The 115,343-nt window shown below is 52.2% G+C and carries 93 protein-coding genes, 2 pseudogenes and 1 riboswitch (1 of these 96 running past the window's edge); of the genes and pseudogenes, 25 read left to right on the top strand and 70 right to left on the bottom strand.

Annotation, left to right across the window (positions count from 1 at the left end):
• Positions 1-70 precede the first annotated feature (70 nt).
• The 8 genes from ACTID9_RS04085 to ACTID9_RS04050 all read right to left on the bottom strand — a co-directional run bounded on the left by ACTID9_RS04085 (position 71) and on the right by ACTID9_RS04050 (position 7,889).
• Positions 71-733 carry a hypothetical protein gene (locus ACTID9_RS04085; RefSeq protein WP_441069949.1) on the bottom strand — a complete coding sequence of 221 codons (663 nt, stop codon included), beginning with the start codon at positions 731-733 and terminating at the stop codon, positions 71-73.
• Between the two features lie 85 nt (positions 734-818).
• Positions 819-1,643 carry a hypothetical protein gene (locus tag ACTID9_RS04080; RefSeq protein ID WP_441069948.1) on the bottom strand — a complete coding sequence of 275 codons (825 nt, stop codon included), beginning with the start codon at positions 1,641-1,643 and terminating at the stop codon, positions 819-821.
• Positions 1,627-2,172, bottom strand: coding sequence for an RNA polymerase sigma factor (locus ACTID9_RS04075; RefSeq protein ID WP_441069947.1), 546 nt, complete (start codon positions 2,170-2,172; stop codon positions 1,627-1,629). The genes ACTID9_RS04080 and ACTID9_RS04075 overlap by 17 nt, the downstream gene beginning before the upstream one ends.
• 221 nt (positions 2,173-2,393) lie before the next feature.
• Complete coding sequence (gene motB, locus ACTID9_RS04070; RefSeq protein WP_441069946.1) at positions 2,394-3,224, bottom strand: flagellar motor protein MotB; 831 nt, start codon at positions 3,222-3,224, stop codon at positions 2,394-2,396.
• Positions 3,217-4,020: a flagellar motor stator protein MotA gene (gene motA / locus ACTID9_RS04065; protein WP_441069945.1), complete on the bottom strand. Its 804-nt coding sequence runs from the start codon at positions 4,018-4,020 to the stop codon at positions 3,217-3,219. The genes motB and motA overlap by 8 nt, the downstream gene beginning before the upstream one ends.
• A 399-nt stretch (positions 4,021-4,419) precedes the next feature.
• Entirely contained in the window at positions 4,420-5,565 is a 1,146-nt protein-coding gene (solA, locus tag ACTID9_RS04060; protein WP_441069944.1) for an N-methyl-L-tryptophan oxidase, read from the bottom strand.
• A gap of 116 nt (positions 5,566-5,681) precedes the next feature.
• Positions 5,682-7,067 (bottom strand): APC family permease, encoded by a 1,386-nt coding sequence (locus tag ACTID9_RS04055; RefSeq protein WP_441069943.1) that lies wholly within the window; start codon positions 7,065-7,067, stop codon positions 5,682-5,684.
• A gap of 321 nt (positions 7,068-7,388) precedes the next feature.
• A complete protein-coding gene (locus ACTID9_RS04050) occupies positions 7,389-7,889 on the bottom strand; it encodes a MarR family winged helix-turn-helix transcriptional regulator (RefSeq protein ID WP_441069942.1) in 501 nt (166 codons plus the stop codon).
• 174 nt (positions 7,890-8,063) lie between these two features.
• Between ACTID9_RS04050 and ACTID9_RS04045 the strand changes: the two genes are divergently transcribed.
• The 4 genes from ACTID9_RS04045 (at position 8,064) to ACTID9_RS04030 (ending at position 11,785) form a co-directional block, all read left to right on the top strand.
• On the top strand, positions 8,064-8,519 hold the full coding sequence (locus ACTID9_RS04045) for a pyridoxamine 5'-phosphate oxidase family protein (RefSeq protein ID WP_441069941.1): 456 nt from the start codon (positions 8,064-8,066) through the stop codon (positions 8,517-8,519).
• Between the two features lie 28 nt (positions 8,520-8,547).
• Entirely contained in the window at positions 8,548-9,093 is a 546-nt protein-coding gene (locus ACTID9_RS04040; RefSeq protein ID WP_441069940.1) for an N-acetyltransferase family protein, read from the top strand.
• A 193-nt stretch (positions 9,094-9,286) separates the two neighbouring features.
• Positions 9,287-10,366, top strand: coding sequence for a copper amine oxidase N-terminal domain-containing protein (locus tag ACTID9_RS04035; protein WP_441069939.1), 1,080 nt, complete (start codon positions 9,287-9,289; stop codon positions 10,364-10,366).
• 168 nt (positions 10,367-10,534) lie between these two features.
• On the top strand, positions 10,535-11,785 hold the full coding sequence (locus ACTID9_RS04030; RefSeq protein ID WP_441072405.1) for an aminopeptidase P N-terminal domain-containing protein: 1,251 nt from the start codon (positions 10,535-10,537) through the stop codon (positions 11,783-11,785).
• 103 nt (positions 11,786-11,888) lie between these two features.
• On the opposite strand, the gene ACTID9_RS04025 is transcribed toward ACTID9_RS04030, so the two are convergent.
• Positions 11,889-12,659, bottom strand: a complete 771-nt coding sequence (locus tag ACTID9_RS04025) for a GNAT family N-acetyltransferase (protein ID WP_441069938.1) — start codon at positions 12,657-12,659, stop codon at positions 11,889-11,891.
• A 141-nt stretch (positions 12,660-12,800) separates the two neighbouring features.
• Here ACTID9_RS04025 and ACTID9_RS04020 point away from each other — a divergent pair, with 141 nt between their 5' ends.
• A complete protein-coding gene (locus ACTID9_RS04020) occupies positions 12,801-13,514 on the top strand; it encodes an HAD family hydrolase (RefSeq protein ID WP_441072404.1) in 714 nt (237 codons plus the stop codon).
• Between the two features lie 53 nt (positions 13,515-13,567).
• On the opposite strand, the gene ACTID9_RS04015 is transcribed toward ACTID9_RS04020, so the two are convergent.
• The 4 genes from ACTID9_RS04015 to ACTID9_RS04000 form a co-directional block, all read right to left on the bottom strand.
• On the bottom strand, positions 13,568-14,263 hold the full coding sequence (locus tag ACTID9_RS04015; RefSeq protein WP_441069937.1) for an LrgB family protein: 696 nt from the start codon (positions 14,261-14,263) through the stop codon (positions 13,568-13,570).
• Positions 14,241-14,642 (bottom strand): CidA/LrgA family protein, encoded by a 402-nt coding sequence (locus ACTID9_RS04010; protein ID WP_441069936.1) that lies wholly within the window; start codon positions 14,640-14,642, stop codon positions 14,241-14,243. The genes ACTID9_RS04015 and ACTID9_RS04010 overlap by 23 nt, the downstream gene beginning before the upstream one ends.
• 97 nt (positions 14,643-14,739) lie before the next feature.
• Positions 14,740-15,636, bottom strand: a complete 897-nt coding sequence (locus ACTID9_RS04005; protein ID WP_441069935.1) for a LysR family transcriptional regulator — start codon at positions 15,634-15,636, stop codon at positions 14,740-14,742.
• Positions 15,637-15,793: 157 nt separating this feature from the next.
• Positions 15,794-16,273, bottom strand: coding sequence for a GyrI-like domain-containing protein (locus tag ACTID9_RS04000; RefSeq protein ID WP_441069934.1), 480 nt, complete (start codon positions 16,271-16,273; stop codon positions 15,794-15,796).
• A 167-nt stretch (positions 16,274-16,440) separates the two neighbouring features.
• Here ACTID9_RS04000 and ACTID9_RS03995 point away from each other — a divergent pair, with 167 nt between their 5' ends.
• The 4 genes from ACTID9_RS03995 (at position 16,441) to ACTID9_RS03980 (ending at position 19,761) form a co-directional block, all read left to right on the top strand.
• Positions 16,441-16,671: a hypothetical protein gene (locus tag ACTID9_RS03995; protein WP_441069933.1), complete on the top strand. Its 231-nt coding sequence runs from the start codon at positions 16,441-16,443 to the stop codon at positions 16,669-16,671.
• A 168-nt stretch (positions 16,672-16,839) separates the two neighbouring features.
• The gene (locus ACTID9_RS03990; RefSeq protein ID WP_441069932.1) at positions 16,840-18,027 is read left to right on the top strand and encodes a cytochrome P450; all 1,188 of its coding nucleotides are present in this window, start codon (positions 16,840-16,842) and stop codon (positions 18,025-18,027) included.
• 23 nt (positions 18,028-18,050) lie between these two features.
• A complete protein-coding gene (locus ACTID9_RS03985; RefSeq protein WP_441069931.1) occupies positions 18,051-19,148 on the top strand; it encodes a GerAB/ArcD/ProY family transporter in 1,098 nt (365 codons plus the stop codon).
• An 85-nt stretch (positions 19,149-19,233) separates the two neighbouring features.
• Positions 19,234-19,761: a hypothetical protein gene (locus tag ACTID9_RS03980; protein ID WP_441069930.1), complete on the top strand. Its 528-nt coding sequence runs from the start codon at positions 19,234-19,236 to the stop codon at positions 19,759-19,761.
• 73 nt (positions 19,762-19,834) lie between these two features.
• On the opposite strand, the gene ACTID9_RS03975 is transcribed toward ACTID9_RS03980, so the two are convergent.
• Positions 19,835-20,263 carry an SRPBCC family protein gene (locus ACTID9_RS03975; protein WP_441069929.1) on the bottom strand — a complete coding sequence of 143 codons (429 nt, stop codon included), beginning with the start codon at positions 20,261-20,263 and terminating at the stop codon, positions 19,835-19,837.
• Between the two features lie 223 nt (positions 20,264-20,486).
• Between ACTID9_RS03975 and ACTID9_RS03970 the strand changes: the two genes are divergently transcribed.
• The 3 genes from ACTID9_RS03970 to ACTID9_RS03960 all read left to right on the top strand — a co-directional run bounded on the left by ACTID9_RS03970 (position 20,487) and on the right by ACTID9_RS03960 (position 24,230).
• Positions 20,487-22,037, top strand: a complete 1,551-nt coding sequence (locus tag ACTID9_RS03970) for a class I adenylate-forming enzyme family protein (RefSeq protein WP_441069928.1) — start codon at positions 20,487-20,489, stop codon at positions 22,035-22,037.
• Between the two features lie 128 nt (positions 22,038-22,165).
• On the top strand, positions 22,166-22,627 hold the full coding sequence (locus tag ACTID9_RS03965; protein ID WP_441069927.1) for a MarR family winged helix-turn-helix transcriptional regulator: 462 nt from the start codon (positions 22,166-22,168) through the stop codon (positions 22,625-22,627).
• 91 nt (positions 22,628-22,718) lie between these two features.
• Complete coding sequence (locus ACTID9_RS03960) at positions 22,719-24,230, top strand: MDR family MFS transporter (protein ID WP_441069926.1); 1,512 nt, start codon at positions 22,719-22,721, stop codon at positions 24,228-24,230.
• Between the two features lie 86 nt (positions 24,231-24,316).
• Here ACTID9_RS03960 and ACTID9_RS03955 read toward each other — a convergent pair whose 3' ends face one another.
• The gene (locus ACTID9_RS03955) at positions 24,317-24,955 is read right to left on the bottom strand and encodes a LysE family translocator (RefSeq protein WP_441069925.1); all 639 of its coding nucleotides are present in this window, start codon (positions 24,953-24,955) and stop codon (positions 24,317-24,319) included.
• Between the two features lie 106 nt (positions 24,956-25,061).
• On the opposite strand from ACTID9_RS03955, the pseudogene ACTID9_RS03950 reads away from it, so the two are divergent.
• Together ACTID9_RS03950 and ACTID9_RS03945 are read left to right on the top strand one after the other, a co-directional pair.
• Positions 25,062-25,316, top strand: a pseudogene (locus tag ACTID9_RS03950) (IS1595 family transposase); the annotation flags it as partial.
• A gap of 84 nt (positions 25,317-25,400) precedes the next feature.
• Positions 25,401-25,967, top strand: a complete 567-nt coding sequence (locus ACTID9_RS03945; protein WP_441069924.1) for a methyltransferase family protein — start codon at positions 25,401-25,403, stop codon at positions 25,965-25,967.
• Between the two features lie 464 nt (positions 25,968-26,431).
• On the opposite strand, the gene msrA is transcribed toward ACTID9_RS03945, so the two are convergent.
• From msrA to ACTID9_RS03890, 11 genes are all read right to left on the bottom strand, one after another.
• Positions 26,432-27,385: a peptide-methionine (S)-S-oxide reductase MsrA gene (gene msrA / locus ACTID9_RS03940; protein WP_441069923.1), complete on the bottom strand. Its 954-nt coding sequence runs from the start codon at positions 27,383-27,385 to the stop codon at positions 26,432-26,434.
• A gap of 110 nt (positions 27,386-27,495) precedes the next feature.
• On the bottom strand, positions 27,496-27,705 hold the full coding sequence (locus ACTID9_RS03935) for an ATP-binding protein (RefSeq protein ID WP_441069922.1): 210 nt from the start codon (positions 27,703-27,705) through the stop codon (positions 27,496-27,498).
• Positions 27,659-28,468, bottom strand: a complete 810-nt coding sequence (locus tag ACTID9_RS03930; protein ID WP_441069921.1) for a CheR family methyltransferase — start codon at positions 28,466-28,468, stop codon at positions 27,659-27,661. Before ACTID9_RS03930 ends, ACTID9_RS03935 begins: the two co-directional genes overlap by 47 nt.
• A gap of 60 nt (positions 28,469-28,528) precedes the next feature.
• On the bottom strand, positions 28,529-31,219 hold the full coding sequence (locus ACTID9_RS03925; protein WP_441069920.1) for a response regulator: 2,691 nt from the start codon (positions 31,217-31,219) through the stop codon (positions 28,529-28,531).
• A gap of 156 nt (positions 31,220-31,375) precedes the next feature.
• Positions 31,376-32,119 carry an amino acid ABC transporter ATP-binding protein gene (locus ACTID9_RS03920; RefSeq protein WP_441069919.1) on the bottom strand — a complete coding sequence of 248 codons (744 nt, stop codon included), beginning with the start codon at positions 32,117-32,119 and terminating at the stop codon, positions 31,376-31,378.
• 15 nt (positions 32,120-32,134) lie between these two features.
• Positions 32,135-32,794, bottom strand: coding sequence for an amino acid ABC transporter permease (locus tag ACTID9_RS03915; RefSeq protein ID WP_441069918.1), 660 nt, complete (start codon positions 32,792-32,794; stop codon positions 32,135-32,137).
• Between the two features lie 120 nt (positions 32,795-32,914).
• The gene (locus tag ACTID9_RS03910; protein ID WP_441072403.1) at positions 32,915-33,655 is read right to left on the bottom strand and encodes an amino acid ABC transporter substrate-binding protein; all 741 of its coding nucleotides are present in this window, start codon (positions 33,653-33,655) and stop codon (positions 32,915-32,917) included.
• Between the two features lie 282 nt (positions 33,656-33,937).
• Positions 33,938-35,164 (bottom strand): RtcB family protein, encoded by a 1,227-nt coding sequence (locus ACTID9_RS03905; RefSeq protein WP_441069917.1) that lies wholly within the window; start codon positions 35,162-35,164, stop codon positions 33,938-33,940.
• Positions 35,161-36,747: a limonene hydroxylase gene (locus ACTID9_RS03900; RefSeq protein WP_441069916.1), complete on the bottom strand. Its 1,587-nt coding sequence runs from the start codon at positions 36,745-36,747 to the stop codon at positions 35,161-35,163. Before ACTID9_RS03900 ends, ACTID9_RS03905 begins: the two co-directional genes overlap by 4 nt.
• Positions 36,748-36,752: 5 nt before the next feature.
• A complete protein-coding gene (locus ACTID9_RS03895) occupies positions 36,753-37,541 on the bottom strand; it encodes a nucleotidyltransferase domain-containing protein (RefSeq protein ID WP_441069915.1) in 789 nt (262 codons plus the stop codon).
• A 12-nt stretch (positions 37,542-37,553) separates the two neighbouring features.
• Positions 37,554-39,059, bottom strand: coding sequence for a TROVE domain-containing protein (locus ACTID9_RS03890; protein WP_441069914.1), 1,506 nt, complete (start codon positions 39,057-39,059; stop codon positions 37,554-37,556).
• 464 nt (positions 39,060-39,523) lie between these two features.
• On the opposite strand from ACTID9_RS03890, the gene ACTID9_RS03885 reads away from it, so the two are divergent.
• From ACTID9_RS03885 to ACTID9_RS03870, 4 genes are all read left to right on the top strand, one after another.
• On the top strand, positions 39,524-40,837 hold the full coding sequence (locus ACTID9_RS03885) for a helix-turn-helix transcriptional regulator (protein ID WP_441069913.1): 1,314 nt from the start codon (positions 39,524-39,526) through the stop codon (positions 40,835-40,837).
• On the top strand, positions 40,824-41,630 hold the full coding sequence (locus tag ACTID9_RS03880; protein WP_441069912.1) for a WYL domain-containing protein: 807 nt from the start codon (positions 40,824-40,826) through the stop codon (positions 41,628-41,630). The genes ACTID9_RS03885 and ACTID9_RS03880 overlap by 14 nt, the downstream gene beginning before the upstream one ends.
• Positions 41,631-41,707: 77 nt before the next feature.
• Positions 41,708-41,833 (top strand): hypothetical protein, encoded by a 126-nt coding sequence (locus tag ACTID9_RS03875; RefSeq protein WP_441069911.1) that lies wholly within the window; start codon positions 41,708-41,710, stop codon positions 41,831-41,833.
• 124 nt (positions 41,834-41,957) lie between these two features.
• Positions 41,958-43,622, top strand: coding sequence for a ribonuclease J (locus ACTID9_RS03870; RefSeq protein WP_441069910.1), 1,665 nt, complete (start codon positions 41,958-41,960; stop codon positions 43,620-43,622).
• A gap of 101 nt (positions 43,623-43,723) precedes the next feature.
• On the opposite strand, the gene ACTID9_RS03865 is transcribed toward ACTID9_RS03870, so the two are convergent.
• The 15 genes and pseudogenes from ACTID9_RS03865 to ACTID9_RS03795 form a co-directional block, all read right to left on the bottom strand.
• Complete coding sequence (locus tag ACTID9_RS03865) at positions 43,724-45,130, bottom strand: NAD-dependent succinate-semialdehyde dehydrogenase (RefSeq protein ID WP_441072402.1); 1,407 nt, start codon at positions 45,128-45,130, stop codon at positions 43,724-43,726.
• 29 nt (positions 45,131-45,159) lie between these two features.
• On the bottom strand, positions 45,160-46,560 hold the full coding sequence (locus ACTID9_RS03860) for a hypothetical protein (RefSeq protein ID WP_441069909.1): 1,401 nt from the start codon (positions 46,558-46,560) through the stop codon (positions 45,160-45,162).
• 99 nt (positions 46,561-46,659) lie between these two features.
• Entirely contained in the window at positions 46,660-47,805 is a 1,146-nt protein-coding gene (locus ACTID9_RS03855; RefSeq protein ID WP_441069908.1) for an iron-containing alcohol dehydrogenase, read from the bottom strand.
• A 128-nt stretch (positions 47,806-47,933) separates the two neighbouring features.
• Positions 47,934-49,538 carry a sigma-54 interaction domain-containing protein gene (locus ACTID9_RS03850; protein WP_441069907.1) on the bottom strand — a complete coding sequence of 535 codons (1,605 nt, stop codon included), beginning with the start codon at positions 49,536-49,538 and terminating at the stop codon, positions 47,934-47,936.
• Positions 49,539-49,667: 129 nt separating this feature from the next.
• Positions 49,668-50,408, bottom strand: a complete 741-nt coding sequence (gene fabG, locus ACTID9_RS03845; protein ID WP_441069906.1) for a 3-oxoacyl-ACP reductase FabG — start codon at positions 50,406-50,408, stop codon at positions 49,668-49,670.
• 10 nt (positions 50,409-50,418) lie between these two features.
• Positions 50,419-50,871 carry a hypothetical protein gene (locus ACTID9_RS03840; protein WP_441069905.1) on the bottom strand — a complete coding sequence of 151 codons (453 nt, stop codon included), beginning with the start codon at positions 50,869-50,871 and terminating at the stop codon, positions 50,419-50,421.
• Positions 50,849-51,298: a poly-beta-hydroxybutyrate-responsive repressor gene (phaQ, locus tag ACTID9_RS03835; protein ID WP_441069904.1), complete on the bottom strand. Its 450-nt coding sequence runs from the start codon at positions 51,296-51,298 to the stop codon at positions 50,849-50,851. The genes ACTID9_RS03840 and phaQ overlap by 23 nt, the downstream gene beginning before the upstream one ends.
• Before the next feature lie 731 nt (positions 51,299-52,029).
• Positions 52,030-53,058, bottom strand: coding sequence for a class III poly(R)-hydroxyalkanoic acid synthase subunit PhaC (gene phaC / locus ACTID9_RS03830; protein WP_441069903.1), 1,029 nt, complete (start codon positions 53,056-53,058; stop codon positions 52,030-52,032).
• Positions 53,059-53,116: 58 nt separating this feature from the next.
• Positions 53,117-53,893, bottom strand: a complete 777-nt coding sequence (gene fabG, locus ACTID9_RS03825) for a 3-oxoacyl-[acyl-carrier-protein] reductase (protein ID WP_441069902.1) — start codon at positions 53,891-53,893, stop codon at positions 53,117-53,119.
• A gap of 18 nt (positions 53,894-53,911) precedes the next feature.
• A complete protein-coding gene (locus tag ACTID9_RS03820) occupies positions 53,912-54,355 on the bottom strand; it encodes a hypothetical protein (protein ID WP_441069901.1) in 444 nt (147 codons plus the stop codon).
• A 5-nt stretch (positions 54,356-54,360) separates the two neighbouring features.
• Entirely contained in the window at positions 54,361-54,636 is a 276-nt protein-coding gene (locus ACTID9_RS03815; protein ID WP_441069900.1) for a hypothetical protein, read from the bottom strand.
• Positions 54,637-55,085: 449 nt separating this feature from the next.
• Positions 55,086-56,897: a hypothetical protein gene (locus ACTID9_RS03810; RefSeq protein WP_441069899.1), complete on the bottom strand. Its 1,812-nt coding sequence runs from the start codon at positions 56,895-56,897 to the stop codon at positions 55,086-55,088.
• A 274-nt stretch (positions 56,898-57,171) separates the two neighbouring features.
• Entirely contained in the window at positions 57,172-58,047 is an 876-nt protein-coding gene (locus ACTID9_RS03805; RefSeq protein WP_441069898.1) for a radical SAM/SPASM domain-containing protein, read from the bottom strand.
• Between the two features lie 198 nt (positions 58,048-58,245).
• Complete coding sequence (locus tag ACTID9_RS03800; RefSeq protein ID WP_441069897.1) at positions 58,246-59,289, bottom strand: hypothetical protein; 1,044 nt, start codon at positions 59,287-59,289, stop codon at positions 58,246-58,248.
• Between the two features lie 81 nt (positions 59,290-59,370).
• Positions 59,371-59,694: pseudogene (locus tag ACTID9_RS03795) on the bottom strand (aminotransferase class III-fold pyridoxal phosphate-dependent enzyme); the annotation flags it as partial.
• Between the two features lie 181 nt (positions 59,695-59,875).
• Between ACTID9_RS03795 and ACTID9_RS03790 the strand changes: the two are divergent.
• Positions 59,876-60,400, top strand: a complete 525-nt coding sequence (locus tag ACTID9_RS03790) for a Crp/Fnr family transcriptional regulator (protein WP_441069896.1) — start codon at positions 59,876-59,878, stop codon at positions 60,398-60,400.
• Here ACTID9_RS03790 and hmpA read toward each other — a convergent pair whose 3' ends face one another.
• The 21 genes from hmpA to ACTID9_RS03685 form a co-directional block, all read right to left on the bottom strand.
• Complete coding sequence (hmpA, locus tag ACTID9_RS03785; protein WP_441069895.1) at positions 60,401-61,618, bottom strand: NO-inducible flavohemoprotein; 1,218 nt, start codon at positions 61,616-61,618, stop codon at positions 60,401-60,403.
• Between the two features lie 144 nt (positions 61,619-61,762).
• Positions 61,763-62,752, bottom strand: coding sequence for an ABC transporter substrate-binding protein (locus ACTID9_RS03780; RefSeq protein WP_441072400.1), 990 nt, complete (start codon positions 62,750-62,752; stop codon positions 61,763-61,765).
• Between the two features lie 275 nt (positions 62,753-63,027).
• Positions 63,028-64,104: a glycosyl hydrolase family 18 protein gene (locus ACTID9_RS03775; protein WP_441069894.1), complete on the bottom strand. Its 1,077-nt coding sequence runs from the start codon at positions 64,102-64,104 to the stop codon at positions 63,028-63,030.
• Positions 64,105-64,188: 84 nt separating this feature from the next.
• Positions 64,189-65,952 (bottom strand): polysaccharide deacetylase, encoded by a 1,764-nt coding sequence (locus ACTID9_RS03770; RefSeq protein ID WP_441069893.1) that lies wholly within the window; start codon positions 65,950-65,952, stop codon positions 64,189-64,191.
• 44 nt (positions 65,953-65,996) lie between these two features.
• Positions 65,997-67,820, bottom strand: a complete 1,824-nt coding sequence (locus tag ACTID9_RS03765; protein WP_441072398.1) for a glycosyltransferase — start codon at positions 67,818-67,820, stop codon at positions 65,997-65,999.
• A 131-nt stretch (positions 67,821-67,951) separates the two neighbouring features.
• Positions 67,952-69,265 (bottom strand): nucleotide sugar dehydrogenase, encoded by a 1,314-nt coding sequence (locus ACTID9_RS03760; protein WP_441069892.1) that lies wholly within the window; start codon positions 69,263-69,265, stop codon positions 67,952-67,954.
• Between the two features lie 27 nt (positions 69,266-69,292).
• Positions 69,293-70,744, bottom strand: a complete 1,452-nt coding sequence (locus tag ACTID9_RS03755) for a polysaccharide deacetylase family protein (protein WP_441069891.1) — start codon at positions 70,742-70,744, stop codon at positions 69,293-69,295.
• A gap of 314 nt (positions 70,745-71,058) precedes the next feature.
• On the bottom strand, positions 71,059-72,519 hold the full coding sequence (locus ACTID9_RS03750; protein ID WP_441069890.1) for a polysaccharide deacetylase family protein: 1,461 nt from the start codon (positions 72,517-72,519) through the stop codon (positions 71,059-71,061).
• Positions 72,520-72,682: 163 nt separating this feature from the next.
• Positions 72,683-73,639 (bottom strand): serine hydrolase domain-containing protein, encoded by a 957-nt coding sequence (locus ACTID9_RS03745; protein WP_441069889.1) that lies wholly within the window; start codon positions 73,637-73,639, stop codon positions 72,683-72,685.
• Positions 73,640-73,740: 101 nt separating this feature from the next.
• On the bottom strand, positions 73,741-75,195 hold the full coding sequence (locus ACTID9_RS03740; protein WP_441069888.1) for a polysaccharide deacetylase family protein: 1,455 nt from the start codon (positions 75,193-75,195) through the stop codon (positions 73,741-73,743).
• A gap of 289 nt (positions 75,196-75,484) precedes the next feature.
• Positions 75,485-82,780 (bottom strand): S-layer homology domain-containing protein, encoded by a 7,296-nt coding sequence (locus ACTID9_RS03735; RefSeq protein ID WP_441069887.1) that lies wholly within the window; start codon positions 82,778-82,780, stop codon positions 75,485-75,487.
• A gap of 354 nt (positions 82,781-83,134) precedes the next feature.
• Positions 83,135-87,784, bottom strand: a complete 4,650-nt coding sequence (locus tag ACTID9_RS03730) for an Ig-like domain-containing protein (protein WP_441069886.1) — start codon at positions 87,782-87,784, stop codon at positions 83,135-83,137.
• 269 nt (positions 87,785-88,053) lie between these two features.
• Positions 88,054-89,109, bottom strand: a complete 1,056-nt coding sequence (locus tag ACTID9_RS03725) for an RNA-guided endonuclease InsQ/TnpB family protein (RefSeq protein WP_441069885.1) — start codon at positions 89,107-89,109, stop codon at positions 88,054-88,056.
• Between the two features lie 4 nt (positions 89,110-89,113).
• Complete coding sequence (tnpA, locus tag ACTID9_RS03720) at positions 89,114-89,512, bottom strand: IS200/IS605 family transposase (protein WP_441069884.1); 399 nt, start codon at positions 89,510-89,512, stop codon at positions 89,114-89,116.
• Positions 89,513-89,582: 70 nt separating this feature from the next.
• Positions 89,583-90,980 carry a hypothetical protein gene (locus tag ACTID9_RS03715; protein WP_441069883.1) on the bottom strand — a complete coding sequence of 466 codons (1,398 nt, stop codon included), beginning with the start codon at positions 90,978-90,980 and terminating at the stop codon, positions 89,583-89,585.
• 411 nt (positions 90,981-91,391) lie between these two features.
• Positions 91,392-94,544 (bottom strand): AAA family ATPase, encoded by a 3,153-nt coding sequence (locus ACTID9_RS03710; protein WP_441072397.1) that lies wholly within the window; start codon positions 94,542-94,544, stop codon positions 91,392-91,394.
• 50 nt (positions 94,545-94,594) lie between these two features.
• Complete coding sequence (locus tag ACTID9_RS03705; RefSeq protein WP_441072395.1) at positions 94,595-95,224, bottom strand: hypothetical protein; 630 nt, start codon at positions 95,222-95,224, stop codon at positions 94,595-94,597.
• 28 nt (positions 95,225-95,252) lie between these two features.
• Entirely contained in the window at positions 95,253-96,689 is a 1,437-nt protein-coding gene (locus ACTID9_RS03700; protein WP_441069882.1) for a hypothetical protein, read from the bottom strand.
• Positions 96,665-97,801, bottom strand: a complete 1,137-nt coding sequence (locus ACTID9_RS03695) for a DUF2399 domain-containing protein (RefSeq protein WP_441069881.1) — start codon at positions 97,799-97,801, stop codon at positions 96,665-96,667. The genes ACTID9_RS03700 and ACTID9_RS03695 overlap by 25 nt, the downstream gene beginning before the upstream one ends.
• 363 nt (positions 97,802-98,164) lie before the next feature.
• Complete coding sequence (locus ACTID9_RS03690) at positions 98,165-99,655, bottom strand: 4-hydroxyphenylacetate 3-hydroxylase family protein (protein WP_441069880.1); 1,491 nt, start codon at positions 99,653-99,655, stop codon at positions 98,165-98,167.
• A gap of 15 nt (positions 99,656-99,670) precedes the next feature.
• Entirely contained in the window at positions 99,671-99,895 is a 225-nt protein-coding gene (locus ACTID9_RS03685; protein ID WP_441069879.1) for a hypothetical protein, read from the bottom strand.
• 93 nt (positions 99,896-99,988) lie between these two features.
• Between ACTID9_RS03685 and ACTID9_RS03680 the strand changes: the two genes are divergently transcribed.
• The gene (locus ACTID9_RS03680) at positions 99,989-100,636 is read left to right on the top strand and encodes a Crp/Fnr family transcriptional regulator (RefSeq protein WP_441069878.1); all 648 of its coding nucleotides are present in this window, start codon (positions 99,989-99,991) and stop codon (positions 100,634-100,636) included.
• 40 nt (positions 100,637-100,676) lie between these two features.
• Positions 100,677-101,294 (top strand): Crp/Fnr family transcriptional regulator, encoded by a 618-nt coding sequence (locus ACTID9_RS03675; protein WP_441069877.1) that lies wholly within the window; start codon positions 100,677-100,679, stop codon positions 101,292-101,294.
• A gap of 68 nt (positions 101,295-101,362) precedes the next feature.
• On the opposite strand, the gene ACTID9_RS03670 is transcribed toward ACTID9_RS03675, so the two are convergent.
• From ACTID9_RS03670 to ACTID9_RS03655, 4 genes are all read right to left on the bottom strand, one after another.
• A complete protein-coding gene (locus tag ACTID9_RS03670) occupies positions 101,363-106,246 on the bottom strand; it encodes a collagen binding domain-containing protein (RefSeq protein ID WP_441069876.1) in 4,884 nt (1,627 codons plus the stop codon).
• Between the two features lie 427 nt (positions 106,247-106,673).
• Entirely contained in the window at positions 106,674-107,474 is an 801-nt protein-coding gene (locus ACTID9_RS03665; RefSeq protein WP_441069875.1) for a transglutaminase-like domain-containing protein, read from the bottom strand.
• A gap of 14 nt (positions 107,475-107,488) precedes the next feature.
• Positions 107,489-107,574, bottom strand: a riboswitch (cyclic di-GMP riboswitch).
• A gap of 76 nt (positions 107,575-107,650) precedes the next feature.
• Entirely contained in the window at positions 107,651-108,304 is a 654-nt protein-coding gene (locus ACTID9_RS03660) for a class D sortase (RefSeq protein WP_441069874.1), read from the bottom strand.
• Positions 108,305-108,564: 260 nt separating this feature from the next.
• Positions 108,565-108,954 (bottom strand): carboxymuconolactone decarboxylase family protein, encoded by a 390-nt coding sequence (locus tag ACTID9_RS03655; protein WP_441069873.1) that lies wholly within the window; start codon positions 108,952-108,954, stop codon positions 108,565-108,567.
• A 111-nt stretch (positions 108,955-109,065) separates the two neighbouring features.
• Here ACTID9_RS03655 and ACTID9_RS03650 point away from each other — a divergent pair, with 111 nt between their 5' ends.
• The 3 genes from ACTID9_RS03650 to ACTID9_RS03640 all read left to right on the top strand — a co-directional run bounded on the left by ACTID9_RS03650 (position 109,066) and on the right by ACTID9_RS03640 (position 111,746).
• On the top strand, positions 109,066-109,458 hold the full coding sequence (locus tag ACTID9_RS03650) for a MerR family transcriptional regulator (protein ID WP_441069872.1): 393 nt from the start codon (positions 109,066-109,068) through the stop codon (positions 109,456-109,458).
• 53 nt (positions 109,459-109,511) lie between these two features.
• Positions 109,512-111,212, top strand: coding sequence for a DUF262 domain-containing protein (locus ACTID9_RS03645; protein WP_441072394.1), 1,701 nt, complete (start codon positions 109,512-109,514; stop codon positions 111,210-111,212).
• 75 nt (positions 111,213-111,287) lie between these two features.
• Positions 111,288-111,746 (top strand): hypothetical protein, encoded by a 459-nt coding sequence (locus ACTID9_RS03640; protein ID WP_441069871.1) that lies wholly within the window; start codon positions 111,288-111,290, stop codon positions 111,744-111,746.
• A gap of 93 nt (positions 111,747-111,839) precedes the next feature.
• On the opposite strand, the gene ACTID9_RS03635 is transcribed toward ACTID9_RS03640, so the two are convergent.
• From ACTID9_RS03635 to ACTID9_RS03620, 4 genes are all read right to left on the bottom strand, one after another.
• Positions 111,840-112,520, bottom strand: a complete 681-nt coding sequence (locus ACTID9_RS03635; protein ID WP_441069870.1) for a YdeI/OmpD-associated family protein — start codon at positions 112,518-112,520, stop codon at positions 111,840-111,842.
• Between the two features lie 422 nt (positions 112,521-112,942).
• Positions 112,943-113,365, bottom strand: a complete 423-nt coding sequence (locus tag ACTID9_RS03630; protein WP_441069869.1) for a DUF1259 domain-containing protein — start codon at positions 113,363-113,365, stop codon at positions 112,943-112,945.
• A 53-nt stretch (positions 113,366-113,418) separates the two neighbouring features.
• Positions 113,419-113,838, bottom strand: a complete 420-nt coding sequence (locus tag ACTID9_RS03625) for a DUF1259 domain-containing protein (protein ID WP_441069868.1) — start codon at positions 113,836-113,838, stop codon at positions 113,419-113,421.
• A 333-nt stretch (positions 113,839-114,171) separates the two neighbouring features.
• A complete protein-coding gene (locus tag ACTID9_RS03620; RefSeq protein WP_441072392.1) occupies positions 114,172-114,366 on the bottom strand; it encodes a recombinase family protein in 195 nt (64 codons plus the stop codon).
• 397 nt (positions 114,367-114,763) lie between these two features.
• Here ACTID9_RS03620 and ACTID9_RS03615 point away from each other — a divergent pair, with 397 nt between their 5' ends.
• A protein-coding gene (locus ACTID9_RS03615; protein WP_441069867.1) for an AAA domain-containing protein crosses the window boundary here: on the top strand, positions 114,764-115,343 show its beginning. Its footprint extends 2,573 nt past the window's final position; only the first 580 of its 3,153 coding nucleotides appear in the window; the start codon lies at positions 114,764-114,766; its stop codon lies beyond the right edge, outside the window.

Genomic DNA, 115,343 nt, shown 5'->3' with positions numbered 1-115,343 from the left:
TTCCGAAAATCCCTTCGCTGCTGAAGTTTGCTTTGATATGAAAATAAAAGAGAAATATACAAAAAGAGCCTTAAAAATAATGCAGAAACATGACTGGTGCTCCACTGGCATCGATTTGTATGGATATCGAATCAAGTGGGGCATTTGGGTCTTGTACCTTGGCGTTGTAAATCATATGACCGACCGTGGTGTATCTGTCGCTGCTCGCGCCAAAATTGACATCGTTCGCAACGTAGTTCGCCGCATTTTTTCCTAACATTTGCGCCATCAACTTATCGGCTGCCGCCTTCGTTACCTTTCTCGCCTTCTCCAATTCAGGAGTTTTGTTAAAGTTGTTCAGATAGTCTGCCGGATATGTTGGTCTGTCTTTTTGAAGAGAAAACGCCTTCACTTCCCCTGTGTTCTCCATGATATACAAGGTCGCAGAAGGATAGGTAAGCTCTTTTGACTTCGACATTGCGATGGTATAGTACGATTTTGCTGCTGTACGGGTCAGACGAATCTCCCGAATTATAAACCCTTTCAAGTCAGGAAGGATCGTTTTCATCTTTTCGATCGATTGCTTAGCTTTCTCATCCAGCACGGCATTTTGAATGACGAGAGGCTTTTCTTTTTCTTTGGTTGCTTGCGCATTTGTCGGAGCTTTACCAGCTCCCGGGTCAGCTGCCAAAGCCGTGGTTCCCGTGAGCATGCACAGTATGGCGAGTGCGCCGATTATTTTTTTTGCTTTCATCTGTTACTCCTCCTCGGTAGGTTACTTTACTCATTGTCCTGTCTATTAGTGACATGTTCCCCAAAAAGGTTACAGCTTTTTGGAATTAATTTGCATGTTCATCTTTCGGCATTATTCGTTTATTGAAATCTGCCTTGTACCAGGAATCATAGGAATGAGGTTTTTTCACCTTTTCATAGGAGAGAAAAGCCCCTTCACTGTCAAGCTCAACGGTAGCGTAGTAGGCTGAAGCTGCGTCGATCGTAGCCTTAAAGTTGATCGTGTACGCGCGAATGGTCGGATGCATTTGCAAATCAAAGGACTTCTCCGTCCAAACCGATGTGACGTCAAATGGATACGGGCTCGGACCCACAATCGCATCCAGCAGCCTGGCCGCCTGCGCCGTAGCTTTGTCCTCGGGAATGGCATGCTGTGTTTCTACACGTTTTTGGGACAAATAAAATTTGCCAACGTCCCCCTCATGATCAAAATAAATGGTAGCCACCGTCCCATTGTCCTTCACCAAAACGACCGACTTCACCTCTTCATTGACATCCCCAACGCTTATGCGGGAATATGTCTGCAGAATGGGAAAATGCGATTGCAGCTTGTTCAACGACCTCTGCATTTCCGCAGACAATGCGCCGCTGGCCGCCTTCCCCTCCCTATCGTGCTTTTCCGCCTGTGGAGCCTGTGCTTGTTGACTCCACCATCCCGCATGTTCAAACGAGGAGACTCCCCAGACCAAAAGGAATGTTGCCGCAACTACGATACCTTGATACTGAAGGGCCAACCATCGTTTTCTTTTTTCCTGTTTTTTCAGTTGGGCGATACAACGATCACGCGTCTTCGTAACGAATTCTTCCCGCGGTTCAAAATCGGGTGAATTTCTTACGGCATAGCGCCACACTTTGTCACTTTGCCCATCCATTCGCCCACTCCCCTTCCATCGATGGTTCCAGCTCGTCTTGCATCTTTTTGATCGCCCGGTGGTAATCAACCTTTACTTTTGTTTCCGAACATGCGAGGATTTCTGCCGTTTCTTTGACACTGTACTCCTCGAAAAGCCGCAGGATCACCACGGTCCGATACTGTGGTTTCAACGTTTGCAATGCAGCCAAAATGCGCTGGTAGTCTTCTTTGTCCAACATCTGCGTTTCCGGCAGCCCCTCATTGGTGGGTACGGATTTCAAGAACGCCTCGGAAAAAATATGAGAGAACTTCTTCTTCCTCGCCCATTCTCGCGCTGCATTTTTGGCGATTGCCAAGATCCACGTTTTCAGTTGAGAATGACCTTTGAATTTTTCGAGAGATTTGACGACGCGGATGAAAGTTTCTTGCATCAAATCTTCTGCATCCCCCCGATTGCCTGTAAAACAAAATAGAAAATGATACACGTCGCGATGATACGTGTGATAAATCTGATCAAATTGCTCCTGTGGAGACTGATAAGAAAACAAACGGTTTTCACCTCTAACGTAACTCAGTTCACGGCAAAACAGGAGGCTGTCATGAGAAATGCTCCATGTTTTACCCGCGTCCAATTAGATGTCATTTCCCAGCAAAAAGTTACATGCTAAGAGAAAAATTCCCATCGAATGTTGTTCCGGCAATTTCCAAACAGCTTTGCGAACAACACGATATGCACGACAATAGAAAAAGCTGAGGAATAATCCCCAGCTTAATTACTTGTCTTCTTTGTCGGTTGATGCAAATCGGTGAAGTCGCGGAGGACCATCAGCTCGACGCGGCGGTTTTTGGCTCGGCCTTCCGGGGTTGCGTTGGTTGCGACCGGATGGTATTCGCCTTTGCCCGTGGCGCTGAAGCGGGATGGGTCCAAGCTTTTGTTTTCCAACAAGATTTTGAGGAAGTTCGTCGCACGCTTGGTGCTCAAATCCCAGTTGGACGGGAATTCATATGTATTGATCGGCATCGTGTCCGTATGACCGGTTACGGTCACCTGCTTGGGCAGCGGCACCAGCTGTTTGGCGATTTCCTTCGCCAGCTCGCGGGCATCCGGACGGATCGTTGCACTTCCCGACGCGAACAGCGCATTGTCCAAAATCGTGATCATCAAGCCTTCTTCGGACAGCTTGGTTTGCAGCCTGTCCGTCATCTTGTGCTGCACGATATAATCGTTGATCTGCTGCTGCAACTGCTTCAAATCATTGGTCTCTTTTTGATAGGCCGCTTCAAATTTTTTCTGTTCCTCGGATTTTTCTTCTTCCTGATTGTCGCTCTTCCCGGTCCCTTTGGTGACGGTGCGCTGGATCGACTGCACATCTTTCGCATTGACAGGCACAGGGGCCGGCTGCTGCAGCACCCCGACGCCGCCGGATAACGCTACATTGAATGATTGCATGATCTGTTCGAATTTTTTCGCGTCCACTTTGGACGACGCAAACAACACGATGAAAAGCGCGAGCAGAAGTGTCAACAAGTCCGCGTACGGAATGAGCCAGGATTCATCAACGTGCTCTTCATGATGTTCCCTTCTCCCTTTCTTAGCCATTCACCTCGACACCTTCTTCCTGCGTCTCCGCCTTGGCAGCAGCACGTTCGCTCACAGGGATGTAAACCAGCAGCTTCTGCTCAATTGCGGTCGGCGAGACACCCGCCTGGATGGAAAGCAACCCTTCCACCATAATCTTTTTGATTTCGATCTCTTGCTTGGATTTGCGTTTCAGCTTGTTGGCGAAAGGGTGCCACAGCACGTACCCGGTGAAGATCCCCAAAAGGGTTGCGATGAACGCCGCTGAAATGGAGTGACCCAGCTTTTCGATGTCCGACAAATTCCCGAGCGCGGCAATCAGACCGACTACCGCACCGAGCACCCCGAGCGTCGGCGCATAAGTTCCGGCCTGCGTAAAAATTTGTGCGCCTGCCTGATGGCGATCCTCGATCGCATAAATCTCTTCGTTCAACACATCGCGGACGAATTCCGGCTCGCCACCGTCGATGATCATTTTCATCCCGTTTTTCAGGAAGGGGTCCTGAATCTCGTCGGACGTATTTTCCAGAGCCAGCAAGCCTTCACGGCGTGCGATCGATGCCCAGTTCATGAACTGGTTAATCAGTTCCCGCTTGTTTGGCAGCGCTTGCTCTTTGAACAAGACGCCGAACAGCTTGGGCACTTTTTTCATTTCATTCATTGGAAATGCAATCATGACAGCTGCAGCCGTACCGGCGATGATGATCAGAAATGCAGCGGGGTTGACTAGCGCGGCAAGACTTGCACCTTTTAGCACCATCCCTAAACCGACCGCTATGACGCCAAGGCCAAGCCCTATATATGTAGATTTTTCCATCTTGCCACTCCCTATTTCACGTGATCTGAAAAACTCTTCTATATATCTATTCGGAAAAAAACGCTCGAAGGATGAGCAAAAAATGGCAGTATATATCGTAATTCGTCAAAATCCAACGATTTCCTGCGATTATAATGGATATAACCCGCCGACAGTAATCGAGGAAGGAAGGATAGCATGTCATTTCTCTATGTCATTCGACATGCACAGGTCGAAATCGATCCCGCCATACCGCCAGCCGAGTGGAGTCTCTCGCCTGAAGGATGGACACAGACTGACCAAATGGCCCAGCGAGTTTCGTGGGAGGACATCGTCAGCCATGAAGCCGGCCAGATGAGCCTGCACAACCAAAAAGGGCCCCACAAGGCCCTTTTTGGTTCCATTCGATAACGATAACGATTACGATTGTGCAAAGCGTCCGATGCGAAACAGCGACAAGTCATGTTTGCTCGCACCGGTTGTGCTCAAATCTGCGAGCACCTCGCCGATCGCGCTTGCGAACTTGAAGCCGTGGCCGGACGTCCCGCCGACAAGCAAGACATGCGCATGCTCTGGATGACGGTCCAGGATGAAGTGCTCATCAGGCGTGAAGGTGTAAATGCACACCTTGCCTTGCAAGAGCGGGCCCGCAGCCTGCGGCAGGAAGCACTCGGCAAAGCGGCGCACATCGCCCTCGTCCTCCTCGTATATGCCGAACTCGCGGTTCAACTGATCCGGATCGGACGGCTGTCCGAGATCGTGGCGTCCGATCTTCACGCCTTGACCGCCGAAATTGGGGAACCCGTAATAAGACTCTCCGCCCGCCAAATTGACGGAAAAGGCGGGGAAATGCCCAGGGTGGTAAAGCTGCTCATCCGCCTGGAACCACCCGACCGTTTTTCGCGTAGGCTTGACCGGCAAAGATAGCCCGCATGCACCTGCCAGCTTGCCCAGCCATCCGCCTGCGCTCACGATCAGCTTATCCGCCGCATACCGGTTGCCGCCCGCTTGAATCACAGCTCCTTGTGCCGCAACATCGATCGACTCGACCGGGGTGTTCACGACAAGCGTCGCGCCTGCCTCGACGGCCAGCTTGCGGAAAGCCCGGATGCACTGCTCGCTGTACAGAACGCCAGATGTCGGCTCAAAGCTCGCGCGGTACCCTTCGGGAAGCGCAATCCCCGGCCACCGGCGCATCACCTCGTCTGCATCAAGCACGTCCAACGGCAGCGAGTACGCTTGTGCGCTTGCGATCACTTCAGGCAAAAACGTCGATTCCGGCGATCCCACGCAGAGTACGCCCGTGTTTTCAAACAGATGGACGCCCGCTTCCTGCTCCAGCTCCTTCCACAGCTCTTGCGCACGCAGCGCGAGCGGCACATACTGCCTGCCTTCGCCGTAAGCATGCCGGATAATGCGCGTATCCCCGTGATGGCTGCCCAAACTGTGCGGCGGATCAAACGAATCGATCAGCAGCGTCTTTACGCCCCGCTTGGCTAAGTAATAGCCCGCAGCCATCCCCATTGAACCTGCTCCGATAATCGCGACCTCATAAGATGTATGCATGTGCGAAAGTCCCACTCCTTCTATCCCAGGCTAGAAAACGGTACACATTTTGGACGATTCGCAATGATTATACAATTTTTCGCGTGCCCGCTGCCACTTGGGAATGAAGGAAAAAGCTAAAACGTTTCCTCTTTCAAAATCTCGCCCGTCCGCTTGAACCCTTGCGTCATGATCGCAAGCACGATGATACCGACCGCCATCCAGCTGATGCCGACAAGATGACCGATCCGGTCCATCCCCCACAAAATATACAGGCAAATGATCAGACCGATGAGCGGCAATACCAGATTCGTAAAAAAGCCAAGGCCCCCGCGCTGCTTGCGCCGCACATAAAACTCGGTGAAAACCGACAGATTGACGCAGATGAACCCGATCAGCGCGCCGAAGACGATGATCAGAAACAAATACCCGAGATCAATCAAAAGCGACCCGATGTAGCCGACAACCGCCATGAACAGAATGCTGTACACCGGCGTTTTGTGCTTGGGATGCAGAAACGCGAACAGATTCGGCAGCACGCGGTCGCGCCCCATGCCATACAGGACGCGGGAAGCCGCCGCCTGGCCCGCCAAGGCGGTGGAAATGCCGGATATCGAAATAATCAACGTACAGATGAGTGCCAAGCCGTCTCCGCCAACTTTTGTGGCGATTTCAAAAAAAGCCGTATCAGGCGATTGGAACGAATGGAAGTCAGGTGCGACCAAAGCGGCGAAATAAGCTTGCGCCACATAAAAAAACGTGCTGATCACCAAAGCCCAGAGCGCAGCTCTGCCCACCATTTTTCCGGTCACATCGGAATCTTCCGCCATCGTCGTCACCGAGTCGAAGCCGAGATAGGACAACACCGCGATAGATGCCGCAGCAATCAGGGAGTCCCAGGAAAACGTAGCCGAATTGTAAATCCCTTTCATCGAGAAAATGGCACCTGCACCCGCGCCTCCGAGCAATGCTTTCACGGCAAATATGACGAACAGAACGATGGAGAGCAGCATGAAGCCTGTCATGATCAGGTTGATGCGGGATGTCGCCTTTGCCCCGTAGTAGTTGAACAGCGTGACAGGGACCAGGAAAATCAGCAGCATCAGCCAGAGCGGCACCGTCGGAAACAGCTCCAGGGCAAAAACGGCGCTCAGCTTATACAACAGCATCGGAATCAGCAAATAATCGAGGAGAATACACCAGCCGGCGATAAAGCCGAGGTATGGATGGATCGCTTTCGAGGTATAGCTGTACGTCGAGCCCGCGATGGGAAACGCCCCCGCCATTTTTCCATAGCTGTAGGCCGTAAATAGCATCGCCAACAGCCCAACCAGGTAGGCGAGCACCGCGTGGCCTGCCGACACGATGGACAGATTGCCGATCAAGGTTTGCGCGGACACCGGCGCCATGAAGACCATCCCGAAAACAATCAGATCCCTCGTCTTCAGCACACGCTTCAATTCCTGCTTGTAGCCCATTGATTCGGCAATGGCGCCAGTTTCTGCGGAAGTGGTTTTGCTCATGAATGAATCAACCCCCACGTTTGATTAAGGGAAGCATTGCGCTTCCATGCAAAAAGACAATACTTGCAACCGTTTCCAAAACGTTGTGAACCGGGATGCCCGCGCTCTCCTCCCTTCGGTCTTGCGAATTTCAGCATTGGCTGGTCGTTGAGGCTGGTGCTGGTTTGTAATTTTTTGAATTTATCAAATCATTTGATACGATAAGATTAAAATGCAGATCGTTAGATGTCAAGCGATTTATATCTAACGATTTCACTGGCGCCCGGCTCCTTCCAACCAAAAAGCTCTTCTGACGGCTTTGGGGCCATCGAAGAGCTTCCTTCATTCCATGTTTTTGATCACTTTGCGCAGCAGATGTGCGAGCATTTGCTGTTCGTTCTCGTTCATTCCCTCAACGATCTCGGCCTCACGCTGGTTAAACAGCGGATACAGCTCTTCAATGACGACGCGCCCTTGCTCCGTCAGGCTGATCTCCACCAACCGCCTGTCACGCTGGTTGACCCGGCGCTCGATCAGCGACTTGGCCTCAAGTGTATTGGAGATGCTGCTCACGGTAGCGACCGTCACCCCCATCGACTTGGCGAGTTCGCGAGCTTCCATGGACTGCCAGATCCAGACATTGTACAATAAAGCAAAACCTGTCCATGACAGCCCGTACTGGGAAAGGACTTCACGCTCCATTTTCAGGCGCATGCGCTGGCCGGCCCGATAAATATTGCTGACAACCGTCATAGCGCCAATATGAATGGGAAAGTTGGTGAGCCGCCGCAAAATATCCAATTCTTCCGGAAGAAGCTGTTCTTGATCGCCAGATTCGTTCATAATGCCTCCACATGTTCACTCCACATTTTTCGATTCACTCAATCATTAGATATGATATGATTATACCGCGTACTGTTAGCAAACGCCATGTACGATTGTGGCAATTCAACAACATGGCTTTCACGCATGTTTTCAGAATGTTCCAGCACCCCAAAATCAAGGAGGAATTTTGTCATGAGCAAAAAGGAAGTCCAGAATGCCGTTTCACCCGAGTTGGCCCAGTACCTCAATGGCGACAAGCTTGTGCTCCTCTCCACTGTCGACGCCGAGACGAATACCCCTAGCATCTCTGCCATCTCCTGGGTCAAAACCGTTGATCCCGGCACGATCCGCTTTGCAGTCGCCGCCAACTCGCGCATTGTCGGCAATGTGAAAGCCAATCCGCGTGCCACAATCTGTGTCATCGGGCTTGAAACCGTCTACTCGATCACAGGTACCGTCACCGTCCGCGAAGAACCGATGGAAGGCATCCAAATGAAACTGGTGAAGCTTGAGCTGTCCATCGACAATATTTTTGAAAGCATGTTCTGGGGCTCCAAGATCGTCCAGGAACCGGCCTACGAAAAAACACAGATGATCGAGAAATCGAAAGAGTTGGATGAGCAGGTTTTTCAAGGGCTGCTTCGCTAAACGAACCAACGATGAATCGAGGGATCTCATGATCATTGACAAACGCGAATTCCACGTAAAGGGAGTCTGTTACACGATCCGCTCCGCAGACGCCGCCGATGCGGCACAGCTGTCTGCCTTGCGCGTGAAAATTGACGGCGAGACGGAAAACATGGATCGGGAAAAAGGCGAAGCATTCATCGATGCGCCCGGCTTTGAACAGCTGATCAAAGCGGACGCTGAAGCTTCTCGCAACCTGTTTTTAGTAGCGGCTGTCGATGACCGGCTTGTCGGCTTTTCCCGATGCCAGGGCAGCGAATTGAAACGGCTCGCGCACAAAGTCGAATTCGGCGTGTGCGTGCTGCAACAATTTTGGGGATGCGGGATTGGGCAAAATTTGTTGAAGGAGTCGATTGCGTGGGCGGATTCCACCGGGGTTCGCAAAATTACGCTAAGCGTTTTGGAAACTAACGAGAAAGCAATCGCCCTTTACCAAAAGCTCGGCTTTGCCGTTGAAGGAGTGCTGAAAAAAGACAAACTCCTTTCCGACGGCAACTACTACGACACCATCGTTATGGGCAGATTCCGCGAGTAAGACTCGGCCGAACGAGCAAATCTGCGAAAAATTTTTTTGCGCCCGCTCTTAATGAGAGAATGCTTTTCCGCTCTAGTAAAAACCCGTTTTCAGCCACTAAATATGGAACCAGGATGAAACGTTCGAATGAATGCTGCCGTCAAAGGATGCAGAACCACACACAACACAACAATGAAATTGGAGATGATTCCTGATGAAACGTGCGAAACAACTCGGTTCCGCTCTGATGATGGCGGCATTGCTTACTACATCGTTTACAACTCTTCCGCAAGTGCATGCGGAGTCAACCATTGCTCCTCCTGTAATCCAAATCGATCCGCCTGCGCCGCTGGTCAACCTGCAAATCAATGGCGATGCGCTCGATCCGCAAAAAAACTATATCTACCAAAACGAGAAAGAGCACTATATGGTGCCATTGCGCGAAGCAGCTGAAAAGCTCGGCTACAAAGTCGAATGGAACCAGGCGAAAAAAATGCTGGAGGTCAGCAAAGGCCCGCGCTTCTTCATGATCCAAATCGGCCAGGACAACTACAATATCAACAAGATGCAAGTAAAACTGGGCGATGCGCCGATCCTGAATGAAGGCAAGACGTATGTGCCATTGTCTTTCTTCAGCGAGGTGTTGAAAGAGAACGTGAAAGTCAACGACAGATTCCACCTGACCATCACCGGCCAGGATGCTCAGCCTGACGTACATGTTGCGCCGATCAAGGAAGGCACCGTGACCGAAATCGTTCATGGCAAAGAAGGCTATTTCGTCACCATCAACGGATTCGCCTACGGGATGCGCCTCGGCATCTACGATGACACCGAAATCGTTTCGGCTGATGGCAAAAAGCTGGCCGTAACCGATCTGAAGCCAGGCATGAGCATCTCGGCCACGGTCGGCGCGGCGATGACAATGAGCATTCCGCCGCAGGCGACCGCTTCCAAAATCGTCGTGAACGAAAACGCGCCTGAACTGCTGGCGACCCAAGGGGAAATCGCTGAAGTGACCACCCAGAAAGACGGCTCCAAAACCGTCCTCATCTCCAATGGTATCGGCCTGAACGACAAAGGCTTCGCGAGCGTGCTGCTCAAGCTTTCGGCCGACACGAAGCTGATCAATACGGTGGATAACAGCGAGATCAAGGCGGATCAGTTGAAGAAGGGGCAAAAAATTGTCGCCTTCTACGGTCCGATGGCAACAAAAAGCTTGCCGCCACAAACACAAGCGGTCAAAATTTTGGTAGATATCGAACCGGAGCAAACGACGCTTCCGGCGCCGAAATAAGCAGACACCGAAAAAAGCTGTTGACGCAAGCCGTCAGCAGCTTTTTCTTCGTATCCAAAATGATGGAATTATCCTAAAATATAGAAGCCGACAGAGCGCCTATCACATGCTGGAGCAGGCCATGAAGAAACTCATGAACAAAGGGGGAAAAAACACATGACAAGCACCATGGATTCAAAAGAGTTTATCAATCGCCGACAAAGGCTCGCAGAAAAAATGCCTGATCACAGCGCACTTGTACTCTTTTCAGGGGTTGTCAAGACACGCAGCCATGACGATAACTATCCGTATTCACCGAACCGCAACTTTTATTATCTAACCGGCATTGCGCGCAGCAACCTTATTCTCATGATCACGAAACGGGCCGGCACCGTGACCGAAACGTTATTTCTCCAGCGCCCGAACGAACTGGAAGCGAAATGGACAGGCGCCGTTTTATCGGATCAAGAGGCGAAAGAGCAGTCAGGCATCGAACACTTCGACTATCTCGATGAGTGGCTCCAGTCATTTGCAACCTTTATGAGGCGCTGCGAAGGCAAAGGTTCGCTCTACCTTGACTTGTACCGCTATCTGTGGAGCGATGAGCAGACACCTGCAGAGACGTTTGCGGACGACGCACGGAAGAAATACCCGACCCTGCAGATTCACGATGCGGGCCCATGGCTGAAAGCACTGCGAATGGTCAAGAGTCCGGCAGAGATCGATGAAATCAGACGTGCGATTGCGATCACGGATGAAGCAATCCGGCGCATGTGGTCGCATGCTCGTCCTGGAATCATGGAATATGAGCTGGAGGCGCACTATGATTTCACGTTGAAGTCGCATGGCGTTCGCGAGCTTCCTTATTTGCCCATTATCGCCAGCGGAATCAATGCTACTGTCTTGCACTATGAAGCGAATGATCAGCGTGCGGAAGATGGTGACTTGGTCCTCCTCGACCTCGGTGCCGCATCGAATTACTATGCGGCTGATATTTCGCGAACGTTTCCCGTGAACGGTCGCTTTACAGACCGGCAGAAAGAGATTTATCAGCTCGTGCTCGAAGCAGAAATCAAGACCATTGAAGCGGTGAAGCCTGGTGTCACACTTCAACAATTAAATGATGTCACAAAACAAGTCTTCACAGATGGTCTGCTGCGTCTCGGACTCATCCGGGAGGACAGTGAGCTGTCCAACTACTACTATCATGCCGTGTCCCATCACCTTGGACTGGATACACACGATGTCTCGGATTACAGTGCTGCCTTGCAGCCCGGTATGGTGATCACGATTGAACCTGGCCTGTACATAGAGGAAGAAGCGATCGGCATTCGGATTGAAGACGATGTGTTAGTAACAGCAGACGGCTGCGAGGTGCTCTCATCGCAAATCCCGAAGGAAATCGAAGAAATCGAATTGTTGATCGGGAAAAAGAAATAGCGCACGCTTTCGAGCAAATCTATTGGCGATTAAAATGGCCGGGATTCCTTGAGCGATAAGGAGTCCCGGTCTCGCTTCGGTTATGTTGAGGTCCGGCGATGCTTTACGTCCGTTCTTCCCAGTTCATTTTGTGGAACTTGTCTTTTGTCATGATTTCGTGCGTCACGAATTTTCCTCGGTAAAACAAGCTGTAGGACGTATACGGTGACGGCGCGCGGCGCGCTTCCTCCCGCGTAGCGAGCTTGTGTTTACCAAATGGCATGCCTGCCTCACGAGCCGCCTGCTCCAGCTCGTCCGCATAAAACTCGGTAAACGGGCACTGATTCGTATAAAACAGCTGCAGCCCGTCCCGCTCATCGATCTCGGCCTGCTGCACATGCCCGCAAAAGCGTGGAAGCGGCGCATCAGCGCGAAATCGCTTGACCAGCAGCTCGAAATACGGGGGCGCCGCATCACAGGTTACAAACCCATGATGAATAAAAAACTTCTTGTCCGACAGGTAGGGACGCTTTCCTTTTCCCGCGATCACCACGATCCCGTTCATCTCTTGGGCATCGCGGACGCATTCGGCTAGCAGTCTGGCAGCAAGCCCTTGCCCTTTGAATTGGCCGGAAACCCACAGGCAATTGATGAACAGATAGCCCGGCGCCTCGACAGGAACCCAGGCGAATTCGGCCGGCACATATTCAATGAATACTTTTCCCCGGACGTTTCCTTTCTTGAATCGCAATCCTTCCGCAAAACGCGCTTTCAACCAGTCTTTTTTCGCCTGTACGCCGTTCGCCGTCTTGGAGTCACCGAGCGAACAGCAAATATGCTCCTGGTCGATAGTAGCTTCCGTCAGGCTGATGATTTCGATCGGATTGGTTTGCATGCTTCCCTTCTCCCCTCTCGTTTTTTCCATTATATAGCAGACTAAGTTAACAGATTTGATCTTCCTATGAAAATTCATTGAAAGAACATCGATCGTCAGGTATCTTCACTATATTGCTACTTACGGATACTTGAGGTGAAAATGTTGGAAGCTTGCAAAGTGATTCTATTCGATCTGGATGATACGCTCTATGATTTTTCCGCCTGCTGGGAAGCCGGCATGCGCGAAACGATCCGCACGCACCCGCTGACCCGCGATTTGGCCACGGATGCTTTTTATGAAAAGCTCGCTTACTACAACGATGCGCTCTGGCCGCAAATCGCCGATCGGTCGCTCACCTTTGACGAATACCGGCACGTTCGCCTGCAAAACTCGCTTAACCACTTCGACCGCCAGGCAATGCGGCAGGAGTCGGACGATTTCCAGGCCCTCTTTCGGCAAAAAAACGAGGAGAACATGTTGCCTGTGGAAGAGACGACGGCGCTGATAACCGAGCTGTCCGGTCGTTACCGTCTGGGGATCGTGACGAACGGCCCCGCCGACATGACGGACAAAAAGCTGGAACGTCTGCAGCTTGCCCACCTGTTCCCGCCGGACACCGTCTTCATCTCCGAGCTGATCGGCCACCACAAGCCGGACAAGCGGATTTTTCAGCATGTTCTGGCGCAAATGGGCGTGGCTGCGCATGAGGTTCTGTTTGTCGGGGACAACTGGATCGCGGACATAGCAGGTGCAATGGACGCGGGCATTCCTGCGGTCTGGCTGAATGCGCGCGGTGATGAGCCGCTGACGCCTCATGTTCCCTTGGCTGTGATCGAACGGCTTGCAGATTTGCGCAAGGTGCTGCATTCGTAAAGAAAAAAGCCTCCGTACGGGATGCAACTCCCCTGCGGAGGCTTTGTTTGTTGTCAGGACATCCATGCCGAAACGATGGGCAAAAGCATGAACGCCCAGGCGACGGTGATGATCGCGCCGACGATATTGGACAGGCTGGAGACCGTTCCCTCCACCTCGCCTCGTTCAAACGCCTTCACCGTGCCCAAAGCGTGCGCCCCCATGCCATACATCATCCCGATGGCGAGCGGATGCCGGACGTGGAACAGCCGCATGATTTTTGGCCCCAAATACATGCCGGCAAAGCTGGTCAGCATGACAAACACCGCGGTCAATGCCGGAATGCCGTGAATCGATTCGGACAGGCTGACGGCGATCGGTGTCGTGATCGAGCGCGGAATTACGCTCAGCACCGCCTGTCCGCCCATCCCCAGCAAGTAGGTAGGAATCATGCCGCCGATGATGGCGGCGAGTGAGCCGACCGAAAGGCTGAACACGATGACGCGCCAGTTCGCCCGCAAGATCGCCCAGTTGCGGTAGAGCGGGATCGCAAACGCAACCGTGACCATGTTGAGCGCTTCGGTAAACAGCGATGTCGCGTGCTGGTATTCCTCGTACGGCAATCCGATCGTAAACAGGATTCCCATCATCGCGAGCGGCGTCAAAATAATCGGGGAGGTGAGCCACCCCGGCTTTTTCCGATTCAATCGTTTGCAGTACAAATAAAGGGCGACGGTGAAGCAGACACTACATATTTTTAGCAGCAGCATGCGTTTTCACCTCACCGGAACGGATGCGTACGCGCAGCAGACGGTCGGAAACGACGCCGGTGACCATCATCGCAAGGCCGGTACCGCACATCACGATCAACAGGACAAACAGCCCTTTGACTCCGATCAGCCACGGAAACTTCATGATCCCCACCACCGCAGGGACGAAGAACAACAGCATGTCGGCAAACAGGATCGCCGCACCCGCCTCCACCCAATTCAGGCGGACGACACCCAGCTGCAGGCTGAAAAACAGCAGCGCAAGCCCGATCAGGCTGCCAGGAATACCGATATGCGTAAAAGCAACAAACGCTTTTCCGATCATCGAAAACAACAGAATGAGACAAATTTGCGGGAACGCGTGAAGCCACTTCTTCATAGATGACACCCCTTGATCGCAATGATAACGATTTCATTCTAAGGGGCATCGATTCATTCGTAAAATACATATAATACATGAAGTCGATGCAAAAAAGTTATAGCTGATCCCGGATCGCCCAATTTTCTTCCGCATAGCGGATAAAAGCACGTGCCGCATAGGAAAGATAGCGGTCACGCCGGTAAATAAGCACCAATTTCCAATCGATGTGCGGTTCGCTGATCGTAACCGCCTGGATGCTCCGCTGGTTCAGCCGGCGCACCATCGAGCGCGGCACGAGCGCGATCCCCAGCTGGGTCGCCACCATTTCCCCGACCAAATCCCACAGCTGGCTCACATACGCCACTTTTGGCTCGAACCCGGCCTGTGCGCACGCCTGCCTGACCACGTCATGCAAGGCGAATTCCTCCGAAAACAAGATGAATGACTCATTTTTAAGCTCCGCAAGACGGACCGATTCCCGTTCGACCAGCCAATGCTCTTTATCCGCGATGACGACCAGCTCCTCGGACAACAGCGGCACGGTCTCGAAAATCGCTTCATCGACCGGCTGCACCGTGACCGCGACGTCCAATTCCCCTTGCTCCACCTGCTGCTGCAGCTGCTTGGCCTTGTGCTCCACCATTTGCATCTCGATGTCCGGATACTCTTTGCGAAAGCGGGCGATCGTGTGAGGAAACAAGAGCGAGCCGACCGTCGGCATCAGCCCCATCTTCACCTTCCCCCGTTTCATATGCACCAGCTCGTCTACGGACAAGGTGAGCTGCTCCATCAACTGCAAAATGGTCTGCGCCTGCTCGAACACCATGGCGCCCGCATCGGTCAACACCACCTTCCGCTCATTCCGGTCCAATAGCACCACGCCAAGCTCCTCTTCCAAGCTCTTGATCATTTTGCTGATCGACGGCTGGGATACGAGCAAAGTTGTTGAGGCGCGTGTAAAGCTTTTCTGCTTGGCCACTTCCACAAAATACTTCAGTTGCCGTATATCCATAAGTCCCCCCCAACTACAACGTTGTAAGCGATATGTATAGCGAGAACGGGTCGTTTCCCTTGCCATTATACGCTTAAATTTTGCGTTTTGCAGGAACACGGCATGTTAAAAAACCAGCTCCCGTAGCGGGCAGCCGGTTTCCCTTTATCGTCTGGACTTATTTTTTCTCCTGTACCGGAATCAAAATGGTGAAGGCAGGCTGGCTGTCATAGGGGTCCTGCCCGAATGGATACTCCTCCAGATGGGTCAGTCCATCGGTGCTGCGGACGTAGCCTTGCTCTTCAATCCATGCATACAGGGTTCGATACGACTGCTCGATATCGTCCCCCTTTTGATGGGCTGCCACTGCATACGTGGCCGGCTCTACCGTGACCGTTTCCCATCCGTCCGGGAGCTGCCCGCCGTCCTCGATCTGAATCGCAGACAGATGCGTGAATCGTCCCGGTTCCCGATGATACGAGAGCCCCAGGTGAATGTCAGGCTCCTTTCCGCCCGTAACCACATGTGCCAGTTTCTTCACCTGTTGCATCACGTCCCGAATGCCCCCGGCAGCAGCCTCGGCGAACGTGCCTTCCCATTTGATCCCCGCAACCGTAAAGGAAGGTTTGCTTTCCAGCCGCGCCTCGATGGTTTTCATATTTATCAACTCCCAGCCTTATTTACATACCTGCTATTATTATTGTGAATATCCAAAGGGCTTGTAAAGTCATTTTTTTCTTTAAAAAACCTTTTCACCCATACATGGGCGTTTGTCCATTTCTCTGTGCGATCGCCTCGCATACAGTATGGGGGGAGGTGAATGCAATGCCACCATGGTTAGAACGCGCAACCTATTTGATCGGCCAGCCCGTAGGAGTCTCGCTTGTGGACGGCACCGGTGTGTCGGGCGTTTTGTGCAAAATTGAGCGCGGTCAAATCTACCTGATGCAATATTTGTATCAAGCCCAGTATGCGACGAAGCATTACCGCTTCGACCAAATCCAAAACATCACGCCGTACCCCGGCTGCGCACCCCAGCCCGGTCCTTATTTCTGATCAACCGCCTTTATCCGTTCTATGCGAAAGACCAGTCCTTTTGGGCTGGTCTTCTTTGGATCACGTTTCTCTGCGGGGGTGTCGTCCGCATAAAATGGCAGCTCGTAAGGGATACTTTTCCTGATTCGCATAAAGATCAATCTCAATTGTGAGTGGAGGACCCCTTCAATGGCGACGCCAACGAAAGCGATCTTTTTCCGTCATCTGTTTCCAAGCAAACGCGAAAATTGGGAGCGGTTCGGCTGGTATAAAAAAATGCGCGAGGAAAGCCCGATCCATTACGATGGGCAGTCCGGTGCCTGGGATCTGTTCCTGTTCGACGATGTGGAATGGCTGTTGAAAGAAGCCTCGCTCTTTTCCTCCGAGCGGCCCACCCTGGAAGGAGACGTTCGCAGCCTGCTCAGCCTGGACCCACCAAAGCATACGCAGCTGCGCGCAATCGTCAACAAAGCCTTCACCCCGCGCGAACTGGAGCTATGGCGTCCGCGCATCCAAACGCTCGTGACGAAGCTGCTCGACGATTTGCAAGGAAAAGATACGGTCGACATCATCCGCGATTTCGCCTATCCGCTGCCCGTCATCGTCATCGCTGACATTCTCGGCGTCCCTTATGAAGATATGGATACATTCAAAGAGTGGTCGGACATTTTGGTGGAAGGGCCGAAAAGCATGACAGCCGAAGCAGTTGAATCCCTGCTCGCCGAAAAGTTGGCCAAGCAGAAGGAAATGTATGCGTATTTTGATGAAATCATTGCGCAAAAACGGAAAAATCCGCAAGAAGACTTGATTTCCGTCATTATTTCGGCGGAAGTGGACGGTGCCAAGCTGGCCGACAATGAAATACGCGCTTTTTGCAAATTGCTGCTGGCTGCCGGGAATGAAACCACAACGAATTTGATCGGCAACGGCATCTATTGCTTACTGGAGGATCGCTCCATTTTTGAACGGGTGAGCAAGGAGCCCGACCTGATCCCGGGGGCCATCGAGGAAACGCTGCGCTTTCGCTCGCCGGTTCAGGCGATCAACCGATTTGCCAGGCAGGATATCGAACTGAGGGGCCATTCCATTAAAAAAGGCCAGGAGGTCGTCGGCTGGATCGGCTCCGCCAATCGCGATGAAACGCACTTCCCTCATGCCGACACATTCGACCCTGCGCGGCAACAAAGCAAGCATCTCGCGTTTGGCAAAGGCATTCACTTCTGCCTGGGTGCGCCACTTGCCCGTCTGGAAGCAGCGTTGGCGATGCCCGAACTCATCAGCCGCTTTCCCGGCATGCGCCTGCCCGAAAATCTGCAGCTCGAACCGATTGTGAGCGGCTTTGTCTACGGCCTAAAAAGCTTGCCCGTCAAGGTATAAGCCCGCATAAGGATGGATTGAAGATGCTCGATAACCACAAAATTATGCCGCGACAATTTACCGTGCTGGTGATATTGACCACCATAGGCGATTCCATCCTGGTATTGCCTTCTGCCCCCGCGCAAATGGCCAAGCAGGACGCTTGGCTGTCTGCGCTTTTTGGTTTGGTCATCGGCCTGCTGGCACTTTCTCTCATCAGCAGCCTGGCCAAGCGGTTCCCGCGCTTCACGTTTGTGGAAATGAGCCGAACGCTTTTGGGAAAAATGCTCGGGACGGTCATCGCCTGCCTGTTTGTGTTTTACATGCTGATGAACACCGCCGCGATTTTGACAGAGATGGGCAACTTCCTCAACACGTATATCCTGGCCGAAACCCCTTTTGAAATCATCATGCTGTTCTTCCTCTGTGTGACCATCATGGGCGCCCGCCTCGGCCTCGAGCCGCTCACCCGCGCAGGGGAAGTTTTTTTTCCTTGGTTCATGCTATTGCTGATCGCTTTCATCGTGATGCTGCTGCCGCAGATTCATCCGATTAACCTGCAGCCTGCCTTTGAATACGGGATAGGGCCCATTATCAACGGCTCGATCCCCACCATCGCCTATCCTTTTCTCGAACTGGTGGTCTTTCTGATGGTGTTTCCGTCCGTGCTCGAGCCGCAAAAACTGCGAAAATGCTTTCTGTTCGGCGCCCTTGCAGGCGGGATCGTGCTGGTGCTGATCATCCTGCTGTGTATCCTCGTTCTCGGCCATACACTGACGGGGCAGGGCATGTATCCCAGCTACTCGATGGCCTTCCGCATCATCATCGGCAATTGGCTGCAGCGCATTGAAGCCGTGATGGCGACTCTCTGGTTCGTTTCGATTTTTTTCAAACTGACCTTATCCTTTTATGCCATTTGTCGGGCGCTTGCCCAGCTGTTCGGTTTGCAAGACTTTCGGGCGATTGCCGTTCCCGTCGGGTTGATTCTCATGTACCCTGCTATCATGTTTAGCCCCAATGTCGCCAAAATGTATGCGCTCACCAAAGTTTGGCCCTTTTTCGATATTACCGCCGGTTTCCTGCTGCCTCTGCTTCTGTTGACTTGCGCGCTCGTCAGAAAAAAGGGCGGATCTGCCGCTTGAGCATACGCAAAAAAATCCCAAAGATATCCACCGGGATTTTCTGCTACAATCGAACCATATGAATTTTCGGTTGGGGGTCGAAAACATGCACAATCTGGGACAATTCGCTTTCCCCGCACTGCTGATCATCTTTATTCTGTATCGTCGGATCAAACGGTCGGTAGGCTTCCAAAAATTTGCGCCGCGCCGGATGCGCTTTCGGATGGTGATATTCGCAATCATCGGGCTGCTGCTGCTGGTCGCCGGATACGTTCATCCCATCCTGTATCTGGCTGACGCTGCGGGCATCGCCTGCGGCATCCTGCTTGCGTTTTTTGCCGTTCGGCACTGTACGTTCGAGTGGCGCGGTCCCGATTTGTACCACCGAACACACATCGGGATCGAGATGGCGGTATTGGCGCTCTTTCTCGGCAGGATCGCCTTCCGCTTCGCCTTCATGTTTTCACCGGCAGGGCAAGCCGCACTGGCGAATGATCCAACGCAAATGCAGCAATACTCGCGCGACCCATGGACGGCTTTCGTTTTCTTCATTTTGGTCGCCTATTACATTTGGTACTACCGCTTTTTGCTCAAGGAAGGAACCGCTCGCCTCGGCTCTGAAAAAACCGAGTGATGGCACAGCCCCTGCTGAAAAAGGCAGCAACTTATCGACGCTGCTGCCTTTTTCAATAAACATCCCCGTTGCGTCAGCCGTTTTGCTCCCTTTCGATCTTTTCCTTGATCGCTGCCGCCACCTGTTCCCAGTGCATCCGCATTTCTTCCCGAACCGCTGCATTTGCGAGATGCTCTTGGTGAAAGCTGATCGTGGTTTTTTCCCCTTTTGCCGCAAGAAATCGGATTTGCAGCGTGGAAGGCTTGTCCCACTGCGCTTTTTGCCAGCTAAGGCGAAGCTGCTGCTGCGGTTTGACGATCCGCAGCTGGCCGTTTACGCCTGCATCAGTCCCGAATGTGGCCCCCGGCTCTAGCATAATCTTCCCGCTTGTTCCCAGCCACATGTCCGCAACCTCGCCTGTCGTAACCAGCTCCCATGCCCGGTCAGCCGGTATGGGGAACGTCCGCCTCACACCGATTTGAAACCCGACCGATTTCGTTTGACCCGTTACTTTTTGCTCCATCGTCGTTCCCTCCCTTACTGATGTTAAGAAGCGCCTGCCTGGCGCTGCTTCCTACTTGCTATTATAAAACCAGCGTTATCCAAAACACAGCGTTATTTCCAGCGGTTTCCTTCCTCCCAATCTGCTCCCATAATGAACCACCATTGGGTAAACCCAAGTAAAATTCAACATACTACCAATGGAACGAACTTCATTTGTCACTGTGGAAGGGAGCAGCACCATCATGACCACGCTTCACACCTATTTGACCCAGCGCGCTGCATCGACTCCTCATCTGGAGGCGATCGTGGCAGCGGATCAGCGCTTTACGTACATGGAATTCAACAACCGCGTGAACCAGGTTGCCGCCTACATGCTTGCTGCGGGTGCTACCAAGGGCGACCATATCGGCATCCTGTGCAAAAACAACCACCCTTACCCCACCATCCTGCTCGCGGCGTTGAAAATCGGCGCGGTTGCCATCCCGCTGAACTGGCGGCTGACTGCCTATGAGATGCAGGGGATTATGAAAATCGCCCAGCCCAAGCTGCTGTTTTACGATGAAGAATTCGCCGACACCCTGTCCCTCTTGCGCGGCATCAAGTTCGTGCCCGTCAGCGAGGGCTTGGTGCTTTCGCCCGAGTTCGCCTCGATCTTTTCAACCTACTCGACGGCTGAACCGGCCAGCGCCCCGATCAGCGACCAGGACTTGGCCTTCATCCTGTTTACCTCGGGCACGACGGGCATCCCCAAGGGCTGCATGATCGCCCACGAATGTTACGATTTGTACATACGTCAGCAGCAATCACACCCCCGGGTCGAAGCCGGGTTGCGCTTTTTGGCCGTCCACCCGATGTTTCACATGAGCAGCACGTCATTGATCTTCTTTCACATTTTACGGGGCAATACGATGGTGTTCCTCGCCGCCCCATCCACCGCCGCCATTCTCGACATGATCGCAAAAGAAAAGATCCAGACCATGTTTGCCTTCCCGTCCGTTTACGCCCACCTTTGGGAAGAAATCCGCCAAGAGGGACGGGATGTCTCCTCCCTCCTGTTCGTCTCCGCTGGCGGAACAAAAGTACCTGCCACGCTCATTCGCCGCTATTTGAAGATGGGCATTCCGATGGGAACCGGTTACGGCAGCACGGAAGCCGCTTTCGTCAGCCATTGGAATCCGTCTATGGGGATCGACACCGCCGAATCGGCCGGAACGCTGATGCCACAAGTACAGGTCAAGATCGTCGATCCGCAGACAGGCCAAGAGCTGCCGACAGGAGAGGTCGGGGAAATCATCGTCAAAAGCCCGTATTTGTTCAAAGGATACCTCAACAATCCGGAAGCGACGGCCCAAACAATCCGTGACGGCTGGATTCATATGGGCGATGCGGGCAAGCTTGATGAAAACGGGTTCCTGTACGTGTCAGGCCGCTTCAAGGAGATGATTTTGTTTGGCGGCGACAACATTTATCCTACAGAGCTGGAAGAAGTCATTCACAAAATTCCCGGCGTGCTGGAAGTGGCCGTCATCGGCGTCCCTCACGAGGAGATGGGCGAAGCGCCGCTTGCCTGCGTCATCAAGCACCCGGCCAGTCGCCTTACAGAAGAGGACATCCTCAAGGAATGCCGCGAACGGCTGGCAGCCTACAAAATTCCCAGCGTCGTATTCGTCGGCCACCTGCCCAAAAACGGGGTAGGGAAAGTGTTGAAGGCTGTGCTGAAAGAACAGTTTGCCGGTGACAAGACGCCGTCTGCCGTGAAGAAACTCGGTGCCAAGCTTACCTCCAAGCCTTGATTCAAGCTGGGGCGGATCGGGCCGGAATGCGGCCGGAGCTGCCTCTTTTTGCCATCTTGACAGCCACTACGCTCTTTCGTAGAATGAAAAAGTTCGAATTCGAATCAATAAGAAAGGACCGAATCTGCATGCATCCTGACGCGGAAGAATTCTCCCCCCGATTCCCTTTTGGAGTCGATGATGCGCCCGCAGGCTACTTGCTCAAAATGGCCTTTCATGCCATCAGGCGCGATATTGAGCATCAGCTGCGCCCGCATGGCTTGACGCCAAAGCAGCACCATGCCTTGACCATCCTGACGCTCAACCCGGGCATTACCCACACCGATCTGGAAAAGCCGCTTCACATCGAGAAAGCAAGCGTCACCAGCCTGATCAACGGAATGGAGAAAAGAGGCTGGCTCGTACGCAAGCAGCATCCGGAAGATGCGCGAATCAAGCAAATTTTCCTGACAGAAGAAGGGATGCAGATGCACAAAGTGTCCGTTCAGGCCGTTCGCCAGGCACAAGCTCGCTTGAATCAGGCGTTTAGCCCCGAGGAGACCGAAATCCTGCGAATTTTGCTCCGGAAAGTCGTGAAAGCCTACTCATAGCGCCATGTCCTTCTTACTTCACAGCAACAGAAGCATTGTGACCAAATAGTTTGAACTCGAACTTATATTTTTATAAAATGGGAGGATTCCAATGGATCAGAAAAAAACAAATACGACGCTGACCGTTGTCGGCCTGATGCTCGGTCTTTTGCTCGCGGCGTTGGACCAAACCATTGTGTCCACCGCCATGCCTACGATCCTGGGCATTTTCGGCGGACTGGACAAATTCGTCTGGGTCTACTCCGCCTACCTGATCGCCAGCGTCGTCGGCATGCCGATCTTCGGCAAGCTCTCCGACATGTATGGCCGCAAGCGGTTTTTCGTCCTCGGCCTGGTCATCTTCATGCTCGGATCAGCTCTCTGCGGAACTGCGCAAAGCATGACGCAGTTGATCTTGTACCGTGCGATCCAGGGCATCGGCGGCGGCGCGCTCATGCCCATCGTCTTCACGATCGTGTTCGATATTTTCCCACCCGAAAAACGCGGGAAAATGCAAGGGTTGTTCGGTGCCGTTTTCGGGCTGTCCAGCGTGCTTGGACCGCTTGCCGGCGCGTTTTTCACCGACTATGTAAACTGGCGCTGGTGCTTTTACGTCAATCTGCCGCTCGGCATCGTCTCGCTCATCCTGATCTATCTGTCCTATCACGAAACGCGTTCCAGCCATAAACAAAAAATCGACCTGCCGGGAACCGTGCTCATGGCGCTCTCCGTCATGTGCCTGATGTTCGGTCTGGAACTTGGCGGCAAAGAGTACGCGTGGGGCTCGGGCCCAATCATCGGCTTGTTCGCCGGATTTGTGATTTTTCTCATCGTCTTTCTTCTGTGGGAACGGAAGGCGAGCAGCCCGATCGTTACGCTGTCGCTGTTTCACGATCGCCTGTTTACCGCCAGCATGGGCATCGCGTTCTTTTACGGCGCGATCATGATTTCCGGCGCCACCTACATCCCGCTGTTCATTCAAGGCGTTTTCAGCGGATCTGCCACCAGCGCAGGTCTCGTGCTCACGCCGATGATGCTTGGCGTCGTCGCTAGCAGCATGGTGGGCGGCCGCTTTATCGGAAAAGCCAGCTACCGTGCGATCATGTTCGTGTCCGTCGCCCTCATCATCATCGCGGTGGCGCTGCTCGGCACGATTTCAATCGAGACGAAGCAGTGGGTCGTCACGCTTTACATGATTTTGATGGGATTCGGGATGGGCGCTTCCTTCCCGATCATCTCGACGTCTGCCCTGCATAATGTCGATTTCAAAATGCGCGGGAGCGCCAACTCGATGAACACGTTCTTCCGCTCCATCGGCTCTGCGATCGGCGTTACCGTTTTCGGCTCCTTGCAAACGCACCGACTCGGCACAGAGATCCAACAGCTCGTTCCACCCCAATTCGCGGAGAAGCTTGGCGACGGGCGGGGACTTTTGCAGGAATCGGTGAAAAACGCGATTCCCGCCGATTTGTACCACACCCTGCTGTCTGCCTTGGCCGATTCCATCGCTTTCGTTTACCAATGGGCGATTTTGATCGGCATCCTCGCTGCTGTCTGCATTTTCTTCATGGGCAATGCCAAGCTGCAGCTTCCTGGCAAAGCAAAAGAAAAAGCGCCCCAATAAAGCGGGCGCGTCAAAGGGAAAAACGCCTGAACAGGATGGCCTGATGCCGCCTGTCAGGCGTTTTTTCCATAATCCGATTGCTTGGGTCAAATCAAAGTCTGATAGCCGTTCCAAAACACCTTTGCTGCAAAATACAGGAACAGCAAGGCGGACAGCAGTGAAAACCCGCGAATCAGGCGCGGCCCCAAAAGCTTGCCGCCTTGGCTGCTCACGAGCGCAACGGCAAAGGACCAGACGAGCCCTGCCACGAAAAAGCCGAAGAAGAACAGCGGAAGCGACAGCTCGTCGACAGCGTGATTGGCGGCGATGATGCTCCCGCCCACGGTGGCGAACCAAAGAATCGCAGAAGGTGAGGCCAGCGCCAGCCCGATGCCGGACATCAGGTTTTTCAGCGGCGACCGACCGGTGCTGCCTTTTTCCCCCGCATCGAGGTCCAGTTGCTTCGGCCGCGCCACCTCGCGGAACATGTTGTACGTCAAGTAAAGCAAAATCAGCGTCCCGCCGATCCACAAAATCCAGCGGATGACCACCTGCTCCAGCAAGAGCGAGATGCCAACCATCGACAGCGCCGCATAAATCAAATCGCCGATCCCGGAGCCAAGGCCGAGAAACAGCGCAGGCACAAAGCCCCGCTCCACCCCCGTCCGTATCATCGCCACATTGACCATGCCCAAATCGAGGCACAGTGAAATCGAAAGGAAAAATCCTGACAAGAAAAATTCCATGAGGCTGCCTCCTGCAGAACATAACATTTGTTGTAAGGAAACGTAACATTACCGACATTACGAATATTATATCGAGAGCCATCGGATTCCACAAGAGGGAGATTGCTTCGGACACAGCGGGGGCTTGGACCACTATCGCTACAAATCGAATGGTAAACAACGGGTAAAAGGCGTGTACCATATTCAAAAACTGAACAACTACCACAGTCGTTTGAAACGCAGGATGGATCGCTTCAACGGGGTTTCAACCAATTATCCCCAAAATCATCTGGTGGATTCCGTCATTTGGGCATCAAGGATTATGAGAATACAACATCGAATAAGAAAAATATGCTGGTCGCATCTTGTTTATTTACCGTAAACTTCAACAGGCAGTTTGTTGATGTAACGGGTAGGATAATGCAACAAAAGTGTTCTGAAATACGACAAATAAGGGTGATATTGAGTGGATGTTGGAATACAGTTTTGGATCGCATTCTCTATTTGGATGGGTACAGAGTTTGTCATTGCGATTCGGAATCGCGTGCTTCGGCGTAACGTATCAGCGACTAAGAAAGACAAAGGCTCGTTATTTTTTATCCTGTTTGGTGTATGGTTGGCGACCGCAGCTGCTTTCCAGTTTCATATGCACAAGTGGGGATGGGTAACCCAGTCTGTAGCTAACGTAGGTGTTTTTATGATGATTGCCGGAGTAGCATTTCGATTATGGGCCATTCGTATTCTTGGGCAGCATTTTTCTTTATCGGTTTCCGTTGATGTCGACCAGACAATTGTTCAACACGGCCCATATAAATACATTCGCCATCCTGCATATACTGGTACGTTAATTACTTTTGTCGGATTGGGAATTGGACTAAATTCATGGATTGCATCTTGTGTATCGATCATGATTTTTTTGCTTATCTATGCATATCGGATTCATGTCGAAGAAGCTGCACTTGTATCCCAATTTCAAGATGTGTATGAAGAATATCGAAAACGCACATGGAAACTCATCCCATTTCTATACTGATTACGGAAACGTTTGGCATCCAGGGTCAGAGGGATTTATTGAATATTATACAAACCAAGGGTTTGGAAAAAAGGCATGGTTACCATGGATTAGAAGGAACTCTTCAGGTTCTTAAGGTAAGAAGGGAATTGGAAGAAGTAATATTTGACAGCATAAATATAGCAAAGAAAAAAGTGGACAACTTTTCGTATGGTCTAAACGATTATAAGAAAGTAAAACGTTAGCGCAGTAAACCACCGTCCTTTTGAAAGGTGGTTTACTTTACCCAAAAAATCAACATTAAAGATTACCATAGCCCATAAGAAAAACTTCTTTCAGAAGCTCTTTCAAGAAGCAAATCATTCGATCTGTGGAAGTTTTTCTTCCGCTCCAGAATTTATAAGCGCATGCACTTATAAATTCTTACACGATAAAAAAATGCGACCGGGACCCCCGGACGCATTCACGCTTTTCTTTTATTCTGTTCAATCGAACAAAACCAAATACTTGCCGTAGCCTTCCTTCTCCATCTCGCTTTTCGGAATAAAGCGGAGCGCGGCGGAATTGATGCAGTAACGCAGTCCCGTCGGCTCAGGACCATCCTCGAATACGTGGCCCAGGTGCGAATCCGCTGTGACGCTGCGCACCTCTGTGCGCACCATGTTGTGCGTCACATCAAGCTCTTCCTTGACTTCCTCCTCGTCGAGCGGTTTCGTAAAGCTCGGCCAGCCGCAGCCGGAATCGAATTTGTCCAGCGAGCTGAACAGCGGAACGCCGGAGACGATATCGACATAGATGCCCTCCGCCTTGTTGTCCCAATACTCATTGCGAAACGGCGGCTCGGTCGCATTGTTTTGCGTCACTTCATATTGCATGGGCGTCAGCCGTTTGCGCAGCTCCTGCTCGGCCTTGTCATCTTTCCAGTGCGCCTTGATGAACTTGTCGCGGCCCGAGCCTGTGCGATACATTTTGTAGCGAAACGGATTTTTTTTGTAATAATCTTGATGATACTCCTCCGCCTCATAAAAAGGGCCCGCCGGCAAAATCTGCGTCACGATCGGCTTGGAAAACCGGCCGCTCGCCTCCAATGCCTGCTTGGACGCCTCCGCCTGCTCGCGCTGCTCCTCGCTGTGATAAAAAATCGCGGTCCGGTACGAATCGCCTCGATCATAAAATTGGCCGCCGGCATCGGTCGGATCGATTTGCTGCCAAAACAGCTCCAGTAATCGTTGATAGGAGAAGACCGCCGGATCAAAGGTGATCTGCACGGCTTCATAATGTCCGGTTGTCTCGGAGCATACTTGCTTGTAGGTTGGATTTTCTACCGTTCCGCCGGTATAACCCGATATAACCTTGATAATACCCGGCTGTTCGTCAAATGGTTTGACCATGCACCAAAAGCAGCCGCCGGCAAAGGTTGCGAGTTCGTGAGTTGACATGCGCATTTCCTCCTTGGCATTTCCTCTTGCCCTCTATTTAACCGCATTGCCCCATGAATTCTCAAGTGGCTCGAACACTTCCGTGCACTTTCGCTCCGCCTGCCGCCCTCCTATTCGTCCTGCGGAATCGGCAGGCAAACCGTGAAAACGCTCCCTTTGCGGCTGGTGCTGACCTCGATTTTGGCATGGTGCCGGTTGGCGATGCTGTAGCAGACCGCCAGTCCCAATCCCGTCTCCGCTCCCCTTCTGCTCAGGGGAATCAGCTTGCGGCTGTCACTTGATTTTTCGGTAGAGTTTCTGGGTTCTGTCCACTTCTTCATAGCGATCTGCAAATCGTGTAAAGGCAACTCCTTCCTTGTCCCCAAGCCCCAGAAAGCCGTCTGCGCAAAGGCTCTCGTACATCAATTCGTGAACATGGTTCTGAAGGCTCTCATTGAAATAAATCATGACATTGCGGCAAATGATCACATGAAACTCGTTGAAAGATCGGTCCGTGACAAGGTTGTGCTGTCCGAACACCATGTACTCTTTTAAAAACGGCTCAAACACAACCGTATCGTTTTTGACGCTGTAATATTCCGAGAACGCGCGAGTTCCCCCAGCCTGCATGTAATTTTTCGTATACAGCTTCATTTTCTCGATCGGAAAGCTGCCTATTTTGGCCCGCTTCAGCACTTGTTCGCTCATATCGGTCCCATACAGCCGCGTTTTTTGCAAAAGTCCTTCCTCGTGAAGCAAAATCGCCATGGAAAACACCTCCTGCCCCGTCGAGCAGCCGGCATGCCAAATCCGGATAAATGGAAGCTCGCGCAAGGCAGGCACAACGTTTTGGCGAAAGCAAAGAAAAAAGCCCGGGTCGCGGAACATCTCGGTTACATTGATCGAAAAATCGGCGACCAGTTTGTCCAATACTTTGGGATCGTGCAAAACCTTCTCCTGCAGCCCCGAAACGGTCTGGAGATTCTCAATCCGCATGCGGTACCTGATTCTGCGCCGAATGGAAGAATAGGTGTAGTTGCGATAATCATAGCCATATTGTCGATAAATCCCTTCCAATAACAGCCCAATCTCAATCTTCTCCAACTCATCGCTTGTCTCTGGCCCAAGCGCTGCGCGTCTCTCGTCTGGAATCGCCGCTCCCTCCTATCGATACAGCCATACCCGCATCAACGAGATCAGTTGCTCGACATTGACCGGTTTGCTGATATAATCGGAAGCCCCCGCTTCCATACACTTCGCCCTGTCATGCTTCATCGCTTTTGCCGTCAGGGCGATGATCGGCAAATGATGAAACCCCGGATCGTTGCGGATCGCTTCAATCGTCTCGTATCCGTCCATCTCAGGCATCATAATATCCATCAGCACGATGTCGATAAACGGATTTTCCTGGAGCACCAGAATGCCTTCACGTCCATTTTCGGCGAAGAAGACATTCATCCCGCGTTCCTCCAATGCGGCCGTAAGCGCGAAAATATTGCGCATATCATCATCGACAATCAGTACATTCCGCCCCGCCACGCCTTCCTCTCGGTCTTTTTCGGCGTCCGCCTCCGTCTGCTCGGCCGCGCTCGCCGCTACCGGTGCGAGTACATACGCGTCCGCGCCCAGGACGGCTGATTCCGCCTTTCGCGAAAGCGGCACATACAGCGTAAAGCTGCTGCCGATGCCCTCGACGCTTTCCACCTGGATGAAGCCGCCCAACAGCTGCGCCAGCTCCCGGCTGATGGAAAGTCCCAGCCCGGTTCCGCCATATTTGCGGCTCGTGGTGCCATCCCCTTGCGCAAACGCCTCAAAGATGATCGTCTGCTTGTCAGACGAGATGCCGCAGCCGGTATCGCGCACCAAAAAGGCCAGGTTGCTGCCTTCCTCCGTTTCCTGCAGGGTAATATGAAAATGAACGCTGCCCGCACTGGTGAATTTGAATGCGTTGGATAAAAGGTTGGCGATGATTTGCTGCAGCCGCTGCTCATCGGTCACAATCGACTGCGGCACATTCTCATCCATCGCGACGGTAAAAGACAGCTGCTTCTGCTGGGCAATCGGCCGAAAGCTGCGCTCCGCATAATCGAGAATCTCCTGCAGCTTCAGCTCGGCTGGATGAATCTCCATTTTTCCGGATTCCACTTTGGTCAAATCGAGAATATCATTGATCAAAAGCAGCAGATTATTGCCGGACGAATAGATCGTTTTGGCGAATTCGACCTGCTTCTCCGTCAGATTTTGCTCTTTGTTTTCCGCCAAAATTTGCGCGAGGATGAGCAAGCTGTTTAACGGCGTCCGCAATTCATGCGACATATTGGCCAAAAACTCGGATTTGTACCGGGAAGCCTGCTTGATCTGCACCTCGTTGTCCTCCAGCACTTCCTTGGCCTTTTCCAGCTCTTTCGCCTTCAACTCCGCGCTCTTGTACTGCTCCTCCAGCTTTTCATTGATGCTGCGCAACTCCTCCTGCTGCAAGCGCAGCTCTTCCGACTGGCTTTGCAGCTCCTCGGTCAATGTCTGCGATTCGCGCAGCAAGTTCACCACCTGCATATGCTTGTACATGCTGCTGAATGTCGCGCCGATGCTGCTCGTAATCTCATGCAGCAGGTTTTGCTGCAGCGGGCTGAACTCATACAAGGACGCGATTTCCAATACGGCCAACACCTTTCCTTCATACGGAATCGGCAGGATAATCAGCGTGGTCGGCTCCAGATTTCCCAGCGCCGAGCCGATTTTGAAATAGTTCGGCGGAATTTGCGCGAGATAGATCGGCTTGTTTTCCAGGACACATTGCCCGATCATCCCTTCGCCCACATCAATCGTCTTCTCAGCCGACAGCTGCTTGCCGATGGCATACGTTCCCGATTTAACCAGGGTGAGCGAGTCCGCACTCCCCTCCCGCGTATACAAAACCCCATAGCTTCCGCCCACCAACGGTGTCAGCTTGCTGATCAGAAACTGTGACAGCCTGCTGATGTCCTGGACTTCCTGACAGCCTTTTGAGATTTCCGCAATTTGCGTTTTCAGCCAGTTGTGCTCCTGCATGGCCTCCTTGTATTCGTCCTCCTGCTCGACATGCTCTTCCAGCGTTTCCGCCATCTCGTTGTAGGCTCTAGCGATTTCGCCGATCTCGTCCTTCGTTTTGACCTGCATGCGCGGCAGATTTTTGACATTGTTGAAAGCGACAGAGGTGATCACCGAAGCGATCTCCCTCAAGCTCCTGCTGATCCCCCGGATGACCCAGGCGGCGATGATCAACCCGACCAGTGCTCCCAGTATGGTAAAGGCGAACGCGATCATGCGGATGAAATCGTACTTCTCCTTCGCGCTGGCATACGCCTCATCCATCAGCGTCTCCTGCATCGCTTTCAGCTCATCCATTTTTTCGAACATGTCGTCGCGTTCTGTACGCATGGCCCCATTGACCAGCGCGACCGCCTGCTCCTTCTTTCCTGCTTTGACAAGCTCGATCACGTCATCGGCTTTCTGCTCATAGGCTGCGATTTCCTTGGTCACTATCGCCAAATTCAGTCTCGCCTGCTCATTCAAAATCTTGTTTTGCAAAAATTGCATGGACTGCGTAATTTCGATCGTGGCCTGATCATAAGCCCGCATGTCCGCGTCCACAGATTCTTTCGTTTCGTCCAAAACAATGCTGTTGATCCACCGGCTCATATTGTTCACATGATTTTGGATCGCATTAACCGCCTTTAATTTGACATACCGATCATCAACAATTTCGTTGATGTTTTTGTTCAGATCGGTCAGGATGCTGGAGATAATCGCAAGCAGCACCAAGAGCATGATCAAAAATGCTCCAAATCCAACGAACATTCGTGTCTTGTATCGCATGATTTGCTCCCTTCTCTTCCTCAACCTGTTTGCACAATTGTTGATAATTTTTAAAAATTCTCTACACAGCCGGCATGTCCTTGTCGAAAGCGGAAAAACCCTTCCACAAAAGAAAAAAGGGACGCATCAAGCCAGTGGCCTTTTACGTCCTTCAGGTTAAATCACACGGTTTAAAAACGCTTTTGTCCGCTCATGCTGCGGGTTGTTGAACAGCTGCTCCGGCGTGCCGGATTCGATGACCTCGCCATGATCCATGAACATCACTTTGCCGGCGACCTCTTTGGCAAAGCCCATTTCATGCGTCACTACGATCATGGTCATATGCTCCAGCGCCAGCTGCTTGATCACCTGCAGCACCTCGCCCGTCAACTCGGGATCGAGCGCCGATGTCGGTTCATCGAACAGCATGATATCCGGGTTCATCATCAATGCCCGCGCGATGGCGACCCGCTGCTTCTGCCCGCCAGACAGCTTGGCCGGATACACATCCGCCTTCACTGCCAAGCCCACCTTTTCCAACAGCTCCATGCTTTTACGGCGGATCTCCGCAGCTGCTTCACCTTTTACGACACGCGGGGCGATCTCCAGATTTTCAAGCACGGTCAAATGCGGGAACAAGTTGAAATGCTGGAACACCATCCCCATCTTCCCGGTGATGCGCTTGATTTCTTGCGGGCTGGAATAGCTCCCGTCCTTGACCAAAAACCGGTCTTGCACCGCGATGCTTCCCCCGTCGATTTGCTCCAGGTGAACAAGGCTGCGCAGCATCGTGCTTTTCCCCGAACCGGAAGGCCCGATTACCGCAACCACGTCATTTTTCTCCACGTCAAACGTGACATTCTTCAGCACATCCAGATTGCCGAAAGACTTTTTCAGGTTCGTCACTTGAATCATTGCCATATGTCAGCCAGTCCTTTATTCGAATGTGAACTTTCTCTCCAGCCATTTGAAAAACGCCGTCAATAGAAGCGTCATCAGCAAATAAATGACCCCCGCGATGAAAAACGGCACGATGGTGAAATCGCGGTTTACCGCCGTCTGCGCAAAATGCAGCAGCTCCGGCACGGCCACGGCGTAGAGAAGCGCCGTATCCTTGATCAAGGTGATCGATTCGTTGGATACCGCCGGGAGTGCGATGCGGAACATTTGCGGCAGGATGATCTTGGTCGTCATCTGCCATCGGTTGAAGCCGAGCACCTGTGCAGCTTCATACTGCCCTTTGTCGATCGCAAGCAGCCCGCCGCGGAAAATCTCCGCGAAATAGGCCGCATAGTTCAGCACAAAGCCCAGACACGCCGCCACAAAACGGTCCATAACCAAATATTCGCCGACGAACGGAATGATCGGCAAGCCAAAGCAGATAAAAAGCAGCTGCAGCATTAGCGGCGTTCCGCGCATGACGTAGATGTACGTATTGGCAAACCAGACGAGCGCCTTGTTTTTGCTGTTTGCCATCAGAGTGAACAAAAATCCCAATGGGATCGACAGGACGACGGCAATCAAAAACAGCAGCACTGTCATTTCCGCCCCTTGCAGGAGGGGCATGATGATTTTTTGCAAGTATTCGAGGCTCATGTACATTTGCTCCTATCCGGAAAAAACTACGTAAAACGTTCCTACACGAAAAAAACCAAACCGGACATATGGTAGCCGTCCGGTTTCGATCGGTTGCTGCGTTCGCTCAGCAAAATTTGCTTACTTCAGTACCTTGTCCTCGCCAAACCACTTCTCGGAAATCTTCGCTGCGCTGCCATCCTTGTTCAGCTCATCCAGCGCGGTTTGCAGCTTGTTCAGCAAATCTTCATTTCCTTTTTTCACGCCGACTCCGTACTCTTCCGGTGCGAGCGATTCGTCGAGCAGCTTGTAGGTGTCTTTTTCTTTGGACATGTAATATTCCGCAACGACCTCATCGATGACGACCGCATCCACACGGCCGATTTTCAGGTCGGACAGCGCGAGCACGTTGTCAGGGAATTCGGTAACGGTTTTGATTTTGCCTTTGATTTCGTTGGCATCGAGCGCATCTGCGGCAGAGGAGAGCGATTGCAGGCCGACTACCTTGCCCGCCAAATGATCCAGCTTGCCGATTGGCGCGTTTTTCATCGTCATGATCACCTGGCTGTTTTTCAAATATGGCTTGGTGAACAATACTTTTTGTTTGCGTTCGTCTGTGATCGTGTAGCCGTTCCAGATCAAGTCGATCCGTCCGCTGTTGAGTTCGGATTCTTTCGCAGACCAGTCGATTGGCTGGAATTCAGCCTTGTATCCCATTTTTTCTGCCGCTGCTTTGGCGTAATCAATATCAAAGCCGACCAGGTTATTTTGTTCATCGCGGAAGCCCATTGGCGCGAATTTGTCGTCAACGCCGATGACCAGTTTCTTTTCGCCCGCAGGTGCGGAAGTCGAGGTGGAACAGCCGGTAATAATGGAAAGCATGAAGACCAATGCAAAAGAAAGGGCTGCAAATTTTTTCATGATAATCCTCCTGAAAACGACGGCGCAGCGCGCCATTTTTTTGGTTCAGATACCTTTACTGTAGTAAAGCATTAACAAGTCATCATGATAGCATAGTAAATTCAAAGAGTCGAGTGGTTCTGGATTGTTTTTCTATTGCAAAAAATCCCTCCGCCGGATTCACTTGTCTCCAACGCAAAAAAACCGCTTCCGGTCATGGATCGGAAACGGCTTTTTTTGCTTATCGTTCATCTCGCTGCTGCATCAATCTTTGTATGGATCAAACTCATTGTCCCCCGCCATGCACACGCCGATCGGCTTGAGCACATGCAGCACATCGATGGTCTCCCGATGCGCATCAAGCACTTCTTGCAGTTTGCGGTACACGAACGGGCTTTCATCCGTGCCTGCTCCCCGCAGCTCCACGCCGAAAGTGCGGACGGCATCGCGCATCTGCTCTGGCGTGATGAGCCCGCCGGAGCGCTTCCGCGTCTTCCAGTTCAGCTTGCCTGCAGCCTGCGTGCGGCTCATGATCCGCCCGGCGCCATGTACCGTGCTGTAAAAGGCATCGCGGTTTTCATCGGTGTCTTTGCCTCTGACGATGACGGAAATGTCCCCCATGCTCCCGCCGATGAACCCGAGCTGGCCCGGCGCGGATGGCGTCGCCCCTTTTCGCACGACGATCGCCTCCTTGCCGCCGTGCGTTTCTTTCCAGGCGTAGTTATGATGGTTGTGCACCTCAAAATCCGCTTCAGCCCCGAGAATGGCGAGCACCTGCTCAATCACGTAATCCCGTCCTGCATATGCATATTGCCCAGCCAGCTTCATCGCACGGTAATACATGTCGCCAAGCTCGCTTCCCATCTCCAGCAAAACCGGCGGCTGGTCCATCGATTCCCCCGGCGCATTGGCTGCAAACGGCCGGCCTACCGCCAAATTCATGAAGCCGCTGGCCGTCTTGTGGCCGAACCCCCTGCTGCCGAAATGATTGCCGATCCACAGCCGTCCGGTGCCGACTTCTTCAAACAAGTCGACATAATGATTGCCCGATCCGACCGTCCCCAGCTGATCGCGGGCCAATGCCTTCAGCCTGTCGTGCTCCTGCCTCCCGATCGCGGCATAGACCGACCAGTCCGGATCATAAAACATCTCGTGGTCGATCGGGTCTTTGTTTTTGCGTCCGACGCCAAAGGAGATGCGTTTGGCGATTTTGTCCATGATTTTCGGCAGCTGCGGCGCGATGTCCGCCGCCTGCAAATTCGTCCGCACCGCCTTGTTGCCGCAAGCGATGTCATAGCCGACCCCCGACGGCGAAATTTGCCCGTCGTACGCGATGACACCGCCGATCGGCTGGCTGTACCCTTTATGGTGGTCCGCCATCAGGAGTGCCTGCAGCACATTGCCATGCTCCGCGCACGTTTTCGCCTGCGCCAAAGCTCCCTGGTCCGGGTTTCCCCAGACGCGGACGTTGTTGATGGTTTGGTAGGTCATAGTGAATTCCCCTCGTTATTTTGCTGTAGTAATTTTTCGATTCGTTCCTTTACACCGTTGTCGGGTTCTTTGGCAGCTGCCTCAAGCAGATTTTCCCGTAACGTATCCGTCCAACGGGCTGTCCAGCCTTCCAGCGCACGCAGCGCCATGTTTCGATTATTCACGACAGGGCTTTTGAGGCCGGTTTTAATCAAACTCACGCCGAGTCCTTCGAATCGATCAAGACTCTGTAGCAATACACTCAATAGCCGATGCGGTTCAAACCCAGGGCCAATCCCCAGCTCATCAGCCGGTCCTGTCGCAACGCGAGACAGCGGCAATGCCTGTTCAGCGAAGCTGACTACGGCTTGCGCACGCTCCCTCTCATCTGTGTTCATCACTTCAAAGAATAAAGTATAATTTAGCGGATCTTTTTGCAGCTGCTCGAACAATATCGGCCATATATCCCACCCCAACGCTTTGCCTGCCCGGATCGCGGCATACCGTTCACCAGGGACGCCTGATTGCAGCCCACTTTGAATCTGATCGCTCCATTCTTCTCTCTCAATGATCGACCTGCATATTTTTTGAAGCGACTCCCTGTCCTCTGCTTTCCACCCGGTTTGGTAACGGCTTTCCCAACGTTCCTCGTCTTGATTGAGGAAATCCACCAGATCAAAGAGTACCACCAGTTGGGAAAGAGTCGAACACATCCGCTCCGCATGCCGCAGATACTGCTTCACCACAGTTGCTGCGTGTTCATAATCGTCAATGTCTTCTGCCGGTCCCCCAGCGAGCAGAGCGGAAATGATCCCGCCAGCTCCCTCGTACAACGCAGAATCTATCCGTTCACTCTCTAATGCCAGATGCAGCTCTCCGTTTCTCGCGCATATGCATGCCAAATACTCATCCATTACGTCATTGCGGAAGCCATTCCGGATCAGCCAGTCCTTTATTTCCGACGTTGCCGGTTCTATCCTCTCCACCAGATGAATTTTTCCCCATCTCTTCGCAAAGCGAGCAAGTTCGAATAGAAGCGAATTTGCGTCATTCAAACTATTTTGAATCGCCACCGCGGCATAGAGCGTGAATTCATCGTGCTTCCCGAGCGTCATGACCAATTGCTTGTGATGCTCTGTTTGAAACTGGCCTAGTATGGCCATCCCCAGTTTTACAACATTGCGGTCAGCACCGTTCTCTGCCATCCAGTAAGCTTCGTTATACAAATTTTCAAGATGAACGCCAGGTTCTTTGAGCAATGCTTCAAGTAGAGGATCGATCACTGACAGGATGTCAACCTGCATCAACTTCACATAAGTCTCACGCCGTGCTTTATTGCCTGGCTTCCTGCTCTGTTTGGCTATGAGCTGAACCAGTTCCCTCACGTTAGCCTCGCCGTTGCCCCCCGCCACATGATGGGAAAAAGTGCCGTCCAAACCACCTGCAACCCATCTGATTCCCTTGCCTTCCCAAAACTCCTCGTCATCTGGCAAAGTGTTGTCCCGAAGATGCCCAGTTTCATCCATGTTGTTTTGAATGTATTCATAAATCGAGGGCTTCCTCATCCAAGGATAAAGCGCCTCTTTTCGAAAAAATCGCAGCATGTCTCTCACTTCCCTCCCCAAACCTCTCGCAGCGCCCCGCGAAACATCTCATCCAACGCCTGATCCTGATTCCCCGGCGCCGTCACCAATCCATTCGCCGCCTGCTCGAAATAAGCAATTCTCTCCAGAATAAAATCATGAATCAACCCCAAACGCGGCTCAAAATCCAGCTCATCGCCTGCTTTTTTGCGCGTCAAAAGCTCCTGGATCATGACGTACAGCGCATTTTCCCGGGGAATCATCTCGTCTACCAGCTCGTCAAAGGCCATCGGCGGCATGCTCCCGTGCTTTTCGATCCAGCCGCACGCCAACAGCGGTCTTAGCACATAAAAATACTTTTTGATCCGCACCTGCTCGCCTTGCAAATACTCCCGGAAGTTCCCCCGCGCCATGTTCAAATAGTGATACATGCACGCTTTTGGCGAAAAGGCGAATACCGCCGCCGTGCGAATCTGTTCCGCTACCGAGGAGGATTCGGCGTAAATGATCGGCGATTGTAGCCACTCAAGTAGCGGCGGATTGGACTTTTTGAACAGGCGCAGCGCTTTTTTCAAATCCCATCCGTTGATGTCGAGCAAGTCGCTGATGGGCCGCTCGATGACGTCGCGCTTGTCAAAAATGGACAAATACCAGTCCACAGGGCGCGCGTACAGGAAGCGCACGTCGTAATCGCTGTCTTTGGACGGGAATCCCCATGCCCGGCTGCCCGACTCGCATGCGTATATAATGCGGATATTTTCTTGTTGTTCAATGATACGCAGTTCGTTTTGGATGATTGTCTTCATGTCGGACATGTGGTGCCCTCCTTAGCTTTTTGTCAGATCCATCGCGGCGATTTGCTCCGCCATCGAGCCGTAGCCCTGCATCGTCTGGGCGATATAGGGGAGCACGGTGTCGCTCCAGCCGTAAATGTAATGCGTCTGCCCGTCCTGCGGCGGAACCATCGCATGATGATAGGGCGCGATATCGACGATGAACGCTTGTGTATGCGGATTGATTTTTTTTCGATAGGTTTGCAAATCGCGGTAAAACGGGCTGCCCGTGTTTTGCTGTTCATCGGTGATGACAATGATATGGTCGACCTTTTTCTTTTCGCGGAGCAGTTTTCGGACCGGCGCGCCGGTATCGGTTCCGCCACGTGTGCAGATTCGTTCGGCCTGGCTCATGATGCTGTCATGACGAGACGGCTTGGCGTCCATCGCTTCGGTATCGAACAGCCAAAACAGGGAATTCCCCTTTGTTTTCTTGTACAAACCGAGAGCAAAAACCGAACCGATCTGCAAATACTCACCGCTCATCGAGCCCGAAATATCGAGAAAAATCGCGGTGTTCTCACCCAACTCCGGCAAATTGTCAAACGTCAGCTCCACCGCTTGGCGCAGCGCATCGCGCAGCCGCGGCTCCTCTACCTGCTGGAACGCTTTTACGAAACGAAACGGTAAAATCTTCGCCTTTAGCAAAGACTCGCGGTCCGTCAATCGGGTGACAGCGTAGGCGAGATGCTCCTCGTTAGCAAATACCCCTGCGCGCGCCAACGTATTCAGGTGGCGCAAAAGCGCAAAGGTCGGCATCTGGTACAAGAGCGCTTCCCACACCGCGCGTGTCGGCTTGATCGCGCCCGTCACCACCTCATAGGGCAGCTTCCCCGTTTCAATCCAGTGAATCTGCTCGGCTTCCGTCGTTGCCCGCTTCAACTGCTCCAACGCTTCTACTTGCGGCATGACGGCGAGATTGGCTTCATGACCGCGCAAATAGCGGAACAACGCTTGCTGCTTCAAATCGGCAGGCTTGGGATGAGCCGTCGCGATCGCGTCGCCCAGGCTGTAGCCGCGTCCCCGCCCATTGTATTTCAGCGCCCAATACTCGGATACCCCGGACAAAAAACGGTTGATCTGCCGCTTCACCGCGCGTCCGCCTTCGCCACGTCCCATCCCTTGCAAAATCGTCAGGAAATCAGCCAAATCGGAAGGAATTTTCACCACGTCCAAAAATATTTGGACGAACAAGTCGGAACGGTACGCCGACAGCACGGCCAATCCATACAACGGCTGCAGCCGCATGAATCCTGAATTGCGGGCAAACACGAGCGCGCGGGCCATGAACTGCGGATTTTGTTCCGCCATTTGATGATGCAGCTGATTCGCCGTGGCCAGCAATTCGGTTTGGTCGGCATAAAAAACAGATTGCAGTGTATTTGTCAAAAGCGTCTGTACGTATTGCTCCTCAGCCATACGCGTATACGCGGGAAATCCGTCAATGTTGCGATGGTCTGCCTGCTGCATGGAGTTGAACAAATTGCGTGCAAAACCCATGGGTATGACCTCCTTATGCGGTTCGCATGCGTGCTCTTTTAAAAGACGGCGAGGAAAAAGGGAGAAGGGTGTTTACAGGACTCGAACCTGCCGTGAAGCCCGGATACGCTAACCAATTTAGTCGAAGAACCCCTCTCCGGCGCCTCGCCGGCGATTCAAAAGCGGAAATAAGAAGAAGAAGCGAGGAAAAGACTGAAAAGGTGTCGCGCGACGAGAAGGACGAGCTGTCCTTCCCCGCAAGATCGAGTGAAAGTCGAAGAAACCCTTCCAAGCGCCTCGATGGTATTGTTTACCGTGAAGCATTTCGGTGCGTTCGCTTCACATTCTTATCATCGCGCACTTCCCTTCTGCCGAACATGGCAAAAGTATTACGACGAAAGATAACTTTTTCCATTTTCGCCATTTTTCATCTCCTGCTACAATGGGAAGCAGATTTGTGCCAAGTCAAGAAACGAGGTGTTCTGGTGGCAAAAGAAAGCTTCGATAAAGAAATCCAGTTTTTGCGCATGCTTGTGCTTGCAAGCGGCGCCTACAGCCGGCAGCAGTTTGCCGAGCGGCTCGGAATCTCTGTACATACATTCGATAAAACGCTGCGCCGGTTAAAAGAAATCTTGAACACCGTGTCCCTCCAGCTGCCCGAAGAGCAGGGCCATGAGTTCGACCGTGCGCTGCGCTTCAATTATTATGATTCGGCCGATCCCATGCTGCTTTTCCTCTACCGGGCCAAATCGGTCAAAGAGTCGGAAAGCTACCGTTTTTCCGTAATGATCACGGCTTTGCAGACGCAAGCGTTGACCGCAATGGAGCTGATGGACGTATGCGCGCGCGATCTCCCGAGTGACTTCCCGTTTCCTGATGAAAAAACGATCCGCTCCGACCTTAAATATTTGGAGGAAGTCGGGGTCATCCGGCGCGAGGAAGGCGGCCGCCCGTACCGATACACGATCCACAACAGGCTGATTGCGGAGTTGACCGACGACGAACTCATGGCGCTGTACGATTTCGTCGACGTGATGGCCAATACCCAGGTTCCCTCTGTCCAAGGCTACCTGCTGCGCGACAGCCTGAAAAAAGCGCTGCGGCAGCGCGGCGTTCCGCCTGAACGGATGGATCCGTTTTTGTACAAATACCATTACTACTCGCGCATTTTGGATGAAGCCCATCTGGGGATGCTGCTTCAGGCGATTCACAACCGGCGCAAAGTGTCTTTTCTCTACTTTTCACCGAAAACCGGCAAACGCTATGCCTCGCAAAACACCAACCCGCTATTCGAACGACAAAGCGCAGGCAAGCAGGAGACGGTTTTGCCCCTGCAAGTGGTGTACGATCACCAATACGGCAGATGGTATTTGCTCGGCTATACGCCGCGGCTCGGCATCAAAAAGTTTCGCATGGAAGGCTTGACCCAGATCGAAGAACAGGAAGCGGTTTCCGAAGAAGACTTCGCCCGCAGGCTTGCACAGCTGGAGGACAAAACGCGGTACAGCTGGCTCGTCGATACCGGCAATCCGGTACTGGTCAAAGCGCGGTTTTACCATCCGGAAGGGGCCCGGACCAATTTCGTCAAGGAGCGGGTTTTGTTGCAAGGGCAATGGGGACGCATCGTGGAAGATGACGAGGAGTCGTTTATCTATGAAATCTGGGTAAACGGCACGACGGAGATCAAGCCGTGGCTCCGCAGCTTCGGGTCGAGCTGCGAGGTTTTGGAGCCGCGCTGGCTGCGAAAAGAGTTCATCGCGGAGTGGAAGGAGATTCAGGCGTACTATGAATCTGTTTGAAAAAATTTTCAACTACCAGGTCATGTCCCGCTTGGACGAAACGGGCGCATTCACGATCACCTCGCATGAGCGGGCCTGGCTGAAAACAATGCTGGAGCATCCCGCCGCCGCAGACGCCTTCTCGGCGGAAACGCGGGAAAAACTGCGTGCGCTCTTGCAGCCGGAGCAAAGCCTCGATTTGGGCGACCGCTTCCGCGAAAAAGCGAAGAGCAAGGAAAAGCACGTCTACCATCCGCTCATCAGCCCGATCCGCCGCATCATGCTGGAGCAGGCTGGAATGCGCATGACGTTTCGAACAAAAGGCGGCCGCTTGCAAACCGAGCAGAGCGGCTTCCCCTACAAGCTGGAATATTCCATGGTGAAGCGGGAATGGTATTTGCTTTGGTATCACCTGCGCCATCATACGCTGATGTCGACCAAGCTGCAAACGATCGTCTCCGTCAGCCCACGCCCGCTCGACGAACGAGCCGTAGCGATCATCCTGACCGATATCGCCAAAATCATCGAATCGCGCAAAGAAACCGCCGTGATCGAAGTCATTCCGCTGTACAACAAGGAACTCTCGCGGATTTTGTACGCATTCTCCTGCTTTGAAAAAGAAGTGGAATATAGCGACGAGCGTGAAACGTACCGGATCAAGCTGACCTTTCAGCTCGAAGAGCGGGAGTACGTTCTCTCCAAGCTGCGCTTTCTGGGCAAACGGGTCCGGATCGTGGAAGGCGAATATATGCGCAATCGGATGCTGGAATCAACATGGCGGGCGTTGGCGAGGTATGGGAAGGACGAATCTTGAAATAACGATTATAAAAACAGGAGACACTAACCCCTGATTCTGCCAACTACAATTACGTAAATGGAGGTTGACCCCACTTGGCTGGAAGAAAAGATGAAATGCTGCGCCGCAACGAAGCTGCTGAAAAAGAGCCTTATGAAGCAGAAAAAAGAGACGGCTACGGGGACAAGAAGCTCGAAGGACCGAATCGCCCCGCCGAGTAACCGATGAAAGCGTGAAAGAAGCGAAGCGCGTACTTGCCGTCGCTTCTTTTTTCTATTCGCAAAAAAACTGGCAATCCTGTGCATACTAAAGCCAACCAGGCCACAATTTGCAGGGGGGCTTCCTTTGAAACATGCGCTTTCCATCTTCGCCTTGGGCGGGGTTTATGAGATCGGCAAAAACATGTATGGCATCCAGTACGGGGATGACATCCTTTTGATTGATTGCGGCTCCAAATTTCCCGACGAGAGCTTGCTCGGGGTCGATCTGATTATTCCGGATGTTTCCTACTTGCTGGAAAACCAGGACAAAGTCCGGGGCTTGCTGGTGACCCATGGTCATGAGGATCATATCGGCGGGATTCCTTATTTGCTCAAACAAATCAATATTCCTATCTATGGCACGCAGCTCACGCTGGGCTTGATCGGGTCCAAGCTGAAAGAGCACGGTCTGCTGCAAAAGTCAAAGCTGACGCCCATCGATTCAAAATCGACCATCCGGTTCGGTTCGCTCCACGTCAGCTTTTTCCAAACGAATCACAGCATCCCCGATTGCCTCGGCATCGTCTGCGAAACGCCGGAAGGTACCGTTGTCCATACCGGCGATTTCAAATTTGACTTGAGTCCCGTGAACAATCAGACCCCGGACATTCACCGCATGGCGGAAATCGGCCAAAAGGGCGTGCTCGTCCTTCTGTCGGAAAGCACCAATGCGGAGCGTCCCGGTTTTACCCCCTCTGAAAGGCTCGTAGGCGATCATCTGCTGGAGGCATTCCGCAAAGCAGAGAAAAAAATCTTCGTGTCTACTTTTGCCTCCAATGTCTACCGTCTGCAGCAGGTAGTAGACGCGGCGGAGGCGACGAATCGAAAACTGACGCTCTTGGGACGAAGCATGGTCAATGTCGTGAAAATCGCCTCGGAGCAAGGCTACCTGCGGATTCCCGAGGGCATGCTGCTGGAGAACGAAGAAGCGGCCGAACTCGATTCCGACCAGCTGGTCGTTCTGTGCACAGGCAGCCAGGGAGAACCGATGGCCGCCTTGTCCCGCTTGTCCACATCGAACTACCGGCACATCAAAGTTCAGCCCGGCGACACCGTCATCTTGTCCGCCACGCCGATCCCTGGCAACGAGCGCAACGTGTCGCGGATCGTGGACAACCTGTTCATCCTCGGCGCCAACGTCATTTACGGTTCCGGCAGCGTTACCGGCATGCATGTGTCCGGACACGGCAGCCAGGAAGAGCTGAAGCTGATGCTTACGCTGATGAAACCCCAATATTTCATCCCGATCCACGGCGAGTACCGCATGCTCTATCAGCATCGGTTGCTGGCGGAGGCGATCGGCATCGACCCGAACCGCATCTTTCTCCTCAACATCGGCGATGTAGTCGACATCCACAACGCGCAGGTCAGGCAGGAGCGCAAAATCCCTGCCGGAAATACACTCGTGGATGGCCTGGGGATCGGCGATGTCGGCACCATGATCCTGCGCGACCGCAAACACCTTTCCGAAGACGGCATCTTGGTGGTCGTCGTTACGCGCAGCAAGGCGGATGGCAAAATTTTGACCGGCCCGGACCTCATTTCCCGCGGCTTCGTCTATGCGCCCGAATCGGAAGAACTGATCGAGGAAGCGACGCGGATCGCAACCGCTGCCCTGCTCCGGCTGCAAGAAGAAAATGTGAACCAATGGAACCGCTTGAAGCAAGGCATGCGGGAAGCCGTCGGGCAATTTTTGTATGAAAAAACCAAAAAGCGGCCGATGATCCTCCCCATTATCATGGAGGTTTAGCGCATCGTGAAAAAATACAGCCTTACCACCTGAGGCTGTATTTTTCCATTGAGATCACGCTCACCCCCTCGTACTATCCTATGAACGAGTTGCATGATTTGTTAGAGCAGTTGCATGGAGACGTATTTCACTTCCAAATATTCATCGATGCCGTAGTGGCTTCCCTCCCGGCCCAATCCGCTTTCCTTCATCCCGCCGAACGGCGCCTGCGCCGTGGAAGGCGCGCCGTCGTTGATGCCGACGATACCGTACTCCAGATTTTCCGAAAACCAGAACGCTTTGGTCAGCGACTGTGTGAAGACATATGCAGCAAGGCCAAACGGCGTCTCATTGGCGCGCTTGACTGCTTCTTTGTCAGTCGAATACGTACTCACCGGCGCGATCGGACCGAACGTTTCTTCCTGCATGCAAATCATGTCGTCCGTCACATCCGAGAGCACGACCGGATTCAGGAAATAACCGGTAGCACCCGCCAGTGCAGGCTCGCCATGGAGCGTGGCCCCTTTGCCGACGGCATCCTCGATTTGGTGCCGGACCTTGTTCACCGCTTCCTCATCGATCAACGGGCCGATGTCCACCGCTCCGTCCAGCCCGTTCCCGACGGAAAGCGCTGCGGTCGCTTTGGTGAATGCTTCGAGGAACGTCTCTTTGATCGACTCGTGCACGAAAATGCGGTTGGCGCAAATGCACGTTTGGCCGGCATTGCGGAATTTGGACTGGATCAGACCGGCAACCGCCGCCTCGATGTTGGCGTCCTCCGTGACGATGAAAGGTGCCAGACCGCCAAGCTCAAGCGACACTTTTTTCATCGTTGCAGCAGCGTTGCGCATCAGCAGTTTGCCGACCGGTGTGGACCCGGTGAACGTAACCTTTCGCACGCGGCTGTCTTCCATCCAGACATCGACGATCTCACCCGGCTTCGTGGTCGTGACGATATTGATCACCCCTGCCGGAATCCCCGCTTCCTGTGCGCATTCTACCAGCAACAGTGCAGTCAGCGGCGTCTGCTCCGCTGGCTTGATCACGGTCGTGCACCCTGCCGCCAGAGCCGGTGCGATCTTGCGCGTAATCATGGCAGCCGGAAAGTTCCACGGCGTGATCGCCGCCACGACGCCGACCGGCTGTTTTTGCACCAGAATGCGCTTGGAGCCGGACGAAGCGGGAATCGTTTCGCCGTATACGCGCTTCGCTTCTTCTGCATACCATTTGATGAAGCTGTTGGCGTACTGCATTTCGCCCTTCGCTTCCGCCAGCGGCTTGCCTTGTTCGAGCGTCATGACCGTGGCGATTTCTTCCAGACGCGCGTCGATCGCCTGGTGCCATTTTTCCAGCAGGGCTGCCCGCTCGTACGCGGTCGTTTTCGACCACGTTTCAAAAGCGGCATGTGCGGCGTCCACCGCCTGTTTGGCCTCTGCTACCGTACCATCCGGAACCGTTCCGACCGTCTCCAGCGTTGCCGGATTGGTCACCGGAAACGACTTGTCCAGATGCACCCATTCCCCGTTCATATACAGGCCTTTTTTCAATTCCGCTTGTTTCACGATGCTTTCCCCACCTTTCCTTTTTGGGGGTTTTGCTCCGGCTGGTTGAACAGCTTCTCATCTTCTCCCCGCAGCATGTCTTTTCCGTACAGCAGGATGCACAGCAAGATTCCAGCGCCAAACGCCATCGCGGCACCTTTGATGACCAGAACGGCGCCGACGACGCCTGCGATACCGAGATCGCGCTGGCTGCGGGATTGCATGACGCCGATGCGCACGCTGACATATCCTTGCACAAGCAGCGTCAAGGCTACCGCCACACCCAAAATCGGCTGCACCAGGCTGACGATCGGCAAAAGCAACAGACCGGTGTTGGTCCCCCAACGGAATGATCCGGCTCCGCCGAAGAAAGAGTTCATCGCTTTCTTGCCCTTTTTGAACCGCTCCACCACGACGACCTGCATCGCAGCCCACAGCGGGCCGCACATCGTTACGTCAGGGCCGATGATGCTCATCAGCATGTTGCGTCCGCCAAAAATCATGTGTGCACGGTCCGCATTGTAATCCACAAGCTCATCGGTACGAACCGCATCCGATTCGGATAAAAGCGCTTTCGTTTTCAGCACGTCGCCAAACACGACCAGGTATGTCGCAAACACGGCAGGAAGCGCTGTCAAGAAATTGGAAAGAGACGGGAAGCCGATGCCAAATACCGTATAGTTCGCCCATAGTGCGGCAAAGTCCGGCTTGCTGAAGCCCCATTCAATCACCGGCCATTTCGCCTCGCCAAAAAGCGGAGCGACAAACACGGCGAGCAAAATCGACGGCAAAATCCCCAGATTGCCGAGCAGCGCCCAGGCTTTGTTTTTCTTCTTCAACCCCTCGAAATGTTTGGAAAAAACGAGATAGAAGCAAAAGCCGATGCAAATCGCGATCGTGTACGGGAACAAGTCGAACTTGCCGCCCTTTTCGAAGATCGAGGTGATCGCCCCGATGCCCGCGCCCAGGATAATCCCCGATTTGATCGCATTGGGCACGAAGTTGACGACTTTTTTCGCAAGGCCGGTGACGCCAAGAATGACGGATAATAATCCTAACGATAGCTGGAAAGCAATCAAGGCGTGCATGCGCTCCGGCCCTTCCGGAAATTGTTCGACGAACAGAATGATCAAAGGAATCGCCGGCGTGATCCATCCCGGGATAACCGGGTCGCCGAGCAAATGATGCAGCAAATACAGGAAGCCATTGAGCACGATGACAGCCATCGCCACTTCAAACGGCATGCCCAAATGGTCCGCGAGCAGCGTGATTCCACCAAGGTCAACCGCGCACATCAGCAATCCTTGCACATAGTCGGGCCACTCAAACCGATAGTGCACAAATGGCAGGCGAATCTTGAACGGGCCCGCCGGAATATAGGGCGTTTCCGCCCCATGTTGCCGCTTTTTCCAGATCATGTCGTATCCTCCTTTTTAGTACGGACAAGAATGTACAAATTCTTATCCGGCATAAGGGCAGCCGCGGCTTAAGCCAAAAGCATGGCGCAGCCAGGTTTTCTAATAAGCTGCCCGATAAATGTCTTCGATCTCTTTCTTCCGCAAAGCGCGTGGATTGTTTTTCAAAAGACGCGTCTGCTTCGTCGCTTCCTCCGCCATTTCGGCGATGGCCGATTCCGGGATGTTGAACTCGCGCAGCGATTGCGGAATGTCGACATACCGGCACAGACGAGTCATGGCCTCGATCGCCGCTTCCGCTGCCTGATCGGCATTCAGCCCATCCACGTTTTCGCCCAATGCCACCGCGACGTCACGCAATTTTTCCAGGCATGCGATCTTGTTCCACTTCATGACATACGGCAGCAGCAGCGAGTTGCTAACGCCATGCGCCATATGGAAGCGTCCGCCGAGCGGGTATGCCAGCGCGTGCACCGCCCCTACCCCTGCATTGCCGAATGCAAGACCCGCCATCAAGCTTGCCGTGATCATGGCTTCGCGCGACTCGATATTGTCAGGCGCCGCATAGGCTTTCGGCAGATGGACCGCGATCAGCTTCATCGCGCCGATTGCCAATGCGTCGGTGACCGGGGAAGCGAACTTGGAAATGTACGCCTCAACCGCATGCACCAGAGCGTCGACACCGCTCGCTGCGGTCACGCTTGGCGGGCACGTCAAGGTCATCAGCGGAGACACGATCGCCACGTCCGGCAGCAAGTAAGGGCTTACAATCCCTTTTTTCACTTGCTCCTTTTTATCAGAAAGAATTGAAATGTTCGTCACTTCCGATCCGGTTCCGGCCGTCGTCGGAATCGCGATCAGCGGAAGGCCCGGCTGTTTGACCAGATTCGTTCCGACGTATTGCTCGATGCTGCCTTCGTTCGTCGCCATCACAGAGGCCGCTTTGGCGATGTCGATCGCGCTTCCGCCGCCGACTGCGATCAAGCCGTCATGGTTTCCTTCGCGGATTTTTTGCAGGCAAAGGTCAACGATTTCAATTTCCGGTTCCGGCTTCACATCCGAAAAAATCCCCGCGCTCATCGGTAAAAGCGCTTCCACTTGTGCGACGACGCCTGCCTGGATCAAAATGTTGTCCGTTACGATCAGCGGACGCTCCACACCCAGTCGGGCGATTTCGTCCGGGAGTACGCTGAGCGAATCGCGGCCCGTCACCAATTTATTCGCTGCAGCAAACGTTGATAGATTCATGCTGGTATCTCCTTTCTGTTTCTGCTATCACACTTACGCAAGACCCGTGCCAAGTCCAGAAAGTTTGCCAGATGTAAGCCTTCTCAAAAATCGGCGCAAAAAAGCGAGTAGAAAACGAATCAAATCGATCAAAATGATTCGTTTTCTACTCGCATCTGCAGTTTTTTCATCTTTTGAACAATCGCGCTTTGGCTGATTCCCAGCGCTGCGGCTGCCGCCCGCGTCGTCCCGTGCGTTTGCAGCGCTTTTGTGATCAGCGAGCGCTCCACTTTCGCCACCGCTTCTTTCAAGGAAGCCGGCTCCGCTGACGGCAGCACCTGTTGGAGAAACGCCGGCAAATCGCCCACATCGATCGTATCGTGATAAGTCGTCACCACAAGCCGTTCGATCAGGTTGGCCAGCTCGCGGATGTTGCCCGGCCAGTTGTAGTTGGTCAACCACTCGTAGCATTCCAGCGTCATCACTTTGTTCTCGTTATATTTTTCGTTGAATTTGGCCAAGTACGTCTCCAGGAGGGGAACGATCTCCTCCCTGCGCTTTCGCAGAGGCGGAACTTCAAACGTAACGATGTTCAACCGGTAATACAAATCCTCCCGGAACAAGCCTTCCCGCACCCGCGCGGCCAAATCGCGGTGCGTCGCCGCGATGATCCGGACGTCGACATGGCGCATCTGCGTCGACCCGACGCGCATGAACTGGTTCTCCTCCACCACTTTCAACAGCTTCACCTGCACGTCCAATGGCAAGTCGCCGATTTCATCGAGAAACAGCGTCCCGCGGTGCGCGCTCTCCAAAATCCCGGCCTTTCCCTGCTTCAGCGCTCCGGTAAAAGCGCCCGGCTCGTAGCCGAACAGCTCCGCTTCAACCAGATGGCTCGGGATCGCCGCGCAATTCAGCTCCATGAAAATCTCGCCGCTCCGTGCGCTGCGGGCATGAATGTATTTGGCGATCAGGCTTTTCCCGACACCGGTTTCTCCTTGCAGCAAAATTTTCGCCTCGGTTTTCGCCACCTTGTCCGCCAGCTTGAAAATCGGACGGGTCGCCGGCCCCAAGACCACCTTCTCCAATCCTTCCTGATCCGGCTGAGGTACATCCGTCTGCATGCCTTGCTGCCAGAGCCTCTGGCTGTCCAGCTCATGCTTGAGCCGAATCAACTCGGTAATATCGCGCACACAACTGATCACGTATAAGATTTCGTGCGCATCGGAAAAAATCGGCGTCGCCGAAACGATGATTTTGCGCTCGTTGCGGATCGTCTGGATCAAGGTGACCGGCCGCTTCGTCCGGATCGTCTCCAAGGAGGCCGAAACCGAGATGATCCCTTGCTTGATCAGCTGGCTCATATGCTTGCCCATCACTTCACCCGCATTGAGTCCGGTAATCCGTTGGTACGCTTGATTGATAAACAGGGTGATGCCTGCACCATCGGTAATGTAGACGCCGTCATAGAGCGAATTGAACACAATCTTGCACAACGGGCTATGAAAAAATGCGTGGAGTTGCTCATCCGATCGGAATTGGGGCTCGAGTCTTTGCCGCGGGATTTCGGTAACGATGAACTCGCTGATCGGTCTCGTCAGCTCTCCCCGATGGACAGCGATCGCGATCGAGTCCACGGTCAAATAGCCGATCAGTTCGTTCGTTTCGCTGTAAACGGCCTGTACGCCATTCGTCCCTGGCGAAAAGCAGGCCAGCGCTTCTTCTACTGTCATCGTCGGGCGTAACGGATGCATCGATTTCTCTCCTCGCTGTCGTTCATTTGCTCGTCCTTTCATTTTACACCCTTTTGCTACGAAAAAGCGCGCTTCCACACAAAGCGGATGCGCGCCTCATTTTTATTGCGATTGAGCGGATGCTCACAATCAGAACGTAAGTCCCCCATCGACGCTCAGCACAACCCCGTTGATGAAGCTGGCATCGTCAGACGCCAGGTACAGGTACGCGTTGGCTACATCGTCAGGCTGGCCGAGACGGCGCAGCGGCGTTTTTTGCACCATCGAATCGAGCACCTTCTCCGGCACTTTTTCCGTCATGCTGGTCATGATGAAGCCGGGTGCCACCGCATTGACGCGAATCCCTTTCGGCCCCAGCTCCTTCGCCCACGTTTTCGTCATCCCGATGACGCCTGACTTGGTTGCGGTATAGTTGGTCTGGCCGATATTGCCGTAAATGCCGACGACAGAAGCGGCATTGAGGATGACGCCGTGCCCCTGTGCCAGCATGACGCGGCTGGCAGCCTGCGCGCAATAGAAGACACCGGTCAGATTGACCGCTATGACCTGATCCCATTGGGTCGGGTCCATTTTCGCCAAAAAGCCGTCACGGGTGATGCCCGCGTTATTCACCAGCACATCGATCCGCGAAAAGCGCGCGACGGTCGCATCCATCATATGCTGCACCTCGTGCAGGTTGGCGACGTTCACCTTGATGAATTCCGCTTCGCTCCCCAATTGGCGCAATGCTTTGACGGTTTCCAGCCCTTCATCCTCATCGAAGTCGGCGATCATCAATTTCGCACCGTTCTTGGCAAATAACAGCGCTGTCGCTCTTCCGATGCCGTTTGCCCCTCCGGTGATCAGTGCTACTTTATCTTGCAAGCGCATGGTATCGTTTTTACACTCCCCACAGCTTCTGGACATTGGTTTCCACCAGGCGGAAGAGAGCGCGCTGGTTTTGCTTGCTGGCTTGGACGAACTGCTCCTGCAGGCTCGCAAGCGACTTCAGCCGTTCGCTGCGCTGGGCGTCAGCCTTATCGAGCAGTTCAAGTGTAAAGGTGAGCGGCGTTTGCACGATGGATTGCGCTTGCGACACCACATTTTTTACCGCTTCGCTCTTGGCAAAAGCCGGCTGATTCTCAAGCGCCTCCTGGTAAAATTGCTGGGCTTTTTCCCGCTGCACCTTAAGCTCTTGCGTCGTGCTTTTCCACGTTTGGGTCAGCCACTCATCCTGCTTTTGCAGCTGGCTTTGGAACTGTGCCGCGAACGCTTCGTACGGCTGCCAGCATGCATTCACAAACGCCTCGCCCACAGAAAGACCTGTATCGTTAGCTTTCTCTTTCTGACTCATCCTGATCACTCCTATTGGTTTGTTTATGTTTCTCCGCATGTGTCCCCGCTTTGCGGACGGGAAGCATGTAGAGGTCAAACATAGCGCTGTACATGTTGAAAAACTGGCTCAACATGCTCTGGTAACGCTGCATCTCATCGGCATACTGCTGCAAATACTGCTCGCCGATGTCCGTGAGGGAATAGAGTCGCTTGGCAGGTCCGCTTGACGTCGTGTCCCACTCGGAGTTGACATAGTTGTCTTTTTCAAGCTGGCGCATCGTGCGGTAAAAATTCCCCTGATCCAAGGTGAGAAAGCCGAGCGAGGTCAGCTGTTGCATCAAATCATAGCCATGGGCTGGCATACGGCTCAAGAGCAGCAGGATATAGGGAAGCAAAAAGTTTTTCGGCGCTCCTGTCAGCCCGCCGGGTGTTTTTTCGTTTGCCATCGTTCATCACCTTCTAATCAGCACTTATATGTATTTTACACCTAGGTGTTTGATTTGTATATGGGGTTTTGGAAAAATTAACAATTTAGGGTTGGCTGCGGTGGGCGATCGGAGATTTTCGCGAAAAAGTTACGCGTCAGCTGTTACGATGCCCGCTGGGGGTCGGGGTGAACGGCTCCGCGAAAAAAGGAAAACCGCTCCCAAATGCCACACGCTGCGCGGCGGGTGTATCTCAACGATGATGTTGGGCGCGAAAGACGTTTTCCTTTTTCCGCTCCGCCTGGCAGGCATCGTCAAGGCTTCCGCTCCACTTTTTCCCGAAAATCCCTTTGCTGCTGAGGGAATCATTCTTTTTTCCAAATGAATTAAAGGTTGGCTGCGGTGGGCGGTCGGGGATTTTCGCGAAAAAGTTACGCGTCAGCTGTTACGATGCCCGCTGGGGGTCGGGGTGAACGGCTCCGCGAAAAAAGGAAAACCGCGCCCAAATGCCACACGCTGCGCGGCGGGTGTATCTCAACGATGATGTTGGGCGCGAAAGACGTTTTCCTTTTTCCGCTCCGCCTGGCAGGCATCGTCAAGGCTTCCGCTCCACTTTTTCCCGAAAATCCCTTTGCTGCTGAGGGAATCATTCTTTTTTCCCAAATGAAATTTTAAGAGAAAAATGGAAAAGACCCTTGGACTCGTTACTGCCTTGTCCAAATGGTCTTCCACTTTTTATCCAATCATCTTATTCAATTCCGTTCCGCAAGCCAAGCTGCCGTCTCCGGGTACACCTGCTTGCGCGCCGTTCCGCCGAATACGAGCGAGACGTGTCCGACCGGATAGTTGTGTTCTTTCTTGTCGGTCGAGCTGACCAGGTCGAGCAAGGCACGCGTTTGGGCGCATGGGGCGATGTGGTCGGTGGCGGCGGTGAGGACCAGGACCGGGCATGTGATCGCGGCGAGGTCGACTTTTCGATTGCGCAGGACGATTTCGCCTTTGATCAGCTTGTTTTGCTGGTAAAAGTCGCGGATCCATTCGCGGTACGCCTGGCCCGGGAAGTCGGTTCCGTCGTTGACCCACTTGTTTAAAAGGCGCCAGTTGTGTACGAATTTGTCGTTGCCGACGTTGGCATACAGATGCATCAGCGGATTGACGAAATTGGTCAGCGGCTTGAGCATCTTATTGCCAAAGTCGATCACATGCGACGGGACGTTGCCGTATGTTTCGACCAGCTTGTCGACGTCAAAGCTTTTCGGGTCCAGCCATTTGTTGTACAGCGGCGCATGGCCGAAATCGATCGGGGCCGCCAGCACCACGAGGTTTTTCACTTTCTCGGGGAACAGCGACGTGTACATCGCCCCGATTGTGCCGCCCATGCAATAGGAGAAAAGATTGACCTGGGACTGCCCGCTATGCAAGCAGGTGCGCTCAATCGCCTTATGCAAGTAATCGTACAAATAATCGGCGAATCCGTTGTGGCGATCCTCGTAGCCGGCCTCGCCCCAATCCAGCATGTAAACATCGAAGCCTTCGTTGACCAAATGTTCGACAAACGAATTGCCTGGCTCAATATCGAGGATGTACGGCTTGTTGATCATCGCATAAAGCATGAAAACCGGCACACGGTGCCTGATTTCCACACCCGGCAGCGAAAAGCGGTACAGCTTCGTTTTGTTTTTGCGCCAGATGACTTCTTTTGGCGTCTGGCCCGTGTCTGGCTGGGCTTGCGTAAGCACCTTGCATACTTGTGTAAAACGATCTGTTTCGATTCCGTTCACTCGCGGTTCCCTCCGTAAAAGCGCCCTCGCTTTACCGAGCGGGGCGCCATCCTTTTGCTTACATGTACATGCCGCCGTTCACATTGATGCACTGGCCTGTGATATATTCGCCGTCGACTGCGAGGAAACGCACCGCTTTTGCGATTTCCGCCGGCGTGCCGAAGCGGCCTTTCGGGATTTTAGCTGTGATCTTTTCCTGCACTTTTTCCGGTACTTCCGCCACCATGTCTGTGAACGTGTAGCCAGGGCACACCGCATTGACGGTGATGTTGTTGCGCGCGGTTTCCAGTGCAAGCGACTTGGTGAAGCCGATCATGCCCGCTTTTGCCGCCGCATAGTTGGTTTGGCCAAAGCCGCCCGCCTGCCCGATAATGGAGGAGATGTTGATGATGCGGCCGAAGTCTTGCTCAACCATATGCGGCAAAACCCGCTTGGTGAGATGGAACAAGCTGTTCATGTTGGTCGAGATGACCGCGTTCCACGCTTCTTCCGTCATGTTCAGAAAACGTGCGTCACGGGTGATGCCCGCGTTATTGATCAGGATGTCGATGGTACCGTGTGCTTCGAGAATGTCGTCGCAAAGGCGAGCGATGTCCTCCGTTTTGCTCACATCACCTTGGATGGCCGAAACGTTTTGGTTGTACGCATAAATTTCGTGAACCACTTGCTCGGCGCGCTCGGCATTGGACACGTAATTGATAACGACCGTCGCGCCATGCAGTGCCAGCTCTTTGGCGATTTCGGCTCCGATTCCCCGGGAGCCGCCTGTTACCAGCGCCACCTTTCCTTGCAAAGGTTTATTCAGTTCAGCCAATTTTTTCTCCAAAAGTGCCATCGTTTCATTCCTCCAATTTTATTCGTTTGCGTGATCCTCGCTTTTTTGCGCACGTTTCCGGTTGTTGTTGGAAGTGTTTCCGAGCAGGTTTGCAGAGATTGTGTCAAGCTGGCTTGTGATCTGGGAGAGCTGATCACGGATTTCTTGCGGGGGATTGGCGTTCGCTTCTATTTGCACGAGACGTTCCTCGACTGCATCCACTTTCGCTTCCAGCGCGATGAGCAGATCCATGATGCGGGCCAGATCGCTTTTTGTCGGAACATTATACGTCTGGAAAAGCTGCTCCGCATGTTTGCGCATCGTCTGTTCCATTTGCAGGGAGATTGTCAGGAGTTGACCGGAGAATGCGGCGTATTCATCGCTTTCCAGCCATTTTTGCATCGATTTGGAGATGGTTGGTTCCATCTCGGTATACATGGATTTCCAGATCGAGAATGGGTCCATGTAGTTGGGCGTTTGCATGAAAATCACCTGGACCCTTCATTCTGATAAATGTTCAACAGAGAGCGGAATTGCTCTTCGAATTCCTTGTGTGCGGCAAGCTGCTGTGTCTGAAGCTGTTCAAGTCGTGACAAAAATTGCTCGGCTCCTTGCTGCGTCAAGCTGCTGCCAAATCGCTGCGCCTCGCTTTGCGCCCAATTCAGCATGTCGACAGAAGCGGTCACGGTCTGCTTCATCACGTCAAACAGCTGTGCGGCACTTCGCTGAGACTGTTCCAGATCATAATCTGTCAATCGGTCCACAGTGGTCCCTCCCTTTTTTCACGGCGCCATCTCTTTTGTTGAACGCCTTGTTGAACGAAATGATTCGTCCTAGTACACCCATACAATAATCGATGGCGTGAAGCTAAGAAACACTTTTTCATTGACTAAATTTGACAAGAATTCCCATAGCAGGTTCACTATTTTTCATCCCGCCGCACGTCATGAAGATGTGTTGCTGCTCCGTTTTTTGGCATAAGTCAGGTATATGACCTCGCCAACAAATTATGTCGAATCAGAGGGAATCTAACAGTTTCTTCACAGATTGTTAACAAAGAAAAGGCTTCCAGCGCGACGGGCCTGTCCCCTTTCACACGAAAAAAGAAACATACATTCGCTTCGAGAGCAGCTGTATGTTTCCCTATTTTTACCATAAATATATTGTTTAATTTAACTATATTAATTTATTGTGGAGATTTCGGGCAAAATCTTTAATCGTATGTAACAGACTCTTGCTTTGTCCGTTTAAACAGCTTTCGACAAAATGTCCCTACGAGCTTCCAGAGAATCTTGAGCCAATGGAAGATGAACGGAATCGGGTGGGCGGTAAAGCGGTACGGTGACACCTGTGCATGCAAATCGCTGGCAGGCTTCAGATACTTGCGCTGAATCTCTTCCACCGATAGCGCTGCCGGTTGCACGATCTCGCGCTCCCACTCTTCCAAGGGAGAGTCCAGCCGTATTCCTTGCGCCTGCAGTTGCTCCTTCAAATCGGAATCAGCCGGAGTCGGCAGCCACCATGTGTAAACGGCGCTTGTTTTGCCGTCAACCAGCAGCTCGATGTAATAGGAAAACATCGCGGCGGTCGTTTTGTTGCCGTAATCGAGTTCGTCGTGCGGTGCAGGCGCCGGATAATGCGCCGGATAGCGGAACGGGCCATGCTTGAGGAACAGGCCGATCAAACCGACAGGCGGCACATTATTTTCGTAGCCGGGAATCACGATCGGGAGTTCTGCGGTGAAATCGACGCGGATGATCACGCCATCGATAAACGCGCGCTCGATCTTGTCTTCCTGTGCGTAAATTCCGAGTTCACGGGCTTTCTTGTCCCAATAGACAACCGAGGTGTTGTGCGAAAGCCAGAATTGATAAGACATCTCCAAAAATACCGTATAGAAAGAAGAAAACGATTTATCGTCAAATGGGTTGATGAACTCCTGCAGGCGGAAATAGCCGTTTTGCTGGCGCCATGCCCTCCCCTTGTTCAAATAATCGATGAGCCGCTGGACCCGGTACTCTTCACTCGACTGATTGGCGGCGCTCAAGCGGGCCGCCTCCATCAAATCTGCGGTGAAGTTGCCGTTCACGTACTCCCAATAATTGACCTGCCCTTGTGAAAAGCGCGCATCGCTTAACCGTCCGCTCTCCACCTCCCATTGCGTGAATATTTCCACATCGATTCCCAAATACAGCTCCGTCGTTTTCAGCGGATGGAGCGGGTTGTCCGTAAATCCGTCCAGCACCGCTACGATATAGGGGCTTGCCTCCAAATACCACTGCTTGATCAAGGCAGGCCTTGCAGACGGCGGAATCGTCGTCGGCTCCTCGATGTCTGCCAGAGCAGAAGTCAGCGGTGCGTAATCGGGCAGAGCCGAGTAGCTGTCATAGTGTACGACGACAAACTGCTGGTTGACGCACGCCCGCTCATCAATGACCAGCTCCTGCCAAGCATGCTGGACGCTCCCTCCCTTTACGCCCATGATCAGGATCGGCGCTTCCCGCCTTCCGTTCAAATTCAACGTCCCGCCCTGATGCACATGCAGCGATTGGCCGTGGCGAAAATTCAGCACAACCCCCTGCTCCACTTCAAGCACGGCTCCCGGCGCCAAAACGAGCGGTTCCGGTCCGAGCATGTAAGGGCCGTCTTGCGCGGATAAATGCATAGTCCCTTCGATGAAACCCGACAAACCCGCATATTTTTCGACATGCAGGCGGTATGGCTCCGGTTCCGCAAACGCGCCATCTGTCGCTATCCTGATGTAGCAGTACCCGGCAGACGCGGCGATATACGTGCCGAGGCCGGGCGTATTGCTTGTGCAGACCAGCAGCTGTACGGGTTCTGTTTCGTGCTCACAAAACAGGTGCAGCGCCAAGCTTTGACCATCCGCAATGTTGCTTAGCTGCACTTCAATCGCTTCGTTTGGCTCAAGCCAAATCCGGTACCACGTTTCCGTATCGTTCGAGCGGTCGTCCATCCGTTGGGGCGCCGTCACTTGCGCAAGCGCCGCTTGCTCTGCAATCATTGCCCAGTCTCCTTTTCACGTTTTGATTCGAAAGGTCTCTGGTACAATGCTCACAGACGATGACTGTCCGCCTTTTCCCCAAAAGAAAACCGCTGTCCACATCGGCCCTGTCATAGAGCGATCGCAATAGAGGCTGGCACTTCCCGCTGCATCAGGTTGACATTCTCAGGACGTTTACGCTGGTTGACACAGTAAAAAATACCCATTCCGACCTTAGTCCCATTATAACCGAAGGACTACTATTGGTCTTTAGGGGTATGCAACTTTCGACATGCTACGCGCCGAATCGTTGGCGATATCCGCATCGTTTGCACAATTCCTCGACGGCCTCTCGGCGGGAAAAGCCTTCAACGAGTCGATTGGCCCGCTCGCCGTCCACGATTTCCGTAAACGTCGCCTGGTTCATATTACCCAAATCAATGACGCCCTCGCCATCTAGGCAGCATGGCACGACCGTTCCATCGACGAGAATGGCCGCTTGGCTGCGCAGCGCATAGCAAAAACCTTTGCCCTCGTCCGCAGGCGCTGTCAGGCTCGGCCATTGGAACTCATGATCCTGGTTCAAATACACGCGGGGCGCAATTTTCACGCCGCTGCCCGGCACGACTTTTTCCTCGATTTTGTAGTCGAGGCCGAATTCCTTTTCAATAATCGCAAGCGTTTGCCGGTTTCTGCTCTTTTGAATGTTCGTCGCGTTGTCTTGCGTCAAGTTCCACAGGCGGAACGAGAAGATGACATTGTGCTGCTCCGCTTCCCGCACGAACGAAAGAATCTCCCGCAGGTAGCCTTCCCGGTCCGTCGAGCCTTCGTGCCCGTCGAAGCTGTGCATCGAAAAATTCATTTGCCGCAGCGCCGGCTTTCCGAGCAGCTTGTGCCGATTTTTCTTGATAAGCGTGCCATTCGTCGTAATATTGACTTTGAAGCCCTTGGCGTGCGCGATATCGAGCAGTTCATCGATTTTGGGATGCAGAAGCGGCTCGCCTTTGACGTGCAAATAAACATAATTCGTATGCGGCTTGATCTGGTCCAAGCGCTTGATGAAATCGTCCACCTTGATAAAATTCGCCTTGCGCTCCGTAGGCGGACAGAACGTACAGGCGAGATTGCAGACGCTGGTGATTTCTATATAGACTTTTTTAAATGTTTTCAAGATGTGGTTCCCCATTCCCCATGTCTGTCTTTATATGTCGAATCGAATGCTGGTCATCCTACCTATAGTACCATAGGTAGACTTTCCTTCGGAATCGGTGCATTCTGGGGAAGCACATCCATGAAACCGGGCGGCTCGCCATGAAAGAGGAGCCCTTCCGCTCGTTTCGAAGGGCTCCTGTTACGTAAAACGGTGCGGCTACGGTTTGGCGTAGCGGTTTGCCAGCGCGCGAAACGATTTTTTCGGTTCCCACGGCATGTCCGGATAAGCTTCGCCGTTTTTTCCGACATACGTTTTGACCACGCTGTAGCTTGCCATGTCGAGATCGTAACGCGGGTCTTCATGGTACGGATAGGTGGCCATGACGAACGTAAACCAGAAAGCTCCATCCACCTTTTCCTCCGCAAAAATGTCCAGCAGCTCTTCCATGCAGCGGACTTGAACGTCCTCATCCCGCACATAGTTTCCTTTGATCTGGTGAGGGGTTAGAGACCTGTCGACGATTGCCCAGCCGTAGCCACCCTTCTCCTCAGCGCCTTTGTACGTGCAGCAGCCGAATTCGGTGATGACCACGGGCTTTTCATAGGTGAAGTAGCCTCGCAGCTTTTCGCGGTACGTTTTTTTACTGAACGCATCGCGGTAGTAATCGACAGCGACCAGATCAAACACCTGCCATTGGACATGCTCCCACGTACCTGACGCGTAGGTGAGCTGCCCGTGAAAGTGCTTCCTCACCTGTGCTGCTGCCTTGTCAAGAAAAGCATTTAGCCGTTTGTGAAACGAACCGCGGCGAATCGTGCTTATCAACAAGCGCCACGGCTTCATGAACGTCTGGATGCGGTCAAATGCCGTCTCACCGTCGACAAGCCCTTTCATGAAAAAAGTCAGCTCGCATCCGACGACGAAAACGATGTGTGGCGACCGCATCCGCAGCCCTTCCGCCGCCTTGGCGCATTCGATCAGGTAACGTAACGTATCCTGTTCATCCGCATCAACGAAGCTGGGAGAAAACCAGACCTCCAACCCTTGCATTGCGGCGTATTCGGCAGCCAGCACCAGCCGATCGATCGTTTGGCCGGAAATCCGCACCGCCGTGCAATGCAGCTCATTTTTGATGATCTCCATTTCCCGCTTGACGATGGCGGGGTTGAATTCATCGCGGGACGATGCTGCCTGTCCGCGGGTAAACGTCCCTACATCATAATTGATGCCTTTGCGATTGAGTGTTTGCGATTCAGCCATTGTGTCTCACTCCCCTTTCCCCAAAACCGCTTTATGTTCGCATAAGGTGATTGTGCCCAGCTCCTCTTCTTTTCTACCGTCCTATACGAACAAGCGAAAGAAAGGTTGAGTGACCCTGTTGCTGGTAAAAGCCCGGACGGCGCGTATGGCAAACATGGTCGCCTCCGTGCCGGAATTGCAAAAACGAATCCGCTCGATTCCCGGCACTCTGGCGCACAACACATCGGCGAGGATGATCTGTTCCTCGATGACGCTGGCATAGGAAGTCCCCACGTTCAGTGCGTGATTGACTCTCTCTACAATCTTCGGATGTGCATGTCCGTGAATGGTTGACGTGTAATTGTTTAAAAAATCCAGGTAACGATTCCCGTCCAGGTCATGCAATTCCGGACCAACTCCCTCGCTTACGGTGAATGGGTAAGGACGAAAGCCTCATCATAGGGGATCAGCGGCAGCACAGCAATGGTCGATTGATTTGTTCACAATACTTTTTACCACCTCTATCTGAAATGATATGCTTGTAACAAGAAAAACAAGCGAATGCGCTGAGCGAGCACGTTCGCTTGTGTCACTGACGGAGGTCACGATGATTCTGCATAAAGGCGAAACATTGTTTCGACAAGGTGAAAAAGGACCGCTCTTCCATTTGAAGAGCGGCCTGTTGAAGATTGTTCGTATTCATCAGGATGGAACGACAATCCTGGTGAACGTGATCGTTCCGAATGAAACGATCCCCCACCATTCGCTGATCAGCCCGAATCCGTATTACGGCACCGCAATCGCGCTGACAACCTGCGAGATCGATGTGTTATCCGAACGCGAATGGTACCAGGACTTGCAGCAAAATCCGCAAAAAGCGCTCACCATCGCCTTGCAGCTGCAAGAAAAGCTGCGGATGATGCAGCAGCGGATCGATCAGCTGACCGAATCCGCTCCCGCCGCCAAGCTGAAAAAGCTGCAGGCGTGGTTCGACGTTTACATTGCGCCGCAAACGCTGACCGATGTGCTGACGCAAGATGAAATCGGCCAGTTCATCGGGCTGCGGCGCGAGACGGTGAATCGACTGCTTCGCGCGCAGTTATTGGAGCGTCCCGAATCGTCGGGGGAATGATCAGCCCAGATTTGCCGCAGGACCGAAAAACTCATAATGCAGGTCGGCAGAAGCCGCGCCCATCTCTGCGAGATAGCTGCGCACAGCCTTCATGAAGGACACTGGACCGCAGAAATAGAACGCCGCATCCGTGGTTGGCAACACCTGCTTGAGCCACGCCAGATCGATGTACCCTTCCTTCTCAAACGCGCCTGCCGCCCGGTCTTGCTCAGTCGGCTGTGTATAGCACCAGTGAACGGACAGCTGGCTGTGCTTGCTGGCCAGCTCCTCGATTTGCGCTTTCATCGCATGGGTACCGCTATTTTGTGTGGCATGGATGAAGATGACTTGCCGCTGTGCATTCGCTGCAACCGTCGCCTGTAACATGCTGACCATCGGCGTGAGTCCGACACCGCCGCTGAGCAGTACGAGTGGACGAGCATCCTTCTGATCCAAAACGAAATCACCTGCAGGCGCGGACAGCAGCAATGTATCCCCTTGCTCCACCTTTTGGTGCAAATAATTCGATACTTTACCGGCTGGACGATCCTGCTGCCCATCCTCACGCTTCACCGAAATCCGGTAGTATGGCTTGCCTGGCGCATCGGACAGGCTGTATTGGCGGATGTGTGTGTTCGTCTCACCCGGGATGTCCAGCTTCACGCTGACATACTGTCCAGGCGCAAAATGCGCAATCGCCCCTCCATCCTGCGGGACCAGGTAAAACGAGGTAATGCGGTCGCTTTCCTGCACCTTGCGTTCGACCCGAAATGCTCGGAACCCTTCCCAGCCGCCTTGCTGCTGTTCCGCTTGCTCATACATCTCGGCCTCGACGCTGATGAACACATCGGCGATGACGCCGTATGCTTCCGCCCAAGCCCCAATAATCTCGTCCGTCGCCGCATCGCCTAGCACATCTTTAATCGCGGCAAGCAGATTTTCTCCAACGATTGGATAATGTTCCGGCTTGATCCCGAGGCTGCGGTGCTTATGACCGATTTGTTTGACAACCGGGATAATCGCTTCCAAATTGTTGATATGAAGTGCCGCCGCATATACCACATTCGCCAAAGCCGTTTGCTGTCTCCCTTGCTTTTGGTTCGCGTGGTTGAAAATATTGAGCAGCTCCGGATGATTGGCAAACATCATTTCATAAAAACGCTTTGTAATATCGGTTCCGTGCTTTTCGAGCACAGGGACTGTCGCTGTAATCACTTGTCTTGTTTTTTCGCTTAGCATGAACGTTTCCTCACCTTCGTGTGGCTTGATATACATCAAGTATAGTGAGCGCCGCGCAGCTCATATGTGATTCCAATCACACGAAAAAGCAACGATTTGTGACAGCCAGCGGAATAACCGCAGGACGGGTTTTATTTGCTTCCTCTACGAAGTGCTGCTGCTTTTTTTGTTCTCTTCCGCACGCTTGATCAGCATATCGACAATCAAATCGATTTGGCCCGTGATGGCGATCGGGTCATATCGATAGAACGTATCGAAATCATTATAAAAAATCGTGTTGGTTTTCGCTGCCCTCAGCCCTTGCCACACCTTGGATTCTTTCAGCTTTTTCAACTGGTCGCCTTTCTTCTCCGGATCATAGGTGGTCAAAAACATATAATCAGCGGCGTATTGCGGCAGCGTCTCCATCGACAGCTGCAGCGTCTGGTTTTTGGTGTTGTTTATGTCCGGCATCTTTAGCTGCAGCGCGTTGTAAACGGCTTGGCCCCCACGGCCCGCATTATCGCCGAATATCCAGATTTCCCCCTTGTCGGTCAGCTCATACAGACCAACGGTGGCATTAGGGTCAACGATTCCTTTCAGCTTTTCGCGGCCTTCCGCCGCTTTCTTTTCATATGCTTTCAGAAACTCATCCGCTTTTTCCTTTTCTCCCACGATGTCACCAAACAGCTTCACGGTTTCCTTGATGTTCGTAGTCGTTCCATACGGGATGTACAGTGTCGGCGCGATCTTGGACAGTGCCTCATAGTTTTCCGGCTTCATCACAACAATCAAGTCCGGTGCCAGCGTCAGCACTTTTTCCACATTGGTCGGCTCGCCGACGTTCTGTGTATGTTTCAACAAATCTCGTAAAAACGGATTCTGGAACGCGGTCGGTTCGACCCCTACCACATTTCCGCCTACGGCAAGCAGATCCCCGCCATAGTAATCGGTGACAATGCGCTGCGGCTTCTCGGGAATTTTGATGACACCTTTTTCTGTCTGGAAGTCTCGGAATGTGACCTCGTGTTTTTCAGCCGTCTGTTTTGCCGGGACATCTGTGCCTGCAGCCGGATTTGCTCCCCCGCATGCTGGCAACAGAATGGACAGCATGAGCATGAGAGCAGCGGCAACGTATGGTTTTCTACGCATAATAGCCTCCTGATTATTTTATCGTCCTCGATCATTAATGATGATAATGATAATCATTACCAATAAAAAGAGTAGCAAACAACCAATTTCCTGTCAATAACAGGACACACGCGCAATGCCACTCAGCTTAGAAAACCTGGCTACACCATGCTTTTGGCTTACGCCACGGCTGCCCTCATACTGGATAACAATTTTATAAATTCATAACTGCACGAAGAAAAAAAGCCATGCACACTCGCATGGCTTTCCCCCACTCTCATTTTCACTTTCACTGAACACTATCGATTCAAATACCGCAGCAATTCCTTGTCCAAACCTCCGAGTCTCCACAGCGCGATTTTGGTGTAGCCACTTTGTCTTGCCACCTGGATCCATTGTTCGACGGTCTCATCGTCCGCGTACCAGACCGTATGCTTGCCATCCTCTTTATCAACATACTGGAAAGACAGGCTGCCGCTGGCGGCATCGCGCCTGGGCGGTTCCAGGCTGCCCCGGGACAGCTCGACCGCCTGTTTTTCGGTTACAGCGGTCACTTCGCCGTTTTCAGCCCAGTCGAATCCTCCTGCCGACAGCGCAATGATATTATCGCCTGGGACCTGCTTCAACCGATTTGCCAGCTGGGCGATGAACGCTTGATCCGCCTTTGGACCCGGCTGTGTGTTGGGTCCGTTGAGATTGTACGCCATCATGACATAAACCGGCCCTTGCGGCAATGACAGCTTCTCGATCGGCGTGCGCGGCTCCAGCACGACGCGGAGCGTCTTCTCCCGGTCATGCAGCTGTTGGTTCAGATCGCCGATAAAGCGAATCAGATTGGGCCAGTCTTTTTCGTCGACCTTTTCATAATCAAGCTCGACACCGTGGAAGTTAAAGCGCTCGACCGCGTCCAAAATTTCTTTCAGATGCTTCTCCCGGCTTTCTTCCGTCGCCATGAGCCGCGTGACGATGCTGGAATCTTTTTGAACCTCGGTTCCATCCGGATTCACCCGATCGTTCACAATCGTCAAATCGACATCGACGAGGCTGCTCTGCCTTGCCGCTTCTTTGATTTTCGGAAGCATCTGCTGCGCTTCCGCCGTGAACAGAAGGCTGTCCTTTTCGTTGAAATAAGCGGCAAACATTTGCACGCTCGAAAGTCCATCCGTAATGCTCCGCAAGTCTTCGATTCCTTCCTGCCACTGCCAGTCGGCCACCCATGCCGACAGCTCCAGATGCGACGGCTCGGCCGCCTCGGCTTTTTGCAGCTTGTCCGGATCATTCCATTGTTTGATGCCCCATGCACCCAGCATCCCGAGAATCACTGTGATGCCGAGTATGACAACCGTCCGTTTGCCTCTCGGTTTTTCCTTAGCCACCTTTGCCTGACTCCTTTGCTTCTACAAATGCAACCTGGCTCTACCAAAAAGCTTGGCGCAGCCAGGTTTTCCAACCGATTAGAATTAGAAGGTCTCGATCACCCAGTCGATGGAAGCGGAAATCGCATTCTCTACCTTGCTGATCGCCCCTTGGAACCCTGTGTACGAATTGGTAAACAAGACGGTCTGATCCGTCTCCTTCTCCCCTACAGTCGCAACCTTGACATCTGTGAACACGCCGTCGTAGATGTCATCCTTCTTGTTTTTCTTGCTGTATTGCGCTTCTAGCGCCACGCCACCTTGCCCGATGGCAGGATCGATCGCCGCATTGTCCAAAACCGGCTGCTGATCGACCGCTACGCGCAAGCTGCCGCCCTTTACGGTGATCTCCATCTGGCGCGTGTTTTTGATGTTGGTCGGAAACTCTTCCTCTTCATCGGGGGCTCCCGCCTGGGTCTGCGCCTTGGTGTACACGCTGGCCTTGTTGAAAGCAAGATCTTCCGATTCCCACTTTACATCGCTCAGCTTGCCGGAATACAGCTCCTGCACCTGACCGCCCGGCTTCTTCTGCTCGACAATCAGCTTGTTGTCCTGCAGGGTGACGCGAACGTAGGCATCTGTTTTGCGATCATAGCGGACATAAATCGATTGTCTGCCGACCAGATTGCCGTCCAGCTGGGCCGATACTTGAACATCCCGATTTCCGTCGCTGTTTTTCAAGTATAGCATGCCGCTTTCAGCAGGCGGGGATGTCAGCGCGATTTTGTTTTCCGTGAATTGGGCAGCGCCGGAAAGCTTCTGCCACTGATCGAACAGGTTCTCGTCGCCGCGCACGAACTTCATTTTCTGACCGGTGTCTTTCTGGATTTTCATCAAAAGATGGTTCGTGTACCAGTAGGATGCCGGCTGCACGCGTGTCAGGTTGTACAATCCTGCGCTCCGGTCGTTATAGACGTTGCCTTCGCGGTTGAAGTGCATCTTGAAAATCTGGCGGATGTTCGCGTCGTTCACTTGGGAGACAAGCCGGTTCATCCCTTCATAAAGGGTATTGGCGTGCATGATCATATAAACGCCCGGAACAAAGCCCAATTCTTTCGTGTAAATGTCTTTCATCGCCTTGTAGTCGCTGGTGATCCGCGCCTCCATCTCGGTCCGGTCCTCCACGGGAATCATGTTGCTGTCCCGGATGAAATCCATCAGATAGTGGTTGTAGTATTCAATGTTTTCTTTGTTGGGGAGCTGGTTCTCGTCTCTTACCCCGATGAATTGGCCGTTGCGGTCAAATACGTTGATGTAGGTGAGACGATAGCCATTGCTGCCCAGCTCCCAAAAGCCGGTTTTTATCATTTTGAGCATGTCGGCCGGCTGCAGGAATTTGTTGTCGCTGTTTCCCACCTTGTTGGCATAGGAGAGCGCTGTCGCCTTGTAATTGTATTTTTCCAGAATGGGATCGGCAAACAAGGCGGAGTCATTGCGTCCATCCTCAAAAGAAAGGAAGAGCGCTTTATCCGGCAGCGGCTTCTTCTTGTTGTAAAAATCAAGGATGTCCTGCTGCGAGATCGTGACATAGCCTTGATCATGCAGGGCGCGCAGCTGTTCGTCCAATTGATTTTTGGCGATCAGCTTGGGCGTGCCCGTTCGCCCTACGCCGAAATAGGAGAGTGCGATAAACCCTTTTTCATTGGTCCATGCCGCATGGTCAGGCTCCGCGTAGCTCGTAACCTGAAACACCGCTTGATAGAAAAGTGTGCCCACGATCAGCAAAATGACGAATTGCACAATCGTTTTGATAACCTTCTTGTGGTCCTTTTTACGATAATCGAGGGCAACATTCATTTTTTTTCCCATGTTCTCTCTGACACCCTCACTCTACGGATTTTCCGAGGATTGCATTAGAACGGCAATCCGATGCCCTTTTTCGTTTTTTGCTTGCGGGCTTCCTTGCGTTTCCGCGCCTCGACATCCTGCGGGGTTTCCCTTGTTCCCCATGTCGATTTCCAGAATGTGACCCAAGCAACAGGCATTTGCCACAACAATACAAGCTCGTAGAAAACGCAGAAGACGATCCCGAACACCCACAGCTTGCTTCGCCTAAACAGCAGATGGGCGAGGCTCATGAGCAATGCCATCATGAGCAGCCCCATCAAGAACGTTCGCGGAAAGACATGGTGAACGATCGGCACATAGACCAAATTGTACAAGACGATGATCGGAGCCGCGATCGGCACGATCACGCCGATATAGAAAAACAGCGCCATGAACGGTTCCTTGCGCCATATAAAGCCGCTGGCACGGAGCGATTCGCGCAGCCAGGAACGTTTCCACCGCATTTGCTGCTTGAGGAAGACGCCCAGATCGGACGGCACGATCGTCGAACAGATCGCGGAGTCCTGGTAGCCTGTCCGATGAGTCTGCAAGATAAAGTTCGTCATGGAGCGGTCATCGCCAAAAGTCGCGGGTTGACCGAGAAATTTTTGCGTCAACCATGCATCCGCATGCTGCAGGATCAAATCCTTGCGGTAGCAGGACAGCGGACCCGACAGGCAGGTGACGCTGTCAAACCACGCTTCCGCCGCCTTCATGATCCGAAACGCGATGTAATAGCGGACCGTCTGCAGCTTGGTGATCGAGTTGGTGAATTTGTTTTCCACATCCGTCCGGCCTGCAACGCCCCCCATTTTCGGGTCTTGGAACGGCTGGACGAGATGCCGGATCGCCGTCGGTTCCAGAAAGCTGTCGGAATCGACGAAAACGACCAGATCATGCTTGGCCATCTTCACGCCTTGGACCAGCGCTTCCCGTTTTCCGCCGTTTTGGGGCAGCACATGCATCTTCACACGCTCCCGGGTCATGTAGCGTTCGGCCTCGCTGTGAATCATGCCGATTACTTTTTCGATCTGCTCAACCGATTTGTCTGTGGAGCGGTCATCCACGACGATGACTTCCAGCTTGTCAATCGGATAGTTTTGGTTGACACAGCTCAAGATCGTTCGGTGAATCCATTCCTCTTCATTGAAGCACGGGATGATGATGGAAACGCCGGGCGTATAATCCGGATTAACGGGTACGTCGCGGTACAATGCTCCGAACAAATACCGTGTCAATAAAAAAGCTGCTGCGATCAAACTGTAAAGGTAAAGCAGGATGTTGTACTTGAAGTAAATGATGCTCTCTGCGCGCATGAGCATAATAAACAGCGAAGAGATAAAGAGCATTCCGCTGGACATGTAGATCGCATAGCCCCAGCGCTTCCTTTGGAAGTATTCGGTAAGCGGTCTGGCGAATTCAAACGCCACCATGTGCTGCTCCTTGCCGTCCTTTTCGCGGGTAAAGGTGCGGACTGCTTTGCCGTCAAGCTCGACCGACAGCTCGAATCCTTCCGGCATCGTGCCCGGGGGAATCGTGCAGTGAATTTCCGCCATCTGCCCGACCGCGATGTGCTGCTCCTCGAGCGCGATCAAAATCCCGGTCGCCGATATATCGACGGCCCGTCCTTTCACCCCCGATTTTTTCAACAGCCTGCGAGGGAAAAGCAACACGTCAAAATCGGCCATATACCGCAGGCTGAGCATGCGGATTTTATCAAGATACTCGGGATCGGCCTGACTGCCATCGAAGGCGGTGTCCTTCATCCCGCGCCGATCGACCTGCACGCGGATTTGCTCCGGGTCCGGGACATGGGAGAGCACGCGGCGATCCGCGCGCGAGACCGTCAAAACTTCCGGCTTTTTCTCCTTCGGCTCCTTTTGTTTCTTCGGCTTTTTCTGATATAACGGCTCCCCCGCCGCCAGCTGTCTGGCTTGTCTTTCCTTACGACTGATCACTGTCGCTCTCTCCAATCTTCTGTTTACAAGCTCCAGTAATGAATGCCCCTGCTCTCATACTCTGTTCGTGAAAATATTCCTTTCAGGTCGACCATGATGTTCGTCTGTCCGTCGCTGTACAGCTTCTCGAAATCAGCGACGCTCATCTGTGCAAAGGGAGCGTGGGGAACAGCGACTACAACCAAATCCAATTCGCGCAAAGCGGACAAGTCGGACAGCTCAATGCCGTATTCTCTGTAAGCTTCCTCTTTATCCACCAGCGGGTCGACGACGAGCGGAACAATACCGTACTCATTCAGTTCGTGAATCACATCGATCACTTTTGTATTGCGGATATCGGCGCAATCCTCCTTGTAAGCGAGGCCCAAGATTGCGATCCGCGCGTTTTTGATGTCCAACTTCAAGCGGACGGCCATTTTGATGATTTGCTGGGCCACATACGTGCCCATGCCATCGTTGATATGCCGCCCCGCGAGAATGATTTTGGAGCGGTAGCCGGTGTCTTCCGCCTTGTATGTCAAATAGTACGGGTCGATGCCGATGCAATGACCGCCGACAAGCCCAGGCGAAAACGGAAGAAAGTTCCACTTCGTCCGGGCTGCCTGCAAAACTGCCTTCGTTTCGATTCCCATCAGATTGAACAGCATGGCAAGCTCATTCATGAACGCAATATTGATGTCGCGCTGTGCGTTTTCAACCACCTTCGCCGCTTCCGCCACCTTGATGCTTTGCGCCCGATAGACACCCGCCTCAATGACCAGCTCATACACCTTGGCAATCGTCTCAAGCGCTTCCGCATCGATTCCCGAAACGATCTTGACGATATTTTCAAGCTTGTGAACCTTGTCGCCAGGATTAATCCGCTCGGGCGAATAGCCTACCTTGAAGTCGACGCCGCAGCGCATGCCTGATTCCGCTTCCAGGATGGGGATGCAAATGTCATTGGTCACGCCCGGATATACGGTCGATTCGAACACGACGACCGAACCCGGCCGCATGTGCCGGCCCACGATGCTTGTCGCCTGTTGGACGTAGTGCAAATCCGGAACGTTGCCGCTTTTGACCGGAGTCGGAACCGCCACGATAAAAAACCGCGCTTCGCGCAGCATTTCCTCGTCTGCCGTAAACGTAATGGACCTGTCGGACAGGCTTTCCTCTTCGAGAAGCTCCTGCCAGCCCGTCCCGCTCTGAAATGCAGCCACTTTCCGGGGGTTGACATCAAACCCGATCACATCAACCCGCTTCGCAAAGGCCGCCGCAATCGGAAACCCGACATACCCCAAGCCGACAACGGCGATTTTTTCCTGTCGGTCGACAATTGATTCATAAAGCTCCATGCCCTTCTCTCCTCTGTACCCGTTCTTTTATGAGCCAAACATGTCTGTCATTTTTACAAAGGAGTACCCTTTGCTTCTCAATTTTTCAATGATCATCGGAAGCGCTTCAATCGTGTGAATATCGTCCAGCATATGAAGCAAAATGACGCTTCCGCTATGGGTTTGCTCCATGACCGCCTGGACGATACCGTCTGCGGTCCGGGTTTTGACATAATCGGAAGGCGTCACATCGAAATTGGCGATCGTATGGTACCCCGTCGCCCCGATGGTACGCAGCGTTTTGTCGTCCACCACGCCTGTCGGCGGCCGGAAATACATCGTCGGCTCGTGCTGGATCGCCTCGGTGATGATGCGATGCGCTTTGACGATCTCATCCTGCAGCTGTGCCTGCGTAATGGTGGTGACGACAGGGTGGGAATACGTATGGTTGCCGACGTCATGCCCTTTTTCGTAAATCGCTCGCGCCAGATTCGGGTTTTTTTCAACCCCGTCGGCACGCAAAAAGAACGACGCCTTTACGTGATATTGATCCAGCAAATCCAAAATTTTCGTGACGGTATCGTCCGTTCCCCAATCATCAAACGACAAGGCTACCACTTTTTTATCGCTAGCAAGACTACTAACCAGTCGGTATTGAGCGCCACTTTGGTTTAAATTGATCTTGGCTGCATCATACCCCGGAATCTCTTCCAGCGGTTTCCGTTCCCCGCCCTTTTCGATCAGGTCGTGCAGCGTGACGAATTGATAGCCGACTTCTTCAGCCTTGTTGGCAAGCAGCGCGATGTCTTCCAGCAGATTTTTGTTTTCTTCCGTGTCGATCTCAATGATGCCGCCGCGATTGATATACTTGCGCACATAGCGGCTTTTCTGCAGATCCGTCTCCTTCTGCCAGTTGTGCAGGAATAAACTGGCGGAAACGACGGCTTCCTGTCCGCTCTGTGCCGTCGCCAGGCGGACGTCATCGTTATAGCTGCCGGGCTTTGTCCGAACATAGCGGGGAGTAATCCCCGTCGCCTTTTTGATCACCTGGTCCGCCAGTTTGATCTCGGAATACAGCTCATTGTAGCTGAGCTTGGTCAAATCCAGCCGGTTCAGCGTGTTGTTTTCAATTTCATGGCCTCTTGCCGCAATCTCTCTCGCAATGTCAGGCTCTTCTGCCACTCGCATGCCTGGCAAAAAAAACGTCGCCTTGATGTGGAACTCATCCAGCTTGTCGAGCAGCTTCTCCATCGTTTCGCGATCAGCCATCCCGTCAAAAGTCAGGGACAGCGCTCTTCGCGTGGTATACACCATGGAAATCGCCTTGCTTTTTTCACCCGCAAACCGGACGATTTTTCGGGCGAGCGCGGGATTGTGCTTTGTGTCGCCGCCCGCATCGTGGCCGGGAAGTTCGCAGCCCGCCAGAACCGTCAAAGCCGTCACCATTCCGAGCCATTTCGCTGCCACATTCATCACCGCTGTCTTCTTGCCTTTTGCCATAACCGTGCTCCTTTTTTACCAGATGACCGGAAGCAACATTGCCTCTACTCTCTCTAGTAAACTACTTCCGCTCGCAATACAGTATCTGTTGCTATCATAGTCATGCAAGCCCTTCCGATTCAACCGCCAGAAAAAGGTGAATGACAAACTTTTTGCTGGCACGTGCTTATGAAAACCGCTTTCATCGCGCTTATCTACCGTTTTTCTGCCCATTTCAACATTTTAGCAAGCGAATCTGAACATTTTCTGATCAAACCTGGTGCATCGTTGACAGAAAAAAGACACGGCTTCAAGCGCACCGTGCCAAATCTCAACTACTTCGCCTGTTTGATCATATCTGCCATTTTCACAAAAACTAAGCCTTTCTTCCGCAAGCTTTCGATCACGATCGGCAATGCCTCAATGGTGTGGATGTCATCGAGCATGTGCAGCAGAATGACACTGCCCTTTTTCGTCTGCTTCAAGACGCCGTTTACGATATCCGCCGCGCTGTTTTTGGAATCCCAGTCCAACGTGGTCACATCATACATGGCAATGTCGTGATAGCCGACCGCGGCGATGACTTTCCCCATCTGATCGTCCACCACGCCTGTCGGCGGCCTGAACAGCATCGTCGGCTTTTGCTGGATTGCCTCGGTGATCACTTGATGGGCTTTGACCAAGTCCTTCTGCAATTGTTCGGGCGTCAGCGTCGTTACAACCGGGTGGCTGTACGAGTGATTCGCCACATCGTGGCCGCCGTCCACCATCGCTCTCGCCAGGTTCGGATTCGTCTCGACCCCTTTCGCTCGCAGGAAAAATGTCGCCTTCACATTGTACTTCGCCAAAATATCCAATATTTTCGTCACCGTTTTGTCACTGCCCCAGTCATCAAACGTGAGCGCGATTTGCGGCTTGTCCGTTTCCACATTATAGATGAGCCTGTACTGCTTGTTTTGGTAATTCATGTCGACTTTGACCGCGTCATAGCCCGGAATTTGCTCCAGCGGCTTACGCTCGCCGCCATTTTTGACCAAGTCGCTGAGCGTGACGAACTGATAGCCGATGTTCTCCGCCGCCTTGGCGATCAAGGGAATGGACGGAATCACCTCGGGATTGATGTCGGCATTGAGCGAAACGATCCCTCCTCTGGAAATGAATCGCTCGACATAGTCGCCAATGTCCTTCGCTTTTTTCATGTCGCGGTCTTTCGGATTGATGTTGTAGCTCACGACCGCCTCCATCCCGAGCTGGGCGGCTGCCAGGCGCACATCATCTGTAAAATCGCCGGATTTGGTTCGTATGTAGCGCGGGCTGATGCCCGTTTCCTTTTTGATGACCTCGTTGGCCAGCTGGATTTCCTTGTAGACCTGCTCATAGCCAAGCTTGTGCATATCCAGCTGGTTCAGTGTGTTGTTCTCGATCTCATGGCCTCTTTGCAAAATATCACGAGCGATATCCGGCTCTTCCGCCACCCTCATCCCGGGCAAAAAGAACGTCGCCTTGATATGATAGCGATCCAGCTCGTCCAGCAGCTTGTCCATCATCGTCCGATTGCCCATCCCGTTGAAGGTAAGCGTCAATTCTTTGCGCGATGTATAGACATACGGAATGACTTTGCTTTTTTCCCCTTCATAACGGGCTATTTTTTGCTCCGGAGCTGTTTTTTGGGTTGTCTCGCTGACCTCCTGGCCCGCGCCCGGCATGCTGCAGCTGGTCGTGAGCACGAGCGCTGGCAGCAAAACCGCCGCTTGAACCATTCGAAGTATTTTCGCCCCGCGTTTTCGTACCGCCATCTTGTCCTTGCTCCTTTTTTTCTCTAAAAATCACGGTTCGTTTGCTGCCAAAAAAGCCGTTTATCTGTTTATCGACAAGCAGCAAGCTTTTGGTGAAACGCAGATCTTTCCAATTCAACCATTGTACCGGTTCGGTCTGAACATTTTCTGAACAGGGCGGCAATCAACGTTCGCCCGGTTCGGCCGCCAAAACGCCGCTGCCATTGGGCAGGAATACGGTGCGGAATAAGCGCAATGGCAGGAATGTATCCTGAAACAATTCGCTTGTGAACACGACCACCAGCTTGTGTGCGGGCGAAACAATGATGTACTGCCCGCCATACCCCATCGCCATAAAAAAAGTCGGATCGTACGCTTGTCTGTTTTCGTCGACTAGCACCCACCAATGATAGCCGTAGGAGCCAACATGGTCGTACGTATGATGGATGGCTGCTGTGGATACAGATGCCCAAGCTTCTGAAAGAATGCGTTTGTTCCCCCATGTGCCGCCATGCATCATCAGCGAGCCGATTTTTCCCAGATCGGCGGCACGCAGGCACAGGCCGAAGCCCCCAATGCAAATGCCCTTGGCATCCTCGTACCAACGATGTTCCTCGATGCCCAGCGGGGCAAACAGGACCTTCTGGGCATAGGCTGACGCCTTTTGCTTGGTTGCCTTTTGCAAGATCGCGCTGAGCAGATGGGATGCGCCGGAATTGTAACGCATCGCAGCGCCCGGCTCACCGGTCATTTCCCTGTCGAGCACGAAACTGACCCAATCTCTGCTGTTTATCATCGGAAAGGGGCGCCCTCCCCAGTCCCCCCATTCCGGCCAATCGAAGCCGGGGGTCATGGTGAGCAGATGCTCGATGGTGATCGCCCGCTTCCCTGCATCAAGGTTGGGAAAGTAATCTGCGATCGGGGTATGTACGCTTTCGATCTCGCCGTTTTCAATCGCGATCCCGATCAGGATGGAAAGCACGCTTTTGGTCGCCGAATGCAGAGGAAACAGTTTGGTTGCCATTTTTTTGTTCCGGTAATGCCCGAAGATCAGGTGGTCGTCATGGTAAATCAGGCATGAGCAAATTTTCACCTTCTTTAGTTCTTGTTCCAGCCGCAGCCTATCTATGGAATCGAACATAAATCCGGCTCTCCTTTCTGTTATTCCAAGCATTCGATTTTCAGAGTGAAAAAACGGCGGAAATCCGTTTCCGTATCGGATTTCCGCCGCTCTTTCAGTTATCACTCGGCAGCCATCTCCGACATTTTCACAAAGGTGTAGCCTTTGCTGCGCAGCTGCTCGATCAGCACTGGCAATGCCTCGATGGTATGTGTATCGTCGAGCATGTGCAGCAAGATGACGCTGCCGTTCTGGGTCTTGTCCACGACCGTCTTCACAATATCCGCCGCCGTCTTGCTCCTGTCGTGATCGGAAGGGATGACATCAAACATCGCAATCGAATGGTAACCGGTAGCCCCGATCGCTTTCAGCGTCGTTTCATCGTAAGCGCCAGCCGGCGGCCGGAAAATCATCGCAGGCTTCTGCTGGATCGCCTCGGTAATGATCCGGTGGGCCTTCACGATTTCCTCCTGCAGCTGTGCGGCAGGAATTTTGGTGCTAATCGGATGGGAGTATGTATGATTCCCGACATCATGCCCCGCTTCCACCATTGCGCGCGCCAGATTGGGGTTTTTCTCCGTGCCGTCTGCCCGCAGGAAAAACGTAGCCTTCACGCCCTCTTTATCCAAAATATCGAGAATCTTCGTGATGGTATAGTCGCTTCCCCAATCGTCGATGGTGATCGCGACTTCTTTTTTGTCCGTTTCTTTGCGGTACATCAGCTTGTATGTAGCATCGTTGTAATTCGGATTGATTGCAGCCGCATTGAATCCCTCGATAGCTTCAAGCGGTTTCCGTTCCCCGCCTTGCTCGATCAGCTTTTGCAGCGTGACGAACTTGTACCCGACATCGGCCGCAGCCTTGGCGATGAGCGGAATGGTCCCCGGCAAATCTCTGTTTTCCTCGATATCCAGAGCGATAATGCCGCCACGGTTGATGTATTTGCGAATATAGCGCTGCTTTTGTTCCGGTGTCTCTTTTTCCCAGTTGTGCAAGAAAAGGCTGTAGCCGATCACCGCCTGCATGCCGTTATGGGCCGCTCCCAGCCGGACATCGTCGTTATACGTAGCCAATGTCGTCCGGACATACCGGGGCGTGATCCCCGCCTTCTGCTTGATCAGTTCATTCCCCGCTTTGATTTCCGTGTAAACCTTTTCATAGGGCAGCTTGGTCAAGTCTTGCTGATTCATCGTATTGCTTTCGATTTCATGGCCCCGCGCCAAAATCGTCTTCGCGATGGCAGGCTGCTTTGCCAGCTTGTTGCCCGGGAGAAAAAAGGTCGCTTTGATCTGGTACTTGTCCAAATCATCCAGCAGCCGCTTCATCTTCGTTTCATCCCCAAGACCGTTAAACGTAAGCGCCAGCTCTCGCCGCGTCGTGTACACCATGGAGATCGCCTTGCTTTTTTGGCCGGTGTAACGGACGATTTTTTGCGGGGCGGGGGCTGGTTTTTTGGTCGGTGCTGCGGAATCCGCTCTCCCGTCAAATGTTCCGGCACCAGCCAGCAGCACAAGCGCCGTTGCGAGCACCAGCGTTTTTTGGAGGAAGCTTCTGCCTGTTTGTTTCACTACTGCCATCATTACGCTCCTTTTTCTATATACTCCTAAAATCTGGAGGATCAGAATCGCTACACAATATTCCATTCCATTACTATCGACAATTGTTAAAATTATACAACGATACAGACCGTGGTGGCTAGGCATTTCCTGCTGCCAACTTCTCCCACGTTTAGCGGAAAAACTGCGAGAATGAGGCGGCGAATCCGCGGTTGCTGAAATCGACCTGCAAAACAGCTAGCCAGAAAAAAAGACTACGCCCTGAAGCTGAACGCTTCAAAGCGTAATCTTTTTCCAATTTTTGAACCAGTTACATCAGCCCCGACTTCTTCAGCAAGCCCCTTGCGATCGCGACAACTTCCGCACGTGTAATAGAGGCCGTTGGTTCCAGCCGTTCTCCGCCTCTGCCCTGCACGATTCCCGCTCCCACGCTCGCTTCAATGCCTTCATACGCCCACGCTGCAATATCCGCATGATCCTTGAATGCCGCAAGCGGCTGTCCGGTTGCAGGCACGCTGTCTGCAAGCCCTGTGATCCGCATCGCTTTGGCGATAATTGTCATGGCTTCCTGTCGCGTGATTTTGTTCATCGGTCGGAAGGTTCCGTCCTCGTATCCTTCAATCAAGCGGTACGCATAGGCAGTCTGAATTGCACCAGTGTACCATTTGTCCGGGGCAACGTCTCGAAATGTCTGGTCGCCTGTCTTTTGCACGCGAAGCCCCAGCGCCTTGACCATGATGGAAGCAAATTCCGCGCGCGTGATGGCGCGATCCGGCGCAAACATCCCGTTACCGACCCCATCTGCAACCAGCCGCGCTCCCATGTCATTGATCGACTCTTTGCCCCAATGACTGGTTACATCGGCAAACTCCCACGGGTGGCTGATCAAGGAATACGTGCTGTTTGTCAAACTATTGATGACAGCATAGTACCGATCATCCATCTTCGTTATTTTGGTCGGTACATGCCGCACGGTTTTGTCCGCTTCCGTCACGATGGCTGTAGTGATTTTGTTCGGGTCAATGTCGTCAGGCAAAGCGATGCTCCGTTCGACATACGCAGTGAAATCCGTTATCTCAACCGATTTGCCTTGATATATGCCAGTTACCGTAAACGAAATGGAAGAACCGATGATGCTGAAACCACCTGCCTCCGCTGCCTTCGCTGCCACTTTGGCAGCTGCCGCATCTGCGCGGGCGATTTCGATTCGAATGATCATGTCCTTCAGTACGATCCCTTGACCAAGCTTGGATGCAAGGCTGCGGATATCCAGCTGCGCAGACGGTATTTTATAAGCGGCAAATGCGGTTCGGAGTTCCAGCGTAGCGTTTTGCTGATCCATCTTCTGAATCATTTCACCGTTCAGTTCTCCGATCACGACGTCCGATTTATCGTTCAACAATATGGTGACGACTGCATTCCTTCCTTCGGCAGCAAGCCTCGCCTCCAATTTTTGTTGATCGACGCTAATCGTGGTGACCAAGCGGCCGTCAACAGTCACAACCGTTGCCGTTCCGGCGCTTTCCGCCTTCCCATTGACATAAACATCGATCCCCTTGCTCGTTCCAGAACCCGACGATGCCCCTGAACCACCGTGGCCGGAGCCGCCGGACGATCCGCCCGATGATGCTGCACGCTTGATCGTCACCGCGTAATGCTTCACCGTCGTCCCATCCTGCGCCGTTACTTTGATATAGGCAACGGTTGCTCCACCGGCTTTCAATGGAATGGTCGCTCCGCCGGTGATTTCGGAGGCAAAGCCGCTGTCGCTGTACAGCTTGTATGTCGCCTCGGCAGCTACCGCAATGTCGCCACGTCCAAGCTCCGCTTTGCTGTTCGCCACGTTTACCGACCATGTGATCGCCGTATTTGCCGTGCTGCCATTGCCGCCAGCAGGCGCCCGATCCGTCTGGCCCGCCACGCTGGTCAGGCTCGCATCGTTGCTCACTGACGCTGCACGCTTGATCGTCACCGCGTAATGCTTCACCGTCGTTCCATCCTGCGCCGTTACTTTGATATAGGCAACGGTTGCTCCACCGGCTTTCAATGGAATGGTCGCTCCGCCGGTGATTTCGGAGGCAAAACCGCTGTCGCTGTACAGCTTGTACGTCGCCTCGGCAGCTACCTCGATGTCGCCACGTCCAAGCTCCGCTTTGCTGTTCGCTACGTTTACCGACCATGTGATCGCCGTATTTGCCGTGCTGCCATTGCCGCCAGCAGGCGTCCGATCCGTCTGGCCCGCCACGCTGGTCAGACTCGCATCGTTGCTCACTGATGCTGCGCGCTTGATCGTCACCGCGTAATGCTTCACCGTCGTCCCATCCTGTGCCGTTACTTTGATATAAGCAACGGTTGCTCCGCCCGCTATCAATGGAATGGTCGCGCCGCCGGTGATTTCGGAGACAAAGCCGCTGTCGCTGTACAGCTTGTACGTCGCCTCGGCAGCTACCGCAATGTCGCTACGTCCAAGCTCCGCTTTGCTGTTCGCCACGTTTACCGACCATGTGATCGCCGTATTTGCCGTGCTGCCATTGCCGCCAGCAGGCGACTGATCCGTCTGGCCCGCCACGCTGGTTAACGCGGCATCATCGCTCAACACAAGCTCCAACGGCAAAATGACTGAAGCTGCATCATCCAGGGTGACCGCCTTGCTTTGACTCCGATAACCGCTGGCCGAGATGGTCTGATCGCCTTCGGGCAGCCACAAATACGCTTTCCCGTCAGCTTTGGTCGGAGCGTTATAGGTATAGCTTCCACCCAATCGCCCTGCCACCTGTGCCTTGATGACGGTAGTCGCTGCCGGATCGGTGATCGCCGTTATCTTATAGAGATCATCGCCGCCGGATTTATTCCGGATTGAACGGGGGTTTCCTGTCCCCTCCATCAGGATTTGCCCAACATTTCCAGTAGCGATCAGGACGTCCTTGGCCAAAATGGAAGCTCTTTGCACAGCTGCTCCCTGGCCGCCGCGAATATAGACGTTTCCTGCGCTGTTTTCGATCGCAACTGTTTTTCCGCTGCCAGAACCGAACGCACGCAAGCCGACACCGCCTACGCCCGTTTTGCCGTTTCCGCCAAGCGAAGTGACATTTGCGCCTTCCTTGATCGTAATGTCCCCTTCATACGTGAATATCCCGTGCGCTCCATTGGTTTGCCCGTTGCCTCCTGTTGCAAGCACCGTACCCCCACTGATCTGAATCCCGTTTCCGTTCGAGTAAATCGCAGAACCGCCTGCGGCTCCAGCGCTCATCCCTTCACCGCCGGTCGCCTGGACAAGCGCATCTTTTATCGTGACAGCCTGTCCGTTAAAAATCGCAATACCGCCACCGGATGTGCCCTTGCCTCCTGCTGCCGTTACCGAGGCACCATCCTTGAACGAAAGGCTGCCGCTCGGTGAGTAAATGCCGTGCGCGTTCGCTTTTCCGTTCCCGCCGCTCGCAGTCACAGAAGCGCCGGTCACGTTGAGATCATTGGTAATAAAAAGGCCAATGCCTCCATCTTCAGCGCTGGCGCCACCTCTCGCCATGATCGATGCACTCGCTCCGCTCACATCGAGGGCAGGTGAAAAGATGCCGTCTCCCCCTTTCGCATTGACGCTTGTACCGCCCTGCGCCGTGACCGTACCGCCATTGACCGCAATGCTTGTATCCGCCAAAATCCCTCTGCCACCTTCAAATGCATAACCGTTGGGATTGTCTGCAAGCGCATCGCCGCCAGTGGCGGTTACATGCCCGCCGTCGATCGTCAACACGCCGGCCGGTTGCGGGTAGCCCCACCCCCGCAGATTGATTCCGTACCCACCGCGTTCCGTCACAATCGCGGGAGAAAAAGGCAGCCCGGTTCTGTCACCGGTCGTTTTACCTCCGATCACTTCCACCACACCGCTCTTTACCTGCATGTTTCCCCAATCCAGCAAAATCCCGCTACCGGCTGAAACCGTCCGCGAATCTCCGCCGAACGCCTTTACATTGCCCTCTACAATCAGCTTTGCGCCCGGCTGTGTCAATCCGGTCGCATCGGATATCAGGTGAATTCCGCTGCCGCTGGCCATCCCGGCGGACAGAGCCTCTCGCCCTACTGCGACAAGCGTCCCCGTCCCCTTGATTGTAAGCTGGTGATTGGATGTGGAACGGACCCCGTCAAATCCTTTGACCATGTTGGTTCCCGTCACGTGCAGGACAACAGGTTTCACACTTTTGTCCTTGGTGAAGTTGATGCCGTGATAGTTGTCACCGACTGGTGCCACAATATTGAGATTTTCAATTTTTAGCGTGATCGGGTTGTCCGCCTCGACATATACCTTCTCATAGGTTTTGTCCAGCTTTCCCTTGATCGTAACTGTCGCATGTTCCGGTGCCGTCACATGAATCCGAATTGGACCCGAAGGAGAATCGTCCGTCGTGATCGCCAACACATCGCCATCATTGGCAAGCGTTGCGTCCTGCCAAGGATACGGATTGCCATTGATGGTATAGGCTTGCGTCGTGTTGTCTGCCACGTATGCAATGTAGCCGCCGTTCAGATCAAAGTTGTTTGGCGTATAAATACCTGCCAGCTTGACTGTAAGCTCCGGGGCATCCTCGTCATCCTCGGTGTCGATAAACAAGGTCGTCTCGTTTCCTGTTACCGACACTTCAACAGAACGCGCGGCTACCGTTACCCCGTCTCCGCTCGTCACGGTCCCGCCGGTAAAGTCTACGACCGGATGGCTGTCGGTATAGCCATTGATTACTTGATTGCCAGTCGTATCTGTCACATAAACAGGGGACGTGCCGATCTGACCATTAACCGATCCGTTCACAAAGCCGATCACATTGATTCGATCGCCGACCCCAAAACCGGTGATGGTGTCGACCCCATTTCCGGTCTGCCTGTATCCGATCGTCTCTGCACCGTTTGTCAGATTGATGATGTCGTCGGTGGCATCCGTCCAAATATCGATCTGGTTTTCGCTCAGCATGTTGCCGTCGATTGTCGATACAGAGCCGGTCTTGATGCCCTGTTCCAAGATCGCGGTGCCCATGCCCGTGACTGTATTGTTTTTGACCAGTACGTCTTTGCTGTAATTGATGCCGATACCGTTGTTCGAATAGCCGCCATCATTCGAGAGATCGCTGCTGTGCCATGGTAGCAAAGACAGGCCAGGCCCGGAAATGGTATTGCCTTCAATTTGAACACCATCACCGGCTTCATACAGCAAAATTCCCGTCGGCCCGTACAGCCCCAGGTTCAGATACGATCCTGGCTGTCCAGGTTCGGGAATCACAAGCCCGATGTCCAAGATCCGATTATTTTTGATCAGGCCGGTCGTACCGCGACGGTCGCCGTTCGCGCCGCCAGCTGCTGTCCGGTCAGAGGAAGCGATCTGGATACCATTTCCCGTGCTGTACAACGTTTGACCGTAGCCCTGAATCACATTGTCCTGAACATCGACTTCAAGAGTCGGTCCCCAAAACAGCATGGCGGACTTTTGAAACTTGCTAACCGTTGCGTTCGTTACCGTTACTTTGTGATTCCCTGCCCCAAGCCTGCTCTCCGCAAAAATGCTGCTGTTATGGTTATAGCCTGATGGCTGGTCCACCGGCAAATAATCCGGCGGAAGCGGATTGCTGTCCAACTCCCGAATGCCCGTCACTTTCACATGATCCACAGTCGCTGATGTGTCGAAAATGCTGATGCCGTCAAAAACATAAAGATCGATCGTACCCGGAATGCTATCATAGGCGTCAATATGTCCCTGATCACGGCCGTTTACCGTCAAATCCTTGATCACAACCTCGCCCGCACCAGTCGTTTTGACCCCGATCACAGCATAGACATCCTGGTTCTTCAGGTTTTTCCAGCTACCACCGCTCTGCACCAAATCATTGGCATCAGGGGACTCGATGATTGTTTGGGCAGCACCGGCACCTTGCAGCGTGATGTTTTTGGTAATGGTCAATTGCTCCCTGAACGTTCCTGCCTCCACCGTAACGGTATCTCCGTCGACCGCCGCATCAATCGCAGCCTGAATCGTCGCATAATCGGTTGTCACGCCGTTGTGGTTCAGATGTGCGGCAATCACAGCAGAAACAGCACGGCTCACGGTGACTTTATAGTGCAAAGGCGCGCCGGTTGCAGGCGACACTTTGATGAACAAATCAACGCTTCCGTTCTCCGGCAAAAGGATGCTTGCCGACTCTTCCACAGTAAAGCTGCTATCGGTTCCATAAAACGCAACCGCAGCGGTCGGGTCGCTCGGCACCATATCGACGCCCGCAATTTCCGTTATGGCATAAGGCACTTGAATGGCCGCCTTCTTGGGGTCCGCACTGGTTCCCGCCTCGGCTCCTGCCGTCACCGTTTTGCCTTTGATGCTGGCAAGCCCTGCTCCCCCCTCTGTTGTGATGCTACCCGTGTACTCCACCTTTACAGCGAGCCGGGTCACCTTGATCGGGTTCCCGCTGCATGCATCATTGTCATACCATTCGATCAGCCGATACCGGTCTGCAGGATCAACCAAAATGCGGGAGCCGTCGCTCTTTTGCTCCGATGCGATCTGACTGTATACAGGCACGGCGTAAATCGTCTTCCAGTAATCATTGTCGTTGGCCGCTTTTCCAGAAGCGACCGTCTCCTGGAAGTTGGGATTGCTGTCAATCAGCGAATCTTCACCCACCTGAACCATTTGACCGTTTGTTCGCAACGTTTTGACCGCTTTGGCCCCCGATGGGGCTTTTACAAACAAGCCGATGAGCCGGGTGACCGTCCCGTTATCCGGATGGCCATTATTCGTATCGATCGCTTCATATGTGGTACCAGCGTATAGCGTGGCATTTTCAGCATAGGTGCTGTTCTCGATGGTAACGATACCTGAGCCTGTTAAATCTCTGTCAAACGTGGGGAACAGATTCGGCTCATTGGCCAAATCAAGATCACCACCTGATGCAAGCGCCCCAAAAAAGCTGTCATTGGTATAGGTCGTATACCCGGTCTTCTCGATCATCAAAGAATAATCGTGATAAAAATCCATGCCGCGAACCGATAGCGTATATGCCCCGTTGTCATACGACACGCTGTCTACGGTAACAGTCGATCCAGGCGCCGTCTCATCAGCGATGGTAAACGCGCTCTCGTCCAGGCCAATGTCATCCATCGTGATTTCGATTGCGGATGGGCTCGGCACCGGATTGGTATCAAAAGCTGTCACCTTCACGCTGGCTACATCCATCGGTATTTCCGCCTCGTGTGCCTTGTACACCGCGACTGTCACTGGGGAACCGATGATTGTGTAGCCGCCCGGTGCGGAAACGGTCACATCAACGTCTCCCTCTGTCGCGACAGAATCAAGCGCGATGCTCCAGTTTTTGCCCGAACCGCTCAACACCCCTTTTACAACCGCTCCCGTTACGTCAGCGATCGCAATATCGTCATCCGTCAAACCTGTGATATCCGCATCAAACGTCAGATCAATCTTGGTCGAGGTTGTCGTGCCCGACGTGCCATCTGCGGTTGCCGACAGCAGAACCACAGCCGCAGGATCGGCCCACGCCGCCGGCATAAGCCCCATCACCAGCGCAAACACAAGCAAAACTGCAACCATTGCTTTCCCTTTACGATGCAACACCCTATCTCCCCCTTAAAAACCCCCATTAAAACGGTTTCCTTTTTCACGAATACAAAAAAATAAGATTTCCAACATTCCGATAACGATTCCCACAAACAATTTGAATATCGCAAGAAGGACAAAATTCTACTAAAATCGGTTTTTTGTCTAATGGTGCCATGCTAGGTCACCGTTGATTTCGTGAAATTTCGCCATTCTTTTACAAAAATCCCCCTTTCCCCAAGCAGTATATCGATTCACGCTAAACATTTTCTGAACATGCATGTAGAACATATGCACAAACACTCTATTTCCCTTCAACGCAAAACAAAAAAGCCCGCACCCTCTACCGAGGATGACGGGCCAAACACAAAACTACCATGTTCCCTCATCAATGTCTTCTTTCCAAATCTCCACTGAATCAGTCCCATTTTCTTTACGAAAACGATGGCTTCTCGATGCTTCCTCGATCTGGTTATAGGCCCAGTGGGAGATCGATACGTCCGGCCATTTCGGAGCAGGCAAGCCGGTGAGCGGGCCGAAGCCCATCATCCGGTTGATCGTCGTCACCGTCTCGGCGCGGGTGATCGGATGGTCCGGCCCAAAGCTGTTGTCCGGATAACCGATCATATACTTTTCGCGCGTAACGATCTCGATTTCATCCTTCGCCCAATGGTTCGCACTGTCCGCATATTTCGCAGATGCGTCATGCCCCACCTTCAGCTTCATGAACCGCGTCAGCACAACCGCCATCTCCGCGCGCGTCATCGGCTGATTCGGATAAAAGTTCCCATCCGCATAACCCGTCATGAGCGATTCTTTTTTCATCAGCTCGATATAGGCGTATGCCCAATGAGTTGGGGCAACGTCATGGTAGGACACTTCATCGAAGGACGGCTTCGTCTGCTGTGTCAGGCGGGCGAGCATCGCCGCCATTTCCGCTCTCGTCACCGTTCGTTCCGGTTTAAACGTTCCGTCTGGATACCCCATGATGTAATGATAGTGGTCACCTTCAACCGTGTTCGCGAATTCCGTATGATCTTCTTTTCCGCGTTTACTGCCGGAGCTGCCCTGCTCCGCTTCTTTTTCCATTGAAAAATCATACTCCACAATGGTTTGCCCTACATGAATGATCCCGTTTTTCACATAGCTGCTTTCACCCGGCTTGGCGGCGACGTTTCTGCCTTCCTCTCTGCTGTCATACGTCTGGTAGCCTGATTTCTCAGCAGTCAGATAATAGTCGCCTTCTCCGTAGACCATCCATGCATAGCGGCCGCCGCTGTCCGTCGACTGCGGGTTGGCGTTGGATTCCGGCGGGAACTTGTCGAGAGCTGGCAAGGACACAAGCTCTCCTGGAACCCGGCCTTTTTGCTTGTTCAACGCTGTATCCGCCCAGTGAAGCTTGACCGTTGCGCCCTTGATCACTTTTCCAGTGTCTGCATCGGTCACGGCCCCGAACGGGTCGATCAGTTCAAGGTGGACGGCCATCATGCCATCGTCATTGACAGAAAGAATCGCGCGGTTCCCTGCCAGGATTTCGCCATTCGGCAAACGGAAGGAAAGCAATACTTCATATTGTTTGTTCCGTTCCGGGTTGGCAATCTCGAACAGCCCTGTCGGCGAAATCGTGATTGCCGCACTCCCGCCGTCATCATTGAGCAGTGAAGCCTCCAACGCAAGCGAATCGCCTGTCGATGTTTTTAACTGGTCAGGTCTCACCGGCTTATTGGTTGTCCGGTCCAAGACGAGGAGCTGGCCGGTAATTTTATTGGTTGGCGTGAACTGCTCCCCGGCACCGCCCAGTCCCCCGATTTGTGCCGATTGCGTAGTGGTAATCGACACGGTTGCATTGCCGATTTTTCGTTCTGTCGAGATCAGGATCGTATACGTATAGTTGCCGCGCGGTACAGCGATTCGATAGAGGCCGTTCTCATCCGTTTGCACCGATGCTTCGAAATCGATGACCCCATCTCGGTCAAAATCTTCGCTGATGCGCACACGCGCGCCGGCGATCGGCTGTTTCGTGATTTCATCAACGACAATCCCCGTCAATTCAGCCGGCAAAAAGCGGATCGCGATTTGATCGGTCGCCGACAGATGCTTCTCTTCATCGGTAGCTGTGGCCGTCACGTGGATCAGCTGCGGATCAATCCCCTCAAGCAACGGGGACGTCAAGGTAATCACCGCGTGCCCATTCTTGTCTGTGACAGCCTTGTCAGGCGCCAACGTTCCGGCTTCCGCCGTAAAGGAAACCGGCACTCTCGCGACAGGCTTCCCTTCTGTTGTTTGAAGCGTCGCCGTCAGCTGGCTTGTCGTCACTCCGTCTCCCAAGATGTCTTTTGGGGCAGCGGTGAGATGAAGCACCCACTGCTCCTGCTCCCCGACCACCAGGATAGTGATGGTAGAGACCGCCGTTCCTCCCTTGCCATCGCTTACTTTCACCTGGAAGGAATCCGTGCCGGTGAGATCGCGATCCGGGCTGTACGTCCAGCTGCCATCACGGCTGACGGAAGCCTCCCCGTGTTCCGGTTCTCTCTTGAGCGAATAGGCGAGCGTGTCACCATCCGCATCGGACGCTTCAACTACCCCATCAACCTCTTCGTTTATCGCGGTTTTTTTGGTGTAGTCCGGGACTGTCGGTTCATGATTCACAGGCGCAGGCGGGGTGTCCGGCGCCGTCACTTCAATGGTAATGCGGGAGGTTACCTTTCCGCCTTTGCCGTCGCTTACCTCGATGGCAAAGGAATCTGTTCCGGTGAAGTCTGTGTTTGGCGTGTATGTCCAGCTGCCAGCTGGATTGAGCGTTACCGTTCCGTTGCTGGCATCCGTTTTTACGCTGTACGTCAGGGTGTCTTCATCTGCATCCGACGCTGTTACCGTGCCGGACACCGGTGTGTTTTTCGTGGTGGTTTTGCTGTCATTTCCCACTGTCGGCGCTTGGTTTTCCGGCGCGTTGATCGTGATGGTGATCGTTGAAGTCACTGTGCCACCTTTACCGTCGCTTACTTCTACCGTAAAGGTATCCGGTCCCACATAATCGGCGTTCGGCGTATACGTCCAGCTGCCGTCGGCTGGGTTCACCGTTACCGTTCCGTTGCTGGCATCCGTCTTCACGCTGTACGTCAGTGCATCGCCATCCGCGTCCGACGCTGTTACCGTGCCGGACACCGGTGTGTTTTTCGTGGTGGTTTTGCTGTCATTTCCCACTGTCGGCGCTTGGTTTTCCGGCCCGTTGATCGTGATGGTGATCGTTGAAGTCACTGTGCCACCTTTGCCGTCGCTTACTTCTACCGTAAAGGTATCCGGTCCTACATAATCCGGGGTTGGTGTATACGTCCAGCTGCCGTCGGCTGGGTTCACTGTTACCGTTCCGTTGCTGGCATCCGTTTTTACGCTGTACGTCAGGGTGTCTTCATCCGCGTCCGACGCTGTTACCGTGCCGGACACCGGTGTGTTTTTCGTGGTGGTTTTGCTGTCATTTCCCACTGTCGGCGCTTGGTTTTCCGGCCCGTTGATCGTGATGGTGATCGTTGAAGTGGCTGTGCCACCTTTGCCGTCGCTTACTTCTACCGTAAAGGTATCCAGTCCCACATAATTGGCGTTCGGCGTATACGTCCAGCTGCCGTCGGCTGGGTTCACCGTTACCGTTCCGTGATCGGCATTCGTCTTCACGCTGTACGTCAGGGTGTCCCCGTCCGCATCCGACGCTGTTACCGTGCCGGACACTGGTGTGTTTTTCGCGGTGGTTTTGCTGTCAGTTCCCACTGTCGGCGCTTGGTTTTCCGGCCCGTTGATCGTGATGGTGATCGTTGAAGTAGTTGTGCCACCTTTGCCGTCGCTTACTTCTACCGTAAAGGTATCCGGTCCCACATAATCGGCGTTCGGCGTATACGTCCAGCTGCCATTGTCCGGGTTCACCGTTACCGTTCCGTTGCTGGCATCCGTTTTTACGCTGTACGTCAGGGTGTCTTCATCTGCATCCGTCCCGACAACCGCACCAGATGCCTGGGTATTTTTCAGGATCGTTTTGCTGTCATTTCCCACTGTCGGCGCTTGGTTTTCCGGCCCGTTGATCGTGATGGTGATCGTTGAAGTGGCTGTGCCACCTTTGCCGTCGCTTACTTCTACCGTAAAGGTATCCGGTCCTACATAATCCGGGTTTGGTGTATACATCCAGCTGCCATTGTCCGGGTTCACCGTTACCGTTCCGTTGCTGGCATCCGTTTTTACGCTGTACGTCAAGGTGTCTTCATCCGCATCCGACGCTGTTACCGTGCCGGACACTGGTGTGTTTTTCGTGGTGGTTTTGCTGTCATTTCCCACTGTCGGCGCTTGGTTTTCTGGCGCGTTGACTGTGATGGTGATCGTTGAAGTAGTTGTGCCACCTTTGCCGTCGCTTACTTCTACCGTAAAGCTATCCGGTCCCACATAATTGGCGTTCGGCGTATACGTCCAGCTGCCGTCGACTGGGTTCACCGTTACCGTTCCGTTGCTGGCATCCGTTTTTACGCTGTACGTCAGTGCATCGCCATCCGCGTCCGACGCCGTTACCGCGCCAGACACCGGTGTGTTTTTGGTCGTGTCTTTCGACGCATCCACCGTCTGCGGAGGCTGGTTCGGCGAAAACCCGACGGCATCGGCTGTTGCCGTCCCGTTTTTCAAGACAGTCACGTTTTGCGTAACGTTCCCCGTCGTCATATGCATAGAAGCGATCGGGCTGCTCGCGATGTCTACCTTTACGCTAGCGCTGCCTGTTTCCACGGTGGCGGTATACGTACCATCCGTTCCCGTCTGCACAGTTTGCTTATGTTGGGCCGCGTCTTCAATCTCGATGCCGACGCCGGAGATGCCCGGTTCACCGGAATCTTTCATACCGTTTCGATTGGTATCTTGAAAGACCTGGCCCGTCACTTGTCCCTGTCCGACGATAATCAGGTTGTTTGTGACTGTTTCTCCGGGAAAATACGTCCACGTATCTATTCCCCGATCGTTGCCATACAGGCCCGAAAATTTATGTGCGCCCACGCTGCTGTCCACGCCTTCCATTGCATTTCGAGGACTCGGGGCCACCATTGATCCCGTAGGGTCAAGCTGGATTGAACGTCCCGTGGGCGTTCCTTCTTTCACTGTATAATTTTCGTCGTTTTGAGACTCCCACGGCTAAAGCCGCAAGCTGACACTTCGGTATCAGTGGGATTCTTGGGTGGTAGTCGGAAGTGCATTTCTGCTATCCGTAGTTCCCCCAAGTTTAGGGCTGTCTCATCAGCCCGTCCTAAGACAGTGCATCTAGCATCCTAGGCTGACAGACTGTTACCATCTGCCACAGGTTGACGCATGATATTGATAGCTCCAACCCGATCACGATGAGTTTTGAATCCGCATGAACATTCGTACCTTCTGTCTTTCGCTTTGTTCTTCTCTCTACAGGCAGGACAAGATTGAGAAGTGTAGGCAGGATTGACCTTCACAACCTGTATATCAGAAAGATTTGCTTTGTAGGAGATGAACTGCTGAAGCTGATAGAATGTCCAACTATGCAGATTCCTTGCGTTTTTACGGCTTGTTCTTGCCGTTTTGCGAATATTCTCCAGTCGCTCAAGCTTGATGATTGACACACCTTCCTGAATGGCTGTATTGACAATTTGACGACTAATCTTATGGTTTTGATCTTTCATCCAACGTTGTTCTTTGTTGCCCAGTTTGCGAATGGCAGACAACTTTTTGAGTTTCCCTACTTTACGTCTACGTTGTTGGTACTTTCTTCGTATGTACTTGTTAAGTCTGCCGTTTCCGAAGAATCGGGTTTTACCTGTAGAAGTGACAGCAACAGCAGGAACTTTCAAACCAAGATCAATACCCATGATGGTTTCGTTGGTTGTTACGCTTGTAGGCACTTCTACCGAAATTTGAGCGTACCATTTCCCTGCCTTTTCAATGATACGCATCAATCCGGATTTTCCTTTGCGTAACCATTCCCTATCTCGGCTCGTCATCGTCGCACAAAACGTTGTTTTCTTCGCCTTTCCATCTGCAACGATCGGGAAGGCAACTGTATTTTCGGATACCGTGTAGTTTTGATTGTTGACGAAATAGACAGGTTTTTTCAGAATGGGGCGAGTACCCAACTTCTTGATTTTTCGGTATACACTCTTGGCATCACGAATGGCTTGATTACAGACGGCAGAGGGGAGTTGGGATTCTACATCTTTGGTTGTCACTTTCGGAAACACGCCAAGTTGTTCCGCCTGTTCACTCAGTTGGTTCACTACCCGAATATACTCTTTTCCTAATTGGCGAAGAACATCTGGATGATCAGGGAAAATTCGGATTTTGACAGTTAAAGATTGCATGAGTTCACCCCCTTTTCTTTTGTTCTTCGACATAGCGTTTTATTGTTTCGCTTGATACGTTTCCTGCTGTACTTACGAAAAAAGAGCGTGTCCACAGACTCGGCAAATGAGCAAGATGCTCAAATTCTTGCCTCAATATTCGAGATGACACTCCTTTCACTTTTGCCATTATGTCTGATGGAGAATCAGTGGGAAGACAGTTCAGGAACAGATGGACATGATCCGGCATGACTTCCATTGCTACAAGATGCCAGTCATTCTCTTGACATATCATCTCAAGTAGTTGCTTGAATCGAATTTCCACCTGTGTCACTAACACTTTTCTTCGATAACGAGGGCAAAAAACAAAATGATAGTTGATGAGAGATACTGTGGTAGCTGTACGTCTATATTCTTGTCCCATATGACGATTGTATCAGTACTGAAGTCAAACTGAAACGATAAATTTAAAAAGAATAGCACTCACACATGTGCTATGTGTTTGCCCTGCCCATCCCATGAAGGGATGTTCGGGCAAAGCCGTCTTTCATCCCACGATTGAAACCGTGGGCTTTCAGTCGGCAATTACTGTAATAAACAGTAGAGCTGTTCATTCCAGCCGGATAGCTTCCCGGCGGGTTCTGGAGCGTAATCTTGAACCCGCTCGGATTATTCTCTACGTCAAGCATCGGGAAATGATACTCTCCGCCCTTCAAGCTGATTTGGTATTGATAGGGCGCCTTGTTCGCCAGCGCCGGGACTACCGTGCCATCTGCATATTTGCCGTTCCACGTCACGGTATTCGATCCAGGTGTCGCCACGTTTTCCAGCACAACGTCCTCTTTCGGATTGAACATGCCATCCGGCGCGTTGCCCGGGCCATTTGTATCGATAATGATTTGATAACTGCCGGTACGCGTGGTGGTGAAGGTAAAGGTTCCCCCTGCCCCCTCCGTCGTAATGTTGCCTGTCTGGTTGCCGCTAAAGGCAATGTCATCCGCTTTTGGCGGCGTCTGGGCCGTTGTTTGAAAAGGCAGGTCGCTGCTCGGCGGGTTGATGAACACGCGGTGCGTAATATCTACACCTGAGTCAGCGACTCTCGGGTTCTGCACGTTGACGCCCTCTGTCCCGAGCGGAATGGAATGGTACAAGGTTGAATTGTCGTACGCGTTGACATACCCCCTGTTGTTGGCGAAAAAAATGAAGCCGTATGGGTCCATCCCGTTCATTTCCGTTTTGTACTGATAGCCGTCCTTGGTCAGAATATAAACATCCGAATTCAACTGGACGTTGTTGCTCCCCATATTTAGCGCCAAATAATTTGAGAATACCCGGCCCGTAAGAGGGTTATTTTGGGCGTCCACCACCGTGATGTCCCATGCGGCAACTGTTTTTGCCTGTTTGCCATCGGTGGCAAAGTTCGTGATGGTCGTAATGGGAGGCGGGTCCTGTTGAGTCGGCGATTTGGAAGCTCTGAACTCGACTTCCCAAATTCCTTCCTGCTCCGGTCCGACTGTTATCGTGTAAGGCTTGTAGCCGCCTTTTGCCGGAAAAGGGCCGTTTGCTTCCTTTGCCAGCGTGTCGATATTACCTGTGCCTGCTGTTGTCACATCAATCGAAATCGTATCTCCATTCGGCGCCCGCACCACGATGTCCTGATTCGACGGAGCGTCCGTCACGCTTGACCCCAGATCGATCGTTTCACCTTCTTTGGCATACACTTTCATCACGTTTTGTCTGACGATGTTGGAGGTCTTGCTGGAATCCCACTCCAAATACGGGCGGTACCCTCCGTTCCTGATCAGATCCTTGCTCCCTTCCGCATGCGCAAGCAGTGGGGTTGCCGAGACAATCCCCAGCATGCAAGCTGCAGCGAAGAACATTTTCTTCATGCTACTCCATCTGCCCTCAACCATTTCATCAACTCTTTTTCTTTTTGGATAAGCCTCACCTGTGATGTTCCCTGCCTGTGATCCCTGCTTCCGCTTACCTCCTACTTTTTTCCTGTTTTTTCGCCAAAATTCGACATAGGGCGTCGGTGACTATTGTACCAATCGCCAATAAACATTTTCTGAACAACCGCAATTTGCGGTACTGTCATCGTAAAAAAACAGCTGCACCAAGCTTTTTACGATGTATAAAAAAAGACACCGGATCATCGCTCCGCGTGCCTGTACATCTCCGCTATTCTCTTACAAAATCAACCCTCTTCAAAACAGCTCCCCAAGCGATACCCCGCATGACTTCCAATTCCCGTTTGCTCAAGAGCTGCGAGCCCTCTGTGCCGCTTGCGATCGAGCATCCTATCCCCCCACTTTCACGATCCCTACTACTTTGCTCTTCACTTCCATCGGGTCGTGCTGAACGATAAATGCCTTGGAAAACCGATTCAAATAGGTTTCTTCATGCGACTTTGGCGTCAAAATAACCAACTTCCGCTTCAATTCTTGCACATACAAGTCGAACACTTTCGATTTTCGACTCTCATCGAGCGCACTATCGAATTCGTCGAGAACAATGAACCCCGGTGTGGTTTGCAGATTTTGCAGCAACGCCAGGGCAAACAGAAGCGAGCTGAGCGATTCTTCCCCGCCTGATACTCCCTTCCCCACTTTCCCTCCACGCGCTTTTGTGCTGACATCTTCCATCGAACCGCGGTGTCCTTCTTTACGGGCTTTGATATAAAGTTTAAAATGGACTCTCTTTCGCTGGTCTTCATACGACTCCCAGCTAATATCCCCTTCAAATTGAAAATGGCTCATATACACCCGAAACCGTTGTTGCAATTCAAGGACACGCATATTGATGGTCGTTTCCATTTGATTTCTAAGCTGTTCCGTTCGTTCCTTATCTTGTTCAAGCAAAATGCTCGTCCGTTTGAATTCATCATCCAGACGCTCGTATTCATATTTCGCGGTCTCGTAATTGTACGATGCTGCCGGATCGATCCCTTCTTCCGTTCTCGCTTGCTCCAGTGTCACACGACCCTTTTCACGGTCCCTTTTTAATTCCGGAACGGTTCCTGTTTTTTCGACATCAGTCCGCGCATAAACATCAGGAAACAGATCAGGAATCACGTTTTTCAAGTCATTCAGCTCTTTTATGGTCTGGACAAGCTCCTGATTCGTTGCATCGATCTGGTCCGAGTGATCGTCCAGTTGCTTTTTTCTTCGGCGGAGATCAACCCCGACGTTCTCCAGCGCATCGGATAATCTCCTGATCTCCCGTTCTTCCTGATTGATCTTCCTTTCCAGCTGAACAAGCTCGTGTTCCATCTGCTCCATTACGCCATTTTGTTCCCTGATAAAGCTCTTCTTCTCTGCCAGTTTCATGCGCAATTCATTCAATTCCTCATATTTCCCCTTCATCTTGCCCAGCTCTTCATAGATAGCCTCTTCCTCGCGCAAGATTTTCTCCAAGGCTTCCTGCTCGATCTGAAGACGGAGGATGCGTTCCTTTTCTGCTTCCAATCGTGTTATTTCCTGCTCGATTGCCCTTTCCGCAGCGATTTCCTCTTTCCATTTATTTCTCATCAAAACCCGCTGATGCTGATTTGTCATGAACGCTTCCGCTTCCCGAACCTGGTGAATAATGCTATTTAGCTCCTGTACGGTTTTCGTATCAGCCTGTATCTGCTGCTCAATGCGGGAGGTCTTCTGAGAAAGACTGTCGATCAGCCCCAAAACCTCTTGTTTTCGGGCACGCAGCGCCTTCACGCTCAAAATCGTTTTGTCTTTTTCTTGAGGACCGCGAATTCCGATCGGATCAAGCAACGTACCATTCTGAATGCAAAATAAGCCATCCTTGAAAAACTGCTCTACCCACCAAAGCGCCTTGATTGCTTGCGGAATTTCTTCTTCACACAGACCTTCCTTCACTCGAATGTGAAGGGCAGGCAGGTGCGTAACAAATCGGTCCGGCACGATTTTCATCAAAGGCACATGATACAAATCGTTAGGCGGGTTCACATGTGTTCCATTGAAAAAAATCGTATATTTGATTGCCTGGAACAGCTGCTCATCTTTTAACCGCGCTGTTTCGTCCATTTCAATAAGCTCGCGCAATGGATAGGCTTTGATCTGTTGGGAACGAAACCATTTCATTGATTCTACTTGACGAGCTGACAAATCGCGTTCTTCTTCAAGGAAAGCGTGTTCTTCACGTAACTCGTGCAAACGCAATGCCCATTCCCTTTTCTTGTTCATGTTCTCCTCGATGCCGCTTTCAAGGCCCGCAATCGTTTCCTGGACATCATGACTACTTGAATATTGATGCAGTCTTTCAAGATGGGCAGCTTCCATGATCTCATCGGCGGCCACTTTCCCTTTGATTTCCGCTATTTTCGCAACTTTTTCCTGCCAGGCCAGCCTTCGCTCGGCCACTGCCGATTGCGTCTGATCATAAGCATCTTTGGTTATCCTTTTTTCAGCCAGCAGTTTTTGTAACCCGGCTTTCACCTGTTCGTCCGATCGAGTAAGTTGGCTTTTTCGCAAGGTGATCGCTTCTAACTCCTTCTCAAGCTCCCCGATCTGCTTTTGGATGTCCCGGAGACAGTTGTTTGCTTCCTCCAGTTGCTGAACCGTTTCCGCAATTCGTTCATTCAGGAGCTGATGTTCACGCTTGCGTATTTCGACACCTTCCAGCGCCTTCTCTTTTTCGGCTTGCTTCATCGCTTGCTCCATTTGTATTTCTTCGAGTTCTCCTTGCAACTGCTCTACCATTGCACGCAGGCTTTCCTGCTCCTTTTTATAATGATGTTCGAGACGAAGCAACGCCTCAAGATACAACGTTCCGCCTTCCTTCAACCGCTTCCGGTTGTCCAAAAAACGATCGAGCGCAGCCTTTTTCATGGATAACTCGGATTTCATATATTTTACATTCAGCTCTGAAACCCTGAATGTTTCTTCGGTATCCTTCCGTTTTTCCATGCTTTCTTCCCAATCTCGCTGAACCTTGTCAATCCCGTGTATTTCGCTGAATATGCGGAAGCGTTCCTCCGGATGCATGATCGCAAATTGATTGACCTCTTGCTGGTACCAGATCAGATAAAATAAATCCGGGTCAATTTTGTACTTATACTGTAAATCTTTCTTGTAAGTGGAAAAGTTATGAAACCGATCGCCAGATGTGTAGGCGATGACCTCATCCCACTTATCGATCTGCTCCCCCTTACCAATCGTAAACTCTTTTTTCAGCGGTTGGCCCGGTTCCTGAACCATGTTCAGTGTAAATTCAATAAAAGGGGGCGCATCGATTTTCATCCAGCCATCATTTTTAAAAAGCAAGGAAATTTTGGCTTTCCATGTCTGATCAACCGGTAAATTGCGAGATTTCAACCCTTCTGTGTCTACTTTCGAGGAATACAGAACAGCTCCCATACAAAAGGTAATTGTCGATTTCCCCGCACCATTCGGACCGGTGATCAAAACATGATCATCAGCACCGGACAAATCCATTAACGTTGGAGGATAATCCCTGACTCCCGAAAATGTAAGCCGCCATGGAATCATTCGTTTTCTCCCTTCTGATAAAGGTTATAGCGCCTGAAAAATTTCAATACTTCTTCTTTGTTCAATTGATGGGATTGGCTGAACTCGGCTGTACGCCGCAAAAAGGAATCCGAAAACAGATGGACGCCAATTGCTGTCAGCTGATAGGCTTTCTCTTGTGAGTGGGTATCATAGTCTTCAATCGCACCAATTTTTCGCAAAGGGTCGATATTCAACAAAATCCGCTGATTGGCTTTGGTCGTTTCATGTCCAAACGCATTCAGCAATTGATCAAACAATGTAAATTCATGCTGCAACACTTCCTGCTGATAAAACATATACAAGAGGATCGCCAAGCTTTCCTTCGTCAATGTGTTGCGGGCGGCTCGAGCCGGAACGCGCATCAACGCGATAAGTTGATCGCGCTTTTCATCATAGATCACTTTAAAATAACGGCTTACCGCCTGATTGATCCGAGTGAGAAATGAGTTGAATTTTTCATCATCCCCTTGGATGTGAAGCTGCTTCTCCACCTCTTTTCTGGAAAGACCAAAGTTGCCGGAACGTATGGAGGCCGAAGACGAGAACAGAATGTTCATAAAGGCAAGCTCCTCTTCTTCCGTTAAAACTCCTTTTACCAACTGCATTACATTTAAGGGATTCGCGTTGATGTCATCATGATCGTTTGTCGTCCCCCTCCTGTTTTGTTCGATTTGTTCGTTTTCGGATGATGGTTGCTCGATCTTCATGATTCATCCACTCCCATTTTCTCTTATATGCAGGCAGTTCTTTTTGCCCCGTTGTCTTGAGCGCAATTTTTTTGCTTCCGACCAAAGCCGAAATTGCAGTCAGCGCATTTACCGCATCGCTCCACTGAGCCGAAGTTGCTTCAATCACGACTTGTTCAATCAATGCTTCTTCACGGTTGTCCAAATAGGACTCGATTTCTTCCGTTTCAATCATCGATTTCGTTAACAGCCATTTTGATTGACCCATCATTTCTTCCATTTCATCGATCGATATTTCTTCTGCGAGAAAAACGGTGTCATCTTCCGTTTCGTCCATCGGTTCGACCAAAGGTTCATACGTTTCCAAATAGTGTAACGCTTCTTCAATGGCTACCGCAGGCAAAGGGGCGGCAAATTTGACGGGAATCCATAATCCATCAACTGACTCATCCTCATACTGCCCCTGTTCCATAAAGCTCAACAATTGATAGACGTTCGGGACATCGGAATCAAGCGGTGGATCGAACATCTGCCCGATGAACGCGCGTACCTTTTCGGGTTGAATCGTCGTGGAAAAGGGTGTTTTTTGCATATGCGTGAACTTCAAATACTTGCTGATCATCCCGAGGCTCAAGTTGGTTCCTTCGGCCAAAACCGCTGTTCCTTTTTGCATGACATTCGCCAGAACCAGGCTATCTTCTACCGTTTGAAAGTGACGAAACCGCTCTTGCAATTTCATCTCAAGCTCCTCCATTAAATGATGGATAAGCTCAAGCTGCTGCAACGCATTCCGGTCAGCCAGCATCTCCAATTCGCGTTCTTTCATCAATAAAATCGCGTTTTCAACATTGCGGATCATGCTTGCGATCTTGTTGCCGCCGGAGATTCCGTGGTCATCGTAGGCTTCACTTAGCTCAGCATCGCGTCTCGCTTGAAAAAGGGAGCGCCCGATATCATCATGCATATAGTAAGCCATGGAATCGTTCGCCAGACGGAGCAAGGCATCCATCATTCGTTTTCCAACATCTCGCATTTTTAACTGACGTGACTGCTTGGAAATCCAGTTGTATTTGACAAGAATATTGATCACTTGCTCAACAGTCTTTTTGGTTGGCGGTTCTGGATCGCGGTAACGGTTACGATAGCGATAATAAACGGTATCCGCATTTTCAATCGGATCATCAAGACCAAGCGCCTCTTCGTTAAACAATTGAATCAAGCGGAGGAAGCGCAAAATTTGGGCGGGAGACTGAAAAGCATTTTGCGATCCCAAATCGCCTAATACTCCTGCCAAAGAAGCGATATCCCGCATCGACTGCATAATCTCGGGAGCCGCTTCATCCCCTTGGAAAACAGATACTAACGGGCGATCCACTTTTTCCAATCTTCCACACCTCCCAAAACTTGCTCCTGTTCCACCGCTCGATGCTGCAAAAGCGTCGTCATATATTCCTCATAATGCTGCCAGCTTTCCATTACCTCCAGTTCGTGGGTGACCCACTTTATGGCAAATTTTCCACATGGTGAAACAGCCTCATATAATTCCTTCGCGATTTTTACACCATCGGGGTCATAGTCACTCCATATGATGACTTGCACAATTGAACTATTTTGCAAAAGCTGCTGAATGCATGTCCTGTGCGATGTTCGCAGATGCCCATCGACACAGATCGCAAGCGAATTCGTCTTCATTAAAAAACCATTTTCAGCCGCAATCCGGGTCAATACGCCCCGATTTTCAACCAGCCACAGCGTTTCAACTTCCGTCGTATAAGCTTCATCCGAAATCGACAGATCGGTTAACGCATGGACAGGTCCAAACTGGTAGGCAGAATACCGGCCCGTCATCTGCCCCGAAAAGAAAAGCGGTGTGATCGTGCCCAAACTCGTGAGGCCGAGGGAAACGGCTGGACATTGCGCCCACTCCTCCAATTGAGCGATAAAGTCGTCTTTCTCCAAATCAAATGCTTTCGATCCCCCGATCTCCTTGTAATAATGCGCGCCGATTTCTTTCCAGTCAAAAACAGCTTTTTCATGGCAAACCTGTATGAAAGCTACTGCAAAATGAAGAAATTTCAACCGTTTCGTGATCGACCACTTTTCGGGGAAAAGCGGGGATACATGCAAACCTTGGAGTCCTTGGGCTTTCATCTCGCGTATATTGCTACTGATCCGCAGCAAATTTCTCTTGTATTTGGTTCCTTCCGGTTCAAAGCTGCTCGCGAGCGATGCCGCATTCTCTTTCCAGCCTTGAAACATTTGCAGCATCGCATTTTGTTTGTTCTGCATTTGCTCCGCTTCGTATTTGTAATAACGAAATCCCATCCGATACTGCATGGAATCAACCGTTTTTTCATCCTTCTGAAACCGAATTTCCTTGATAATCCACCCGTTCTCCAACCATCGGAGGGTAAGCGGATTGTGATCATCCAGCGTAACTCTCTTTCTTGGAGAAAGAGACAGCTTCCGCAGCTCCTCATCAGGAGATTCTTCCAAAGGATTGCAACCGTTAGGAGAAAGCGTAAGAATACCTGCAACGCGATACGTTCTTTCGGTCCGCCTGATTATCTTTACATCAACAAACGGAGAATCCGGCATTGTATTTCGATCGGGATCAAGTTGTTCTGATTTTTTTATGATGAACCTGTTGATATAGTCAATGATTACTGGATCAATCATGTATGTGCCACCCTCATGTATTTTCGTGCATCTCTTCTTAATAGTAGCAAAAAGGTCGTGGCATCATGGCATGTAAATACTAGAGTCACTCGCGATATACAACTTGTAACGACAAAAAAAGACGCCAAATCTCATTGGCGTCTGCAATACCTTGCGAACAAGGCCACTCAATTTTCTGTCCTACTGCGGAATCGTCTCCGATCCGGTCTCGATTTTTGCCTGATACACGCTGAGTGCCTCGTCGACCAGGGAACAAGCGTGCACACGTTTGAAGTTGTTGTAAAAAATCGCACGTTTGCGGAGCGGATCGCCCGTATAGTAGCGTTCATATTGCAGCAGCCGCTGCCCGAACGCTTCGCCGCACAGATCCCATGCCAGCTTGAACAGACGAACCCTTTCTGTGCCGGAGATTCCTTCTCGTCCCGCGTAATATTTCTGCATATCTGCCGCCAGGTCCGGATGCTCCATATCGCTATCGGTCGGAGACATGAGCAGCCCGCCTGCGCCGATGATCTGCATGACCTCGATCGCGCGCGGATACAATTTCGGGAGAAGCCCGCGGATCGTTTCGAGCGGCACGTACCCCGGCATCAGCTCACCCGACGGCAAGATGTCGTACTCCTGCTCGGCAACCTTCAGCAGCGCCCGAATGGATTCCAGCGACTGCGCCAGCTCGCCCAGATCATTTTGGACATTCAGAAATACGTCCACGCCGATCGAGTCGGCGAGCCGCATCGCTACCTCTGTGGCGAATTGCAGCTTTAGCAAGCCCCTCACACCTGTCTGGTGCGCAGGCTGCTGCCCGATGCCCGTCTGCGGATACAGGAGGTTCGCCGCTTCCACGTTGTTGTACAAAAACAGGCGATCCCACGGCACCAGCACGTCGTCAAACACGAGCACCGCGTCCATCTCCTCAAAGCGCGATGCCAGCGGATGGTCATAGACGGATCGGGTCCCATCCTGCATCGGCTCCCGGCAAATGATGCGCAGGCCCGGCGTATCGATCGGCAGGGCGAACGCGAGCGCATACCGCTCATCCCCCGGCTTGAAGCCCGGGAACGAATAAATGATCACTTCATCCGTGATCGGCGCAAGCGTCGCCAGCATTTTGGCGCCTCTGACGATCAGCCCTTCCTCTGTTTCCCTTACGGCGCCAAGATGCGTATATACATCCTGCTGCTCGTGCGATGACTTGCTGCGGTCATTTTGCGGATTGATGATCGCATGGGTCAAAAACAGATCGTTATCCCGCACATGTTTGTAATAATTTCGCGCATTTTCCGCCCATTGCGGATTATACTTTTCCAAAAACGAGGCGTTGTGGTACAAAGACGTCAGCACAACATTGAGGAAGTCCGGCGTTCTGCCCATCAACCCGAAGGTGGCACGGGCATACGCTTCATACAGCGCGCGTCTTGCCTGCAGATCGGCCGGCGTTTTGACGACGAGGAATGCGTTATTGACCCGTTCGCCGGTCTCCTCGCAAATGTGCGTAATCTGCTCCTGGTACTCCTCATCGTGCTGCATATCATAAAGCTTCGCAATTTCAAGGATCGGCTGCCGAAAAACGGCTTCCTCACACACGTTCGTCACTCTTCGCCCTTGCAGCCAAATTTCCGGCTGCCGGGATTTCAAGCCTTTGATGTACTGGGCACCAGTGCGGATTCCCATCGTGCTTTCCCCCTGTTAGATGGTTTGGATGATTGCATTATAATATCTGACGATTTTGAACATTGTAGCCTGCTTAACGTCATCGCCGAAAAAGTAACCGCTGTTTGCGAGTTTTCCCCGGAAGTGTAAATCAGTTAACATGATTTCGATTTTTTCTGGAAAAACAGGGCATTTCCCAGCAGGCATATTGTGATGTATGATCGTATTTTTATATAATTGCGATAATTGTTTTTTGGACACCACAGACTCCACTCATGTTACCTGCGCGCAGGCAATATCATGAAAAGAACAGCCTGCCTGGGTTCGATCATTGTGTGGGAAGGAGCGTTGATCATGGTATCCCCATTTGAAACCGATATGAAATGGGAAACGTTCTTGGAGTTCGGCACCCGTCAATTTTTCAAGGCAAAATCGGCCATCTACAGGCAAGGAACCATGGGGGAAGGCTTTTACTACCTGCATAAAGGCTTGGTGAAAATCGTTACCTCAACCGTCAAAGGGAACGACCGCCTGCTCAACATCGTGGTCCCCGGTCAAATCATGGGACTGCAGTCCATGGACCAGCAATTGCACTTCACCACAGCCATCGCCGTCAAGCATGCAGTTGTCTACCACTTCTCCTGTGCTCAATTTCTCGACATGCTGAAAGTTCGCCCCGAATTGCTGTCGCTCTTAACCCAAACCGTCAACCAAAAAATGCGCATCCTGCTAAACGCGATAAACTTGAAAGCGCTTACTTCGGAAGAGCAGATCGCCCGTCTCCTGCTCAACATTTGCGAGGATTTCAAAAACCACGAAGTCCCTCTCACCCAGCAAGAGCTTGCCGATTGCGCCGGACTCACCAGGATCACCGTCTACAAAATCCTGAAAAAATGGAAAGAAGACGACATCATTGAGCTGCGCAACCGAACCTTTGTCATCAAGCGCCCCGAACGGCTGAAGCCACTGCTGGTCGAAAGCCAGGCGATCCAAACGGTATAACCGTCTGGCGACAGATGTTTGCAAAGGAGCGGCGATCAAAATGGCGAACTTGCGCTATCAATGGACCCCATTCTTACTGTATGGCAAAAAGCTGGAAATCAGTAAACATACGACCGTTTACAGCCAAGGGGAAACCGGAAAAGGGTTTTATTATCTTGATAAGGGGGGTGTGAAGATCACGCTGCTGTCGGACAACGGCCATGAGCGAACCATCGATTACGTCCCTGCCGGCGGATTGTTCGGGGAGCATGGCGCCTATAACGGCACCTACCTGACATCGGCCATCACCACCTCCCCGTCCGTACTGCACTTTTTTTCCGACGATGCCTTATCCCGCGTCTGCCGTGATCATCCGCATGCAGCCATACTGTTTACCAATTCACAAATCTTCAAAGTACGACTCCTCGCCGAGATCATCGCCTTCCAAGACAGCCCGGTCGAGCAGCAAATGGCCAACTTTTTGCTGAAGCTGACCGCAGTCCACGGCGATGAGCACGTCCCGATCGACCAGACATCGTTCGCCCGCTACATCGACACGTCGCGGATTACCGTGAACAAGATTTTGCAAAAATGGAGGCAGCAAGGGCTGATCGAGCTTGCGGGACGCAGCACCATTCGGGTGGTCAATGCCGAGGGCGTGCGGGCGATTTTGGGTTGAAGAACGGGTCGAAGTAGAAAAAAGATGACTTCTGCACTGGTTACAGAAGTCATCTTTTTCGTGTTGAGTTAGTTCCGTTGCTTCAGTTTCTTCCTGTTCGCGATACCAATGCCCAGCAAAATCAGGCTCACACCGAGAACCTGCAGTGGCAAATGGCTCTCTTCGCCGGTTTTCGGCAGCACCTGGCCCGCTGGCTTCGCAGCGGTTTTATGACCTGTGCCTGTGCCGTTATTCTCCGGCTTGTTTCCGCCTGCCGGCGCCTGAAGATCGACGTCAATCAAGTCTTCAGGTGGCGTTGTACCTGTTCCGGTCGCTGTTCCTGGCTTGGCGCCTGGCTGTACGGGTGTCGGTGTGATCGGGGTTAACGGAGTGTCCGGTTGGCCTGGCTCAGGCTGACTCGGCTGTTCCGGTCCCGGTGTGTCTGGTTGACTTGGCTTGTCCGGTTTATCCGGCCTGTCGGGGTTGTCCGGTTTGTCCGGTTTCGGATCGACTGGCGGATTGACCGGCGGTTCTACGGGCGGATCGACTGGCGGTTCTACCGGTGGCTCAACCGGCGGTTCTACTGGCGGATCTACCGGCGGATTTACAGGCGGTTCTACCGGCGGCTCTACCGGCGGTTTCGGCTCTGTTCCACCGCCTCCGCCTCCACCTCCTCCGCCGCCCCCACCGTTATAGCGGATGTTTTCCACTGTCACGGTCGTTTCACGGTTTTGGGCAACGGTGAACGCAATCAGTTCCGTCTTGATGAGATAACCGATCGGTGCACTAACTTCTTGGAAAAAGTAATTGCCAGGTCTGAGATCCGTAACTGCAAGCTCACCGTTTTTATCCGTGGTCAAAACGGCCAGCTCATCGCCGTTTTCGTCTTTCAGCGGATTTTTCTGCTCATCGAGGAGTCGGAATTTCGCTCCTTCCAGCTTCACACCGGGACGTCCAGCCTCCACTTTCGTCAGCTTGACCGAACCCGGGATCAGTTTGTTGGCAAATGTGAGTTTCACAACCACGCCGTCGTCCACGATTTCGAATTTCAATGGCGTGTTGTCCAGCACATAGTCTTGCGGAGCTGTTGTTTCAACGAACTGATAGCTTCCTGCCTTCAGCTGCTCCACCAGCACCTTGCCGTCCTGATCTGTGGTCAAGCCGCTCTTTACAGGCTTGCCGTCCGCATCCTGCAGCTCGAATACTGCCCCTGCCAAAACGGTCCGGCTGTCAAAGCGATCGACCTTCAGCAATTCCACAGAACCGACACTGCTCTCATTTTTCATCGTAGCGGTTTTGGGCGCGGTCTGGCTCGGATCAATCGTAAACGGAATCGGCGTTTGATCTATTTTATAGCCTCGCGGTGCTTTCGTTTCAATCAGTTGATAATCGCCTGGTTCCAGTTTCGGCAGGAACACTTTTCCGTTCGCGTTCGTCGTGAGTTCCGCGAATTCCGCCACATCTTCAAAAGCTCCATTTTTCTTCTGCTGGAGTTTGAAAACGGCACCTGGCAATGTTTTCGTCGCGTCCGCAGCGTCAACCTTCGTCAGTTCAAAATCCCAGACGCCTTTTTGGTTCGCGACTTGCACTTCCGTATGTGTAGCATCAAACACGTACAGCTTGCCATTTTTATACTCGTCCGGAATCACGTAACCGGATGGTGCTGACAGCTCTTTGATCACGTACGTTTTGAACTTGTACTTTTCAAAGGTGGCCTCACCGTTTTGATCGGTAACAGCCGTGGCAAGCAATGTGCTGCCCGTCTTGTCATAAAGACCAAAGGTCGCTCCCGCCAAACGCTCGCCCGTGTCGGCATCGACTTTGATGATCTTCAGATTTCCTTTGCCCAGAATGTTTGCGCCGCCTTCCGCTCCCGAGAAACGGGTTTGGAAGTTCCCTCCGCCTCCCTGGTTGACGGTGCCGACTGACTGTCCGGCGAATTTGACGCTGTTGCTGACCGTCTCGCCATTATCCGCATTGATGAACGATTTGTACTCGAGCATGTATGCGGTGCGCAGCTTGTTTTTGAAGGTAAGCGTAAACGTGTTTCCGGCTACTGTCACCGTGTACTCTCCGCTGTCCACGAGCCCACCCATGGTGAGCGATCCGTCTTGTGCGACCTTAGTCTGATACAGCTTGAACGAATCGGGAACCAGGATTTGATTCGGCGACAGCGTGTCGGTCAAGGTAGCCCCAGCCTCAATGTCCGACTGGCTGCGGTTGATGTCGACATGCCAGAAGGCGAATTCTACATCTGCGCCCGTACCCTGCTTGCCGGTTTTATTGACGAACTCATCGCCGAAACGCGGCTTGACGCTTGCCGACTTCTTGAACAGCACCTTGTCGGGAGCAGCGCCATCACGCAAAGTAGCTCCATTCTTGTATTCCGCTACAACCGGGTACCCCTCGAGCGTCGTCTGGTACGTGATGCGATAAGCTGAGTTGATCGGCCCCAGCTTCAGCTCGAAGCCTTCTTGCTCGTCTGCATCCGTCACCGTGTAATCGACGGTATAATCCGTTGCGGGCACCAATGCACCGACGATTACACCATTGGCGTTTCCTTTTAACGTCAAGCGATTGACGGTCAATGAATTGGCCACCATTTTTTGCTTGCCGGAATAAAAGTCGCGCACGATCGCGTCCGCGAGGTTGTGCTGGTTGTAGTTCACATCGATGGTCCAGGTGATAAGCTTTGTCCTGGCGTCATAAGAGCCGGTTTTGTTACCATTCTCTTTCGTGTAATTATCCATATCGACTGTCGCTGATTTGGTGATCGGCACTTGCGGCGTGCCGTTTTCGTCCCATGTCAGCACGGCCTTATTTTTGTACTGAACCGTCTTGATCTTGTCCGGATCGAAGTATGTCGGGTCAAATCTCGTTTTGTACGTGATCGTGCAGCTGTTCGTGAGCGGATTTTTCAGGAAGGTGATTTTGATTCCTTTGCTGTAATCCGGATTCTCCTCGACCTGATAGTCGACTCCTGCCGTCAACCCTGTGATTTGCAGCGTGTCTGGCAGAAACGCCAGCCCTTGATCGGCGAAACTGTCCGTGATGATCACATTTTCCATGCTCTTGTTGTCATCATTGAGCGTCAGCTTCCACTGGATCGTCTTCGCGGCAAAATCGACCGGCCCCGCATACTTCCAGAAAATAACCTGCTTGATGTTTTGCGTCGTGTCTTTTTTCGTGCCGTCATACATTTTGACCGAGTTGGTTACCGGATAGCTGTCTTCATGGACACGATTGATGGCCCGCGTCTTGTAGCTGATTTCATAAGCGGCGTTGATGTCCTGCTGGAACTCCAGCTTATAGCCGTAGCTTGTCTTCGTGACAACATAATCGGTCCCTTCGGCAAGCGGCGTGCCTGATTTGCGAGAAGCGTTGCCGTTGTTATCGATTGCCATCTCATACACGCTGAATGTTCCGTCGACCAGCTCCTGATGTGTGACGTCGAATGAGTCTTCAATCCATGCATCCGTTTGTGCGATCGTTTGTTCATTGTAGTTGTACTGAATCGCCCATGTGATCGTCTGCGTGGAGGATTGGTAATCAATCGATTTTTTGTCGAGCGGTTTGCTGTATCGCACGGCGACAGAGGCCGTTTTTTCCAATGGGGTCGTCAGGTTGTCTCCCTGAACTGTCGCAGTATTCGTATACGTTGTATCGACCGTCTTCTTGATGGCAGTCGTGTAGGTTACGCGATAAGCCTTGCTGGTATCGCCTAAAGTCAACTTGAAGCCATTTTCCGGAACGTCAAGCATGACGGGGGTCACGGCAACAGGAGCGCCCTCGATCACGCTTCCGTTCAACTGGACGTTCAGCTCGCGGACTTGAAGCGAGCCCGCCACGAACTCCAGCCCGTCCGGCAGGCGGTCGGTGAACACAGCGTTCTTGATCTCGCTTTCATCCTGATTGAAATCGACGACCCAGCTGATTTCACTGGGGTTCATGCCTTTGTTGGCTGTGCCGCTCTTCACCATTCCCGTGTTTCCATTGGTTTTGAAGTGGACCGGAATGGTTACAGAGTCCCCTTGGAAAAGGAACTCGATCTCCTGCTTTGTCCCGCCATCGAACTTGCCCTCGTCAAATTGGCGCCATGCCGAGAAGTAGCCCTCCACTTCTTCATCCTCAATCATATCGGAGAATGTGAACGTGACCTCGCCTTCTGGCGTCACCAGATATGTCCCGAAGCCACCGGCAAGATTTCCGTCCAACTCCTTTTCGACCTTGAACTTGTCAGGAAGCTGGAATGTAAACGTGGAGCCTGCCTTGTACGTATGCCCATCCGGCAACTTCCATGTGAGATACACCTCTACGCGAGCTCCTTGATCAGGGCGAACTTCATCGATCCGGTTGCCATCCTTATCTTTGATGACCACACTGGTGATGATATTTTCTGTGATCGGACCGTCGGAAGGCTGATTGACGGGCGGTGTGGGCGGTGTTCCCGGGTCGGGTGCAGGCGGTGTCCCCGGGTTCGCTGGGTCGGGCGGCGGCGTTGTTCCTCCGTCTCCCGCGCCTGTCCCCGGATTCGCTGGATCGGGCGGTGGAGTCGTCCCTCCGTCTCCCGTGCCTGTCCCCGGATTCGTTGGGTCGGGCGGTGGAGTCGTCCCTCCGTCTCCCGTGCCTGTCCCCGGATTCGTCGGGTCGGGCGGGGGCGTTGTCCCTCCGTCTCCCGTGCCTGTCCCCGGATTCGCTGGGTCGGGCGGGGGGCGTTGTCCCTCCGTCTCCCGTGCCTGTCCCCGGATTCGCTGGGTCGGGCGGTGGCGTTGTCCCTCCGTCTCCCGCGCCTGTCCCCGGATTCGCTGGGTCGGGCGGTGGCGTTGTCCCCCCGTCTCCCGCGCCTGTCCCCGGATTCGTTGGGTCGGGCGGCGGCGTTGTCCCTCCGTCTCCCGTGCCTGTCCCCGGATTCCCTGAATCAGATGGCGGGGGCGTCCCATTATCGGTTCCCCCGCCCGGATCGCCTGATTCATTCCCGGTGATCCCCTCCGCGCTTGCGATCCCGGAATGACCCGGCATACCAGCGCTGACGAAGGCAGCAGGCAGCAAGAGATTGAGAACCAAAGCTACTGCCAGGAAAGAGCAGAACATGTTTCTGCGTGTTCTCATACCAAGAACGTTCACCTCACTATGCTGTGTTTTCTTGGTTCACATGTCGTTGGCTCCTGCTGAAATCGGGTGAAAAAAATCGGCACCATCACTATTTCGCTGCGGCAACACCGTGACACATGATCGTTGCCTTTTGCTTCCCACTCCTCTCCACCACCCATCTCTTTTTCTGTTGCTCGCATGAGTGCTATGTACCAAGGTACTAAATCACTCTGAACAAATTCTGAACTAGCAAAAAGCCGCCCAGTCTCCCTAAGGAGAGTGAGCGGCTGTAAGCCGGCGCGTATTCGATTAAAACTGCTTGTCCGCCTGATACTCGCGCTTATCTTTTATCATCACCGGCGCCTTTTTGCTCTTCATGACAATCGAATCGTAGGTCGTATCAATCGTGACCCATTGATTCGTTTCTTTTATGTAAACCTCGTTCCAGGCATGGTATTGTGTCACGTCATTTTTTCGCCCCATCATCAGCTTGGCCGGTATCCCCTGGCTGCGCAGCATGGCTGCAAACATCGAGGCGAAATCATAGCAAATGCCTTTTTTGCTTGCCCACGTCGCTTCGATTGACGGGATGTAATCGTTGGCGAGCGTCTCCGCTTTCGGATAATCGTAGCTGTAGTTGGTGATAAGGTAACGATAGATCGCCTCGATCTTTTCCTTATCGCTTTTTGCAGCCTTCGTCAATTCTTTCGCTTTGGCGATCGCCTGCATCGAGTCATTCCAGTAAATCATCTGAATCGGCTGCAAAAACACCGCTTGCTCGTTGGCTCCTGCAAGGACGACTTCTTTCTTTTCAACCATCTTGTATTTGTTGCCCGCAACATTTTCCACAACCGAAACGGTATAGGTACCGTCCCCCAGTTGCAGCGGGAAACGATTGTTTGCATTCATATTGTAATAGTAGCGTTGGCCATCTTTGCTGATGATGACCGCTTCCTTTGCTTTCTTGGCCGGATCGTCTTGCACTTTGACAATTCCACGGTCAGCCTCGCCCGCATCAATGCGCGAATTCGCTACGCTTGCCAAAGCGAATGCAGGGGTTGTGATCAAGCAAATGACGAAAAAAAGTACAGAAAAATGCCATTTACGCATAAAAAAACTCTCCTTTCGGTAACTGGCTGCCATCTTACCAAGTAAGGAAGGCCCTATAGCTTTGCGTCTCTAATTTTCATTAGATTTGCCTTTATCGGTTGAAAGTCATCCGATGGTATGTGGTTTTCTAGATTTAGAATAGCACAACTTGTCCCTCGAGTGAATGAGACTTCAGACTAATTTGTGAGTATTCCTTTAACAATCAGACGATGGGTTGGATTGACCATCGGGTGGCATGTAATCAAGGTGATCTCTTTATCTTTGCCGTTCCCTTCCAGCACCCAAACGTCCTCCGGCTTCACATACAGCTTCTCGGTCACGGTGTATACAAATTTTTGCGCCCCGGTGTCCACTTCGATCTTGTCGCCTTTGGCCATTTCATCGAGACGATTGAAGTTTCTGCCGAACGTATAGCTTCTGTGCCCGGCGATTGCATAGTTTCCCACCTCTCCGGCTTTGCCCGTATTGGCGATGCTCGCGACAGTCGTTTTCATGTTTTGGTCCGTCGCGCCGTGCAGGATCGGAAGGCGAAGCTGAATTTTATCGATGACCAACATTCCTTCCATGCCCTCTTTTTCACTGGGAGCAGAAGCTGTGCTGTTCCCTGCAGGTGAGACGGCCGTCTGCTCCTGCAAAGCCTCATGTGCCTGCGTTTGCGTTTGCGTTTGCGGCGAAGCATCATCCCCACTGTGAATATTTTGAAGGCTTTCTTGCCATTCTTTCACCAGCTGCTGCTGCTGGCTGTCATCGTACATCTCCGAAAGCTTTGGAAAAGCCAGCGCCGCAATTCCACCTGCGATCAACAGGGCGGAAACGATTTTTCTGTTCACGGTTCATCCGTTCCCATCTTTATGGAGTAATGGTTACTTGTCCTTTTCCCAATCCCTGACTCTTCCTATGACTATAGTAGCAGAAGAACCGGGTGATGTGAAAATGCATATCCGTTTCACCGTAATCGGTTATTTTTGCTGTCACTCTTATTTATTATCGTTTGAACGAGGACAGTGAGTAAGCTGTTTTTGAAAAAAATAGCAAAAAAGCTCCAATCCCGATGAGAGAATGTGAGCTTTTTCCTTCCAAGTAGCCTACCTCAATTCGCCACCTGCACGTTACGCTCTGCAAAAACGCGTTTGGCCACAAAAATCGCATTCAAGGCCCGTGGAAAACCTGCATACGGAACGCAGTGGGTGATGGCTTCAATCACCTCTTGCGGGGTAAGCCCTACGTTGAGAGCAGCGTTGATGTGGACATGCAGCTGCGGTTCGCAGCCTCCCTGGGTCGCAAGCGAAGCAATGGTAACCAGCTGCCGCTGCTTCAAGTCCAGCCCCTGCCTTGGATAAATTTCACCAAAAACAAATTCCACGATATAGGCTCCCAGATCCGGCGCAATGTCCTGCAAGGAATCGATCACCCGCTGCCCGCCTTCCCCGTCGACCTCCATCAATTTTGCCCATCCTCGTTCAAACCGTTCGTTTGCCATTTCCGTTCCTCCCTTTCTCGTTGCCTGGCTCTACTTGCTGCAACGAGACCATCGTATCGTTTCGAGTGCACTCTAAGGCAAGACCTTTTATGCTATAATGGGTCTATGGAAATGAAAAAATTCACAATTCAACAAATATCGACGATGACAGGACTTTCAGTGCACACGCTGCGCTATTATGAAAAAATCGGGCTGCTCTCCGGAGTCGACCGCGACGCAAACGGCTATCGCCGGTATACGGAAGCCGACGTGTCCTGGCTGCAATTTATCATGCGGCTGCGCGCAACAGGCATGCCGATCAGCGAGATGAAGGCGTTTTCCGATCTGCGCAGCCAAGGCGATCCAACGATCAGCGCACGGCGGGCGTTATTGGAGACGCATCGCAAAAACGTCTTGAACCAGATCAGTGACTTGCAGGAAAACCTCGCGAGCATTGAAGAGAAGATCGTCTATTATAAGAGGTTGGAGGGAGCGCCTCGGCAATCAACGAGTGGCAATCAGTAACACATACATATACCAAAATTCGTCCAACGCAAGTAACGGAGTGTGAAGTGGCAATGGCAGCAGGAACGATTGAAGCAAACAAAGAGATTTTGCAAAAAATTTTTTCCGAGGATTTTTGGTTTCTCATCCCGGAGTATCAGCGGTCATACGTATGGCAAACGGACAATCTGACCGAGCTGGTCGATGACTTGTATTTTGCGTTTGAAAACAAGCCCGAGAATGATTATTTCCTCGGTTCACTTGTTTTGAAAAAACGGAAAGAAAGCTCGTTCCCCGAGTATGAAGTGCTTGACGGCCAGCAGCGATTAACGACATTTTTTCTCATGATGGCGGTCTTGCGCGATACCATCGACACTCCGCAATACAAGAGCACGCTCCAGAAAAAAATCTTTCAGGAAGAAAGCCCGCTCGAAAACATCCCTTCCCGCACGAGACTGACGTATAAAATCCGCGACAGCGTGGAAGATTTCATCCAGCAATTCGTGATCAAACCGGATGGCACAACCGATGCCGCTGCGCTGCAAGCCCACTTGGACAGCGACAACGTATCGATCGCCAACATGGCGAACGCGATCACTGTCCTGCGCGGGGAAATGCTGCGGATCAAACAAGATCACGGCCTGGAAGAGTTCGTCAAATTCATCTTCAACAAAGCCCTGTTCATTTATGTGTCGACCGAAAATACGGAAGATGCGTTCCGCCTGTTCACCATTTTGAATAATCGCGGAATTCCGCTGACGAACGCCGACATCCTGAAATCGCAAAACATCGGCGTGCTGCCGACAGAAAAGGAAAAAAACAAGTACGCGAAAATTTGGGAAGAAATTGAAGGCAAGCATGGCGACGACTTCGATCGTTTCCTGCAATTCATCCGCACCATCCTCGTGCAGGAAAAAGCCCGGGCGAACTTGCTGGAAGAGTTTAACGAAAAAATTTACCAAGTCAAGCCGCCTCAAACCCCTCGCCTCCAATTGGGCAAGGAGACCATCGATTTTATCAATCGGTATAATGAGATTTATGAAGAAATCATCGAGCTGCAAAACACCACTCTCAGCAACAGCTTCAAAAACTTGCTGACGATCATGAAAATCGGGTTGCGCTCGGAAGACTGGATTCCGCCGCTGATGCATTATTACGCCAAATTCGGCACGAAAGAGCTGGAGTTCTTCCTGAAAAAACTGGAGTACAAGTTCACCGGAGACTGGGTGTGCGGGATCACGCCGACCATTCGTCTGGATGCGATGAACAGCATTTTGAAAATGATCGACCAAACCCCGGCGGACCAGCCCGACCAATTGCTGGCGAACGACCAGTTGTTTACGATCGACGTGGAGGAATTCACGCGCACGATCGACGGAAACATTTACAAAAAACAATATGCGCGGCACCTGCTGCTGAAGGTCGAGTATTTATCCGGCGACAATACCGTTCACTTGTCGAACTACCAATACATCACGGCTGAACATGTACTGCCGCAAAATCCGCCGGATCATAGCCAGTGGACACGCGATTTCACTGAGGATGAACGGAACCAGTGGGTAAACAAGATCGCCAATCTGGTCCTGATCAGCCAAAAGAAAAACAGCGCGTTAAGCAACCAGGATTTTGAGCAGAAGAAGAAAACCTATCTGTCAAAACGGATCGATGCTTTCCACGCCAATAAAGTATTTATCGAGCAGCATACCAAATGGACCCCCGCCGTTTTGCAAGACCGTCAAGCCCAATTGATTGCTATGCTCGCGAAACCGCAATAACACCAAAAAAGGAGCTGCTCGAGTCGGCCGCTCCTTTTTTCTTACATACTTTCCAGTCAGAGAGGAGAAGCAAGCGTGCAACAGCGTACCACCAGACCAACACCCACGCAACAAAACCGTTCCACCTCTCCCCAGGCCAATCGGGCAACAGGCACTCAGGCAAAGCCAACAGGAAATCCGCCAAACGGAACAGGCACCGCGAACGCCGTTGTCTGCCAGAAATGCAAGTCACCGCAAATCGTCGCCAACAAACGAGGCTACAGCTTTGCCAACATGTTCAAAACTCTTGGCTGGATGGCATTGCTTCCTCTTTTGGTGCTGGTGATTGGCGTTTTTGGAACAACTTATTTGATGTTCAATAGCGGTTTTTCCATTCATGAAGGTCTGATCGCATTCATCGCTATCATTTGCTGGATTTCGCTCAGTTTATCACTGCCGGTAAGCATCCTTGTCGGGTTTGCCGGAAGAAATGAAATCGTCAACGGCTGTATGAACTGCGGCTTTAAGTGGACACCTGCCAGGAAAAAGAAATAGAAACGAGGGGCTCTCTTTTGATAGAAAGCCCCTCCTGCTTTTGCAAGTCGAATTCCTGCCGCAGATTTCACAACAGCCCCCGCGCCCCGCGCGCTACTTCTTCTGCCGCCGGTACAAATCCATCGTTTTATAGCCTTCGCCCAAAACCGTCTCCATTTCCGCCAAACGCTTCTCTTGCGTCTCTTTTTTCTTGGCGCTAAACACATAGCGCGCCCAGTCTTTTTGGTAGCCTGGCGTCAACTCGTTGTATTTGTCGAGAATCTCCTTGTTCCGTTCCTGGAAAAATGCCCTGATCTCTTCCACGTGCTCGATATAATCATCCACGCATTGGCTTTTTGGTGCAGCAGATGTCTTTTTCGCTTTCTTTCCCTCTGCTTTCAAGCCGATGATGGTAAACACGTCATTCAGGCTCACCATTTTGGCAAACTTCAAGCTGCTGCCTTGAATATATCCGTCCTCATCGACAGGCACGCTTTGAAAAAAGCTGTCCCGCTCGATGTATTGATCGTATTGCGGATTGTTCTTTTTCGGATACGCAAAGTAGACGTACCCTTTTTCCGCCACAAGCTGTTTGTCGATGATCATCTGAACGTTGCTCGTAAACTCCTCGAGCTGGAACACAAACAGCACGATCACGTCATACGGATCGTTTGTAATCGTTGTGTCGTACTCGACCGCGTCAAAATCGGTGACATCGGCCGGTTTATTGAGAATGAGCTTTGCCGGATGCTTGCGTAGATTCAGCTTGTCGATGATGCTCTTTTCCGAATTCATGCTCCACGCCCTCCTCGGGTGTTCGTTGCGTTACCTCTATCATATCCCACCCGACGGCTGCATGAAACCAAGCTCCCTAAAATTGAATCATTCCCGCATAGGTGCAAATCCCGGTAATCACCGCCGCGATGAAGAAGATCATGAAAAACCACTTGGTGAACCGAAGGCTCATCCAAGACCCTTCCCACCATACCGTCCAAAAAATGACGCCCCCAAGCAACAGGACACTGATAAATGCAATGAATGCGTTGTACATGGCTCATCCCCAAACCTCTCTGCTTATTTGACGCTAAGCTGCATTGTGCTGGTAAAAGAATACAACGATTCTATTCTATTTTTCTATCTCCATAAAGGGGGATTTTTTGACCGTTACTCACTACGTAAAAGAAAAAGCCCCGCTTAGCGACGGGGAAGAGCTTTCCTTAGCCTAAAAAGGCGATCGAACGTTTGACTTTCTTTGCAAATGCAACGGGATTATCGATCGACTCCCAGTGAATATACATCAGACGCGGCTCCTCAAACAGCCAGTGATTATGGACAGCTGTCACTTTGATCCCGTTCTTGCGGAGATTGGACAGCAATCGGTTCACCTGGTTCTGGAAGAGAGCCGTTTCCCCTAAACACAATGCGCGGCCTTTACTGTCCAACGATTCAAACGAGAACAATTGATAACGGATCAACGGAGATGTAGTCCGCCGCCCTAAAATTTCAGCCGTCAGTTTCGTATTTCTGGTAACAAAACAAACCGGACCTTTTGTAATTTCATGCTCGGTTCCACCTAAAATGGCGGAAAATTGATCGCATAGCTTTTTAAATTGGGGACTTGCTTTCGCGTGTGCAGCCATACAAAACCAGCCTTTCGTTTTAAGATAATCATTCCGCTTCCCAGCTCACTGCTTTACCCCAAGAATGCAATGGATTCTTTGGTTTTTTTCGCAAACACAACCGGATTTTCAATGGCTTCCCAATGCATGTACAGCAAGCGAGGATTTTCCTTGAGCCAGTGATTATGCACTGCAGTCACCTTAATCCCCCGTTTGCGGAGATTCGACATCAATCGATTCACTTGATTTTGATGAACGGCAGTTTCCCCCAAACAAAGCGCGCGGCCCGATTTATCGAGAGATTCAAACGAAAACATTTGCATTTGAACCAAAGGGGAGCGCGTTTTTCTTCCCAAAATCGTCTCTTTTAAATTCGTCATTCGCATGACAAAACAGACCGGCCCCTCTTCAATCTCAGACTCCCCACCCAAAATTTTTCCAAATTGGGTACAAAGCCGTTTGAAACGTGGGCTTACCTTCACATGTTCCGCCATATAAATCCTCCTTTGACCATTCTCGAACTATCTTATGTGTAAAGAAGAAAAGCGTATTGGACGAAACACGGATGGTAAAAGAACAAAAATTGAGGATGGCTTTTTCGTTGTTTGCGGATAAAGAAAAGAAAAAACCGAGTGAAACTCAGGGTAAATGCCTGAGTCTCGTCGGTTTTGGGGAACTTTTATGGAGACGATAACCTTCAATTTTCACTGTGTTTACAGTATGCTATGCTGTATTCAGAAAAGTCTTTTATTAGGAGGATTGGACAATGGACATTCTCATGATGTCAGTTTTGGCAGGTTCCACAGTTTTATTGACGGTTAGTGCTGTTATGAATTATAAGACACTAAAATTATTAAGAAGGAAATAGCCCGCTTGCCTTTCTCGCCGCGGCAGCAATTCTCACCTCTTCGATGCAATATATCCTGCGCCTGCTCAAATACTTCCTCACTAACAATCGGCTCGTGATGATTTTTGACATAAAACTGATCTTCCTCGCCTAAATTATCAAGCCTTCTTTCAATGTATCCAACGTGTTTCTTGCAAACCTCGAAATGGACTTCGTGATGATCATATCGATTTTCCCGTCAAATCATTCTTAAAAGCCGAAAAACAGGGGTACGCAACAAACAAAACTTGGTCGCGCATCCCTGTTTTCGCCTCTGTTTTGGTTGCTTCAAAATCATTCTATCCGGCGGACAGTGGTTAGCCGTCCTCATAGGCTTCAAACCTCTTCCAGGATCGCTGCAAGCCGCCCCCATTGCGCTGAACTGTGGCCGGACGGAAGTATCATTATCCCTCCGCATGGGTTATCGCCGTTCAAACCGGAGAAAACACTAATACAATTCATATTTTTCCAGGCGTCTCCTGTATGTGCTAATATAATAAAATAAATCGTACAAACAGGAGATTTCATTTGCTATGAAACGCGCCCTTAACAAGATAGAAGCATGGCATAAAATCGAGTATTTACAAATGTACGAAATTGATGAAGCAAATTTCGATAAAGATATAACAGGCAACGAAATTGCCGCGTCTTCGCTAGCTCGATTCGACAACGATCTGCCGTGGCTGCGGCCAGATAAATTTGATTTAATCGAAACGGATGACTGGACGTATATTCACACCGTATTTATCGGCGTTTTCGAGATTGAGGAGGTCCAGCAAATTGTACGAAGCCGATTTTCGAATACGCCCAATTATTTTAAAGGCGATCTGAGCGAAGGTAGAACGGCTTATGCTCAGATACGCGTGAATCATAAAGGAGAATTCGTAGCGGATTCTTGCAAAATTTCTACTGTGCCGTTTGCCCTCGGTAAATTGGAACGGGGAACGCTTTACGACGATTGGCATGATGAATTTCGAAAAATTGAAACTGATGCAAGTTTCGCAGTTATACAAGCTTGTCGAAATAAAGTGACGATCGCTTCGTTACGATCACTTCTTGAAACATTTACTGAAAAATTCGGTTGGACTGCCTCTTTTCACTCAGAACCTTTCT

Source organism: Brevibacillus fluminis (assembly GCF_052072235.1).
GTDB classification, from domain to species: domain Bacteria; phylum Bacillota; class Bacilli; order Brevibacillales; family Brevibacillaceae; genus Brevibacillus_D; species Brevibacillus_D fluminis_A.
The sequence above is the reverse complement of the archived record's forward strand: the minus strand, read 5'-3'. Positions and strand labels throughout refer to the sequence as shown.

Excerpts from the sequence above, each read along its gene's own strand:
- ACTID9_RS04085 (WP_441069949.1), bottom strand. The coding sequence starts at position 733 with ATGAAAGCAAAAAAAATAATCGGCGCACTCGCCATACTGTGCATGCTC.
- ACTID9_RS04080 (WP_441069948.1), bottom strand. The coding sequence starts at position 1,643 with ATGGATGGGCAAAGTGACAAAGTGTGGCGCTATGCCGTAAGAAATTCA.
- motB (WP_441069946.1), bottom strand. The coding sequence starts at position 3,224 with ATGGCTAAGAAAGGGAGAAGGGAACATCATGAAGAGCACGTTGATGAA.
- motA (WP_441069945.1), bottom strand. The coding sequence starts at position 4,020 with ATGGAAAAATCTACATATATAGGGCTTGGCCTTGGCGTCATAGCGGTC.
- solA (WP_441069944.1), bottom strand. The coding sequence starts at position 5,565 with ATGCATACATCTTATGAGGTCGCGATTATCGGAGCAGGTTCAATGGGG.
- ACTID9_RS04055 (WP_441069943.1), bottom strand. The coding sequence starts at position 7,067 with ATGAGCAAAACCACTTCCGCAGAAACTGGCGCCATTGCCGAATCAATG.
- ACTID9_RS04050 (WP_441069942.1), bottom strand. The coding sequence starts at position 7,889 with ATGAACGAATCTGGCGATCAAGAACAGCTTCTTCCGGAAGAATTGGAT.
- ACTID9_RS04045 (WP_441069941.1), top strand. The coding sequence starts at position 8,064 with ATGAGCAAAAAGGAAGTCCAGAATGCCGTTTCACCCGAGTTGGCCCAG.
- ACTID9_RS04040 (WP_441069940.1), top strand. The coding sequence starts at position 8,548 with ATGATCATTGACAAACGCGAATTCCACGTAAAGGGAGTCTGTTACACG.
- ACTID9_RS04035 (WP_441069939.1), top strand. The coding sequence starts at position 9,287 with ATGAAACGTGCGAAACAACTCGGTTCCGCTCTGATGATGGCGGCATTG.
- ACTID9_RS04030 (WP_441072405.1), top strand. The coding sequence starts at position 10,535 with ATGGATTCAAAAGAGTTTATCAATCGCCGACAAAGGCTCGCAGAAAAA.
- ACTID9_RS04025 (WP_441069938.1), bottom strand. The coding sequence starts at position 12,659 with ATGCAAACCAATCCGATCGAAATCATCAGCCTGACGGAAGCTACTATC.
- ACTID9_RS04020 (WP_441072404.1), top strand. The coding sequence starts at position 12,801 with ATGTTGGAAGCTTGCAAAGTGATTCTATTCGATCTGGATGATACGCTC.
- ACTID9_RS04015 (WP_441069937.1), bottom strand. The coding sequence starts at position 14,263 with ATGCTGCTGCTAAAAATATGTAGTGTCTGCTTCACCGTCGCCCTTTAT.
- ACTID9_RS04010 (WP_441069936.1), bottom strand. The coding sequence starts at position 14,642 with ATGAAGAAGTGGCTTCACGCGTTCCCGCAAATTTGTCTCATTCTGTTG.
- ACTID9_RS04005 (WP_441069935.1), bottom strand. The coding sequence starts at position 15,636 with ATGGATATACGGCAACTGAAGTATTTTGTGGAAGTGGCCAAGCAGAAA.
- ACTID9_RS04000 (WP_441069934.1), bottom strand. The coding sequence starts at position 16,273 with ATGAAAACCATCGAGGCGCGGCTGGAAAGCAAACCTTCCTTTACGGTT.
- ACTID9_RS03995 (WP_441069933.1), top strand. The coding sequence starts at position 16,441 with ATGCCACCATGGTTAGAACGCGCAACCTATTTGATCGGCCAGCCCGTA.
- ACTID9_RS03990 (WP_441069932.1), top strand. The coding sequence starts at position 16,840 with ATGGCGACGCCAACGAAAGCGATCTTTTTCCGTCATCTGTTTCCAAGC.
- ACTID9_RS03985 (WP_441069931.1), top strand. The coding sequence starts at position 18,051 with ATGCTCGATAACCACAAAATTATGCCGCGACAATTTACCGTGCTGGTG.
- ACTID9_RS03980 (WP_441069930.1), top strand. The coding sequence starts at position 19,234 with ATGCACAATCTGGGACAATTCGCTTTCCCCGCACTGCTGATCATCTTT.
- ACTID9_RS03975 (WP_441069929.1), bottom strand. The coding sequence starts at position 20,263 with ATGGAGCAAAAAGTAACGGGTCAAACGAAATCGGTCGGGTTTCAAATC.
- ACTID9_RS03970 (WP_441069928.1), top strand. The coding sequence starts at position 20,487 with ATGACCACGCTTCACACCTATTTGACCCAGCGCGCTGCATCGACTCCT.
- ACTID9_RS03965 (WP_441069927.1), top strand. The coding sequence starts at position 22,166 with ATGCATCCTGACGCGGAAGAATTCTCCCCCCGATTCCCTTTTGGAGTC.
- ACTID9_RS03960 (WP_441069926.1), top strand. The coding sequence starts at position 22,719 with ATGGATCAGAAAAAAACAAATACGACGCTGACCGTTGTCGGCCTGATG.
- ACTID9_RS03955 (WP_441069925.1), bottom strand. The coding sequence starts at position 24,955 with ATGGAATTTTTCTTGTCAGGATTTTTCCTTTCGATTTCACTGTGCCTC.
- msrA (WP_441069923.1), bottom strand. The coding sequence starts at position 27,385 with ATGTCAACTCACGAACTCGCAACCTTTGCCGGCGGCTGCTTTTGGTGC.
- ACTID9_RS03935 (WP_441069922.1), bottom strand. The coding sequence starts at position 27,705 with ATGAAGAAGTGGACAGAACCCAGAAACTCTACCGAAAAATCAAGTGAC.
- ACTID9_RS03925 (WP_441069920.1), bottom strand. The coding sequence starts at position 31,219 with ATGCGATACAAGACACGAATGTTCGTTGGATTTGGAGCATTTTTGATC.
- ACTID9_RS03920 (WP_441069919.1), bottom strand. The coding sequence starts at position 32,119 with ATGGCAATGATTCAAGTGACGAACCTGAAAAAGTCTTTCGGCAATCTG.
- ACTID9_RS03915 (WP_441069918.1), bottom strand. The coding sequence starts at position 32,794 with ATGAGCCTCGAATACTTGCAAAAAATCATCATGCCCCTCCTGCAAGGG.
- ACTID9_RS03910 (WP_441072403.1), bottom strand. The coding sequence starts at position 33,655 with ATGCTTTCCATTATTACCGGCTGTTCCACCTCGACTTCCGCACCTGCG.
- ACTID9_RS03905 (WP_441069917.1), bottom strand. The coding sequence starts at position 35,164 with ATGACCTACCAAACCATCAACAACGTCCGCGTCTGGGGAAACCCGGAC.
- ACTID9_RS03900 (WP_441069916.1), bottom strand. The coding sequence starts at position 36,747 with ATGCTGCGATTTTTTCGAAAAGAGGCGCTTTATCCTTGGATGAGGAAG.
- ACTID9_RS03895 (WP_441069915.1), bottom strand. The coding sequence starts at position 37,541 with ATGTCCGACATGAAGACAATCATCCAAAACGAACTGCGTATCATTGAA.
- ACTID9_RS03890 (WP_441069914.1), bottom strand. The coding sequence starts at position 39,059 with ATGGGTTTTGCACGCAATTTGTTCAACTCCATGCAGCAGGCAGACCAT.
- ACTID9_RS03880 (WP_441069912.1), top strand. The coding sequence starts at position 40,824 with ATGAATCTGTTTGAAAAAATTTTCAACTACCAGGTCATGTCCCGCTTG.
- ACTID9_RS03865 (WP_441072402.1), bottom strand. The coding sequence starts at position 45,130 with ATGAACGGGGAATGGGTGCATCTGGACAAGTCGTTTCCGGTGACCAAT.
- ACTID9_RS03860 (WP_441069909.1), bottom strand. The coding sequence starts at position 46,560 with ATGATCTGGAAAAAGCGGCAACATGGGGCGGAAACGCCCTATATTCCG.
- ACTID9_RS03855 (WP_441069908.1), bottom strand. The coding sequence starts at position 47,805 with ATGAATCTATCAACGTTTGCTGCAGCGAATAAATTGGTGACGGGCCGC.
- ACTID9_RS03850 (WP_441069907.1), bottom strand. The coding sequence starts at position 49,538 with ATGCATCCGTTACGCCCGACGATGACAGTAGAAGAAGCGCTGGCCTGC.
- fabG (WP_441069906.1), bottom strand. The coding sequence starts at position 50,408 with ATGCGCTTGCAAGATAAAGTAGCACTGATCACCGGAGGGGCAAACGGC.
- ACTID9_RS03840 (WP_441069905.1), bottom strand. The coding sequence starts at position 50,871 with ATGAGTCAGAAAGAGAAAGCTAACGATACAGGTCTTTCTGTGGGCGAG.
- phaQ (WP_441069904.1), bottom strand. The coding sequence starts at position 51,298 with ATGGCAAACGAAAAAACACCCGGCGGGCTGACAGGAGCGCCGAAAAAC.
- fabG (WP_441069902.1), bottom strand. The coding sequence starts at position 53,893 with ATGGCACTTTTGGAGAAAAAATTGGCTGAACTGAATAAACCTTTGCAA.
- ACTID9_RS03820 (WP_441069901.1), bottom strand. The coding sequence starts at position 54,355 with ATGCAAACGCCCAACTACATGGACCCATTCTCGATCTGGAAATCCATG.
- ACTID9_RS03810 (WP_441069899.1), bottom strand. The coding sequence starts at position 56,897 with ATGATTGCAGAGCAAGCGGCGCTTGCGCAAGTGACGGCGCCCCAACGG.
- ACTID9_RS03800 (WP_441069897.1), bottom strand. The coding sequence starts at position 59,289 with ATGGCTGAATCGCAAACACTCAATCGCAAAGGCATCAATTATGATGTA.
- ACTID9_RS03790 (WP_441069896.1), top strand. The coding sequence starts at position 59,876 with ATGATTCTGCATAAAGGCGAAACATTGTTTCGACAAGGTGAAAAAGGA.
- hmpA (WP_441069895.1), bottom strand. The coding sequence starts at position 61,618 with ATGCTAAGCGAAAAAACAAGACAAGTGATTACAGCGACAGTCCCTGTG.
- ACTID9_RS03770 (WP_441069893.1), bottom strand. The coding sequence starts at position 65,952 with ATGGGAAAAAAAATGAATGTTGCCCTCGATTATCGTAAAAAGGACCAC.
- ACTID9_RS03760 (WP_441069892.1), bottom strand. The coding sequence starts at position 69,265 with ATGGAGCTTTATGAATCAATTGTCGACCGACAGGAAAAAATCGCCGTT.
- ACTID9_RS03755 (WP_441069891.1), bottom strand. The coding sequence starts at position 70,744 with ATGGCAAAAGGCAAGAAGACAGCGGTGATGAATGTGGCAGCGAAATGG.
- ACTID9_RS03750 (WP_441069890.1), bottom strand. The coding sequence starts at position 72,519 with ATGGCGGTACGAAAACGCGGGGCGAAAATACTTCGAATGGTTCAAGCG.
- ACTID9_RS03745 (WP_441069889.1), bottom strand. The coding sequence starts at position 73,639 with ATGTTCGATTCCATAGATAGGCTGCGGCTGGAACAAGAACTAAAGAAG.
- ACTID9_RS03740 (WP_441069888.1), bottom strand. The coding sequence starts at position 75,195 with ATGGCAGTAGTGAAACAAACAGGCAGAAGCTTCCTCCAAAAAACGCTG.
- ACTID9_RS03725 (WP_441069885.1), bottom strand. The coding sequence starts at position 89,109 with ATGCAATCTTTAACTGTCAAAATCCGAATTTTCCCTGATCATCCAGAT.
- tnpA (WP_441069884.1), bottom strand. The coding sequence starts at position 89,512 with ATGGGACAAGAATATAGACGTACAGCTACCACAGTATCTCTCATCAAC.
- ACTID9_RS03715 (WP_441069883.1), bottom strand. The coding sequence starts at position 90,980 with ATGAAGAAAATGTTCTTCGCTGCAGCTTGCATGCTGGGGATTGTCTCG.
- ACTID9_RS03710 (WP_441072397.1), bottom strand. The coding sequence starts at position 94,544 with ATGGATTTGTCCGGTGCTGATGATCATGTTTTGATCACCGGTCCGAAT.
- ACTID9_RS03705 (WP_441072395.1), bottom strand. The coding sequence starts at position 95,224 with ATGCAGTTGGTAAAAGGAGTTTTAACGGAAGAAGAGGAGCTTGCCTTT.
- ACTID9_RS03690 (WP_441069880.1), bottom strand. The coding sequence starts at position 99,655 with ATGGGAATCCGCACTGGTGCCCAGTACATCAAAGGCTTGAAATCCCGG.
- ACTID9_RS03680 (WP_441069878.1), top strand. The coding sequence starts at position 99,989 with ATGGTATCCCCATTTGAAACCGATATGAAATGGGAAACGTTCTTGGAG.
- ACTID9_RS03675 (WP_441069877.1), top strand. The coding sequence starts at position 100,677 with ATGGCGAACTTGCGCTATCAATGGACCCCATTCTTACTGTATGGCAAA.
- ACTID9_RS03670 (WP_441069876.1), bottom strand. The coding sequence starts at position 106,246 with ATGAATCAGGCGATCCGGGCGGGGGAACCGATAATGGGACGCCCCCGC.
- ACTID9_RS03665 (WP_441069875.1), bottom strand. The coding sequence starts at position 107,474 with ATGCGTAAATGGCATTTTTCTGTACTTTTTTTCGTCATTTGCTTGATC.
- ACTID9_RS03655 (WP_441069873.1), bottom strand. The coding sequence starts at position 108,954 with ATGGCAAACGAACGGTTTGAACGAGGATGGGCAAAATTGATGGAGGTC.
- ACTID9_RS03650 (WP_441069872.1), top strand. The coding sequence starts at position 109,066 with ATGAAAAAATTCACAATTCAACAAATATCGACGATGACAGGACTTTCA.
- ACTID9_RS03645 (WP_441072394.1), top strand. The coding sequence starts at position 109,512 with ATGGCAGCAGGAACGATTGAAGCAAACAAAGAGATTTTGCAAAAAATT.
- ACTID9_RS03635 (WP_441069870.1), bottom strand. The coding sequence starts at position 112,520 with ATGAATTCGGAAAAGAGCATCATCGACAAGCTGAATCTACGCAAGCAT.
- ACTID9_RS03630 (WP_441069869.1), bottom strand. The coding sequence starts at position 113,365 with ATGGCTGCACACGCGAAAGCAAGTCCCCAATTTAAAAAGCTATGCGAT.
- ACTID9_RS03625 (WP_441069868.1), bottom strand. The coding sequence starts at position 113,838 with ATGGCGGAACATGTGAAGGTAAGCCCACGTTTCAAACGGCTTTGTACC.